General features: G+C 70.4%; 95 protein-coding genes, 2 tRNA genes and 1 pseudogene. 43 read left to right on the top strand and 55 right to left on the bottom strand.

The features are described 5' to 3' along the window. Positions 1–188: 188 nt before the first annotated feature. Positions 189–1,739 (top strand): helix-turn-helix domain-containing protein, encoded by a 1,551-nt coding sequence (locus tag ACW9TB_RS27325; protein WP_472750927.1) that lies wholly within the window; start codon positions 189–191, stop codon positions 1,737–1,739. 86 nt (positions 1,740–1,825) lie between these two features. Here the strand turns inward: ACW9TB_RS27325 and ACW9TB_RS27320 are convergent, their stop codons facing one another. Then, on the bottom strand, positions 1,826–2,089 hold the full coding sequence (locus ACW9TB_RS27320; RefSeq protein ID WP_472750926.1) for a hypothetical protein: 264 nt from the start codon (positions 2,087–2,089) through the stop codon (positions 1,826–1,828). Positions 2,090–2,603: 514 nt separating this feature from the next. On the opposite strand from ACW9TB_RS27320, the gene ACW9TB_RS27315 reads away from it, so the two are divergent. Next, positions 2,604–3,566: an FG-GAP repeat domain-containing protein gene (locus tag ACW9TB_RS27315; protein ID WP_472750925.1), complete on the top strand. Its 963-nt coding sequence runs from the start codon at positions 2,604–2,606 to the stop codon at positions 3,564–3,566. Continuing rightward, positions 3,563–5,968 carry an FG-GAP-like repeat-containing protein gene (locus tag ACW9TB_RS27310; RefSeq protein ID WP_472750924.1) on the top strand — a complete coding sequence of 802 codons (2,406 nt, stop codon included), beginning with the start codon at positions 3,563–3,565 and terminating at the stop codon, positions 5,966–5,968. Before ACW9TB_RS27315 ends, ACW9TB_RS27310 begins: the two co-directional genes overlap by 4 nt. A gap of 252 nt (positions 5,969–6,220) precedes the next feature. Here ACW9TB_RS27310 and ACW9TB_RS27305 read toward each other — a convergent pair whose 3' ends face one another. The 3 genes from ACW9TB_RS27305 to ACW9TB_RS27295 all read right to left on the bottom strand — a co-directional run bounded on the left by ACW9TB_RS27305 (position 6,221) and on the right by ACW9TB_RS27295 (position 10,998). Next, positions 6,221–8,896, bottom strand: a complete 2,676-nt coding sequence (locus tag ACW9TB_RS27305) for an ATP-binding protein (protein ID WP_472750923.1) — start codon at positions 8,894–8,896, stop codon at positions 6,221–6,223. A gap of 220 nt (positions 8,897–9,116) precedes the next feature. Further along, on the bottom strand, positions 9,117–10,088 hold the full coding sequence (locus ACW9TB_RS27300; protein ID WP_472750922.1) for a zinc-binding dehydrogenase: 972 nt from the start codon (positions 10,086–10,088) through the stop codon (positions 9,117–9,119). Between the two features lie 106 nt (positions 10,089–10,194). Then, positions 10,195–10,998, bottom strand: a complete 804-nt coding sequence (locus ACW9TB_RS27295; RefSeq protein WP_472750921.1) for an aminotransferase class IV family protein — start codon at positions 10,996–10,998, stop codon at positions 10,195–10,197. A gap of 135 nt (positions 10,999–11,133) precedes the next feature. On the opposite strand from ACW9TB_RS27295, the gene ACW9TB_RS27290 reads away from it, so the two are divergent. Next, the gene (locus ACW9TB_RS27290; RefSeq protein WP_472750920.1) at positions 11,134–11,478 is read left to right on the top strand and encodes a MerR family transcriptional regulator; all 345 of its coding nucleotides are present in this window, start codon (positions 11,134–11,136) and stop codon (positions 11,476–11,478) included. 49 nt (positions 11,479–11,527) lie between these two features. Here the strand turns inward: ACW9TB_RS27290 and ACW9TB_RS27285 are convergent, their stop codons facing one another. Next, positions 11,528–12,688 carry an alpha/beta hydrolase family protein gene (locus ACW9TB_RS27285; RefSeq protein WP_472750919.1) on the bottom strand — a complete coding sequence of 387 codons (1,161 nt, stop codon included), beginning with the start codon at positions 12,686–12,688 and terminating at the stop codon, positions 11,528–11,530. 109 nt (positions 12,689–12,797) lie between these two features. Here ACW9TB_RS27285 and ACW9TB_RS27280 point away from each other — a divergent pair, with 109 nt between their 5' ends. Together ACW9TB_RS27280 and ACW9TB_RS27275 are read left to right on the top strand one after the other, a co-directional pair. After that, positions 12,798–13,937 (top strand): sensor histidine kinase, encoded by a 1,140-nt coding sequence (locus ACW9TB_RS27280; protein WP_472750918.1) that lies wholly within the window; start codon positions 12,798–12,800, stop codon positions 13,935–13,937. Between the two features lie 91 nt (positions 13,938–14,028). Beyond that, the gene (locus ACW9TB_RS27275; protein WP_472750917.1) at positions 14,029–14,676 is read left to right on the top strand and encodes a response regulator; all 648 of its coding nucleotides are present in this window, start codon (positions 14,029–14,031) and stop codon (positions 14,674–14,676) included. A 220-nt stretch (positions 14,677–14,896) separates the two neighbouring features. On the opposite strand, the gene ACW9TB_RS27270 is transcribed toward ACW9TB_RS27275, so the two are convergent. From ACW9TB_RS27270 to ACW9TB_RS27245, 6 genes are all read right to left on the bottom strand, one after another. Then, on the bottom strand, positions 14,897–16,081 hold the full coding sequence (locus tag ACW9TB_RS27270) for an FAD-dependent oxidoreductase (RefSeq protein ID WP_472750916.1): 1,185 nt from the start codon (positions 16,079–16,081) through the stop codon (positions 14,897–14,899). A gap of 155 nt (positions 16,082–16,236) precedes the next feature. Continuing rightward, on the bottom strand, positions 16,237–20,016 hold the full coding sequence (locus tag ACW9TB_RS27265; protein ID WP_472750915.1) for a type I polyketide synthase: 3,780 nt from the start codon (positions 20,014–20,016) through the stop codon (positions 16,237–16,239). A 101-nt stretch (positions 20,017–20,117) separates the two neighbouring features. Continuing rightward, the gene (locus ACW9TB_RS27260) at positions 20,118–21,161 is read right to left on the bottom strand and encodes a ketoacyl-ACP synthase III family protein (protein WP_472750914.1); all 1,044 of its coding nucleotides are present in this window, start codon (positions 21,159–21,161) and stop codon (positions 20,118–20,120) included. A gap of 19 nt (positions 21,162–21,180) precedes the next feature. Beyond that, positions 21,181–21,432: an acyl carrier protein gene (locus ACW9TB_RS27255; RefSeq protein WP_472750913.1), complete on the bottom strand. Its 252-nt coding sequence runs from the start codon at positions 21,430–21,432 to the stop codon at positions 21,181–21,183. Beyond that, entirely contained in the window at positions 21,429–22,454 is a 1,026-nt protein-coding gene (locus ACW9TB_RS27250; protein WP_472750912.1) for a ketoacyl-ACP synthase III family protein, read from the bottom strand. Before ACW9TB_RS27250 ends, ACW9TB_RS27255 begins: the two co-directional genes overlap by 4 nt. A gap of 403 nt (positions 22,455–22,857) precedes the next feature. After that, positions 22,858–24,144, bottom strand: coding sequence for a cellulose binding domain-containing protein (locus ACW9TB_RS27245; RefSeq protein WP_472750911.1), 1,287 nt, complete (start codon positions 24,142–24,144; stop codon positions 22,858–22,860). Between the two features lie 588 nt (positions 24,145–24,732). Between ACW9TB_RS27245 and ACW9TB_RS27240 the strand changes: the two genes are divergently transcribed. Together ACW9TB_RS27240 and ACW9TB_RS27235 are read left to right on the top strand one after the other, a co-directional pair. Beyond that, complete coding sequence (locus ACW9TB_RS27240; RefSeq protein ID WP_472750910.1) at positions 24,733–24,951, top strand: hypothetical protein; 219 nt, start codon at positions 24,733–24,735, stop codon at positions 24,949–24,951. 490 nt (positions 24,952–25,441) lie between these two features. Continuing rightward, a complete protein-coding gene (locus ACW9TB_RS27235; RefSeq protein WP_472750909.1) occupies positions 25,442–26,245 on the top strand; it encodes a hypothetical protein in 804 nt (267 codons plus the stop codon). A gap of 64 nt (positions 26,246–26,309) precedes the next feature. On the opposite strand, the gene ACW9TB_RS27230 is transcribed toward ACW9TB_RS27235, so the two are convergent. From ACW9TB_RS27230 to ACW9TB_RS27185, 10 genes are all read right to left on the bottom strand, one after another. Then, on the bottom strand, positions 26,310–27,023 hold the full coding sequence (locus tag ACW9TB_RS27230; RefSeq protein WP_472750908.1) for a response regulator: 714 nt from the start codon (positions 27,021–27,023) through the stop codon (positions 26,310–26,312). Beyond that, positions 27,020–28,240 carry a sensor histidine kinase gene (locus ACW9TB_RS27225; RefSeq protein WP_472750907.1) on the bottom strand — a complete coding sequence of 407 codons (1,221 nt, stop codon included), beginning with the start codon at positions 28,238–28,240 and terminating at the stop codon, positions 27,020–27,022. Before ACW9TB_RS27225 ends, ACW9TB_RS27230 begins: the two co-directional genes overlap by 4 nt. Before the next feature lie 144 nt (positions 28,241–28,384). Next, entirely contained in the window at positions 28,385–28,957 is a 573-nt protein-coding gene (locus tag ACW9TB_RS27220) for a DUF6461 domain-containing protein (protein ID WP_472750906.1), read from the bottom strand. Between the two features lie 212 nt (positions 28,958–29,169). Next, complete coding sequence (locus tag ACW9TB_RS27215) at positions 29,170–30,366, bottom strand: tetratricopeptide repeat protein (protein ID WP_472750905.1); 1,197 nt, start codon at positions 30,364–30,366, stop codon at positions 29,170–29,172. Continuing rightward, positions 30,360–31,745, bottom strand: coding sequence for an AAA family ATPase (locus ACW9TB_RS27210; RefSeq protein ID WP_472750904.1), 1,386 nt, complete (start codon positions 31,743–31,745; stop codon positions 30,360–30,362). Before ACW9TB_RS27210 ends, ACW9TB_RS27215 begins: the two co-directional genes overlap by 7 nt. A gap of 296 nt (positions 31,746–32,041) precedes the next feature. Further along, a complete protein-coding gene (locus ACW9TB_RS27205) occupies positions 32,042–33,817 on the bottom strand; it encodes an MOSC domain-containing protein (protein ID WP_472750903.1) in 1,776 nt (591 codons plus the stop codon). Between the two features lie 177 nt (positions 33,818–33,994). Further along, positions 33,995–34,369: a DUF5360 family protein gene (locus ACW9TB_RS27200; RefSeq protein ID WP_472750902.1), complete on the bottom strand. Its 375-nt coding sequence runs from the start codon at positions 34,367–34,369 to the stop codon at positions 33,995–33,997. Between the two features lie 33 nt (positions 34,370–34,402). Next, positions 34,403–35,005, bottom strand: coding sequence for a response regulator (locus ACW9TB_RS27195; RefSeq protein ID WP_472750901.1), 603 nt, complete (start codon positions 35,003–35,005; stop codon positions 34,403–34,405). 18 nt (positions 35,006–35,023) lie between these two features. Beyond that, a complete protein-coding gene (locus ACW9TB_RS27190; RefSeq protein WP_472750900.1) occupies positions 35,024–36,142 on the bottom strand; it encodes a sensor histidine kinase in 1,119 nt (372 codons plus the stop codon). A 26-nt stretch (positions 36,143–36,168) separates the two neighbouring features. Next, positions 36,169–36,348: a hypothetical protein gene (locus tag ACW9TB_RS27185; RefSeq protein ID WP_472750899.1), complete on the bottom strand. Its 180-nt coding sequence runs from the start codon at positions 36,346–36,348 to the stop codon at positions 36,169–36,171. Positions 36,349–36,510: 162 nt separating this feature from the next. Here ACW9TB_RS27185 and ACW9TB_RS27180 point away from each other — a divergent pair, with 162 nt between their 5' ends. The 3 genes from ACW9TB_RS27180 to ACW9TB_RS27170 all read left to right on the top strand — a co-directional run bounded on the left by ACW9TB_RS27180 (position 36,511) and on the right by ACW9TB_RS27170 (position 39,007). Further along, positions 36,511–37,401: an ABC transporter ATP-binding protein gene (locus tag ACW9TB_RS27180; protein ID WP_472750898.1), complete on the top strand. Its 891-nt coding sequence runs from the start codon at positions 36,511–36,513 to the stop codon at positions 37,399–37,401. A 34-nt stretch (positions 37,402–37,435) separates the two neighbouring features. Beyond that, the gene (locus ACW9TB_RS27175; protein WP_472750897.1) at positions 37,436–38,155 is read left to right on the top strand and encodes an ABC transporter permease; all 720 of its coding nucleotides are present in this window, start codon (positions 37,436–37,438) and stop codon (positions 38,153–38,155) included. A 120-nt stretch (positions 38,156–38,275) separates the two neighbouring features. Beyond that, positions 38,276–39,007, top strand: a complete 732-nt coding sequence (locus ACW9TB_RS27170; protein WP_472750896.1) for a lysostaphin resistance A-like protein — start codon at positions 38,276–38,278, stop codon at positions 39,005–39,007. Between the two features lie 301 nt (positions 39,008–39,308). On the opposite strand, the gene ACW9TB_RS27165 is transcribed toward ACW9TB_RS27170, so the two are convergent. The 3 genes from ACW9TB_RS27165 to ACW9TB_RS27155 all read right to left on the bottom strand — a co-directional run bounded on the left by ACW9TB_RS27165 (position 39,309) and on the right by ACW9TB_RS27155 (position 44,189). Further along, positions 39,309–39,947 carry a DUF6461 domain-containing protein gene (locus tag ACW9TB_RS27165; protein WP_472750895.1) on the bottom strand — a complete coding sequence of 213 codons (639 nt, stop codon included), beginning with the start codon at positions 39,945–39,947 and terminating at the stop codon, positions 39,309–39,311. A gap of 608 nt (positions 39,948–40,555) precedes the next feature. After that, positions 40,556–41,392: an oxidoreductase gene (locus ACW9TB_RS27160; protein WP_472750894.1), complete on the bottom strand. Its 837-nt coding sequence runs from the start codon at positions 41,390–41,392 to the stop codon at positions 40,556–40,558. 1,027 nt (positions 41,393–42,419) lie between these two features. Beyond that, entirely contained in the window at positions 42,420–44,189 is a 1,770-nt protein-coding gene (locus tag ACW9TB_RS27155) for a CocE/NonD family hydrolase (RefSeq protein ID WP_472750893.1), read from the bottom strand. Positions 44,190–44,231: 42 nt separating this feature from the next. On the opposite strand from ACW9TB_RS27155, the gene ACW9TB_RS27150 reads away from it, so the two are divergent. After that, positions 44,232–44,894: a TetR/AcrR family transcriptional regulator gene (locus ACW9TB_RS27150; RefSeq protein ID WP_472750892.1), complete on the top strand. Its 663-nt coding sequence runs from the start codon at positions 44,232–44,234 to the stop codon at positions 44,892–44,894. A gap of 1,154 nt (positions 44,895–46,048) precedes the next feature. Here ACW9TB_RS27150 and ACW9TB_RS27145 read toward each other — a convergent pair. Further along, positions 46,049–46,621: a TetR/AcrR family transcriptional regulator gene (locus ACW9TB_RS27145; protein ID WP_472750930.1), complete on the bottom strand. Its 573-nt coding sequence runs from the start codon at positions 46,619–46,621 to the stop codon at positions 46,049–46,051. 72 nt (positions 46,622–46,693) lie between these two features. Between ACW9TB_RS27145 and ACW9TB_RS27140 the strand changes: the two genes are divergently transcribed. Both ACW9TB_RS27140 and ACW9TB_RS27135 read left to right on the top strand, forming a co-directional pair. Beyond that, on the top strand, positions 46,694–47,266 hold the full coding sequence (locus ACW9TB_RS27140) for a dihydrofolate reductase family protein (RefSeq protein ID WP_472750891.1): 573 nt from the start codon (positions 46,694–46,696) through the stop codon (positions 47,264–47,266). Positions 47,267–47,293: 27 nt separating this feature from the next. Next, on the top strand, positions 47,294–47,962 hold the full coding sequence (locus ACW9TB_RS27135) for an alpha-ketoglutarate-dependent dioxygenase AlkB family protein (RefSeq protein ID WP_472750890.1): 669 nt from the start codon (positions 47,294–47,296) through the stop codon (positions 47,960–47,962). An 84-nt stretch (positions 47,963–48,046) separates the two neighbouring features. Here the strand turns inward: ACW9TB_RS27135 and ACW9TB_RS27130 are convergent, their stop codons facing one another. Continuing rightward, the gene (locus tag ACW9TB_RS27130) at positions 48,047–48,847 is read right to left on the bottom strand and encodes a hypothetical protein (protein WP_472750889.1); all 801 of its coding nucleotides are present in this window, start codon (positions 48,845–48,847) and stop codon (positions 48,047–48,049) included. Between the two features lie 177 nt (positions 48,848–49,024). Beyond that, positions 49,025–49,915 carry an SDR family oxidoreductase gene (locus ACW9TB_RS27125; protein ID WP_472750888.1) on the bottom strand — a complete coding sequence of 297 codons (891 nt, stop codon included), beginning with the start codon at positions 49,913–49,915 and terminating at the stop codon, positions 49,025–49,027. A 104-nt stretch (positions 49,916–50,019) separates the two neighbouring features. Here ACW9TB_RS27125 and ACW9TB_RS27120 point away from each other — a divergent pair, with 104 nt between their 5' ends. The 4 genes from ACW9TB_RS27120 to ACW9TB_RS27105 all read left to right on the top strand — a co-directional run bounded on the left by ACW9TB_RS27120 (position 50,020) and on the right by ACW9TB_RS27105 (position 54,160). Next, on the top strand, positions 50,020–50,892 hold the full coding sequence (locus ACW9TB_RS27120; protein WP_472750887.1) for a helix-turn-helix domain-containing protein: 873 nt from the start codon (positions 50,020–50,022) through the stop codon (positions 50,890–50,892). A gap of 429 nt (positions 50,893–51,321) precedes the next feature. Further along, complete coding sequence (locus tag ACW9TB_RS27115) at positions 51,322–52,476, top strand: site-specific integrase (RefSeq protein WP_472750886.1); 1,155 nt, start codon at positions 51,322–51,324, stop codon at positions 52,474–52,476. Between the two features lie 40 nt (positions 52,477–52,516). Continuing rightward, on the top strand, positions 52,517–52,909 hold the full coding sequence (locus ACW9TB_RS27110) for a ribonuclease E inhibitor RraB (RefSeq protein ID WP_472750885.1): 393 nt from the start codon (positions 52,517–52,519) through the stop codon (positions 52,907–52,909). Between the two features lie 318 nt (positions 52,910–53,227). Continuing rightward, complete coding sequence (locus ACW9TB_RS27105) at positions 53,228–54,160, top strand: ADP-ribosylglycohydrolase family protein (protein ID WP_472750929.1); 933 nt, start codon at positions 53,228–53,230, stop codon at positions 54,158–54,160. Positions 54,161–54,485: 325 nt separating this feature from the next. Here the strand turns inward: ACW9TB_RS27105 and ACW9TB_RS27100 are convergent, their stop codons facing one another. Both ACW9TB_RS27100 and ACW9TB_RS27095 read right to left on the bottom strand, forming a co-directional pair. After that, on the bottom strand, positions 54,486–55,004 hold the full coding sequence (locus tag ACW9TB_RS27100; protein WP_472750884.1) for a hypothetical protein: 519 nt from the start codon (positions 55,002–55,004) through the stop codon (positions 54,486–54,488). A 101-nt stretch (positions 55,005–55,105) separates the two neighbouring features. Then, positions 55,106–55,558, bottom strand: a complete 453-nt coding sequence (locus tag ACW9TB_RS27095; RefSeq protein WP_472750883.1) for a hypothetical protein — start codon at positions 55,556–55,558, stop codon at positions 55,106–55,108. A 56-nt stretch (positions 55,559–55,614) separates the two neighbouring features. Here ACW9TB_RS27095 and ACW9TB_RS27090 point away from each other — a divergent pair, with 56 nt between their 5' ends. Continuing rightward, complete coding sequence (locus tag ACW9TB_RS27090; protein ID WP_472750882.1) at positions 55,615–55,755, top strand: hypothetical protein; 141 nt, start codon at positions 55,615–55,617, stop codon at positions 55,753–55,755. Between the two features lie 145 nt (positions 55,756–55,900). Further along, entirely contained in the window at positions 55,901–57,106 is a 1,206-nt protein-coding gene (locus tag ACW9TB_RS27085) for a barstar family protein (RefSeq protein WP_472750881.1), read from the top strand. Positions 57,107–57,518: 412 nt separating this feature from the next. On the opposite strand, the gene ACW9TB_RS27080 is transcribed toward ACW9TB_RS27085, so the two are convergent. Beyond that, the gene (locus ACW9TB_RS27080) at positions 57,519–57,746 is read right to left on the bottom strand and encodes a hypothetical protein (RefSeq protein ID WP_472750880.1); all 228 of its coding nucleotides are present in this window, start codon (positions 57,744–57,746) and stop codon (positions 57,519–57,521) included. Positions 57,747–58,329: 583 nt separating this feature from the next. On the opposite strand from ACW9TB_RS27080, the gene ACW9TB_RS27075 reads away from it, so the two are divergent. Further along, positions 58,330–59,616: a hypothetical protein gene (locus tag ACW9TB_RS27075; RefSeq protein ID WP_472750879.1), complete on the top strand. Its 1,287-nt coding sequence runs from the start codon at positions 58,330–58,332 to the stop codon at positions 59,614–59,616. Between the two features lie 115 nt (positions 59,617–59,731). Here ACW9TB_RS27075 and ACW9TB_RS27070 read toward each other — a convergent pair. The 7 genes from ACW9TB_RS27070 to galU form a co-directional block, all read right to left on the bottom strand. Next, positions 59,732–59,808: transfer RNA gene (locus ACW9TB_RS27070), tRNA-Ala, on the bottom strand. Positions 59,809–59,865: 57 nt separating this feature from the next. Then, positions 59,866–60,600 (bottom strand): divisome protein SepX/GlpR, encoded by a 735-nt coding sequence (gene sepX / locus ACW9TB_RS27065; RefSeq protein ID WP_472750878.1) that lies wholly within the window; start codon positions 60,598–60,600, stop codon positions 59,866–59,868. A gap of 136 nt (positions 60,601–60,736) precedes the next feature. Then, positions 60,737–61,390, bottom strand: coding sequence for a GNAT family N-acetyltransferase (locus ACW9TB_RS27060; protein WP_472750877.1), 654 nt, complete (start codon positions 61,388–61,390; stop codon positions 60,737–60,739). Between the two features lie 47 nt (positions 61,391–61,437). Next, complete coding sequence (locus ACW9TB_RS27055) at positions 61,438–61,911, bottom strand: MogA/MoaB family molybdenum cofactor biosynthesis protein (protein WP_472750876.1); 474 nt, start codon at positions 61,909–61,911, stop codon at positions 61,438–61,440. A 91-nt stretch (positions 61,912–62,002) separates the two neighbouring features. Then, positions 62,003–62,485, bottom strand: coding sequence for a cyclic pyranopterin monophosphate synthase MoaC (gene moaC / locus ACW9TB_RS27050; RefSeq protein WP_472750875.1), 483 nt, complete (start codon positions 62,483–62,485; stop codon positions 62,003–62,005). Beyond that, positions 62,482–63,669 (bottom strand): molybdotransferase-like divisome protein Glp, encoded by a 1,188-nt coding sequence (gene glp, locus ACW9TB_RS27045; protein WP_472750928.1) that lies wholly within the window; start codon positions 63,667–63,669, stop codon positions 62,482–62,484. The genes moaC and glp overlap by 4 nt, the downstream gene beginning before the upstream one ends. 5 nt (positions 63,670–63,674) lie before the next feature. Continuing rightward, positions 63,675–64,574 carry a UTP--glucose-1-phosphate uridylyltransferase GalU gene (galU, locus tag ACW9TB_RS27040; protein WP_472750874.1) on the bottom strand — a complete coding sequence of 300 codons (900 nt, stop codon included), beginning with the start codon at positions 64,572–64,574 and terminating at the stop codon, positions 63,675–63,677. Positions 64,575–64,599: 25 nt separating this feature from the next. Here galU and ACW9TB_RS27035 point away from each other — a divergent pair, with 25 nt between their 5' ends. The 5 genes from ACW9TB_RS27035 to ACW9TB_RS27015 all read left to right on the top strand — a co-directional run bounded on the left by ACW9TB_RS27035 (position 64,600) and on the right by ACW9TB_RS27015 (position 69,715). Beyond that, complete coding sequence (locus ACW9TB_RS27035) at positions 64,600–65,181, top strand: 5-formyltetrahydrofolate cyclo-ligase (protein WP_472750873.1); 582 nt, start codon at positions 64,600–64,602, stop codon at positions 65,179–65,181. Positions 65,182–65,382: 201 nt separating this feature from the next. After that, complete coding sequence (locus ACW9TB_RS27030) at positions 65,383–66,888, top strand: potassium/proton antiporter (RefSeq protein ID WP_472750872.1); 1,506 nt, start codon at positions 65,383–65,385, stop codon at positions 66,886–66,888. A gap of 427 nt (positions 66,889–67,315) precedes the next feature. Further along, a complete protein-coding gene (locus ACW9TB_RS27025) occupies positions 67,316–67,681 on the top strand; it encodes an FmdB family zinc ribbon protein (RefSeq protein WP_472750871.1) in 366 nt (121 codons plus the stop codon). A 316-nt stretch (positions 67,682–67,997) separates the two neighbouring features. After that, positions 67,998–68,807 (top strand): S-methyl-5'-thioadenosine phosphorylase, encoded by an 810-nt coding sequence (locus ACW9TB_RS27020; protein ID WP_472750870.1) that lies wholly within the window; start codon positions 67,998–68,000, stop codon positions 68,805–68,807. Between the two features lie 302 nt (positions 68,808–69,109). Further along, positions 69,110–69,715: a CpaB family protein gene (locus tag ACW9TB_RS27015; RefSeq protein ID WP_472750869.1), complete on the top strand. Its 606-nt coding sequence runs from the start codon at positions 69,110–69,112 to the stop codon at positions 69,713–69,715. A gap of 9 nt (positions 69,716–69,724) precedes the next feature. Here ACW9TB_RS27015 and ACW9TB_RS27010 read toward each other — a convergent pair whose 3' ends face one another. After that, a complete protein-coding gene (locus ACW9TB_RS27010) occupies positions 69,725–70,759 on the bottom strand; it encodes a D-alanyl-D-alanine carboxypeptidase family protein (RefSeq protein WP_472750868.1) in 1,035 nt (344 codons plus the stop codon). A gap of 1,250 nt (positions 70,760–72,009) precedes the next feature. After that, positions 72,010–72,960, bottom strand: coding sequence for a phosphotransferase family protein (locus ACW9TB_RS27005; RefSeq protein ID WP_472750867.1), 951 nt, complete (start codon positions 72,958–72,960; stop codon positions 72,010–72,012). Positions 72,961–73,164: 204 nt separating this feature from the next. Here ACW9TB_RS27005 and ACW9TB_RS27000 point away from each other — a divergent pair, with 204 nt between their 5' ends. Continuing rightward, positions 73,165–74,229 (top strand): alanine--tRNA ligase-related protein, encoded by a 1,065-nt coding sequence (locus ACW9TB_RS27000; protein WP_472750866.1) that lies wholly within the window; start codon positions 73,165–73,167, stop codon positions 74,227–74,229. 8 nt (positions 74,230–74,237) lie between these two features. Next, a tRNA-Arg gene (locus ACW9TB_RS26995) sits at positions 74,238–74,310 on the top strand. A 256-nt stretch (positions 74,311–74,566) separates the two neighbouring features. Here the strand turns inward: ACW9TB_RS26995 and ACW9TB_RS26990 are convergent. The 4 genes and pseudogenes from ACW9TB_RS26990 to ACW9TB_RS26975 form a co-directional block, all read right to left on the bottom strand. Beyond that, on the bottom strand, positions 74,567–75,031 hold the full coding sequence (locus ACW9TB_RS26990) for a VOC family protein (RefSeq protein ID WP_472750865.1): 465 nt from the start codon (positions 75,029–75,031) through the stop codon (positions 74,567–74,569). Positions 75,032–75,288: 257 nt separating this feature from the next. Beyond that, positions 75,289–75,792 (bottom strand): SRPBCC family protein, encoded by a 504-nt coding sequence (locus ACW9TB_RS26985; protein WP_472750864.1) that lies wholly within the window; start codon positions 75,790–75,792, stop codon positions 75,289–75,291. A 245-nt stretch (positions 75,793–76,037) separates the two neighbouring features. After that, a pseudogene (locus ACW9TB_RS26980) lies at positions 76,038–76,343 on the bottom strand (ArsR/SmtB family transcription factor); the annotation flags it as partial. Between the two features lie 279 nt (positions 76,344–76,622). Continuing rightward, positions 76,623–77,693, bottom strand: coding sequence for a helix-turn-helix domain-containing protein (locus ACW9TB_RS26975; protein ID WP_472750863.1), 1,071 nt, complete (start codon positions 77,691–77,693; stop codon positions 76,623–76,625). A 1,104-nt stretch (positions 77,694–78,797) separates the two neighbouring features. On the opposite strand from ACW9TB_RS26975, the gene ACW9TB_RS26970 reads away from it, so the two are divergent. Beyond that, positions 78,798–79,568, top strand: coding sequence for a lytic transglycosylase domain-containing protein (locus tag ACW9TB_RS26970; protein WP_472750862.1), 771 nt, complete (start codon positions 78,798–78,800; stop codon positions 79,566–79,568). Between the two features lie 92 nt (positions 79,569–79,660). On the opposite strand, the gene ACW9TB_RS26965 is transcribed toward ACW9TB_RS26970, so the two are convergent. The 6 genes from ACW9TB_RS26965 to ACW9TB_RS26940 all read right to left on the bottom strand — a co-directional run bounded on the left by ACW9TB_RS26965 (position 79,661) and on the right by ACW9TB_RS26940 (position 85,975). After that, the gene (locus ACW9TB_RS26965) at positions 79,661–80,278 is read right to left on the bottom strand and encodes a class I SAM-dependent methyltransferase (protein WP_472750861.1); all 618 of its coding nucleotides are present in this window, start codon (positions 80,276–80,278) and stop codon (positions 79,661–79,663) included. 359 nt (positions 80,279–80,637) lie between these two features. After that, a complete protein-coding gene (locus ACW9TB_RS26960; protein ID WP_472750860.1) occupies positions 80,638–81,231 on the bottom strand; it encodes a GNAT family N-acetyltransferase in 594 nt (197 codons plus the stop codon). After that, positions 81,228–82,700 carry an APC family permease gene (locus ACW9TB_RS26955; protein ID WP_472750859.1) on the bottom strand — a complete coding sequence of 491 codons (1,473 nt, stop codon included), beginning with the start codon at positions 82,698–82,700 and terminating at the stop codon, positions 81,228–81,230. The genes ACW9TB_RS26960 and ACW9TB_RS26955 overlap by 4 nt, the downstream gene beginning before the upstream one ends. Positions 82,701–82,726: 26 nt before the next feature. Beyond that, the gene (locus tag ACW9TB_RS26950) at positions 82,727–83,362 is read right to left on the bottom strand and encodes a GOLPH3/VPS74 family protein (RefSeq protein WP_472750858.1); all 636 of its coding nucleotides are present in this window, start codon (positions 83,360–83,362) and stop codon (positions 82,727–82,729) included. A gap of 504 nt (positions 83,363–83,866) precedes the next feature. Continuing rightward, the gene (locus ACW9TB_RS26945; protein WP_472750857.1) at positions 83,867–84,640 is read right to left on the bottom strand and encodes a MerR family transcriptional regulator; all 774 of its coding nucleotides are present in this window, start codon (positions 84,638–84,640) and stop codon (positions 83,867–83,869) included. 135 nt (positions 84,641–84,775) lie between these two features. Continuing rightward, complete coding sequence (locus ACW9TB_RS26940) at positions 84,776–85,975, bottom strand: esterase-like activity of phytase family protein (RefSeq protein WP_472750856.1); 1,200 nt, start codon at positions 85,973–85,975, stop codon at positions 84,776–84,778. Between the two features lie 639 nt (positions 85,976–86,614). On the opposite strand from ACW9TB_RS26940, the gene ACW9TB_RS26935 reads away from it, so the two are divergent. The 7 genes from ACW9TB_RS26935 to ACW9TB_RS26905 all read left to right on the top strand — a co-directional run bounded on the left by ACW9TB_RS26935 (position 86,615) and on the right by ACW9TB_RS26905 (position 93,916). Beyond that, positions 86,615–86,866, top strand: a complete 252-nt coding sequence (locus ACW9TB_RS26935) for a hypothetical protein (protein ID WP_472750855.1) — start codon at positions 86,615–86,617, stop codon at positions 86,864–86,866. Positions 86,867–87,049: 183 nt separating this feature from the next. Continuing rightward, positions 87,050–88,057 (top strand): glycosyltransferase family 4 protein, encoded by a 1,008-nt coding sequence (locus ACW9TB_RS26930; protein WP_472750854.1) that lies wholly within the window; start codon positions 87,050–87,052, stop codon positions 88,055–88,057. Between the two features lie 190 nt (positions 88,058–88,247). Next, positions 88,248–89,387, top strand: coding sequence for a glycosyltransferase (locus tag ACW9TB_RS26925; RefSeq protein WP_472750853.1), 1,140 nt, complete (start codon positions 88,248–88,250; stop codon positions 89,385–89,387). Further along, a complete protein-coding gene (locus ACW9TB_RS26920; protein WP_472750852.1) occupies positions 89,384–90,439 on the top strand; it encodes a glycosyltransferase in 1,056 nt (351 codons plus the stop codon). Before ACW9TB_RS26925 ends, ACW9TB_RS26920 begins: the two co-directional genes overlap by 4 nt. 514 nt (positions 90,440–90,953) lie before the next feature. After that, positions 90,954–92,453 (top strand): glycoside hydrolase family 130 protein, encoded by a 1,500-nt coding sequence (locus ACW9TB_RS26915; RefSeq protein ID WP_472750851.1) that lies wholly within the window; start codon positions 90,954–90,956, stop codon positions 92,451–92,453. 76 nt (positions 92,454–92,529) lie between these two features. Continuing rightward, positions 92,530–93,087: an ArsR/SmtB family transcription factor gene (locus tag ACW9TB_RS26910; protein ID WP_472750850.1), complete on the top strand. Its 558-nt coding sequence runs from the start codon at positions 92,530–92,532 to the stop codon at positions 93,085–93,087. Beyond that, the gene (locus ACW9TB_RS26905) at positions 93,080–93,916 is read left to right on the top strand and encodes an SRPBCC domain-containing protein (RefSeq protein ID WP_472750849.1); all 837 of its coding nucleotides are present in this window, start codon (positions 93,080–93,082) and stop codon (positions 93,914–93,916) included. Before ACW9TB_RS26910 ends, ACW9TB_RS26905 begins: the two co-directional genes overlap by 8 nt. A gap of 114 nt (positions 93,917–94,030) precedes the next feature. On the opposite strand, the gene ACW9TB_RS26900 is transcribed toward ACW9TB_RS26905, so the two are convergent. Both ACW9TB_RS26900 and ACW9TB_RS26895 read right to left on the bottom strand, forming a co-directional pair. Continuing rightward, positions 94,031–94,378 carry a hypothetical protein gene (locus ACW9TB_RS26900; RefSeq protein WP_472750848.1) on the bottom strand — a complete coding sequence of 116 codons (348 nt, stop codon included), beginning with the start codon at positions 94,376–94,378 and terminating at the stop codon, positions 94,031–94,033. A 292-nt stretch (positions 94,379–94,670) separates the two neighbouring features. Continuing rightward, positions 94,671–95,777: a M12 family metallopeptidase gene (locus ACW9TB_RS26895; RefSeq protein WP_472750847.1), complete on the bottom strand. Its 1,107-nt coding sequence runs from the start codon at positions 95,775–95,777 to the stop codon at positions 94,671–94,673. 157 nt (positions 95,778–95,934) lie between these two features. On the opposite strand from ACW9TB_RS26895, the gene ACW9TB_RS26890 reads away from it, so the two are divergent. Next, positions 95,935–98,100: a LuxR C-terminal-related transcriptional regulator gene (locus ACW9TB_RS26890; protein ID WP_472750846.1), complete on the top strand. Its 2,166-nt coding sequence runs from the start codon at positions 95,935–95,937 to the stop codon at positions 98,098–98,100. 113 nt (positions 98,101–98,213) lie between these two features. On the opposite strand, the gene ACW9TB_RS26885 is transcribed toward ACW9TB_RS26890, so the two are convergent. Then, positions 98,214–100,841, bottom strand: a complete 2,628-nt coding sequence (locus ACW9TB_RS26885; RefSeq protein WP_472750845.1) for a CHAT domain-containing protein — start codon at positions 100,839–100,841, stop codon at positions 98,214–98,216. A 186-nt stretch (positions 100,842–101,027) separates the two neighbouring features. Here ACW9TB_RS26885 and ACW9TB_RS26880 point away from each other — a divergent pair, with 186 nt between their 5' ends. The 4 genes from ACW9TB_RS26880 (at position 101,028) to ACW9TB_RS26865 (ending at position 104,231) form a co-directional block, all read left to right on the top strand. Then, positions 101,028–102,488, top strand: a complete 1,461-nt coding sequence (locus ACW9TB_RS26880; protein ID WP_472750844.1) for a S8/S53 family peptidase — start codon at positions 101,028–101,030, stop codon at positions 102,486–102,488. 66 nt (positions 102,489–102,554) lie between these two features. Beyond that, complete coding sequence (locus ACW9TB_RS26875; RefSeq protein ID WP_472750843.1) at positions 102,555–103,133, top strand: RNA polymerase sigma factor; 579 nt, start codon at positions 102,555–102,557, stop codon at positions 103,131–103,133. Next, positions 103,130–103,564 (top strand): hypothetical protein, encoded by a 435-nt coding sequence (locus tag ACW9TB_RS26870; RefSeq protein WP_472750842.1) that lies wholly within the window; start codon positions 103,130–103,132, stop codon positions 103,562–103,564. Before ACW9TB_RS26875 ends, ACW9TB_RS26870 begins: the two co-directional genes overlap by 4 nt. Before the next feature lie 76 nt (positions 103,565–103,640). Further along, complete coding sequence (locus ACW9TB_RS26865; RefSeq protein ID WP_472750841.1) at positions 103,641–104,231, top strand: hemerythrin domain-containing protein; 591 nt, start codon at positions 103,641–103,643, stop codon at positions 104,229–104,231. 135 nt (positions 104,232–104,366) lie between these two features. On the opposite strand, the gene ACW9TB_RS26860 is transcribed toward ACW9TB_RS26865, so the two are convergent. Next, on the bottom strand, positions 104,367–105,443 hold the full coding sequence (locus ACW9TB_RS26860) for an iron-containing redox enzyme family protein (RefSeq protein WP_472750840.1): 1,077 nt from the start codon (positions 105,441–105,443) through the stop codon (positions 104,367–104,369). A gap of 653 nt (positions 105,444–106,096) precedes the next feature. Here ACW9TB_RS26860 and ACW9TB_RS26855 point away from each other — a divergent pair. Continuing rightward, positions 106,097–109,633 (top strand): AfsR/SARP family transcriptional regulator, encoded by a 3,537-nt coding sequence (locus ACW9TB_RS26855; RefSeq protein WP_472750839.1) that lies wholly within the window; start codon positions 106,097–106,099, stop codon positions 109,631–109,633. A 310-nt stretch (positions 109,634–109,943) separates the two neighbouring features. Here the strand turns inward: ACW9TB_RS26855 and ACW9TB_RS26850 are convergent, their stop codons facing one another. Next, on the bottom strand, positions 109,944–111,641 hold the full coding sequence (locus tag ACW9TB_RS26850) for an FAD-dependent oxidoreductase (protein WP_472750838.1): 1,698 nt from the start codon (positions 111,639–111,641) through the stop codon (positions 109,944–109,946). Positions 111,642–111,927: 286 nt separating this feature from the next. Here ACW9TB_RS26850 and ACW9TB_RS26845 point away from each other — a divergent pair, with 286 nt between their 5' ends. Then, positions 111,928–112,818: a GAF domain-containing protein gene (locus ACW9TB_RS26845; RefSeq protein WP_472750837.1), complete on the top strand. Its 891-nt coding sequence runs from the start codon at positions 111,928–111,930 to the stop codon at positions 112,816–112,818. Between the two features lie 56 nt (positions 112,819–112,874). Here ACW9TB_RS26845 and ACW9TB_RS26840 read toward each other — a convergent pair. Next, on the bottom strand, positions 112,875–113,708 hold an 834-nt coding region (locus ACW9TB_RS26840), incomplete at its 5' end, for an MFS transporter (protein ID WP_472750836.1).

Genomic DNA, 113,708 nt, shown 5'->3' with positions numbered 1-113,708 from the left:
CGAGCCCACCTTCCCGGCAACCCCCGTGAACACCGCCGGGTCCACTCTCCCGACACCCCCCACGGGCACCGTTACCGAGCCCACCTTCCCGATAACCTCCACGGACACCGCCACCAAGCCCACCTTCCCGGCACCCCCACGGACACCGCCACCGGACCCATCGTCCCGATCGTGCTCAAGGGGGAGATATGACGGACGCCGCCCCGACCCTGCGTGAGCTGCTCGGGCACCCCCTGCTGGCCGCCGCCGCGCCGCTGTCCGGAGACGGGGACCTGGACCGTCCCGTCACCGGGATCGCGCTCATCGACCCGGCCGAGGCCGGTCTCGCCGGGACCGGTGAGATCGCCGTGTGCCCGGTCCTCCCCCCGGGATATCTCAGCGACTGGCGGCTGGACGTGACGATCCGCCGCCTGCACGACCAGGGGGCCGCGGCCCTCGCCCTCCCCGTCACGGTGCCCGGCGAGACACTCCTGGCCAGCAGCGACCGTCTCGCGCGGCACCTGCGCCTGCCGGTCCTGGGCATCGGCGCGGCGCCGCTGCGGTGGGCGGGGGCGGCGACGGCGCTGGTGCACGCTCCCGCCGTGGACGCGGCCGACCGGCTGCGCCGCGCGCACCGCGCGCTGACCCGCGGACTGCTGAGCCCGCAGGACGTGGCCCGGGTGCTCACCGGGATCCTGGACCGGCCGGTGGGGGTCTTCGGCCCGGACGGGGCACCGGTCACGCCGTCCTTCGGCCTGCCCGCCGATTTCACCTCCCACGCCGCGGTGCCGCAGATCCTCGTCGAGGGGGGCAGGACGACCGTCGCCGTACCCGTGCCCGGCACGATGAGCGGGACGGTCGACCTGTGGATGGCGGTCGCGCTCGGGTACGCGCCGACCACCTGGGCCCGCAGTGCCCGCGACGTGCTGCAGGCCGGGACACTCGCCGTCCAGCACTGGCAGGCGACCCGCCGCGTCGTGCTGGAACGCGACGCCCGGCTGCGCGCCGGTCTGTTCGGCGACCTCCTGGAAGGGAGGCTGGAGGACGGCGGCACCCCGGGGCGGCGCGCGGCCGAAGCCGGTTGGCGCCTGGACGGCTGGCATGTGGCCTTCCACCTCGCCGCCCTCGGGCAGGTCGACCTGCTACGGCACACGGACGCGGTGGCCGCCGCGATCACGGCGGAACACCTCGACGCCACCCTGGTGGAACGCGGTGACGGCTGGTCGGCGTGGACGACCAGCCGGGCCGAACCGGGCCAGGACGCCAGCCGTGACCTCCTCGCCGCCCTCCAGCGGATCCGGCACCGGCTCGCCACCCGCTTCGACTGCGCGATCGGTGTCGGCCGGGGCTACCTCGACGCGGGCGGGCTGACCCGGAGTCTCGCCGAGGCGTGGGACGCCGCCAGGCTCGCCCGCGGGCGACCGCAGACGGGCCGCCTGGTGCACATCGACCGGCTCGGCCTGGCCCAGCTCCTGGTCGCCTGGGCGAGCACCGAGACCTTCGCCCCCACCGCGACCCGGCTGCTCAGGCCGCTGGAGGCGCAGCCGGGCGAGCTCGTCGCCACGCTCTCCGCCTATCTCGACGCCGGTGGGTCGGCCGCCGACACCGCGGCGGTCCTCGGCGTGCACCGCAACACCGTCGCGGCGCGGCTGCACCGGATCGAGGAGCTGCTCACCGTCGACTTGCACAACCCCGACGACCGGCTCGCCCTGCACCTGGCGTGCAGGGTCACCCTGGACCGGCAGACCGACTACTCGTAGAGCACGGTCGTGACGCCGTCCCGGGTCACCTCGACGGCACGGCTGTGAACGCGGGCCCGGCACCGGGGCCGTACGCGCGGGGCCGGTCAGCGCCGGTTCAGGTAGTGGTGGGTGACCAGCGCGGCGGCGCACCCCAGGGTGACCAGCCCGAACCCGATCCCGAAGAGCACGTTGACGTCGGCGGAGGAGATCACCAGGTTGCAGACCGCGCTGATCGTCAGCAGGATCCACAGCAGCGGACGCACCGCACCGTCCCAGGCCTCGACGAGCCGTGTCGACGATGACGTCTCGAATGCCTCGGGAACGCGGCGAGGGTCGGTCACGAGGTGCTCCTTCGTCAGGTTCGTCATACTTCGACGTTACGAGCCACCGCCGCCACCGGCCATCCTGCCCACGGGACAGGCGGGGGTACGGCAGGCGGTACTCCTTCCCGGCGCGGCACCCCCACGGCGAGCGGCGCGCCCGGCCCGTGCCACGAGCCGTCGAGCGAGGCGAGGCGCGCGGTGCCGGTAGTCCCTGCGTGCGGGATGTAGTGGATCTAGGTAGTTATCACCGACGCGGTGCGGCGGGTGTTCTGCCGAGTATGGAGGGCCGGTCCGTCGGCGTCCGGGTCATGGATCCACCACGGAAGAGGAGTGGTGATGATCTGGCCTGGATGCGGGGGACCGGTGGCCCGCGGGGAAGCCGCGGGAGCAGGTCGGGCGTTCACCGCGGGCCGTCAGTTGCGTGCCGAGGCTGACGCGGTCGCTTCCGGTACTGGCCGCGATGCCGGCAGCTGATGTTTCGCTACTCCATCTCGTAAAGGATCAGAGAGAAGCCTCATCGATGAGTTCATTGAGTATGCGGCATTGTCGCGTGCCGGCCGTGGCCGCCGTGGTCGCCGTCGTCGTCGGCGCCATGCCGCTGCCCGCGGTCGCCGCGCAGCGCGGTGACCTGGTCACCGGATCCGCGGCTGTCACGGCGCGGGCGGATGGCCCGTGTACCGAACGCAACGGGTGGTCTTACGCGGGCACCATCGCCCCGGCGATCCCGGGGGTCGTCCCGAGCGTGAGTTCTGGCTACCCGTACAAGTTCGCCGACATGGATGGCGACGGTGACGACGAGTTGCTGTTGGTGGATGAGATCGGGGGTGTCCGGGAATGGCGCAATGACGGCGCGACCGGACCGGACGGTTTCGGCTGGACGTACCGTGGCCGCACTGCCGGAGGCACCGGCTACACGTCCGAAGTGAAGTTCGCCGACCTCGACGGCGACCGCAGGGACGATTACGTCGTCGTCAAGTCCAACGGTTCGCTCGACGTCTGGTTCAACAGAGGCGGTGACGTCGCCAACCCCGATGGGGTCATGTCGGGTTGGCAGTTCGCCGGTGAGATATTTCATCGCGATGATCCGTCGCGCAAGCTGGTCTCGTTCGCGGACCTCGACGGCGACGGTGACGACGACTACCTGACGCAGAGCCTTGTCACGGGGGAGCCCGTGCGGGGCTGGCGCAACGACGGCACCGACTACCCGGGCAAGGGCGGCTGGACCGGCTGGGGCGTCGTTCACCAGACTCTGCTCACCGGGGACTGGAACTACTACGGCGACACGAACTGCGACGGCCGGGCGGATCTGGTGACCCGGTACCTGGACGGTTCGCTGCGGATTCTCACCAACGGTGGCCGTCAGGGGGACACGTTCCTGTGGACCTGGGAAGCCAAGGCGGTTCCCTCGAACGAGGTCTTCGTCGAGTTCGCCGAACTCAACGGTGACGGCCGGATCGACTATCTGCTCCTGGACGCGGGCAGGGTTTGGGGCTTCCTCAACAACGGCGGTGATCCGGTATGAGGCGCCGCATCCGCTCACTGGCCATGATCGGCGCGGTCGTCGCCGCGCTCCTGGTCGTACCGGCCGGGCCGGCCGCGGCCGTGGACCGGCCGTGGAGCTCGACCGGCCTGATCACCTGGAACATGCAGGGCTCCACCGAGTCCGCGTCGAACACCAGCAAGTGGCCCAACTTCGTCAGGCCGTACGCCCTGCAGGCCCCGATCATGATGTTGCAGGAAGCCGGGCCCGGGCCGGCAGAGGGCGCCAGCCGCCACCCGGACATCATCCGGACCACGGTCGGCGAAAACCGCCAGATCACCACGCACGTGATCCGGAACTCCCTCTGGAGCGTCGGCGACACCACGCGGAGCGCGACCCGTGAGATCTACTTTCTGCCCACCGAGAACGGTGAGGGCGGCCGGGTGAACCTGGCGATGGTTCTCAGCGACACACCGGACGAGGTGAACGTCGTGCAGAACCCGGTTCAGGCGGGCCGCACCGCGCTCGGTGTCCGGTACGGCTCGATGTGGTATTTCACGGTGCATGGGTTGTCCCGTAGTAATGGCGGGGACTCCGCGGTGCTGCTGGAAGCCATCGACAACCAGGTCGAACGGTGGGCGCAGGACCGTCACGTCGACTATCAGTGGGTCGTCGGCGGTGACTTCAACGTCGACCCCGAGGAGCTGGCGGGCCGGAATCACTTCCCGATCGCCCGGACCGTCAACACGGCCCGTGGCGTCGCGACCCACAGGCTGGGTGGCCGGCTGGACTACTTCGTCACCGACATCCACCAGCAAGGTCCGAGCGAGGCCTACATCCACCTCCGCGACAACCGGGTCCCGTCGTCGGATCACCTCCCGGTCGCAGTCGGCCGGATGGAGGCGGCGGCCGAGCCGCCGCCGTCGAGCATCCGGCTGATGCCGGTCGGCGACTCGATCACCTCGGGCCTGGGCAGCGGCAACGACTCCGGTTTCCGCGACGAGCTGCAGGACGAGATCGGGAAGATCACCGCGGGGCAGCTGTACGGCTCCGAGGACAGCCTGTTGCTGTACGAACCGCTGTACAAGCGTGACCTGGTCGGCTCGCGCAAGGACGGCCGCGGCATCCCGGACGTCGACCACGAGGGCTGGCCCGGCTACACCATCGACCAGATCAGCGCCGAGGCGGCCCGCGCCGTACCGGCGATGAAGCCGAACGTCGTCACCTTGCTGGCCGGCACCAACGACGTGTTCTGGTCGGTGGAGACCAACGACGCGGTCGGCCGGCTCAGCCGGTTGATCGACCGGATCTTCGCGTGGTCACCCGGCGTCGTGATCATCGTCGGCAGCCTGCCGCCGACGACCGACCCGGCACGCCAGGCGCGGACCGACGCCTTCAACACCGCGGCCTTGACGATGCTGAAGAACCGGATCGGCAACGGTGACCACATCGTGCGCGTCGACCTCGGTTTGGTGGAGATCTCCGACCTGGCCGACGTCGTGCACCCCAACGACACCGGCTATGACAAGATCGCCGCGGCGTTCGCCTCCGGTCTCGACCTCGCACTGTTCAACGGCTGGGTACGCGAACCGATCCCGCTGGACCAGGTCACGCCGTGCGACAACCGCGGCGGCGGCTACCAGAGCCTGGGGCAGATCCACATCGGGCTGCCCGGGGATCCGGGTGTCGAGGCGCAGATCAAGTTCGCCGACATCGACGGCGACGGCCGCGACGACTACGTCTGGGTGAATTCGATGACCGGGGCGGCCACGGCCTGGCTCAACCGCGGCCTCCACACCTGGATCTACCGGGGCGAGATCATGGTCGGCACAGGACAGGGGCCGCGGAAAGTGTTCTTCGCAGACATGGACGGCGACAACAAGGACGACTACATCGTGGTCCGGCCCGACCGCGCGATCGACGTCTACTACAACCGCGGCGGCGACACGACCGTCGGCGGCGTCTGGAAGAACGGCTGGCAGGCGCACCCGAACCACAGCGTCGGAACCGACACACCGGTCGACCAGATCCGGTTCGCCGACATCGACGGCGACGGAAAGGCCGACTACGTGCGGCTGCTCGACCTCGCCACCACGATCGACGTGTTCTACAACCGGGGCGGCGACGCACCCGGCCGGCTCGGCTGGGACTGGGGCGGCAACATCGTCACGAACCTGCCGAAACGGGAGAACGGACAGATCATGTTCGCCGACCTGAACTGTGACCGCAAGGCCGACTACATCGCCTTCGACGCCAGCGTCAACGGCTTCCCCAAGGCCTGGCTGAACACCGGCCGGCCCGACTGGACCGATCGCGGCTCGATCGCCTGGGGCACCGGCGGCACGGTCCTGATGCCGGACCTCGACGGCGACAACCGGGCCGACTGGGCCCAGATCACCACGAACGGAGCCGTCAACGGCTGGCTCAACAAGGGCGGCGACTGACCGCGAGGCTGGGGCGCGCGGTACACCGGCGGGAGAACTCATGCCACTCGCCGAGGGTGCCGAGCTCGTCTCCGATGTGGCCGACGCCGGTGTCGGCCATGCCGTTCAGGAGCCGTACCGGCCGCGCTGGTCGCTGCCGGCACGGCTCCTGAACGCTCCGCGCGGCGCGAACTCCGGTGGACGTCACGCCGCGGGGCGCCGATCCGGACGCGCCACCGGCGCATCGGCCTTGTCGCCGGGCGGTGACGCCTGTCAGGCGCCCACGCCCGGCTGGTCCCTGAGCTGCCTGCGGGAGCTGATGCCGAGCTTGCGGAAGATGTTGCGCAGATGGGCATCGATGGTGCGGGGGCTGAGGAAGAGCCGGGCGGCGACCTCGTTGGTCGTCGCTCCCGTGGCGACCAGCCGGGCGATGGACATCTCTTGCATGGTGAGCTGGTCGTGGGGGTGCCCGGACCGGCTGCGGGTCTTCTCGCCGGTGGCGCGGAGCTCGTCGGCGGCTCGCCGGGCGAACGCCTCGAGCCCGGCGTCGGACAGCAGTTCGTGGGCGGTGCGCAGCTGGTGGCGGGCGTCCCGCCTGCGGCCTTCGCGTCGCAGCCACTCCCCGTACAGAAGGTGGGCCCTGGCTCGATAGGGGAGCATCGGGCTCTCCGCGAGGTGCTCGATCGCTTCCCGGTAGTGGTCCTCGACTCCCGTCACCAGCCCCCGCGCGTACGCCGCGATGCCGAGGCCGGAGGCGGTTCCGCTGGCTTCGGTGCGTTCGGTCAGCGGTTCCAGGGCCGCCTCGGCGGCGTCGGGCTCTCCGCAACGCACGGCCGCCTCCACCAGCTCGGGCAGGGAGATCCCGGCGAGGAAGAGGTCGCCGTGCGCGGTGGCCCGCCGGGCCGCGGTCAGCGCGGCCGGATAGTCGGCCAGGCCGTTGTTCAGTACGGCCGCCGCCCAGTGGATGTTGGCGATCAGTTGCCCCGAGCCGCGCGCCGTCGCCACCTTCATGGCGGTCTCGAACAGCTCGAACGCCTCCTGACGGCGGCCGCGTATCGCCGCGAGTTGCAGCCGGTGGTACATCAGCGGGGGGCCGCCGACCGCGTCGGCGATCGCCTCCTCCTCGGCGATCGCCGTCATCGCCCGCCCGACGTCGCCGATCACCGCGGCGCCGGACGCGACCTGGGCGAGGCCGAGGCGCAGCACGAGCGGCGAGCCCGACTCCCGGCCGGTCTTCACCAGCCATTCGACGACCACCGCGTGGATGTGCGGGTCCCACAGCTCGGCCGCGAGCATCACGGCGAGCGCGGGCCGCCGATGCCACATCGGGCGGTCCTCACCGTGCAGGACGCTTCGCAGCAGGGGGACGGCGGCCCGGTGCCCGTCTGTGGCCAGCAGCGCCAGTGCGTCCAGGACGTCGGGGGGCCGCGACGCCGGCGTCGAGGCGCGCGCCTCGGCGAGGACCATGTCCATCACCCCGGTGGCCCGGCCGACGACCAGGCTCATCTCGAGCGCGTCCAGGAGACAGTCGCGTGACCGGTCCGGGTCCAGTTCGGAGAGCCGCCGCGCGGCACGCAGCATGAACATCGGGCCGTCGCCGTCGTTGTGCCCCACGAAGGCGAGCTGACCCCGCAGCCGATCGACCCTGGCGTGCTGGAACTCGTCCAGTGCCGCGTTCTCGATGGTCGAGAGAAGTCCCGCCGCCACGTCGGTGGCGCCCGCGTCGAGTTTGGCCTGGACCGCCGCGAGCGTCCGTTCGACGCGCCTGGCGGAGTCCAGCGACAACGCCGCCGCGCGTTCGAGGAAGGCCGCCGCGGCGGCCACTCCTCCGCGCGACCGGGCCCGGGACGCCGATCGTTCCAGCTCGGCGGCGACGTCGTCGTCGGGGCCGGTACTGGCCTGCGCGCGGTGCCAGGCCCGCCGGTCGGGGTCCGCGACCGGGTCGGTGACCTCGGCCAGCACTCCGTGAACCGTACGGCGCTGCCCCGGCTCCGCGGCCCGGTAGACCGCTGACCGGGCCAGCGGGTGGCAGAAGCGGACACGGGTGGAGAACTCGACCAGCCCGGTGGCGATCACGGCCGCGCTGGCGGCCGTCACGTCGATGCCGAGTCGCCGTGCGGCGGGCCACAACAGACCGGGGGCGCCGGTCGGGTCGGCGCTCGCGACGGTCAGCAGCAGTCGTGCCTCGGCGGGCAGAGCGGCCAGCCTGGCCCGGTAGCCGCGCTCGATCCGGGTCGGCACCGAAGAGGTGTCCGGCGGGGCGAAGCCACCGTCCCTGGGCAGTTCGATCAGTGCCAGCGGGTTCCCCCGCGCCTCGGCGACGATCCGGTCACGCACCCGCTCGTCGAGCGTCACGTGACTCCGCGCTCCCAGCAACGCCCGTGCGTCGGCGTCGCTCAACCCCTCGACGACCAGGCCCGGCAGTTCGTCGAGTTCCGTCGCCGCACCCGACAGCCGGACGGCGAACACCATGGCGACGGGTTCGGAGGCGACGCGCCGCGCGAGGAAGGCCAGCACCTTCGACGAGGCCGCGTCCAGCCACTGGGCGTCATCGACCACGCACAACAGCGGGCGTTCACCGGCCGCGGATGCCAGCAGTTCCAAGGTCGCCAGACCAACGCGGAACACGTCCGGCGCGCCCGTGACCAGCCCGAACGCGATCTGAAGGGCCTCTCGATGCCGGGAGGGCAGGTCGGCGAGATGCTCCAGCATCGGTACGCACAGCTGGTGCAGGGCGGCGAACGGCAGCTCCATCTCGAACTCCGCCCCGGACGCGTGGACGACCCGGAACCCGGACGCCGCCCGCCGTGCGTGGTCCAGCAGCGAGCTCTTGCCGATGCCCGCCTCACCGCGCAGGACCAGCACCCCGCCCTGGCCCCCACGCGCCGCGCCTGTCAGGTCGTCGATGCGCCGGATCTCGTCCTGCCGGCCGACGAGTGGACCGGACAAGAGCGGCAAAGTCCGCATACGCGTACGTTAGGGGAGCTTCCCACGTTCCGGCGAACGCGATCATTCAGAATGCGGACCACAGCGTACGGCGTGCCGACGCCGTCGTAGGCGAGGTGCGTGACCGTGCCGTCGAAGTTGTGGCGGTGCTCCATCCAGACCCCGGGGTTGTCCGCGGTGAACGCGTTCTCGAACCTCCGGGAATACCGCCCCGGGAGCACCGTCAGACCAGGAGCAGAGTCTTGCCCAGGGCAGAGCGTGACTCGATCGCGGCGTGCGCGTCCGCGGCGCGCTCCAGCGGGAACGTCTGCCCGATGACCGGCCGGATCCGGCCCGCCACCGCCTCCGACATCACCCGCTCGGCCCACCCCCGCATCCTCGGCCCGAAGCCGAAGAGCTGCTCGATCCCGATCACCTCGACCCCGCGCCGCAGCGCCGCCGCGGAATCGACCACCGTGACCTCACCGCTGGAGGCACCGTGGACGGAGAAACGGCCCCCCTCCGCCGTCACCTCGAACGCGGCCCGGCCGATCTCCCCGCCGACCCCGTCGAACACCACGTCGGGACCCGCCCCACCGGTCGCCTCGCGCACCCGCCCCGCCCAGTCCGGATCGGAGTAGTCGACCACGGCCTCCGCACCCAGTTCACGAACCAGGTCCAGCTTCCGTACGCCGCGCGCGGCCCCGACGACCCTGGCACCGGCCGTCCGGGCCACCTGCACCAGCAGGCTGCCGACACCACCCCCCGCCGCCTCGACCAGCACCCACTCCCCGGGACGGATCCGGGCCCCCTCGACCAGGCCCAGCGCGGTGCTGCCGTCGGTGTGCAGGGCGACGGCGTCGGGCAGCCCGAGCCCCTCCGGCACCGGGATCAGGTCCTCCACGGCGGTCACCGCGCGCTCGGCGAAGCCCCCGCTTTCCCCGAGGTCGGCGATGACGCGCCGCCCGGACCAGCCCGGATCCACCCCCTCCCCGACCGCCCCCACCCGGCCGGCCACCGTACCGCCCGGCACGTACGGCAACTCCGGCCTGTCGTGCCACCTGTCGACGCCGCGCCGGATCTGCGTCTCGACGAACGTGACGCCCGCGACGGACACCTCGACCAGCACCTGTCCCGGCCCGGCGACCGGGTCCGGCGCCTCCCCCGGGACCAGCACCTCAGGACCTCCGAAACGCGTCACCTGAACCACCCGCATGTCAATCGCTCCCCGCACTCGACCTGTCCGGCGCGGACAAGTCTTCAACCTCGACCGAAGTCGAGGTCAAGGGACCACGAGGCCCGCCGGACCTGGACCGGCGCGCTCACGGCGCGGTGAGCGGTTCGGCCTGGTAGGCCCGGTGCAGCAGCGACACGAAGGACGGCGCTTCCGGCAGGGACACGGAGCCGATCCGGTGCACCGCCACCCCCGGTGTCCGCGAGTTCATGACCACGGCCCCGGCCAGCGACGGCAGGTCGGCGAGCGTGACCTCCCGGACGCGCTGGGGCACGCCGAGGCGATCCAGCTGCCTGCGGACGACGCCCATCGTGATGCCGACCAGCATCTCGGCCTCGGGCCACACCACCGTGGTGCCGTCCCAGAAGGCCAGGTTCCAGATCGACCCCTCGCTGAGCCGGGCCCGGCGGTCGACGAAGGCGGCGTCGTCGAAGCCCTGACTGGCGGCCTGACGGAGGAAGTACGTCTTGGCCGCCTCTCCGACGTGCTTCACGGCGGGGAGGAACCGTTCGTGCTCGACCGCCGCGAGCGCGAGCGGCCCCTTCGGGCCGGACGCGGCGGGCCGGGTTCGTACCAGCAGTTCGGGTTCCACGTCGGCCCCCGCGACGGTGAACTCGCCCGCCGGGGAGTACACCGTGGCCCTCAGCGAGAGGTCGGCCGGACCGGCCCGCAGCGCCGCCCGCAGGCAGGCCCGCACCCGATCGTCGGGCAGTGCCCGGCCGAACAGCTCCGTGGAGGCGGACCGCAGTCGCTCCAGGTGGAGGTCGAGACCCCGTACCCGGCCGCCGCGCACCTGCATGGCGGTGAAGTGGGCGTAGCCCGCGAAGGCGAGGGGCACCAGATCCTCGGCATCCGCCACCCGGTCGTTACGGTGCACAACAAAAGCGGACATGCGTCACTCCAGCAGGACGACATCGAACGGGACCGTTGACGATCGCGCGGACACCCCGGGACGGAATGCCCGCTCACAAGGCGACGTTAGGGGTTCACATCGATGGAAAGGTCAACCTCGGGTGGGGAAGGTCACATGCTGATCGGCGAGTTGTCCCGGCGTACCGGGGTGCCCCCGAGGTTGCTGCGCTACTACGAGGAGCAGGGACTCCTCGACGTCGGGCGTGGTCCGAACGGCTACCGCCACTACGGCGAGGATTCCGTGGTCTCCGTACGGCAGGTGCGCGCCCTGCTGAAGGCGGGCCTGTCCACCGAGGTGATCCGTTCCGTGCTGCCGTGCGCGCGGGGCGAGCGCCCGGACTTCGACTGGTGCGCGGACCTGTGGGACATCCTGAACGGGGAACTGACGGCCATGGACGACCGCATCGACGACCTCCAACGTAGCCGAGGCGCTCTCGCCGGTTACCTGACGAAGCCCTGAGCCGCGCCTCCGGGACGCGTTCGACGCGGGGACGGCCGGAGCGGGACGTCTACCAGAACCTCACCTCGGGGTAGCCGGTGGACGGCCCGTCCAGCAACGGCTGACGCCTCCCCTTCAGGTGCAGGTCGAGGAAGGCGGTGACGTACGCGCGGGTGATCTTTATGGAGCGCTCGCCGCCGACCGGGTACTCCGGCAGCCCGAGCTGCGGCTGGAGCACCGCGTAGTCGATGAAGCTCGTGTGTTCGGCGCCCGTCACGGTCAGCCAGCGCTTCCCGTCACCGGTCACGTGCGGCCAGAACAGGTCCCAGGAGCCCTTCTTCTCGCTGTTCGGCTCCTGCCTCGGGTTGCCGATCATCATGAACGGCTTCTCGACGGGCTTCGCCGGCGTCGGCGGGTTGTAGGAGCCGTCCAGGTTGACCGCGGCCCTGATCCTCCGGCTCACGGGCAGGAGGTGCGCGGCACTCTGACCGCCGACCGAATGCCCGACCATCGCGACCCTGGTCTCGTCGATCAGCCGGTTCCAGTGCTCGCTCCTCTCAAGCCGGTCCAGCACGAACGTCGTGTCGGCGGCCCTGACCCGGGCGACCTTCTCCCCCAGTTCCGGGGTCTGGCCGCCCTTTCCGGCCTCGAACGTGACGGTCCTGCCGTCGGGGAACGTGGTGGCCACGGACTCGTAGGTGTGCTCGATGCCCGCCACCAGGTATCCCCTGCTCGCGAACTCCTCGGCCAGCGAGGTCATCGTCGCGCGGGGCAACGTCATGCCGGGCGACAGGACCACCAGCGGCCACCCTCCCCTCCGCCCCAGCGCGGGCGCGTCGACGCGGGCGTGCGTCCTCGTCCTGGCGAGCGTGTCCGGCGGCACGTCCTTCAGCTGCGGCACGTTCTTGATGATCAGCTCCGACTCCTGCGGCGTGACGTACCGGGCCGGTCGGCCCACGGCCTTCCGCGCCGGATACCAGACCGAGACCATCAGCTCGCGTACCTTCCTGTCGGCCACCCACGGGTCGGGGCGGCTGGAGTCGACCAGGTGCAGGACCGACCGTCCGACGGCGTGGCCACCCGTCGGCGCGGGCAGGGCGGGCGCGGGCGCGGTGGGCAGGGCGGGCACGGTGGCGGACGCGGCGGCGTCCGCCGTACCGGTGCCGGTGAACGCGGAGGGCGCGGTGAGTACGGTGAGCGCGAGCAGGCTCGCGACGGCTGTCTTCTTCATGTCCCCGACCATGCGGCACGGCACGGCCGTACCGTCCCCGGCGAAAGTCATCCGGCACCCGCGACTTTCGTAGGGGTACGTCGTCCGGGCCGCCCTATAGCCTCGGAGCATGACGTACGGCGACGCCGGGACCGTCGAGCGGATCACGCCGTGGGTGCTCGGCGCGGTGGTGTTCCTTCTCTCCATGGCCTCGGCGTCCGGTTCGGTGGGCGTCGAGTCGACGCTGCCCGGTCCCGTGCTCGCGGCCGTCGCCACGGCGTCGGCGGTGGCCGCGGCCCGCGCCAGGCGCTCGATGGGGCCGCTCGCCGCGGTGGGCGCCGTCGCCTACGCGTGGCTGGTGATGTGGCCCGCCGCCGTCGTGGCCTCCTACTACGCGGGCACCCACCTGCGCCGCCGCGACCTGTGGCTCTACGCCGGAGGCGCGGTCGCGGTCTTCGCGCTCAGCGCTCTCGTCTCTCACCGAAGCGGCGGGTACCGCGCGCTGGTCGCGGGCACCCCGGCCAACGCGATCCTCATGAGCGGCGCGATGCTCGGGCTGCCGCTGGTGGCGGGGCTGTGGGTCCGCGCCCGGCGGCAGGTGCTCACCGCGGCGCGCGAGCGGGCGGAACAGCTGCGGCGCGAGCAGGTGCTGCGCGCGGAGCGGGCACGCGGCCGGGAACGGGCACGCATCGCACGGGAGATGCACGACGTGGTCGCGCACCGGGTGTCACTGATGGTCCTGCACGCGGGCGCCCTGGAGGTCAGCGCCCCCGACGAGCGTACGGCGGAAACCGCGGCGCTGATCGGCGACACGGGCAGGGAGGCGCTGAGCGACCTGCGCGAGGTGCTCGGCGTGCTGCGCTCACAGGATCCCGTACGCGGCCCGCAACCCACGCTGGCCGACCTCGACCGGCTCCTCGACCAGACCCGCGCGCTGGGCATCGTGGTCGACCGTCACGACGGGGGGACCGCGCGCCCGCTCAGCCCCGTGGTGGAACGCACCGCCTACCGCGTGGTCCAGGAGGCGCTGACCAACGTGCACAAGCACGCCGCCGACGCCAGGACCGACGTGTTCGTCCACTACCGGCCCGCCGAGCTGGAGGTCGTCGTGCGCAACGAACCCTCCACCGGCGCGTCCGGCGACCTGCCCGGCTCCGGTTGGGGGCTGGTCGGCCTGCGCGAACGCGTCGAGCTGGTCGGCGGCAGGCTGGAGGCCGGTCCGCGGGACGAGGACGGCTTCCAGGTCGTGGCCAGGATCCCGGCCACATGATCCGCGTCCTCATCGCCGACGACGAGGCGCTGGTCAGATCCGGTCCGCGGGACGAGGACGGCTTCCAGGTCGTGGCCAGGATCCCGGCCACATGATCCGCGTCCTGATCGTCGACGACGAGGCGCTGGTCAGGTCCGGGCTGCGGATGATCCTGGAGGCGGCGGGCGACATGGTGGTCGTCGGCGAGGCCCGCGACGGCGACGAGGCGATCTCCGCCACCGCCAGGCTCAGACCTCAGGTCGTGCTGATGGACGTACGCATGCCCGGTACCGACGGCCTGGCCGCCGGGGCACGCATCCTGGCCGCGCCGGAAGCTCCCAAACTGATCATGCTGACCACCTTCGACCTGGACGAGTACGTCCACGAGGCGCTACGGCTGGGCGCGGTCGGGTTCCTGCTCAAGGACACCCCGCCCAGGGAACTGGCCGCCGCCGTACGCACGGTCGCGACGGGCCAGGCCACGCTGTCTCCCACCGTCATCAAGCGGCTGATCACCTCGTTCGCCGACAAGGCCCCCTCCCGTGCCGAGTCCGCGCGTAACCGGCTCGCGTCGCTGACCGCCAGGGAGGAGGACGTGATCAGGGCACTGGCCCGTGGCCTGTCGAACGCGGAGATCGGGCGGGAGCTCAAGCTGGCGGAAGCCACGGTGAAGGCACACGTCAGCCGGTTGCTCGCCAAGCTGGGCGTAGCCAACAGGGTGCAGGCGGCGATCCTGGTACACGACGCGGACCTCGGCTGACGCCCCCGGCTAAAGCCCTAGATCGACGCCCCCAGCTGACGCCCCCGACTGACAACCTCGATCGACGACCTCGGCTGACGATCTCGATTGAGGCCCCCGGCTGGCAATCTCGTCTGAGGCCCCCGATCGACGATCTTGGTTGACGACCCCGGCTGACGACCTTGGTTGATCGGGAACCTCCGCGCCCACCACCCTGTCACGGGCGAACCGGTAGGCGTTATCAGTGCCGGTGAGGGTGGTCGATCGCCAGGTCCGCGAGCCGTGGGTCGACCTCGGGAAACGAGCCGTCGCCGAACAGGATCCGCGCCGCCAGGGCACGACCGGCACGACCGCGCAGCGCGGTCACCGCCGCCTCCGCCGCGACGGGGGACCGGATACCGGCGAACGCGCGGCGCAGCAGCAACCGGCCCCGGAACCGGGTTCGCAGCGCGTCCCCGTCGTACCGGCTCAGCACGCGTCGGTCGCCGGTGCGCAGGTACCCGGCGGTGACCGCCGCGGCCAGTTCGGACATGCGCAGGCAGGGGTCCAGCCCACCGGCCGTCAGCGGCGACACCGCGCCCGCCGCGTCCCCGACGAGCAGCCCCGCAGGGCACGCCAGTCGTCGCAGCACACCGCCGACCGGGATCGGACCGCCCCGGCGCTCGACCGGCCCGGTCGGCGGTGAGCCACCGGGCGCGTCCGCGGCGAAGGCGTCCAGCAGGTGGCGGATACCGGTACGCATCGCGTCCGGGTATCCCGCGACGCCGACATGCGCGTACCGGCCGTCGTCGATGACCCATCCCAGGTACCCCGGAGCGATCCGGGGGTCCAGCACGCAGTGGAACGCCGGGGTGGTCGTGCCCGAAGCAACCGGGTAAACGATCTCGGCACCGACGAGGAAGCGCCGGTTGACGTCAAGGCCGAGATCACGGGCCACCCGGGAGCGGGCGCCGTCCGCGCCGACGACGAACCGGGCCGTCACCGGTTCCGCACCCGCGAACCGCACAGAAGCACCCGCGAACCGTACGGAAGCGCCCGCGAACCGCGGAGAACCCATCGACGCGTCGACGTACCGTACGCCCAGGAGGACCCGTGCCCCGGCCGACTCCGCCGTGCGGCGCGCGTGCTCGTAGACGGCCGCCATGTCGGCCACGCGGTACTCGTCCCGGTCACTGGTGAGCCGGATCGGTGACCGCCGCGACGGCGGATACAGCAGCACGTCCCGGACCCCCGGCCCGAGCAGGTGCTCCGGCACGTCGAAGTCGTCGAGGGTACGGCGTACGAAGATCCCCGTCGTGCGGATACCCGCCGACAGCGACCTGCGGCGGTCGACCACCAGCACGTCCAGTCCCCGCCGCGCGAGCAGGCGGGCCGTGTGAAGCCCGGCCAGGCCCGCGCCCACGACCAGTACGTCCACTGTCTGCATACCTCGCGACGGTAAGGGCGATACCTCATCCGCACGATGGTCTGCACGCTACCTACCCCATACCTCCACACCGCCGCCACACCCGGGCCCACAGCGAGGAACCCCCGGCCGGGCGGCCCGAAGAGATCATCCCTCGGACCGCCCGGGTGGTGGTTTCAGCCTCCGATCGCGGGGACGTCCTCGGGAACGGTCTTCGGCGCCGCGTCCGGTCGCGGAGCCGCGAGGAGCTGGCCCAGGTGGTTCGCGATCGCGGAGATGGTGGGTTGCTGCCACAGCAGGGTCGCGGGGAGGCGGCGGCCGAAGCGCTTCTCCAGGCGTCGCCGGACCATGACGGTCATCACCGAGTCCAGTCCCTGCTCGACGAGGGGACGCCGGGGCGCCAGGTCCTCGGGGGCGAGCCTCATCACGGCCGCGATCTCCGCGCGGATCTCGGGCAGGACGCGCTCGCGCAGGTCCTCGGGCGTCAGACCGGCGAACGACTCCGCGGGCCCCCGGAGATCCTCGTCGGCCGAGGCAGGCGCGTCGATCACCGGATAGCGGAGTCCCGTGAGGTGTCCCACCACCCGGCCGTCCACGTCGGCCAGGAGCACCCGGACGGTGTCGTCGGCGGCCGGGTCCACGGCCGCGTCGATGATCACCGTCGAGGGCGGCGTGCCGGTCAGCACCACCTCGTCGATGTGCACGACCATGCGCAGTACCGGATCGCCGGGGAACACGCAGGGCGCCACGGACATCGCCGCGTCCAGCGCCGGTGCCCAGCCGCCCGCGTCCTCGGCGCGGACCGTGGCCCGCAGCACGCCGTCCCCGCTCAGCAGCGTCTCGATCGTCCAGTCGAAGCCCGTCGAGGGTACGCCGACGGCGGCCAGCCGCTGGTGCACGAACCCGGAGTCGATCGGGGCGAGAGCTTCGGCGTCGGGCAGCACGTCGGGTTTCACCTGGCCGGGAGCGGCCACGTCCGCGGTGACGTGCACCAGCCAGGCGGGTTCCGGCTCGTCGGGTCCGGCCGGGGTGCGGGCCGCGAGCCGTACCGCGGGAGGCTCGTGCACGACCTGGACCTGCCTGCGTTCCGCGGTCATCAGCGGGTGCGTCATCTCCACGTCGGTGAGCGTGACGTCCTCGTCCTCGACCGCGTGCAGGAACGTGTTGACCAGCACCGCGGCGGGCACGATCTCGACGCCGTTGAGGGTGTGGCTGCCAGGGTAGGGCCGGTTGGCGTCCTCCACGCTGGTCCGCCACACCCTGGTTCTGCTGCCCGCGAGGCCGGTCCCGGCGCCGAGCAGGGTGTGGGAGTGAACGTCGTGCCCCGGGTTGCCTTCCTCGGCGTACGACTCGCGCCAGTGACGGCGATGCTGCCAGGCGTACGGCGGCAGGTCGGCCAGGCCGCCGGAGGGCTGCAACCTGCTCCAGTCCACGTCGACGCCGTGGCAGTGCGCCGTGCCCAGCGCGATGAGGAGGGTCGACGCCTCCGGCTGGTTCCGGCGCAGTGAAATGCCGACGAACACGTCCTCGAACCCGTTCTCCGAGAGCGTCTCGGTCACCGAGTGCGCTACCACGGGGTGGGGGGAGATCTCCAGGAACACCCGGTAGCCGTCCTGCGCCGCGGCCGTGGTCGCCGCGACGAGCCGTACGGGGTCGCGGAGGTTCGCCGCCCAGTACGCGCCGTCCAGGACGGGCGTCGCCCGGGGGTCCGCCAGCGCGGTCGTGTACATGGGGATGCGCGGCGCCCCGAGCGAGAGGTCGGCGGTGGCGGCGGCCAGTTCGACGGCGAGCGGATCCATGTGCGGGCTGTGGAAGGCGACGTCCGACGCCACCCGCCGCACCACGATGCCCTCGACCGGCCACTCGTTCACCACTGTCTCGACCGCGGCGACGTCGCCGGACAGCACGGTGGAGCCGGGGGCCGACGAGATCGCGGCCACCAGGTCGGTACGTCCGGCCAGCCGCTCCGCCGCCTCCTCGAAGGACAGGTCGACCATCACCATGGCCCCCTTGCCCTCGGCCTGGCGCAGCAGCCGGGAGCGGCGGCAGATCAGGCGGGCGCCGTCGGCGACGCTCATCGCGCCGGCCGTCACCGCCGCCGCGAGCTCGCCGACGGAGTGGCCGATGACGGCCGTCGGAGTGACCCCGTACGCGTTCCAGAGCCTGGCGAGGCCCAGCTGCATCACGAAGATCATGGTTTGCACGCGGTCGATGCCGTCGAGGTCGCCGTCGGCCAGGACCTGCCGGGGAGAGAAGCCGATCTCCTCGGCGAAGATCGGTTCCACCTCGTCGACCAGGGACGCGAACTCCGGTACGGCGAGCAGCTCCCGCCCCATCCCGCGCCACTGGCAGCCCTGTCCGGAGAAGACCCAGATCGGCCCGGGACCGAGTTCGGGCAGCACGTCACCGGTGAGGACGGCCTCGCCCGGCACGTCCTCCGCGAGCCTGCGCAGACCGGCCACCAGCTCGTCCCGGTCCGCCCCGGCCACGACGGCGCGGCGGGCCAGATGGGTGCGCCGGAGCGCCAGCGTGTGCCCCGCCGACGCCAGGTCGCCCCCCTCCCCGAGGTGGTCGGCGAGCTTGCCCGCGTACTGCCGCAGGGCCTGCTCCGACGCGGCCGACAGCGGGAGCAGCCGCTCGCCCGCCGCCTCGTCGCCGGGCACCTCCGGGGCCGGAGGGGCCTGCTCCAGCACGATGTGCGCGACCGTGCCGCCGTACCCGAAGCTGGAGACGCCCGCCCGGCTGGGGTGGTCGCGCTCCGGCCAGGCCGACGGTTCGGTCACCACGCGAAGGCCCGAGGTCTCCCACGCGATGGCCGGGTTCAGGTTGTTCAGCACGCTCGGGGGGATCTCGCCGCGGTGGAGGGCGAGCACCGCCTTGATGACGCCGGTGATACCGGCGGCGCCTTCGAGGTGACCGATGTTGGACTTGACCGAGCCGATGAGGCACGGGTCGCCGGAGGGCCGCCCCGTGCCGTACACGGAGGAGAGCGCCCCCGCCTCGAGCGGGTCGCCGAGCCGGGTGCCGGTGCCGTGCGCCTCGATGTAGTCGACGGTGGACGGCTCGACGCCCGCCTGCTTGCAGGCACGGGCCATCACGTGTGCCTGGGCCTCCCCGCACGGCGCCATGATGCCGTTGGTGTGCCCGTCCTGGTTCACGGCGCTGCCGATGACGAGCGCGAGGATCCGGTCGCCGTCGCGCCGCGCGTCGGACAGCCGCTTGAGTACGACCACGCCGCAGCCCTCGCCGCGCCCGTAGCCGTCGGCCGACGCGTCGAACGACTTGGACCGCCCGTCGGGGGCCAGGGCCCCGGCCGTGCCGAGCGTGAGGGTCTGGCCCGGGGTGACCAGCAGGTTCACGCCACCGGCGAGGGCGACGTCGTTCTCGCCGAGCCGCAGGCTCTGCGCGGCCAGGTGCAGCGCGACCAGCGACGCCGAGCAGGCGGTGTCGATCGCCATGCTGGGTCCGCGCAGGTCCAGGGAGTAGGAGATGCGGTTGGCGACGGCGCAGGTCGCGGCGCCGATCCCGGTCCACGCCTCGATCTGGGGCAGGTCCTCCAGGAGGCGGCCTCCGTAGTCCGCGGTGCAGACCCCCATGAACACCCCGGCGTCGGTACCGGCCAGCTCGTGCGGCGGCAGGCCGGCGTGCTCCAGGGCCTCCCACGCGGTCTCCATCAGGATCCGCTGCTGCGGGTCCATCAGCTCGGCCTCGCGGGGCGACAGGCCGAAGAACTCCGCGTCGAAGCCCTCGATGTCGCTCAGGAAGCTGCCGTGACGTACGGCGTCACGCAGCGCGGCGGCGTACTCGGGGCTCCGGTTCTCGTACCGGCGCCAGCGTTCGGCGGGCAGCGGCCGGGTCGTGTTCCGGCCCGCGGACAGCAGGTCCCAGAACTCGTCCGGTGAGCCGGCGTCGCCGGGAAGGCGGCATCCGATCCCGATCACCGCCACTGGTTCCACCCGGACTCCGCGCGGACTGTCGGCCATCTACGTTCGTTTCCCTTCGGTTCAAGCCCACTCTTCGGTTCAAGCCACTCTTCGGGTGAGGCCCGCTCTTCGGGTCAGACCCACTGGGGGTTGTCGATGATCTTGATCACGGCGCCGGAGACGGTCACTCCCGGCCCGGTGCCGAGCATCAGCATGTGGTCGCCGGGGCCCAGCTGCCCGGTCGTGAGCAGGTGGTCGAGGGAAAGGACCTGGTCGCTGGCCCCGCAGTGGCCGATGGTTCGGCCGTAGTCCCAGGTCGAGCGGGACATGGGCAGGTCGAGCATGGCCATGCACCGCTGTTCGACGATCTCTTCCGAGTAGTTCATGAACGCCACCCGGGTGAGCGCGTCGGCCTCGATCCCGCTCTCGGCCAGCGTGCGCTCGACGACCTCCATCAACGCCCGCTGGATCTTGAACAGCGCCGCGGTGGCCTCGCCCTTGGACATGACCTGCTGCCGGAACTGCTCGTTCCTGGCCGCGAAGCTCATCCGGCGCCCGACCGTGACGCCCGGGGGGAAGAGGGGTTCGCTGCCCCGGTGCAGTTCCTCGGCCTCGACCACCGTCGTCGTGCAGACCGACATCAGGCGCGCGAAACCCGTCCCCCTGGTGAGCACGAGCGCGCCCGCGGCGTCCCCGCCGATGTAGCCGGGGCCCATCCGCCACCGGTCCATCAGCGGGGTGCCGTAGTTGTCGGCGGCGACCAGCAGGGCGGCCTGCCTGCCGGGAGCGGCGTCCAGGTGACCGGCCGCGAGCTCCAGGGCGATGAACATCCCGTTGCAGCCCTGCCGGATCTCGGTGGCCAGGACGTCCCCGCCGACGAGGTGACGCTGCAGGTAGGAGTGCGGGGGCCAGCCGTCCGGCCCCTGGTGCCACGTCGAGGCGTACAGGAGAAGGTCCAGGTCGCCCGGCGCCCGGCCGCTGCGCTTGAGCGCGCTCCGCGCCGCGTGCAGGGCCATCTCCGGAGCCGGTACGTCACCGGCCACCACCGCCCCGGCCAGATTGTGCAGCTCGGCCTCCTCGGCCGGGTACCAGCCCTTGGCGACGGCCTTCTCGACGCTGACGACGGTCCGGGGCAGGAAGGCTCCCACCCCGCTGATGTACGTGTCCGCCAACCGCATGACTGTGTCCTCGCCCCGGCTAAACGGATTCGAGTTCTCTGACCATCGCCACGATGGTCACGACGTCCCGGAAGTTCTCGGGGTCGAGCCTCGCGGCGGGGATCGGGACGCCGACGTCCTTGCGCAGGAAGTTCAGCAGCCGCGCCGTCCGCAGGGAGTCCAGGAGACCCGACACGAGGAGCGGGGTCGTCTCGTCGACCTTGATGTCGTCGCCGTCCAGGACGAGGTTCTCCTGGATGAAGTCGACCAGCCTTCGCTCAAGCTCGGTCATGCGCGTGCCCCTTCCGTGACGGGAGAGCTCGTGACGGGAGAGGTGGAGAGGATCCTGAACACCGCCGCGGCGACGGACGTCCCGGAACCGAACCCGACCATGAGCAGGTGGTCTCCGGCCACGAGCCCGCCGGTCGCGATCAGATGCTCGAAGGCGATGAACTGGTCCACCGCGCCGCAGTGACCCACGCGCCGCCCGTAGTCCCAGGTCGTCTGGTCCTCGTCGATGCCCAGCCAGGACATCTGCCCCTCCAGGTCCTCGCGGCGGCCGTGCGGCAGCGCCACCCGCGTGATGTCGGAGAGCTCGATCCCGGCCTCGTCCAGGGTCTGTTCGACCTGCTGCATCATCGTCTTCTGGATCGTCAGGTGGATCCCGGTCCCCTGCGCCTTGAGCAGCCGCTGGCGGAACTCCTCGTGCCGGTCTCCGAAGCTCAGCCCCCTGCCGACGGTGGCGTCCGGGGGGAACAGCGGGTAGGCGCCGTCGTTGACCGCGTCGGCCTCCGGGATCACCGTCGCGTTCACCGACAGGAGCTCGGCCATGCCGTACCCCTTGCCGAGGACGAGCGCGGCCGCGGCGTCGCCGATCAGCGCCCCTGGGGTCATCCGCCAGCGGTCCACCAGCGGGGTGCCGTGGTTGTCCGAGGAGACGACCATCGCCGTCTCCCGGTTCGGGTCGGCCTGCAGGTAGCTCGCCGCCAGATCGAGCGAGCTGATCATCCCTACGCAGCCGCTCCGGATCTCGAACGCCGGCACGTTCCCGCCGAGAAGGTGCATCTGCAGGTAGTGCTGGGGCTGCCAGCCGTTCGGGCCCTGGTGCCAGACCGACGGGTAGAGCAGAAGGTCGAGATCGCGCGGGGAGGACTCGCCCCAGCGGTCGTACGCGTCCAGGACCGCGAGCCGCGCCATCTCGGGCGCGGACATGTCACCGGCCACCGCCGCGCCGATCTGCTGGAACCTCTCGGCCTCCTCGGCCGGGTACCAGCCCTCACGAACCGCCTGCTCGACACTCACGCTGTCAGGCACATAAACGCCAAGGCTCCTGACGAACATGTTGGATGTACGCACACGTCCCCTAACTCATCAACTCATCGACGATCCCGGACAACGGCCTTCGGGCAGCGGAAGGCGGCTTATCCGATTTATTTCGGGCCCCGGGATATCAAGCGGCTCCGGCCGGTCAATGAAAACAACGGAAAATAGGCCGACGAGCCGTCAGGGGCAACAATAGGGGCGGCTCGTCGGGGAAAGCAATATGAAAGCCGGCTATCTGGTCGGCGACATTCCGTGATCGGGTTTCGACGGAACGTACTGGACTCCGGAAATGCGTCTTTCCGCTACACGCGGCGGTTTTCCCGAATGTAACGGTCCAGAATCCGGAGAACGGCGCCGGGCCTTCGCCTGTTCGGCTCGGGCCCGGCGCGTCGTCTCAGGCGGGCACTCTCGTGCAGACGATGTTGTTGAGTTTGAACTGGGCCGGAATGACGTTCGTCCCGGTGGCGGTCGCCGCGAAGCCGAAGCTCTGGCTGGAGCCGGGGCCGATGTAGGAGTTGTGGCCGGCGTCACGGGCCGTCACCTGGGTGCCGACCTGGGTCACCGCGGCGTTCCAGGCGGTCGTGATGTTCTGGTTGCCCGACCAGGCCCACGTCAGGGTCCAGTCGTCGATGGGGGTCGTGCCGGTGTTCTTGACGGACACGCTGCCGTTGAAGGCGCCGTTCCAGACTCCGTTGGAGTAGGTGACCTCGCAGGAGGTGCCCATCTTGAGCCCGCTGCGCAGGAAGGTCGTGAAGTTGGGCCAGGTGGGGTTCAACGTGCCGGTGCCGACGGTCTCGCCGCAGCCGGTGGTGGTGCGGACGGTCTGCAGGCCGTACTGGGCGGGGTCCATGATCTGGGGCATCATGTGGTCCGCGGCGGGCACCGAGACGAACGTGGCTTTGCCGCACTGGGCCTTGATCCTGTTGTAGAGCAGGACGCTCTGCCCGTGCGGGACCAGGAAGTCTGCCTGGCCGTGCAGGAACATCAGCGGCGGGTCGTTGGCGTCGGCGTAGGTCATCGGATTGGCCTGGGCCACCGTGGCCGGGCAGGTCTGGATCGGGCAGCCGACCAGGAGGGACTCCGGGGAGGCCGGGGAGTTGTGGTCGAGCCCGCCGGTCGGCAGGTTCTGCGCGTTCATCTGCAGGAAGTCGGTCGGGCTGTAGAAGGCGATTCCCACCTGCACGGCGCTGGAGACGCCGGTCGTGCCGACGGTGCCCTCCATCGCCGCCACGCCACCGGACAGGGTGGCCATCTCCGTCAGCCAGCCCCCCGAGGAGTCGCCCATGATCGCGAAGCGATTGGGGTCGAGGTTGTAGGTGGCGGCGTTCGCGCGCAGCCAGCGGATGGCCGCCTTCATGTCGTGCACCTGGGCCGGGAAGATCGCCTGACCGCTGGACCGGACGCTGACGCCGGCCACGGCGAAGCCCAGCGGGTTGAAGATGCTCGCGATCGCGTCCGCGCCTGCCTTGCCGTCGTCGCTCGTCCACGCCGAGCCGGTGTGCCAGATCAGCAGCGGCCGGGGCGTCATGCCGGTGGACGGCAGGTGGAGGTCCAGCAGGTGTCCCCTGCTCCCAGCCGGTTGTGCGGGTGCGTAAGCGATGTCAGTGATCACCTGCATGGCGTGAGCCGGCGGCGCGTAGGCCGCCGACACGCCGAGGACGGCCAGCATGGTCATCGCCATGCCGGCAATCGCGGCCGTGCGGATTCGAGCTTGCATGGTACGACTCCGGTCGGGTCGGATGATCGCCGCTTCCCCGGTGACCGTCCGTGTCTTCTCCCGTGCCGGGGCAGCCGCGACCGGCACGCTGACCGTAGCGCCTGCGAGAACAACGTCCTGGTCGAGTGTCGCGGCTTACATCGATATGGGCGGGGCGACGATATGACACGTAAGTGACGATGGTCAAAGTTTTCTGCGTGTCGTTTCCATCGAACAGGAAAAGCGGCATAAATCGTACTTTACAGATCATGCAGGACGAAGGCAGCACAGAGCATCCATGGCATGCACAGGCAGTCGGATACGCGCCTGCGAGGCCTTTCGCGACCGCCACGTCTGGAATTGGACGGAAGCCGGAACCCGCCGAGAACAGACGACCCGGGAAGCAATACCGGCTTTACCGGCGGTAAACACCGGTGAAACATGTGTCATCGGGCGACAACGCCGCCGGACGTTTCAGCTCCTCCCCGCGGCCGATCCGAACGTGACAATTTTCCTGACGCGTGATGAGTGGTAATGTCCAGCTTCATGATCTCCCCAGTCACAGGAGGACGAATGCGAAAGGTACGCGCTGTTCTCGTCTCGGCCGTCATGGTTCTCGGAGTGTCGCTGACGATCGGCGCCGCCCCGGCACACGCCGAGAGGCTGGCCGGTGTCTTCAAGGAACACTCGGAGTGCGAGCGGATCGGAACTCAGGGCGTCACCCAGGACTGGTGGGACGACTACTCATGCGAGTGGGAGAACCGCTACCGCTACTACTTCCTCTACGCGTGAGCCTCTACGCGTGACCCTGTGAGACGCACGCGCCCCTCCGGCCCCCGAGGAGCCGAACCGGGGGCGCGTGCTCATGACCGCTTCGGCCTGCGGCCCCCAGCGTGTGTACCGTCCCGCTCGGGCCCGACCCCGGGTTCGGCCCCGGGCGTATGACGAACCGCGCGGCTTCCGCCGTGGTGCCGTACGAGCGGAAGTCACCCGCGACGCGACGGCTACGGCCGTGAGAACCCCGGCCAGGGACTGCCGTGACGCTCTTCGGCGACGGGCCGCCGCTCCCTCCAGGGCGCGAGGTTATCGCCTCAGCGGATCACCCGGCATCTGCCCACGGTCGGACACGTACGTCCGTCTGGGGTCGCACCACCTGCTCGTACCCGCCCGCCAAGATGCGACCCGAGCCAGACGCGCGCCCCCCGCGTCGCCCCGCACCATCTTGGTGTGCCCCGACATACCGGTCCGGGCGCACCGACACGGACAGGGCGGGCGGCGATCCATGAAGATTGATCCTGGCGGGCGCATCACGCGATGGCGGCGGGCCGGCGCGGACCGGCGGGCCGCCAACGCCGCCGCCAACCTGGACCGCCAACCCCCGTTTCCCGGCCGGTGGGTGAGCGTCATCTCGCTGATCGGCGGTCCTACCCTGATCATGGCCGGGACTCTCCTGCGCTCCCCGTTCTACTACTTCGTCCCTTACCAGCTCACCGCCTACACCCGGCATCCAGCCCTCGTCACCGCCGCCTACGCCTGCTTCGCCAGCGGGTTCGTGCTGCTGTGGCCGGCGATCATGACGCTGGCACAGCGGATCGCCACCACCAACCCGCTGTGGGGACTGTGGGGCGGTTGCCTGGTGATCGTCGGCCTGTTCACCCGGACCTTCCAGTTCGGCACCGACCACCTGGCCTTCCACCTGACCGACGCCCTCGGCCTGCGGACCATGCTCACCGGCATCGACGGCTACTACCTGGCATGGCGGGACACGGTCTGGCACCCGTTCAGGTCCCTGTCCGGGCCCGCCTTCTTCGGCTGGGTCGTGCTGGCCGTCGGCGCCTACCGGTCCGGCGCCCTGGGCCTGGGCCGCTCGATCGCGCTCGGCCTGATGTCGGCGCTCGCGCTCGGGACGCTCAAAGGCACCGAACCGCAGTCCTTCGTCGCCGTGGGCGGCCTCTGCGTCGCCCTCATCCCCCTGGGCGTCTCGCTGCTGCGCGGCGGCCCCCCGCCGACCAGACGCGCCATGATCTGGGTCGCCGTCCTCATCGGCGTGCACGTCCTCATGACGGGCTTCGGCCCGAGAGGATGACGATCCGGACCGGTGCCGACCGTCCCGGGAGCGGCCGACGGACGTCCGGAGAGGGGCGGACCGGTCACCGATGGCCGTCCGAACCAACGATGAGCCCGCCCTCATAGGCGGCGATGACGAGCTGAGCCCGGTCCCGGGCCCGCAGTTTGGCCAGGAGGCGGCCGATGTGGGTCTTGACCGTACCGACGGTGAGGTGCAGGTGCTCGGCGATCTCGGCGTTGGACATCCCCCTGCCGATGAGGGTGAGCACCTCGCGTTCGCGCGGGGTGACGTCATCGAGGCCCCGTACGACCCGGGTGGAATGAGGGCCCCGCAGGAACTCGGTGATGAGCCGGCGGGTGACGGTGGGTGCGAGCAGCGCCTCGCCGGAGGCGACGACCCGGATGGCGGCGAGCAGCTCGGCCGCCGTGGCGCTCTTGAGCAGGAAGCCGCTCGCCCCCGCCCGCAGCGACGCGTACACGTACTCGTCCAGGTCGAACGTGGTGAGGATCAGTACGCGCACGTCGGCGCAGGCGGGGTCGGCGTGGATGCGCCGGGTCGCCTCGATGCCGTCCATGTCCGGCATCCGCACGTCCATCAGGACGACGTCGGGCCGGTGCCGGCGGGCCAGGAGCACGGCCTCGGCACCGGTGCCCGCCTCACCCACCGCGGTCAGCCCCGGTGTGGCGTCGATGAGGACCTTGAGGCTGTCGCGGATCAGGGCCTGGTCCTCGGCGAGCAGGACCCGGACGGGCGGGGACGAGTCGTGCGGTCCGGCACCCGTGTCGTCGACGCTCATGCCGCGGTGCCGTCCGGGTCGTAGGGCAGTCGAGCCGACACGCGAAAGCCTCCTTCTGGCCGGGGCCCCGCGTCGAACGCGCCCCCGTACATCTTGGTCCGTTCCCGCATGCCGACCAGGCCGTGTCCGCCGTGTCCGTCGTGTTCGCCGCCGCTCGCGCGCGGCGGCCGGCCGTGGCGGGGGCCGTCGTCGACGACCTCGATCACCGCCTCCCGCCTGTCGGCGTCCACGGTGACCGCGCAGCGGGTCGGCCCCACGTGGGTGACGACGTTGGTCAGGGCCTGCTGCACGATCCGGTACACCGACATCGCGACCGCGGCGGGCAGCGCGGCCTCCTCGCGGACGGTCAGCTCCACCTCGACCCCGGCCGAACGGGCGTGGGCGGCCAGCTCGGGCAGGTCGGCCATGCCGGGCGTGGGCACGGGGTCCCGCCGGGGATCGCCGTCGGAACGCAGCAGGTCGAGCACCCGGTGGATCTCGGTGAGCGTACTGCGGCTGGTCTGCTCGATGACGGCCAGCGCGGCGCGTACCTCCTGCGGGCGGGCGTCGGCGACGTGGTTGGCGACGGTGGCCTTGACGGCGATCAGGCTCATACTGTGGCCGATGACGTCGTGCAGTTCGCGGGCGATGCGCCTGCGCTCGTCGGTCACCGCGGCGTCGGCGAGGTGGCGGACGAGGCGGGCGGTCGTGTCCCGCTTCCAGCGCACGGCCGTCCCGAGGGCCCACGTGACGGTCAGGAGCACCCCGATCGTACCGATCTCGATCGGCCAGGCCGCCGGTAGCTCGCTGGGCGCCGCCGCGAGCGCGAGACCGGGGAACACCTGCGCGTAGAAGATCAGGATCGCGGTCACCGCGGCGGACAGGCAGGCCGCCAGGCCCGCCACCGACCAGGCGATCGAGACGGTGGTGGCCACCGGGTACAGCACGAGCACGGTCGGCACGAAGGTCAGCCAGATCGCGCCCGCCGCGACGGCACCGGCCACGGTCACCCCCGTGCCCGCGGCGCACGCGACGGCGAGCATGGCCCGCGGCCGGTGCCGCCGGACGGCGATCGGAAGGCTCAGGACCGCCGCCACCAGCCAGGCCGACCACGCGGGCCACGGTGACGACGGCCCCGGCGGATCGACGATGGCGTACCTGACGAGCAGCGCCACGGCGACCGCCACCGCCGCGTCGGTGACGCCCCTTCCACCGCGCCGCCATCCAGCCCGTTCCATGATGGGACGCTATCGCCTCACCAGATCACGCGGCATCCGCCCACGGTCGGACATCCACGCCTCCGTCCGAGGTCACATACGAGGTCACACCACCGGCTCGCATGGGCCACACCAAGGACCTTGAAATCACCAATCCGACCAGAATTACGAGGTGGTCGGTTCTGGGACGACGCCCCACATCAACGTGGTGCCCTTCAGCAGCCGCTCCGTCGCCCTGATCCCGGTCAGGTGCTCGACGAGCAGGAAGGCGGGCCCTCGGTAGAGCCGGGGACCCGACGGGTAGAGCCTGTCGATCTCCGTCATCGCGTCCACGAGTTCGTCCGGGATCTCCGTCGGATCTCCGTCGTCGCCGCCCCAGGCCAATCGGATCTCGCCGTCCTCACACCAGTGGAAGTAGTCCATGTCCTTGATGCCGAGAGCGGCTTGGGAGACGAGGCGGGTGCCCCTGGAGAGTTCGGTGATCACGTCCTCGCGGGTGCCGAGCCAGTCGGAGTCGAAAACGAACGTCCAGTCGCCGATGGGGGTGACGCCGAGCGGCTTCTCGGAGCGTGAGTAGTAATCCGGATCGTCGGGGAAGGGGCCCGGCGTGAAGTCCTCCCATCGGCCGCCGAGGCGGGCGACCACCTGTTCGGGCGTGGCACGGACGTAGATGAAGCTGTAGCACTCCTCGGCGTACTCGCCGCGGAGCCAGGAGATGTCGAGAGGCCGCATGGTCATGTCGTCATGCTGTCAACCGCCACCGACAGGAACAGCACCCGGTCGTCACGGGACGATGGAGCCGGGCGCGACGCGGCGTGAACTCAGGATCACCTCACTGGACTGGGGAGCGGCCCGGGCGTTCACCTCACGACGAGATCCCGCCCGATCGAACGGGATCTCGTCAGCCGTTCCCGAGTCGGCTCGGGAACGGCCCCCGCCGCCCGAGCGCCCTAGACCTCCCGGCGGGGGCGGAAGATCTTCCGTACGCCCGCCGCGATCCAGATCGTGGCCAGCGCGGCGTAGGTCGTGAGGAGAACCGGGGGGAAGACGGAGGTGACCAGCGTGCCGAGGGCCGCCACCGTGAGGAGGATCGCCCAGCCGTACAGGACGCGCCGCCCGGCCGGGGAACCGGTGTGGGCGGCCTCCTGGACGGGGGTGATCAGCGCCATGGTCGCCACCCCGGCCGCCCCGAGCACCTCCTCGCCGAGCCCGACACCCAGGCCGAGCAGGGTCGCGCCCACCGCCAGCAGGCCCAGGCAGAGCATGGACACCCGGGCCGCGGCGCCCTCGAACAGCAGCCGGGTGGCCTTGGCCCTGGCCAGGCGGAGCGTGGTCCAGGACTCGGCGATCCACGCCGCCCAGTGCAGCAGCGCGACGATCACGAACACCAGGATGACCGGCGGCAGCGCGGGCAGCAGGAACAGCGTCCTCCAGCCGACCACGAACCGCCGCCGCAGCCGCGACAGCGTCCGGTGGACCGGATTGCGTTCCTTCAGCGCGAACACCAGGGAGTCCCTGGCCGCTTCGAAGCCCGGGTCCAGGCGGAGCACCTCGCGGAAGGACTCGGCGGCGGTCCTCGGGTCACCGGCGGCCAGCGCGGCGCGGCCGTAGGCCCAGTGCGCCCGCGTGCTCTCCGGGTCGTTGCCCACGGCCTGGGCGGCGACGGCCCTGGCCTGCTCGTGCCGCCCGAGCATGGTCAGCGCGATCGCCAGCAGGGCGGCCAGGTCGGCGTCCTGCGGCTCCAGCCCGAGGCCGCGGCCGGCGCACTCGGCCATCTGGGCCCAGTTACGCCGCGTCATGTGCACGCGCGCCAGCAGTTCCCAGGAGGGGGCGTACTCGGGATGGAGGGCGAGACTGGCGGTGGCCGCGCGGGCGGCCTCCTCGACCAGCCTCGCCCGGTAGTGCACCTGGCCGGACAGGTAGTGCGGCATCCAGTTGTCGGGCGCGAGCCCCACCGCCTCGCGCGACTCCTCCAGCGCCTCGCCCGTACGGCCCTGCTGGACCAGCGCCAGGCCCAGCAGCGCGTGCGCGCCGATGTGCTGGGGCTTCTCGGCGAGGACGCCGCGCAGCTCGCGCTCGGCGTCCGCGGGGCGGCCCATCTGCAGTAACAGCTGTGCCCGCGCCAGCGGGTCGTCCGTCTTCACCATTTGCGCTGGATCCAGGGCATGAGCTCGTCCCAGGCGCCCGACTCGTTGGCGTGCATCACGTAGTTGCGCGCGGTGGCCATCCACTCGCGTACCGCCGTGGGCCTGGTCGCCTTGGCCGCGGCCAGCAGGTCGCGGGTGGACAGCGGGATCGGCCGGCCCGCGCGGATCGACTCCTGCAGCTTGACCTCGACCGCCCGGTCCACCAGACCCTTGAGGTCGGCGCCGACGAACTGGTCGGTGACCTTGGCCACCGCGCCGAAGTCGACCTCCGCCAGCGGCTTGTCACGGCACAGGATGCGCAGGATCGCCGCCCGCGCCTCCGCGTCCGGCGGCGGTACGAAGACGAGCTGGTCGAACCGGCCAGGACGGCGGAACGCCACGTCGATGTACCAGGGCGCGTTCGTGGCGGCGAGCACCAGGACGCCCTCGTTCGCGCTCTGGTCGACACCGTCCAGCTCCGACAGGAACTGGTTGACGAGCTGACGGCTGTGCACCTGCCGCATGTCGGAGCGGCGCGCGGCCAGCGCGTCCACCTCGTCGAAGAACAGCACGCAGGGCCGGTGGCGGCGGGCCAGGTCGAACGTGGCGCGCAGGTTCCGCTCGCTGGAGCCGATGTACATGTCGAGGATGTCGGCCAGCCCGACGCTCACGAACGCCGCGCCGAGCTCACCGGCGGCGGCCCTGGCCAGGTGCGTCTTCCCGACTCCCGGCGGCCCGTACAGCAGGACGCCGCCCCCGGCGCGCTTGCCGAAGGCGGCGAACAGCTCGGGCTGCTGGACGGGCAGCAGCAGCTTGACCCGGAGCGCCTCCTTGACCTCGTCCATCCCGGCGACGTCGGCGAAACTGGAGGCCGACCGCTCGACCTCAGCGCTGGACCGCTCGTGGGTCGCCGAGGAAGGCCCCAGGTACGCGGTCCCGGCGGGCTGGGGCGGCGCGGGTGACACAGGTGGCGCGGATGGCGCGGTGGCGGCGGGCAGCGGGATCACCAGGCGGGCCGCCAGGTCGGCGTCCGCGACGGACGGGTCACGCGAGACCGCCTCGTGGTAGCGGTAGGCCGCCTTGTGCACGCTCCCCTCACCCAGCAGGGCACGGGCCGCCAGTATCCCCACGCGCGGCGGGTATCCGCCCAGGGCGAGCAGCGGCTCCAGCGCGGACAGCGCCTCCCCGTACGAGCTCTGCCGGACGAACGCCTCGGCCAGCCCGGCCGTGATGTCCGGGTCCTTGGGCGCGAGCACGAGCGCGGCGCGGAACTCGGCCTCCGCGTCGGCCAGGTACCCCTTGCTCAGCAGCTGCTCGGCCAGGTGCCGGCGCAGGGGCAGGTTGTCCGGGGAAAGGCGAGCGGCCTCGCCCAGCGCCTTCAAACCGGGGTCGTCGACCACGTTGCCCAGTCCCTTCTGTTGCGATATCGGTGGTTCAGAGCTAGTCAAACTACCGAAATCGAACTCAGGTGGTGGTCTGTATGTCAGCCTTTGTCGCGCTTGCCACCGCTCAATACCTGGTCGGCGCGGGCCACCGATTCTCCGTCCCCGGGCAGCGGTGGACTCCTCCCACGTCACAGCCCTGAAAGGGAGACGCGGACATCACCTGATCACCGACGCCACCGGCGTCCTCACCGGTGGGCCAGGACGTCAGGATCGAAACCGGCGTACGTGGCCGAAAACGGCGGGCGAGGGCGTCAGAGGTCGAGGATGAGGTCCTCGCGGGGTTGCGAGCAGCAGATCAGCGCGTTGCCGTCGGCGGGGGCCTCCACCGGCTCCGGCGAGTAGCCGATCGTGCCGGACAGCAGGCCGCTCTCGCAGGTGTGGCAGACCCCGGTACGGCACGACCAGCGGGTCGGCACATCGCACGCCTCCGCGAGGTCGAGCAGGCTCGCGTAGGCGGGGTTCCAGGGGACGGTGAGGCCGCTGCGCGCGAACGTGACGGCGGGCCCGGTTCCCGGCGCGCCGGGGGGCGGGTGCGGGGGGCGGGCGGCTGCCGGGGTCACCCCCGGCGTCAGCGCCGCCTGCGCGCCGAAGACCTCCGTGTGGACGCTCGCGGGGGCGAGTCCGGAGGCGACGAGGGCGGGCGGCAGGTCGCGCATGAAGGCGGGAGGACCACAAAGGTAGGCGTCGGCGGCGTGCGGGACGCCGAGGCGGCCGAGGAGTTCGACCGACAGCCGTCCCACCGTGTCGTAGTCGGCTCCCTCGCGGTCGCCGGGCGCGGGGTGGCTGTAGCAGACGTGCTCGTGCGCGTTGGGAAGCAGGGTGCGAAGGTCGCGGCTCTCCGCGGCGAACGGGTGTTCCGTGCCGTCGCGCGTGCCGTACAGCCACCACACCTCACGGGTCGAGCGGGCGGCGGCGAGGGCGTGCAGCATGGCGAGGACGGGGGTCGCGCCGATGCCCGCCGAGAGCAGCAGGACCGGGGCGTCGCCCTCTCGCAGGGTGAACGTGCCGCGCGGCGCCGCCACGTCGAGAAGGTCGCCGACACGCGAGTGGGTACGGAGGTAGGTGCTGGCGGCGCCCCCGGGCTCCTGCTTGACGCTGATCCGGTAGCGACCGGCGTCGGGAGGGCCGGACAGCGAGTAGCTGCGGATGACCGGTGGGCCGCCGTTCTCGGAGCGCAGCCGTACGGTGAGGAACTGGCCCGGCAGGGCGGCGGGCAGCGGCTCTCCGCCGGGGGCCTCCAGGGTCAGCGAGAACACGCTGCGGCTCTCGGCGTCGATCCGGGTGATCCGCAGCGGCCGGAACCCCGGCCAGGCGGGCGGCGGCCCGGCCGCGGCGGGTGCCAGCCCCGGGTTTCCCGCCGGTTCCTTCTCCGTACCCTTGTCGTCGGGCCGGTCGAGCAGGGCGCGCAGGGACGCCCGCCAGCCCTCGCTCAGCGCGGGGATGCGCAGCGCCCGCTCCAGCCGGTCGCGGGGGTGCCCCGGCAGGTAGAGCAGGGCGTCGATCTCCGCCACGGACATCGCCTCCGGACCGGAGGCGACCTTGACGATCTCGTCGCCCGCCTCCACCCGCCCTTCGGTGATCACCCGGAGGTAGAACCCGGGACGCCGGTGGGACACCAGCAGGGCCGCCATCCGCGGCTCGTTCATCCGCAGGCCCACCCGGTAGCAGGTGACCCGGGGCTGGGTGACCTCGAACACCGCCTCCCCGACGCGGTAGCGGTCGCCGACACACACCTCGTCGTCGGGCAGCCCGTCGACCGTGAAGTTCTCCCCGAACTGCCCGTAGACGAAGTCGTCGCGGCCGAACTCCTCCTGCCAGTGCCGGTAGGAGTCGATCTGGTAGACCAGCACCGCGCGATGCTCGCCGCCGTGCCCCTGAAGGTCTCCCTGGCCGTCCCCGTCGATGTTCAGACGGCGTACCGTGCGCGGCCCGGCCACGGAGCGCTTCCACACCCCGGTGTGCACCGTCGTTCCGTGCCACGGAACGTCCTCGGGCAGGCCGACATTGATCGACAAGAGCGTCGCCACGTGTCCTCCCCCTCACCACGAGGCACTCGGCTCCCTTGCAGGATACCTCGTTCTCGCAGGTCAGCCGGTATCTCACAGCGCGATGACGCCACGGCGGCGACCGCTGTACGGCACGGCATCACGGTGAGGGCCGCCCCCGAGGTGACCACCACACGCCCGACCCGCCGGGCGATCCAGTCACTCCGATGATGCTCCAAGCCACTGATGCTTCAAGCCACGAGGCCGAGCCCGATCAGGAAACGACGAAATCGACGGGATCTCGTCAACCGTTCCTGAGCCGGCCCAAGAACGGCCTCCGGTGAGATGTTCACCTGAAGATCGCTTCCCGGAATCGGCCTGATCGTTTCCCGTGAGAAAACGCCGACGCTCCTCCCGAGGCCCCTCGCGGCGGGATCGGTCGCCGCCCGCGGCATCCGGATGTCGTGGCGCCAATCCCCTCGTGCGAGCCGTGAGACGGATGATCCCCGGGACGGGAAAGAGCATGAGGTAGAGGTTCGGTATCCACCAGGCCGGGGAGAAGTCTCCGCGCAGGGTCCAGAACGCGATCGCCATCGGCCCGGAGGCGTCATTCTCCGCCGTCGGCGCTCACAGCCAGTCGTGCTCGCGCGCGTACCGTGCCGCTTCGTGCCGGGTCCGGGTCTGGGTCTTCTGCATCGCGTTCGAAAGGTAGTTGCGTACCGTGCCCTCCGCCAGGTGGAGCCGGGTGGCGATGTCGGCGACCGAGTAGCCTTCGCGGGTCGCTCGCAGCACGTCGATCTCGCGGTCGGTGAGCGGGCAGTCGTCGATGACGGCGAGGGCGGAGACGTCCGGGTCGATCCATCGCTTGCCCTCGTGCAGGGTCGCGATGACCGAGACGATGTGCGCCGGTTCCGCGGACTTGCTGACGAAGCCCTGCACCCCGAGTTTCAGCGCCTTGCGCAGCACCCCGGGCCTGGCATGGCGGGTCAGCATGAGGATCACCTGCTCCGGCCGCGCACGGCGGATCTCCGCGACGGCGGCGAGCCCATCCATACCGGGCATCTCCAGATCGATGACGAGCACGTCGGGCCGGTGCCGCAGCGTGGCCTGGACGGCCTCCTCACCTTCTTGCGCTTCGGCGAGCACGGTGATCTCACCCTCCAGGGGAAGCAGCGCCGCCAGCGCCTTGCGCAGGAGCGCCTCGTCGTCGGCGAGTACCACGGTGGTCATCGATCGTCCTTCCCCTCTTCAGAGAGCAGTGTCCGAACGGCCGTGCGGGAATGCCGCGGCCGTCAGGAAACGCCCGTCCTTCTGCTCCACCGTCAGCTCGCCTCCGTTGCTCATCACCCGTTCCCTGAGCGTGGCGAGCCCCCGCAGTTCGGGAGGCGGAGTCTCCCGTACGCCGTCGTTGACGATGGCGATGCCCGACTCCGACAGGGTGATGCGCACCTGCTCGGCCTGCGCGTGCCGCAGGATGTTGGTCGTCGTCTCGCGCAGAACCTGGCCGAGCAGCTCGCCCGTGTGCGCGTCGACCTCGGCCTCACGGTCGACGCGTACGCGGATGCCCGCGGCCTCGAAGAGGTTCTTCGCGTTCTCCAGCTCCGCGGACAGGTTGAGCCGCCGCTGAGCGTAGGCGAGCTCCTTGGTCTGGGTGATGGTGTCACTGACCAGGGCGTGCACCTCGCGCAGCTCCTGCTCCACCCGTTCGGCGTCGCTGTGCACCAGCTTCTGGGCCAACGCGATCTTCAGCTTCACCACGTGCAGCGTGTGGCCCTGGATGTCGTGCAGATCACTGGCGAAACGCATGCGTTCCCGGATGACGGCCACCTCGGCTTCGCGTTCCCGCGCCTCCTCCAGCTCCGCGACGAGGCCGTAGAACCTCTGGTTGGGGAACATCAGGCCGGTCATCACCGCGGTGACGCCCGCGGGAACGATGACGTATCCGATCAGAACACCGGAGACGTCCTCCTGTGTGACCAGCAGTCTCGCCGCGCCCACCGCGGCGACGTAGACGATCAGCGCCAGGGCCGCCCAGCCTCGGTGGCGCGGCAGCTGGGGGACGGTGAGGGAGCCCACGATCAAAATGCCGTAGAACGCCGTGTCACTGCCCATCACCAGCGCGCCGAGGGCCCATACGGCCGCGGTGACGACCAGGCAGGGGAACGCGACGCGGGAGATGTCGCGCGCCGCCCACTGTACGAAGGTCACCAGGGCCGCGACCACGCCCACCCCCAGGACAGCGGCCTGCCACCAGTTCGCGGCGTCCATCGCCACCAGCAGCGCCCCCACGACGGCGAGCAGCGGCAGGAACATGACGAGGTTGAGCCTGCGCAGCCGTCCCCGCGTCCTCTCGGTGCGCTCGGACATCGTGGGTGCCCCTGCCCGAGCCGGCCTCACCGGGCCGCGAAACCGTCGGGCCGGGCGAAACCGGGCAGAGCGCTCGCCACGACGAGGATCGCGGCCGTCCACATCGGCCACGACTCCACGCCGTCGGACCTGAGACCGGCGAGGAAGAACGCCGCGCAGACCACAAGGAAGACGATCGGCGGAACGCGCGGGGCTTCGGTGTCCACGGGTGGCTCTCCAGGATCGAACAGCGGGGTCTGCCCAGTATTCTTCCGGTTCCGTGGTGAAACCAGTGACGCTGCGTCATATATTCACCCAAGGAATGTCATGGCGAGGTCATGACGTGGTCGCACTGCCCGGCAGGCGCGGCGGCTGCTGGGATCGACAACATGACCTCGACACCAGTGATCGACGTTGAACGCCTGAACCTCACCTACGGCGACTTCCACGCCGTGAAGGACCTGTCCTTCCAGGTACGGCCCGGAGAGCTCTACGCGCTGCTCGGCACGAACGGGGCGGGGAAGACCTCGACCCTGGAGACCGTCGAAGGCCACCGCGCCGCCACCTCGGGCACCGTGCGGGTCTTCGGGAAGAGCCCGCGCGACCGGCACGCCGTGCGGCCCAGGATGGGCATCATGCTGCAGGAGAGCGGATTCTCGCCGGACCTGACGGTGCGGGAATCGGTCCGGCTGATCGGGAAACTCACGCGGCGCACCGACCAGGTCGACCGCGTGCTCGGCGTCGTCGACCTCACCCGCAAGGCCGGCACCAAGGTGTCCCAGCTCTCCGGCGGCGAGAAACGACGCCTGGACTTCGCCACCGCCGTGTACGGAACACCTGAGCTGATCTTCCTGGACGAGCCCACCACCGGTCTGGACATCCAGTCCCGGGACGATCTGTGGGACGCCGTGGACAAGCTGCGCGAAGACGGCTCCACCGTCGTGCTCACCACGCACTACCTGGAAGAGGCACAGCAGCGCGCCGACCGCATCGGCCTCATGCACAAGGGCGCCCTCCACCGGGAGGGAACCGTCTCCGAGCTGACGCGGACGCTACCGGCCGCCATCCGCTTCTCCCTCGCGCCCCCCGCGCCCGCGCTACCGCTGCAGGCCACCAGCGAGGGTGACGGGAGGTTCCTCATCGAGACCTTCGGCCTGCAGAAAGACCTGCACACCCTGCTCCGCTGGGCGCAGGACCACGCGGTGGAGCTGCGAGAGCTCCAGGCCGGACCGACCCGGCTCGACGACGTCTTCCGCGCCCTCGACAGCGACCAGCCCTAACCCCGGACCCCTCCCAGCGAAAAGGACCTTCGCCATGCTCTCGATCGCTCTCAGTGAGCTGATCCAGATCTTCCGGAACCGGCTGATCCTGGTCACCAGTCTCCTCATGCCCGCGGCGGTCAGCGCGGTCTTCATCTACCAGCACGAGGGCTTCGCGGCCCTGGGCAGCCTCGGATACATCGCGGCGGTGGTCATGTTCACCGTCGGGGCGTTCGGGCTCTACACCACCGCGGTCACCACCCTGGCCTCACGTCGGCAGAACCTCTTCCTCAAGCGGCTGCGCTCCACCGCGGCGGGCGACGCCGCCATCCTCTCCGGGCTGCTCCTCCCGATCACCGTCATCTCGCTGGTCCAGGTGGCCGTGATCATGACCGCGCTGGCCGTGGTCACCGGCGAACCGGACAACGTCCTCCTCCTGGTGGCGGCCACCCTCTCGATGGTGATCATGATGCTCGGCCTGGGACTGGCCACCGCGGGAGTGACGAACTCCCCCGAACACGCCCAGGTGACCACACTGCCCGTCAGCCTCGGCACCATCGCCGTGACCAGTTGGGTGGGGATCACCGGCACCGAGGAGCTCACCCTGCTCAAACGGCTGCTTCCGGGCGGCTCGGCCACCGAACTGGTCCTCAACGCCTGGAACGGCGGCGCCCCTCTCGCGGACTCCCTGATCCTCCTGGCGCCCACCCTGGGCTGGGTCGTCGTCGCCGTCGCACTGGCCTCCCGGATCTTCCGCTGGGAGCCGCGCCGATGACGGCGATCGGCACGGATCACCCTCGGGCGCGGACGACACCACACCGGCCGGTACGCGCCGGACGCCACACGCCGGACCCGGCGACCCCCATCGAAACCAGAAAGCAAGGAGTTCACCACCATGTCGACTGACCATGCAGACCACCCGCGGCAGCCGGACCCGGCCGGTACCACTTCCCCGGCGCGGCCGGGCTGGCCCGAGATCGCGGTCGGCCTGCTCGCGGCGGCCGCCGCCGTGGCCGTGACTCCGTTCTTCGGCCCGCTGGGGCTGGGGTTGGACGGGGTGGTGTACGGGCTGACCCTGGCCGCCTGGTCGGGCATCGTCTGCCTCATCGGCTTCGCCGCGGCCATGCTGATCCGCATCCGCTCCTGGGGCGTCTTCGGCGTGCGCCGTACCACCTGGCGCTGGATGGGCATCGGCGTGGTCGCGGGCGTGGTCGCGTTCGTGCTCAAGGGCGTGGTGAACTACGCCGTCATCAACCTGATCGGGTTCGACGCCGATCCCCAAGGCTCGTACTACGACGCGGCCGGCGGCGGCGTGCTGCCCCTGATCCTGACCTTCGCCTTCCTGTCCGTCCTCACCCCCATCGGCGAGGAGTTCCTCTTCCGCGGTGTCGTCGCCAACGCCCTGCTGCGCTACGGGCCCGTCGTCGGCGTCCTGTCCAGCTCGGTGGTCTTCGCCCTCTTCCACGGCATCAACCTCGCCATGACCACGGCGCTCGTGGTGGGCGTCATCGCCGCCGAGGTGATGCGCCGCAGCGGTTCGATCTGGCCCGCGGTGGCCGTCCACGCCATCCACAACATGGGCCTGCCGCTGTTCGTACTGATCACCGGAGCCACCGGGCCCGGCTGACCGTGTGGCGGCACCGCTCCAGGTGCACCGGCCACGAGCGCCCGGCCGAAGATGCCCGGGGGTCGATCTCCGGCGCACCCGATCCGGGACCACAAGGCCTGCGAGGCAGGCAGAGGAGCCTATCCACCGGCGCCCTCCGCCAGGGGCCACCGCTTTCGCCCAACCAAGCGATCGAACGGGATCCTGTCAACCGTTCCTGAGACAACTCAGGAACGGCCCCTGGTGGGGCGTTCACGAGTGCGGTCGAGCAGCGGCGATGACGCCCTGACGAAGATCGCTTCCCAGCCGGGCATTCAGGGGTTCAGCGTGCCGCGTCGGGCATACGGACCGTTGTGTACGGGTGTGGTCGCTCCAGCCACTCGCCGGTCAGCCTTGCTCCTGTGGTGTGGTCGATGACCGCGAGCATGGCGGCTTTCCAGTCGTAGTCCTCGTCGCGCTCCTCGAAGTCGACGAAGAAGTCTGTCATCTCCCGCAGTTCAGGCCATCGACCGATGCCGGCATGGTCTTCCGGCCTCCCGGGACCGAACGCGTCGATCGTCAGGATGAGCTCGCCTCCGGCCGCGAAACTCAGCCGGTTATGGCTGTTGACGTTCCACCAGGCGCTGTAGGCCCGTGCCCCCTGGCTGAGCCGCTGGAGTACGGCGGGGCTTGATCCGAGGTAGTCGACCTCCAAGAGCATGGCGGCGGAGCCGCACCAATCGACGAGCACGGGATAGTCCTCGTCGTAGGGGAGCATGACGGCGCTGGGTGGTACTGCCTCATGAAGCCGGTGTGACGTGTCCCCGCCGAGCCGGGCGGCGATCTGGTCCAGGGTGAATGCTTTCCCGCTGTCTGGGACCACCACCGTCCAGCACATGGCCACGTCCAGCCAGTGCCGGCTGGAGCGGAGTCGCCGGTAGTGCTCGTGCAGGTCGGTGACCGGCGGCTGTCCGGTGTTCACACATGACTCCTTCGCTCGGCGAGAACAGATCTTCGAGGTCCTCATGGAGACGGCACGGGACTGATGCGTCGCCTGCGTCGCCGCTATGACCAGGGGGCGTTCACGAGTGGTGCCGTCCTGGGTTGGAACATATGCCCTAAAGATCGTTTCCCTGGTGAGGCGAAACGTCACCTCGCCTCACCGACTCTTGAAAGAACAGGCTCGCCCATGGGCGCGTCGCCCAGACCATCCTGGTCGCGTTGCTCGTCACCGTCGCCAACGACCACTTCCTCGGCCAGTGACGCCACACCCGCCAGCCCCCAGACGAGCCACATCCGCCGACATCTTCGAGATCCCAGCAGAGCGCCTCAACCGCTCACCGCTCACGGGCCGGAGCAGGCCACCACCCGTCCCATAACCCGCACTTCAGAGCCATGCCCAGCGACCTGACACCACCCGGACCTTCCCGGCCCCCTGCTCCCCGGTTCCCCGGTTCCCAAACCAGGGCGAACCCGATTCGGAAACCTTTGAAACGACAAGATCCCGCCTGATCATGATGATCAGACGGGATCCCGTCAGCCTCAGTCCGGCCGTTTCAAGAACGGCCCCGTTGCGGTGCCGTCTGGGATTCAGGTGCGCGGAACGCCGGACGTGCGCGAGATCATGGCGTCGAAAGCGCGGTCGGGCAGCAGCCGACGAAGCGCGATGGCCGCCTTCGTGCTGGAACCGACGGCGTAGCGCGTCTTGGGCTTCCTGGTGGTCGCTGCCTTCACGATGATGTCAGCCACGACCGAAGGCGGGACGTACCGCTGCCCCTGCCCTCCTTCGGCAGCCAGTCCCTCGGCCATGGCCTTGGCCTGTCGTGCGTACGGACCATGACCCGAGTTCTTCTCGATCTGAGCGACAGCGATCGAGCCCCACTCCGTCTTCGTGCCACCGGGTTCGACGACGACGACACCGATGCCGAACTGTGCGAGCTCGAACCGCAGGCAGTCGCTCATCACTTCAAGCGCGTGCTTGCTGCCGTTGTAGTAAGCCGTCAGCGGACTGTAGATCTTCCCGCCGACCGAGCTGATGTTGATGATCCGGCCGGAGCGCTGATCACGCATGTGCGGGACCACAAGCTGCGTGAGACGCATCGGCCCGAAGACATTGACCTCGAACTGGTGGCGTCCGTCATCGAGCGGGATCTCCTCCACGGAGCCGAGCGACCCGTAGCCGGCGCTGTTCACCAGCACATCGATACGCCCGGCCTCGTCAATGACGCGCTTGACCCCCGAGGTGACCGAGTCGTCGTTGGTCACGTCCATTTCGAACGTCCGGATTCCGCCGTCGGTGAGCGCGGCAAGCCGTTCCGTGCGCCGGGCGACGCCGTAGACGGTGAATCCCTTCGCTCTCATCTTGCGAGCCGTCTCAGCGCCGATGCCCGACGAGGCACCGGTGATCAGCGCGACCTGAGCAGTCATTGTTTCTACCTCCAGAGCAGGTGAACGCCACATTCGCCCTTTGGTCGGATTCACGGATGTCCACGGGGTGACAGGAATTCCAGGAACGGCTTGGACGGGGCGCAGCCCGCCCGCTCCGGTCGCTCAAGCGCGTATCCGGCTTTCGGCCGACCTGAGTTCGGGTGCCAGCCATGTGTCCGCGTGTCGCGCGCCGCAATCCGTACGGTGCGCCGTTCGCCCACATGGCTTCACATGAGGCGGATTCCGATCGCAGCCCGCCCGGAGTCAGGACTCCGTGCGGGCAGGCGGCCGAGCGGGGCGGCTTCGTCAAGCCGGGGACTGCGGAACCCGCATGAGCACCCTCACTTTTAACGCACCTCGTGATGCGCTAAAGCGACACTACCACGGTCTGACCGCTTAGCGCATCTCGGCGTGCGCTACGTTTGCGCCGCAGGTCAGCGCGTGTGTCACGAGGCAGGGCAAAGGCCCGCGGCCCCGGGGAAGGCCGACGGCCGGGGCGACCGCCTGTGCGAGGAGACTCGCGGTGGACCGCTTTCGGCCTTCGGCGAAGAGCGTGACAAGAAGCGCAGCAGCGTCGAACGGCGATGAGCAGGCTCACGCGGTACCAGGTGGGGCCCACCCATTGCGGCAAGCGCCGCCGCCGCAGCCCTCACCGTCCAGCTCCGCACACGATCGACCGGACATGCCTGTGTCGACGAGCCGTAGGCGTCCGTCCCAGGGCTGGCCGCGATGCCGACGCGGGCCCTGCTGAACCCGTGCGGGTTCAGCAGGGCCCGCGTCATGTTCTGGGCGCGCGTACCGCCCGGTCGGCGGACGGCGCGGAGGCAGCGCGCGGCAGTGCCCCGACCGGTCGTGGGCATATGTAGAAGTGATCCCGGCCTGCGCGGGGTTGTTGACCGCCGGGGGCCGGGGCGCCATCTGCTGACGGTACGTCAGGGTTCGCGATGAGAACCCGCGGCGCCTGTCCGCGGGCGGGCGAGAGCCGAGTGGATCAGGTGACTCGGCCGCTCTGACGGGTCAGCCGGTTCTATCCCCGGCCCGGGCTGCTGACCAGTGGCAAGTTGACCGCCGAGAGCGCGGTGGGAGAGTGGTGGACCGTATAGGTGCCTGGAAGGGTCCGCTGCTGGGGGTCGGTGGGGTAGCAGGGGTCCACTCCCAGCGCCGTGAGGCAGTCGGCCTTCGGTGTCTGGGTGGTGAGTGTCAGCCGCAGCGCGTGGCCGGGTGCCAGCCGGGTGACCCGGGGGGAGAGGCCGATCGTCAGGGGGTACACCCGTCCCGGCCTCACGTACCGGTCTGCGGTGAACGTGCCGTAGGGGCGGATGACGACGCCCTTCGTGTCGCGCCACGACCGGTCCGTGTCGAGCTCGCGCAGACTCGCGACGAGTGAACCGGACGTGATCTTCGTGGCGGTCCCGTCGGGGGCGATGTCGTCCAGCCGGGCGATGAGTGTCAGGTTCGTGCCGGTGGAACTGGCCGACAGGCGCGCGCTGATCGGACCGGCCAGGTCCGCACCCTCGCGGAAGGGCTTCGTGGTGTAGGTGAGTCGGCCGTCGGCGGCGGAGGGTTCGGTGTAGGTGATCCGGTCCCCGCCCGCGGAGCGCGGCCGGGCGGGGCCGAGAGTGCCGTCGCGGCCCAGGTAGTAGGGGGTGTAAGTGCGGACCTGCTGGAATGCGGTGGTGTGGACCCAGTTGCCGGTGCCCTGCTGGTAGCGGTGCAACGGGGTTTTGGTGGAGCCGAGGTCGGTGTGCCGGCCCTTGAGCCAGGTGTCGAACCAGTCCAGCGCCACGGTGCGGTCCAGACCTTCGCCGTGTCCCCCGGGGCCGACGAAGGCCTGGTAGCGGGGAGTTGTCCGCTGTCCGGGTGTGGGGCTCGTGTGCACGGGCCGGTGGAAGTAGGCGTTCTGGAGGTAGGTGTACATCTCCTGGGAGCCTTGCGCGAAAATATCGAGGTCGCCGCTCCACAGCAGCGTCGGTATGTCCGCCCGTACGATGCCGACGGCCAGGTCCCCGGGGGTACGGTACTTCGCCCACTCCCCGGCGTACGCCTTGTCGCCTCCCTGCTGCACGTTCGCGGCGAGTTCCGCCCCGTACGCGCCCGCCCGCAGGCCCATCCGTGTACCGAGATAGGCGAAGTAGTTACGGGTCTGGGTGGGCATCCCGCCGGAGATCATCGCCTCCCGGTAGGTCTCCGCTCCGGTGCACGCCGGAAGCATGGCCTTCACGGCGGAGCCGCGCGGGAGGAGCGAGGCGGTGAGGAGCTGATTGGTGCCCAGGTAGGAGCAGCCCGTCAGGCCGACCGTGCCGTTGGATCCGGCCAGGCGGTCAGCCGCCCATGAGACCAGCTCGACACCGTCACGGCGCTCGCGGGGGCCGAACATGTCGAACTCCCCGCCGGAGCGGCCCGTGCCGCGCACGCAGACCGATGCGTAGATGTATCCGCGCTCCACGAAGTAGGCGGGATCGCCCAGGGCACCCTGTCCCAGGCCGCGCAGGTTCCCCTCCGTGGTGTCGCAGACGTACGGATTCTGAGAGAGCAATACGGGGAACCTCCCCTTGGCGCGCTGTCCGGTGACAGGGTCCGTCGGATAGATGACGTCGCCCGTCAGTGCCGTGCCGTCGCTCATCGGCACGTTCACGTCGGAGACTGTCGTGCTGCCGTAGGCCGTCGCGGCCCGCCCGGGTTCGGCCTCCGCTGTCGCGGAGGGGACGAGGAGCGCAGCGACGGCGGCCAGGGCCGGGAGACCGGTCGACAGCCCTCGTCGCAGGGGTGATCGAGTGGAACGAGAAGTGGTTGGCATGCCGACACCGTAACGCATCTCGACGTGCGTTATACTGGGGGTATGCAGAGAGCTAGATCACCCGAGAACAAGGCGCGCCGCGCGGAGGATCTGTTACAGATGGCGGAAGCGGTCGCCCTGAGACTCGGCGGTGTCCGGCATGTGACGCTGGCGGCCGTCACGGAGCAGGCAGGCCTCCACCGCACCGGAGTGAGGCGTTACTACGCCAGCAAAGAGCAACTGCTCCTCGAACTGGCGGAACGCGGATGGGGCCAGTGGCGCGACGCCGTGAAAAAGGAGATCGCCGGCCGCACCGGCCTGACGCACACCGAAGTGGCGGTCGTGATCAGCAGGACCCTGACGTCGCTGCCGGTGTTCTGCGACCTGCTGACGCACACCGTGCTGCACCTGGAAGGTGACGTCGGTGTCGACCATGCCCGCCAGTACAAGATCAACGCGACCGCGGCACGTAACGACATCGCCGCCGCGGTGAAGCAGGCGAGCACCCTCACGACAGAACAGATCGTCAGCCTGCTGTCCGTGGCGGGATTCTTGGCGGCAGGCTTCTGGCAGGTCGCCAACCCCACTCCCACACTTGCGAAGTTGTACGAAGAGGAGCCGAGTTGGGGTCATGCCACCGCTGACATCGCACCTCGTCTCGACGCCATGCTCACGACGTTCGCCGCCGGACTCGCGGCGACGGGGCCGCCCGCGGACGCCGGCTGACCCGACCGGCAGGGCCGAGGCCCGTAGGCCGGTGTTCGTCACCCACGGAAAGCCCGACCCCGGCAAGATCCTCGCGCCACGCGGTACTCGACGCGCAAACGGCCGTAGGCGGCATGCCCGGTACGGGCTGGGACCTGCACGAATACCGGCACTCCGGCCTCACCCACCTCGGCGAGGCCGGGGCCAGCCTGCCCATGCTCATGGTGAAGTCGAGACACAAGAAGCCCGAGAACGTCCGCAAGTATTTCCAACCGCTCGCCGGAGGCGATCGCCGAGGTCACCAGCCCGTTGGCGCCAGGCGATGCTCGACGCTGACCGCTGGAGATGTCAGCGGAAACACCGGAAGAATGTATGGACGTCTGCGGTGAACAGGCCGGATTGTTCCGTTGCGGCGAAGTGGCCGCCGCGGGCCAGTTCGGACCAGTGGACGATGTTGTGATCGCGTTCCGCGAGTCGCTGGACCGGCCGGGCGATGTCAGCGGCGAAGCCCGCGACGCCGGTGGGGACGGCGGGGCAGGTAGTGCGTACCGGCTTTGAGGGGTGGGCCGCCTCCCGGTAGTGGGGTCTTCACAAGTAGGGCTGACCTGGGACGCGAGAGGAATTGCGAAGATCGTTTCCCGCTGAGAGCGCCTGATGGAACGAGCTCGGCTGTGCTCTGGTCTCTCGCTGTGGACGGCTGCGTGGTCTCGCTGTATCGACGGTCTCGCCGTATCGACGTGCTCAGGGCGAGGACGCGGTCGCCCCTCTCGCAGGTCTCCATTGAAGCCGGGCTCTTTCGGTGACCACCTCGCTCAGACGAACATCCAGCAGTAGAGCAGTTGGTCGTGCTCCTTGTCGCAACACCCGGCCCGGAGTCGGCATCGCCATGCCCAGCGACGCGAACTCCGACCTCCATCAGCACCCGGACCTTCCCGGGCACCTGCTTCGCGGCTCCCAAACCAGGACGAACCCGATGCAGAAACCCCCGAAACGACAAGATCCCGCCTGATCGCGATGATCAGACGGGATCCCGTCAACCTCAGCCCAGCCGTTTCAAGAACGGCCCCTGGTGGGGTGTTCACGAGAACGGATGGCCTGGCGGAACAGAACCGTTCAAAGATCGCTTCCCGCGCGAGGGGTGGTCGTTTCCCAGAACTGTCCGGCGGCCTTACGCGTCAGGCATTCAGCGATCTTCGCACGGCGGTTTCCACTAGTTCGTGGATCTCCTGCTCGGTGAAGATGTCGGGCAGTGTCAGCCGCTCCACGATGAGCCAGTTCAGAGTGAGGTATAGGAGAACCACCGAGGTCGAGTCGCCGGGCAGCCCCGAGGCGGCGTGGTGGCCGATGTTGGCGTCGATGTCCTCGCGGATGCGCTTGGTCAGCACGGCGCGCAGCTCAGGACGCCGAGCGGACTCCAGCCGGAGCTCGAGCAGGGCCAGGTAGCCGGAGTTGAAGGCGGAGACCCGATCAACCAGTTCGTGCATGAGCTCGGCGTAGCGGGTTTCGTCCTGCACGCCCTCCCTGCCGCGGGCGATCGTGGCCTCGTCGGGCAGCAACCTCTCGTAAATGCGTCCGCCGACCTGGGTGAACAGGTCGTCGCGGTTGGCGAAGTAGTTGGACGCCGTGCCCGGGGGCACGGCCGCCTCCGCATCGACGGCCCGGAAGGTCAGCCCCCGCGCTCCCTCTCTGGCCAGCACCTCGATGGCCGCGTCGATCAGCGCCTGCCGCCGCTCCGGATTTCTCCGCACCAAATACCACTCCACTCGTAGTACTATATTCAAAGCACTCCAGACATAGTACTACGCCGGGAGTTGAGCAGTATGCGGAAGCTTGTCTACTACATCGGCGTCTCACTTGACGGCTACATCGCGGGCCCTGACACCGAGTTCGACTTCTACCCCGTGTCGGACCAGATGGCCGCTTGGATCAACAGCCGCTATCCCGAGACGCTCCCCACCCATATCCGCGAGCTTGCCGGCCTCAAGGGCGTGCCCAACAAGGTCTTCGACACGCTGGTGATGGGCCGCGGCACCTACGAGCCGGCCCTGGACGTCCCCACCACCAGCCCGTACTCCCACCTGCGCCAGTACGTCGTCTCCAGCACGCTGACGATCGACGACCCGACGGTGCGGGTCGAGACGGGCGACCCGATCGAGCTCATCCGGCGGCTGAAGGCCGAGGACACCGGCATGGACATCTACCTCTGCGGCGGCGGCAAGCTCGCCGCCTCCCTGCTCACGGAGATCGACGAGATCATCCTCAAGAGCTACCCCGTGGTGGCGGGCACGGGCATCCCCATGTTCTCCGGACAGTTCCGCCCCACCCTCTTCACCCCCACCCGGCGCGAGTCCTTCGACAACGGCGCTCAGGTCACCTGGCTCACCAGGGCTTAGAACCGCATTTCCCCCGAAGGAGTGGACATGACCACGCTGTTCACCGACGACTTTCTCGACCGGCCCAGCCGTGAGCTGTCGCCCGGCGCGTACCTGGTCCCGCGATGGCTGACTCTTGAGCAACAGCGCTGGATCGTCGGCCAGTTCCACCGGTGGGTCGCCGGCCCGGTCCCCATACGCGCGGCGAAGGTGCGCGGTCACGAGATGTCCGTGCGTACGGTCTGTCTCGGCTGGCACTGGCAGCCCTACGAATACACCCGCCACGCCACCGACGTGAACGGCAACCAGGTGCTCGGCTTCCCGGACTGGATGGTGCGCCTCGGCCGGAAGGCCCTGATCGCCGCGACCGGCGACCCGCACGCCGGCGACGACTACACCCCCGACACCGCGCTCGTGAACTACTACGACGAGAACGCCCGCATGGGCATGCACCAAGACAAGGACGAGCTCTCCCCCGCCCCTGTCGTGTCCCTGTCGATCGGCGATACGTGCCGGTTCCGATTCGGCAACGTCGAAACCCGCGGGATGCCGTACGAGGATGTCCACCTCGTGTCTGGTGATCTGTTCGTCTTCGGCGGGCCTTCGCGACTCGCCTTCCACGGCATCACGAAGGTGTATCCGGCGACCGCTCCCCCGGAGTGCGGGCTCACGACGGGCCGGATCAACATCACCATGCGCGTCACCGGTATGAGCTGATGACCAATACCGAACCGGTGCCCGGCATCGCCGGGACCGGGACCACACCATCGGCGCCCACAACCACCGCGGCTGCTCGCCGGCTCATGCCCCCAACGCGGTCTGGGCGGCCGGTTGGTGGCGCGGGGCGGCGAGGTCGTGGGCGGAGCGGGCCAGCCAGATCATCATCAGGACGCTCAAGACCACACCGAGAGCCTCGACAGCGCTTTCCTCCCGGAACGGCAATGACGCCGGCACCAGAAAGATCGGCGACAGCAGGGCGGCGACACCGTGTGCGACGGTCGCCGTCCCCCAGCGGTCGTCGTGCCCTTGAGCCCGCAGGACCAGCACCGTCCAGGCCAGGCCGGCCAGGCCACAGATCGACTCCGCCGTATCAGGGACGGACCAGCCGACGAGGTCGAGCACGCCGATGACGGTGAAACCGCCGTACCCCAGCACCCCAGCACCCCGCACGTACGGCCGGTCGCCGCCCAGCACCCGCATGAACAGCGGCACGACCACCCACATCACCGCAGAGTCGATCACCGTCGTATCCGCCCAGATCCACGACGCGGTGACGTAGAGCAGCCACGTCGTAGCCGTTGCAGCGTAGAGCGCCACGCGCAACCGCAGGGTGTCCCGGTCCTGCTGGGGCTGCGGCCCCGCCGACGGCCCGCGCAGGATCTGCCAGATCCCCCACGCCCAGGACACCCCGGCCAGGACCAGGAGGAGCAGGTTCAGCCCCGTCGCCGCGACGCCCTCGGGCACGGTCGCGAACAACGTCAACCACCACAACGGGCCGAGGTCGCCGGAGATCAGGGCGACGACAGCGGCGACCGTCAGCGCGGCACCGTACAGACCGGTGACGAGCAGGGCGGGCAGGTCTGAACGGTGACGACGTAACACGGGACGCTTCCTGGGGCTTGGGGGACTCACTCTACAATCGATCATGAAGAGTGGCCCAAACGCCGCTGATGGCGCTCATGGTCCGCCTGGCCGACCAGCACATCCTGCTCAGCCGAAAGTACGGGCGTTGTGCGTCGGTCTCGGTCCTGGGCATCCATCTGGTCGCACGGCCCGCACCTACATGTCGCGTTTCTCAGCGTCCAGGTCGGCCGGACCGCCTGTGGTCACGCCCTCCAGCGGGACGTCCGTCGCCTCCGCCGACTCGCGCTGGGTGCGGACATCGGCCAGCCGGGTGTTCAGTGCGTTTTCGATGGCCTGGTAGGCATCGCTGCCCAGGACCAGGCGGCGGGGTGCCGGGTGCTGGTCGACGCTGGCGATCATCGCGGCGGCCATCAGGGCCGGGTCGCCTATGCCGTGGATCGTACGTTCGGTGAGGATGCGGCGGATTCCCGCGACGGGCGTGCCGTCGTAGGCCTCGATGCGCTCGGCCAGCACCGAACCGCCGTAGCGGAAGTTGGTGCGGGCGCTGCCCGGTTCGACGATGGTGACGCCGATGCCGAACGGGGCCACCTCGCCCGCCAGCGCATCCGCGAAACCTTCGATGCCCCACTTCGTGGCATGGTAAAGGGACCCGCCCGGCCACGCGGCCTGGCCGCCCACCGAGGACAGTTGCAGGATCCGGCCGCCGCCCTGCCGTCGCAGGTGCGGCAGCGCGGCCCGGATCAGCCGGATCGAACCGGTCAAGTTGGTCGCGATCTGGTGCGTCGTCTGCTCGTCGGTCAGCTCTTCGGCCGCGCCCATCAGGCCGTACCCGGCATTGCTGACCACAACGTCGATCCGGGCCAGGGCGGCCCAGGCCTCGTCGACCACCGCGGTGATCTCGGCCGGGTCGGTGACGTCGAGGTGGGCCGCGCGGAAGCCGTCCGGCCAGCGGGCCGACAGGTCCTCGACGCTGCCCGCAGCGCGGAAGGTGCCGACGACGCGATCGCCGCGGGACAGGAGTTGCTCGCTGAGATGCCGACCGAAACCGCTGTTCGCGCCGGTGATGAGCCAGGTTCGTGAAGTCATGCCGGTAGCGTGCTCCCAATCCCGACAAATCAGCCATTCCCCTGGTGAGAGGGGTGCTACCAGGGCTACCCAGAAGGGACTCCCACCCGCCTATGGTCGAGAGTGTGAACCTGATCGGCGAATACCTGCGGGCCCGGCGCGAGCTGATCCGGCCCGAGAATGTCGGGCTGCCCGACAATGGTCATCGGCGCGTACCGGGGCTGCGACGGGACGAACTGGCCATGCTCGCCGGGATCAGCACCGAGTACTACACGCGGCTCGAGCAGGGCCGCGACCGGCGCCCCTCGCCCCAGGTGCTCGATGCGATCGCCCGCGCGCTCAGCCTCGACGAGGACGCCACCGCGCACCTGCACGCGCTCGGCACCCCGCAGGAGCCTCGGCGGCGACGGCCGGCGCGGGTCCGGCCAGGCGTGCAACCTCTGCTTGATGCCTGGCACAACACCCCCGCCTACGTCCAGGGGCCGTTCCAGGACATCCTGGCGGCCAACCGTCTCGCCGTGGCTCTGTCACCGGCCTTCACCCCGGGCAGCAACATTCTTCGCTCGGTGCTGCTCGACCCCACCGCGCAGGAGTCTCTGCCCGGCTGGCGGAACCGGGTCGGCAGCCTGGTCGCCGCCCTGCGGGTGATGGCCGGTCCGGACGTCAACGACCCGCGCTTGACCGACCTGGTCGGCGAACTGTCGGTGAAGAGCGACCTGTTCCGACGGCTCTGGTCGCGCCACGACGCCAAGCCGCTTCCGGGCGGTGGTGTGCATCGCCTGCGCAACCCGATCGTCGGCGACGTCGAACTGCACTACGAGAAGTTCGCCGTCACCGACGCCGACCGGCAGCTGCTCGTCGTCTACCGCGCCGAGCCGGGCTCGCCGAGCGCCGACGCCCTCACCCTGCTGGGGTCGCTGCCGGAGGAACTCACTCCTCACCGTCCCCGCACGGCGGATCGAAGCACGCCTCGAAGCCGCGCGCGTCCCGCTCGCTGACCGTCAGATGCTCCGGCCTGGGCGAGCTTCACCTCCTGCCTGGTCGGGTGGCTGCCGGAGCCGGGCGGCCCGCGGGCGGGCACGGTCCTCTCCGGGACGCTCGTGTCCCCGGGCGGGGGCTCGCCGTCGTCCTGACCCACCTGATCGGCAAGCGGGTGGCCAAGCCGGAGCAGGCCTGCGACGTGCTCACCGCTTGGGCGGCTTGTCCCCCTTCTCGGGGAACGCCATGATCAGCAGATCACCTTGGCCGGTTTGACGAGCGGGCGGTGGACTGATCGCCCTCCCACAGCAGGCGCAGGGTCCGCACACCACCGCCCGGCTGGCGATCTGGTGTCACCGCCAGGGCGTGCCACATGATCCGGACGAACCGCGCTGGGTTTCGTGGAGACTCGACTACTTGGTTTCTGCCGCGGTGACCGCGGCTTGTTGGTGACGGTAGTAGATCGCTTCGTACTGACCGAACGACGTAGCCGTGGGGACGGCGGACTGCACTGGGACGAGGCGCGGCAACGCTGGATCGCGTCGGTGACGGTCGACTACACCCCAGCGGGCAAGCGAATCGTGAAGAAGGACAGCGGGAAGACCAAGACTGCGGCCATGAAACAGCTTAAAGAGATCATCCGCGACTACGAGGACGGGCTCCTGGTCTCTTCGACCGGCTACACCGTGGCCGACGCCGTACGGAACTGGCTGGAGTTCGGGCTCAGTGGCCGAGAGGCCTCGACGGTGGACAAGTGCTCGATCCTCGCGAACAAGCACATCATCCCTGGCCTGGGCGCGCGGAAGCTCGTCGACCTCACAGCGGATGACATTGACCGCTGGCTGGCCGACAAGGCGAAGGAGCTGAGCACACGGACCCTCCGCGAGCTGCGCTCGATCCTCGTCCGGTCCATCTCTCGCGCACAGGCCCGCGACAAGGTGAAGCGGAACGTCGCGCTGCTCTGCGAGATCCCCAGGGGAAAGGAAGGACGTCCGTCCGAGTCACTCACCCTCGACCAAGCGGAAGCTGTGCTCAAAGCGTCCGAGGGGACGGCGCTGCACGCCTACATCGTCCTCTCGCTGCTGCTCGGGGCCCGTACGGAAGAACTGCGAGCGCTCGCCTGGTCACATGTCGACCTCGACGGCACTCCGCCCTCCATCATGGTCTGGCACTCGGTCCGAGAGGGCGGCGACACCAAGACCCGCAAGTCCCGGCGCACGCTGGCCATGCCGAAGCGCTGCGTGGACGCCCTCAAGCTCCACCGTGAGCGTCAGGACGTGGCCAAGCGGGCGGCCGGTAACGGCTGGCAGGACAACGGCCTCGTCTTCGCCTCCAAGGTCGGCACCGAACTCGACTCCCACAACGTCCGCCGCTCGTCTCGGGCCGTGCTCAAGAAGGCCGGCCTGAATGAGAAGGAGTGGACACCCCGGGAGATGCGGCACAGCTTCGTCTCGCTGCTGTCGGACTCCGGCGTCCCGCTGGAGAACATCTCCCGCCTGGTCGGTCACCGCAACACCTCAGTCACCGAGACCGTCTACCGCAAGCAGCTCCGCCCGATGCTCCTGGAAGGTGCCGAAGCAATGGACCAGCTTTTCGCGGACTGACTATGATCACCGATCCGAACAAGATTACGAAGGATGTCGCATGTGGCCGTTCCGGAGAAAGAAGCATGAGCACGTCGATCTGGAAGAGCGGTCACCAGAGCTCGGGGTCAAGTACAAGGACCTGATGGTCATGCATCAGCTCATCAAGGCAGGGGCTGATCTTGAGCAGCCTCGTCACGTGATCTTCCACCTGTATGCCCCGACCCTCGATGCCGCCCAGAGCATCGCCAAGGAAGCCAACGCCGCCGGCCACGGTCTGCGTCCCGAGGTCGGGAAGCCCTCCCCGCAGTATCCGGACAGCTGGCCGGTGACCTGTGAGGCGAACGCGGTGATCTCACCCGACTTCGTGCGGGAGACGGGCAACCTGTTCGACGACCTGGCCGCTCGCCACCACGGTGAGTACGACGGCTGGGAGGCCGCAGCCACCCCATGAGGGATAGTCACTCAGTTGGTCACTCAGGAACACAGAAGGCCACTCCCGATCTCTCGGAAGTGGCCTCTGACCTGGTGGAGATGAGGGGATTCGAACCCCTGACCCCTTCGATGCGAGCCCTGGCGAGGCGTGCCGGGCCTGCCCGCCGGATGCCATCCTGTACCGTCAGGTGCCGCGCCGATGCCATCCGATGATCTCGGCCATGCCCCCGTGTCAGCGGGTCCGCTGATTTTCATCAGCCCTTCACGGGCCGGTTCTATCTGTCGGTCACGAAGCTTCCACTCCACGACGGCTCGGTAGCCTGCCGTTGTGGATCATATGGAGCGCGTCGCCGGGGCAGTCGTCGGTTCGGCGGTGGGCGACGCGCTGGGCGCCCCTTTCGAGTTCGGTCCGGCAGGCGCGTTCTCCGCCCGCTTCCCGACACCCGGTGCCGGAGGGGAGATGTGCGGGGGCGGCGGCTGGGACGCCGGAGAGGCCACCGACGACACCCAGATGGCCGTTCACGTGGCCGAGTCCCTGCTGGAGTGCGGCGGCTTGGACCTGCCCGACATCTTCACCCGCTTCCAACGCTGGGCGGCCGACGACCCCAAGGACATCGGACTGCAGACCGAGGACGTTCTCACCCGCGGCCTGCCCTGGGACCAGGCTGCCACTGCTCACTACCGCAGCAGCCACCGCGCCGCCGGAAACGGCTCACTGATGCGGGCCACCCTCTCCGCGGTCTACTTCGCCCCTGACGGACGACAGGCCACCATGGACGCCGCCCACCGCATCGCCGCTCTCACCCACGGCGACCCCGCGGCCTGGGAAGGCACAGCGATCTTTCACGACCTGGTGCGCCTCGCCCTGAGCGGCATAGACCCCCTGGAGAAGGTTCCGCAGGTCCTCTCCGCCGTCCATCCCGGCCACCGCGAGCGATACGCCGTCATACTGGCCCCGGACTGGCATCCCGAGCAAGCCACCGAGTTCAACGGCGCCGTCTGGCCCTGCCTCGGCTCCGCCATTTGGGCCCTGCGCACCACCCGAAGCTACGAGGACGCGATCCGCGCCGCGCTCGACCTGGGCGGCGACACCGACACCGTCGCCGCGGTCACCGGCGGCCTGGCCGGAGCCGTCTACGGGCTGACTGCGATCCCGACCCGCTGGACAGAGCCTCTCCACGTCCCGCTCCCCGGAAGCGGCGGCCGGACCCTGCGCCTGCCACATCTGCTCGGTCTCGCTCACGCGCTGACAGAACAGCATCGTAAGTGATGACCTCGAACGACAGAGGGCCCCTCAGAAGACCAAAGGGCCGCCTCTAATCATCAGAGATGGCCCTTGACCTTGGTGGGGCGTTCACGAGTAGGTCTGACCTGGGGCGCGAGAGAGGTTATGAAAATCGCTTCCCGCGTCCAAGAAGATCGCTTCCCGCTAAGAAACGCCTAATGGAGTGAGCTCGGCTGTGCTTTGATCTCTCGCTGTAGACGATTCCGTGATCTCGCCGTATCGATGTGCTCAGGGCGAGTACCTGGTCGTCCCTGTCACAAAGGCGGAGGTCTCCGTTCTGGAGGCCAGACTCCTTCGGTGACCACCTCGGTCAGACGAACATCCAGCAGTAGAGCAGTTGGTCGTGTTCCTTCGCGCGGCGGGCCAGCCCGACAAGATCCTTGACCAGGGACAGCAGGTATTCCCTGTCGTCCGAGGAGTAGTGAGAGAACTCCTCGATCTTCGTCCAGCGTTCCGCCACCGCGGGCAGAGATGAGTCGTCCGCGCCGGCGAGGATGTCGCGCGCGTTCACCGGCAACTCGTCGATGGCCGCCCCACCCAGATAGGGAGAGTCCTCAGGCAGGGCATCCCACTCCTCGTCGGTCTGCGGAGCCGGATCGGGATACGAGGGATACAGGGGCACCACATCGACCAGGCCGAGAAAGAAGTCGACATCGCCGACGAACGCCACCAGCTGGCCCAGGATCACCTGAGGGTCGACCCATTTGGTCACCACGACGTCGAACCCGGCGACTCCGTACTCAGGATCGTCAATCACCCGGGAACGCTCCGGCTGAACCATCGCCGCCGCACGATCCGCAGCCCGGTAGTACTCACAGAAGACGCTCACGCCAGCGATCCTGACCCGGCGCGCACAATCAGGGCAACCACTCGGGCATGCCTGCCCGGTGACCACTGCCGGATATGACCGACGCCTTAGAGCTGACAGGCTCATGGCAGGACGCTTATGTACGCCATGTTGTTCATCGGCAGCCCCGTGGCCGCAACCTGCTCGCGCAGGTCGCTGCTCATGTGCGCCCCTTTGAACTGCTCCACCGTAACGAGGGCGGAAGGCCATCTGGCCGACTCTGCCCAGATTTCAGGCGGCTCCCTGCGCGATACGGACCAGCCACTCTGGTTCAGCCGTTGCTCGGCCGCGGCGAGTATGTCGTCTTTCACATCGCCGTCGAAGTAGATCACAAGGTCGTTCACTTCGACGTACGCGTTCTCCCACTCGTGGACCATGATGGCCTCTTCGGCGACAACCCGGCCGACGGTTCGTAACTCCGAGAGCACGTCCGGGTCTACGCGCCGCACATCGGGCCCGAAGAAGAAGTACAGCGTGGCCCATCCCAGGCCGACCGTTAAGAGGACAGCACCTAGCGGACCCACGAGGCTCTTCAAACGGTTGTTTGTACGCGACAACGCCATGTTTCCTGCACCTCCCCACCCAAACGATCATGTTGTCGGACAACGTGCCCAGCAATCAAGGACAAGCGGCGTTCGCCTTCATCGAGGCGGATACCGGCATGGGCCTGGACAGCGAGTTGCCGGATGTGGAGGACGCCCCCGTCGTCATCCTCGACAACCCCGCCGCCTGACCGGTTGTCGACCAGCCTCCTCGCCACGGTGGCAGCTCATCCATTCCGAAGACGTCCGCTGACTTTTCGCTGACTCCTCCGTGGCGGCGAAGCGCCGGTACCGCCCAGCTGTGCCCATCGGTTCTGCGACATAGGGTCTGTTGCGATGACGACTTCTGCTCCATCGGGCGCGCGGTGGCTGTTGCTGGACGAGTACACCAGTGAGGTGGACGTCACGCTGGGCGTGTGCCACGACATCGACGGGCTCTTCGTGGATCCTGAGCCCGTCCCCCCACCCGAGACCTTCAGTCTGCTTGGCTGCGATCCGGCGGGTCCGCTGCTGAAGGCGCTGCGGCATACAGGGACCGAGCGGGCGTGGCTGCCCAGCATCGCCCTCGTTCCCGTCCACCGGCCGCAGCAACGGCCCGCCAAGTGCCGACAGCATGAGCATGGGTGCACGTGCGATGAAGAGCTCATCGACGTCACCGTGGTCGACCAACGCCCGTCGGCGGCGCGAGCAGGCCTGGTGGACCTCGACTTACGCGGATACATCCGGCTGCTTCCGGAATGGGGATTGCCAGAGGAGAAGCCCGACGTGACGGGGTTCCGCCTGGCTGCCCTCAATAACGAGAAGCTCGGCGAGTGCCTGGATGTCGCCGGAGTCTTCCGCAAGCGCCCCACTACGCCCGTCCGGCCGGTGACGCTGATCGGCTTCCGTCCCGAAGCACCACTGTCAGGGGTTGTCGAGGGACGCAGGATCACAGCGTCCGTCGTGGCCGTCCAACGCGACGGACGCATCGCCGGAGGGGCCGGGGTGCTGTCGGCCACCGTCGTCTCGGTCTGCCCGTCGAGGTCGGGCGACGGCCTGCTGGACATCGCCCTCAACGGCGGGATGGAGGAACCACTGCCGAGTGGCACCCGCGAAATCTTCCAGATGTGGTACGACGGCGGCCCGGTTGAGCCAAATCTGTGGGCATGCTACGACCGGCTGCTGCGGCACGAATGGCCCGGCTTGGCAGCAAGTCACCGTCTTCAGGGCCTGCCTGACAAACCGGCTGGAACGACCTATCACCTCGACGGCCGTTTCGTCACCGACATCGACGCCTTCTACTGCGCCATCGGCGAGGCGATCAACGGTCCCGGCGGCTACTTCGGCTGGAACCTCGACGCCCTCCACGACTGCCTCAGCGGCGGATGGGGTGCCGCCAGCCCGTTCCGGCTGGTCTGGCACCACTCCGACGTGGCCCGCCGGCATCTCGGTCCTGGCTATGACCGGTCCAGCCGCAACCTGCGGTATTGGAGACCGAACGTCGAACTGGACGACCTCCTGGAGATCTTCTCCGAGCACGATATCGAGGTCGAGCTCTGCTGACTCAACCGCCAGCCGCCTTTTGTCATTCGAGCCGACATGGCCTCACCACCAGCGCCCACCATGCGCGATTGCGTCACGGTTTGGGATCATGAAGGAGTAAGGATCACCTAGTCGAAAGGCGCAAAACGACCCCGTACTACATCCAGGTCACCCTGGGAAAAACCGAGACGGTGCGGGCCACCGCATCGAAGACGGAGGCGGCCTCCGCCGCTTCATGCGCGGTGAGGAGGTGGTCCGTACGATGCCCGCTGTCACGCCTGCGCGGGTGACCACGGTGACGGAAATCCTGGCGGCGTAGGCCAGTTCAAGAAACACGCCGTCAGGATCGATGACGGCGTGCTCAATGACGGCGAGTGGACATGGCCGTAGAGATGTAAGGCATGGCGCAATGACCTATCTGCATCGAACGCACTCAGGAGGACTGTCCTGAGGGTGACGGCTTGCTTTCTTCATCAGGGTTGGATCTGAGGATCTCCACGCACCAGTCCCGCAAGGTGTTCAGCAGGAGGAACACCCGGTCAGAGGGAAGAAGAGACCAGATGAGCAGTGCAGGTCCGAGGATCACCACGACCACAAGGAGGACCAGCAATGCAGCGACACGGGTGAACCCGCGCGGCAAGGGAACCGGCAGCACCGGCATTTGGACACACCTCTTCTTAAGAGGAATGCCTCTTAAGAAGATATGGAACAAAAAGCGTCTCACGTGCATCGCCAAGCGGCAATTCAACCCTGGGCCCTGAAATTTCAGCTCACTTGTGCTCTCTCATTGCGAGCATCATCTCTGCAGCTCACCAGCATCATCGAGATGATCTTGGCTAGTTCATTGTGTCCTCGACGTGAGACCTCGATCTGGAACTCGTGAAGCCCAACACAAGCAAGAGCGTGCTCGCCACCTGCGACTTTAGCTCTCATACCGTCAGCTCGAAGGTGGAGAGAATGTGCTCCGTACCGATCAGCGCGGGTAGCTGCCGGAGGCGGGCTCAGCTGGCGGTGTCCAGCCGAGCGCGATGAGCGCGTCTCTGGTCCTGTCCGGGATCGCAACCGTGAGCAGGTCGCCGACCTGACCTCGTACGTGACGAGGTCCACGGTCAGCTGGGGCGGTTCGTTGACTTCCGCGGTGAGAAACCATCGTCACGAACCTGATCCTCGCCCCCGTCGTCCAGGACAAAGGTCGCCGCTACTTCAAGTACTACCAAGGTCGCGTCGGCATCGACGCCACCGCCATGCCTACCTGGGCCAAACCACCTCGTGCCAACAGAGGTCTGGCCTCGACCGAGATCACCGCAGGCTGGCACCACAGCGCCGGCAACGACCGGCCCACCTTCTGCTACAGCGCCACCCTCTCCACCGCCACCCGAACCCGCAGCACCCTGGGCACCTACCCGCAACTCGTGCTCGGCCTGGTCATCGACACCCCACACAAACGCGTCGGCCAAAACGCGATCACCACTTTGCATGGCTTCGCCCCACTCGGCCTGCCCGTCGGCGCCCTCGCCGTCGACCGCGCCTACACCGACCAGACCACCGAGCACTTCGCTCGCCCAGCCCGCGCCCTCGGATATCACTTGGTACTCGACTACAAACAAGACCAGCGCGGTCTGCAGGGCAGCGCGCACGGCGCCCTGCTCATCGACGGGAACCTCGCCTGCCCGCTGATGCCCACGCCGCTGATCCACGCCACCAAAAACCTGGACGACAAGACCGTCCGCACCCCACCCGAGCAACTGAACGAGCTGATCGCAGCGCGCGAGCCCTACTGGCTCAAGCTCAAACAGAGCGCCGACGCCCAAGGACGAATACGACTGCAATGTCCGGCCGCGGGTCCTTCCCCCTCGGTGACCTGCCCGCGCCTCAACCGCACCCGCCCTACCCCGCCCGCCTCTCCCGCGGCGGTGGATCTGACCAACGCCCGCCAACGCGCCGCCCACATGGCCGCCAAACCCACGATCCAACTGCCCGACAACGAGAGAAAACGGCCCCTTCCCCTGGCTGAGCTGCCACGCATCTGCCAGAAGTCGACCATCACGCTGCGCCCCGACGACCTCGGCACCAAAGACAAACTCCGCCAGGACCGGCGCTACCTCACCTCCACCTGGCAGGACGCCTACAAGAGCATCCGAGCCAACACCGAAGGCGTCAACGGCAGGATCAAGGGCCACCACATCGATATCGGCGACCCGATGAACCGGCTCGCGCACGGCCGCGTGGCCCAAACGCTGCTGACCGCGCTCATGGTCTGCCTGGCCAACCAGCACATCCTGCTCAGCTGGCGGCAAACCCACGACCGCACCGAGCAGCCCGCACCTCAGTACACGCCAACGCCTGACGAGCACGACCCCGCCCCGCCCCGCCCAAGGCAGACAGCAGACCACCACCACGCGAGTGATCCGCCCCGCCACCAACCGCACAACATCACGACGACCGCTGGGTTTCGCACGCCCACCGGCCGGTCCCACACGCGCTCACAGCGGTCCACCACCACCAGCGCCCTCCGCCAGGGCCCCGCGTGAGCCGAAATCAGCCCACCCAGCGGCCACAGAGCCTTGGAAACGATGAAATCCCGCCCGATCAGTCGATCGGACGGGATCTCGTCAACCGTTCCTGAGCTAACCCAAGAACGGCCCCTGGTGGAGATGAGGGGATTCGAACCCCTGACCCCTTCGATGCGAACGAAGTGCGCTACCGGACTGCGCTACATCCCCAAGACGTGGACTAGATTAGCAAACTTCCGGGGGCGCTCGCGCCATTCGGGGCGCGGGTCAGTCGCCGACCGCGCGGCGGGGGGTCTCCGCGTACTGGTCGAAGATCTCGTCGCGGTGCGCGGCCAGGTCGATGATCTCTGCCACGGGGCGCTGGGCCTCCAGGAGGGCGGCGCGGCGGCGGGCGCGCTTGGCACGTTCCGCGCGAGCCTGGGCGACGGCTCTACGCCGCTCGGCGTCGATCTGGACCGTGACCCTGAGAATGGACATGTAGCCGCCCAGGAGCACCACTGAGGGCGCCACGCCCCACCAGGGGATGACCTGAACGGCGGCCGTCACCACGGAGGCGAGCAGGAGCAGCACGCACCAGAGCGTCAGGCGCCTGCGCTTGGCCACCTGGGTGGCCCGGCGACGGAGTTCCGCGCGGCGGCGCTCGGACGCGGCCCTGCCGGTCGCGGGCTTCCCTGCCGGGGGCCGGGCGGGTGGGGCGTCGGTCCCGGCTCCGGACGTGGTCCGGGCGCCGGGCGAGGCCTCCTCGGCACCGAACGGGACGTCATCTCCCGGCGAAGACGAGGACAAAGGAGACGACGGGGACGGGTCGGCGGAGGAGACCGGCAGGGGCTCGGCGAGGGTCTCGGCGGAGTCCTCGTCGATCGCCCGCTCGTCGTAGGCGTACGACTCCGCGTCCTTGTGGGGCTCGGCGAAGGTGTTGCGATCGCGGTGCAGCCACATGGGCACGAGCACGCACAGCCACATGACGACAATGGCCAGATAGAGAACGACACCGCTGCTCACGGCCACCTCCGGGCAGCATGAAGAGCAGCATAAGGACACGGGTGGTCTCCCGGCGTCCTCAATCTGCTCATGTCACGCACCGTAAGACCGCGTGTCACTATTTGACGAGCATTCGATGCGGTGTGTCGCGAGATCTTCAAACCTCTTCATGCGGAGTGCCGCCGTGAGCGGCCGCCTCACGGGCCCGCCGCCACCGCACAAGCAACCCCCTCGGTGCGTCTTCGACCGTGAGCGCGTAACAGATGTGGTCGCGCCAGGCACCGTCGATGTGCAGATGCCTGCGTCTGATGCCCTCTTCCCGGAAACCAAGCTTTTCAACCACTCTGCGGCTTGCGTGATTCTCCGGGCGGATATTGGCTTCGACGCGGTGCAGCCCGGTGGTGAAGAAGCAGTGGTCGACGGCCATGGCGACCGCGGTGGGGGTGATCCCGCGACCGGCCAGCGCGCCGTCCACCCAGTAGCCGATCTGGGCCGACCTTGCGGAGCCCCAGACGATGGCGCCCACGGTGAGCTGACCGGCGAAGGCACCGCCGTAGGTGACGACCCACGGCAGCGCGAGACCCTGTCTGGCCTCCCTGCGGAGGGTTCCGGCCATGGAGATGTAGGGACCGAGGCCGGTCTTGAAGAGAGGCGTCTCGGGGTTGCTCGGCTCCCAGGGGCGGAGCCAGTTCGCGTTGCGCAGCCGCGACTCCCGCCAGACGCGTACGTCTCGCAGCCGCAGCGGCCGAAGTCCTACCGGGCCTTCCGTCAGGGTCACCGGCCAGCCACGAAGTCGATCCACGCCCTCCATCATCCCCCCAACAGGGCCCGCCGTGCCATGGAAGCCGGGCAGGCGGATCAGCGGGGGTGATCTCCTCCCCGGATCTGGTCCACGGCGTGCCTGAGGACGGGAGACAGCACGCCCATACCGTCGCGTACGCCTCCCGAGGAGCCCGGCAGATTGACGATCAACGTGCCGCCGGCCTGCCCGGCGAGCCCGCGGGACAGGATCGAGGTGGGCACCCTGTCGCGGTTGACGTGGCGGATGGCCTCGGCGATGCCGGGGACCTCCCTGTCGATCACCCGCCGGGTCATCTCCGGGGTGAGGTCCGCCGGGGTCAGGCCGGTGCCGCCGGTGGTGACGATCACGTCGTACCCCTCGGCGACCCCGGACCGCAGCGCCGCCTCGACCGGATCGCCGTCGGGGACCACCCTCGGGCCGTCCACGTCGCACCCGGCCGCCGCGAGCAGCTCGGCCAGCAGCTTCCCCGAGGTGTCCTCGTACGTCCCGGCGGCGGCCCGGTTGGACGCGGTGATCACCAGAGCTCTCATGGGATCGTCCTCCTAGGATCTTGGGGTCCGCTGTTCGTCCTGAAGGGCCCGAGGTTAAAGGGCCCCGGTGTTTGTGCCGAAGGGCCCGAGGTCAGGGGCGGGTCCAGATTCCCGTTTTGCCGCCGGTCTTCTCCTCGACGCGGACATCGGTGATCACAGCCGCCGGATCGACCGCCTTGACCATGTCGATCAGGGCGAGCGCGGCGACCGAGACCGCGGTGAGCGCCTCCATCTCGACGCCGGTACGGTCGGCCGTCCTGACCCGTGCCGTGATCTCCACCCCCTCGTCGGCCACGGTCAGCTCGACCTTGACGCCGTGCAGCGCGATGGGGTGGCAGAGCGGGATCAGGTCGGGGGTCCGCTTGGCGCCCATGATCCCGGCGATCCGCGCGGTGCCGATCGCGTCGCCCTTGGGGACCTCTCCCGACCGCAGCAACGCCACGGCCTCGGCGGACAGCAGGACCCTGCCGGTCGCGGTCGCCGTACGGAGGGAGACGTCCTTGGCCGAGACGTCCACCATGCGCGCCGCGCCGGTCTCGTCGAGGTGGGTGAATCCGGTGTCCCGGTCGCTCACAGGGGGATGACCTCCACGTCCGTACCCTCGGGAAGCTCGGTGACGCCCTCGGGCACCACGATCAGGGCGTTCGCCGCGGCCAGGGCGGCGAGCTGGTGGGAACCCTGCCCGCGCACCGGGCCGACCGTACCGCCGGGACCGAGCACGCCGCGCAGGTAGGAGCGCCTGCCCTCGGGCGAGCGGAGCGGACCCGTGGTGACCGCCCGCACGCTCGGCGCGGACTCCTCGGGCAGGCCGCCCATCTTACGCAGCGCGGGCCGGACGAACAGGACGAACGACACGAACGACGAGACCGGGTTGCCGGGCAACGCGAAGATCGGCACCTGGTCCTCGCCGACCACGCCGAAGCCCTGGGGCATGCCCGGTTGCATGGCGACCCGCTCGAAACGGACCGTGCCGAGCGGGCCGAGCGCCTCCTTGACGGGCTCGTACGCGCCCATCGAGACGCCACCGCTGGTGATCACCAGATCGGCCCGCAGGAGCTGCGCGTCGAGCTGGTCGAGGAACGCCGCGGCGTCGTCGCCGACGATCCCCGCCCGATAGCCCTCGCCGCCCGCCTCGCGGACGGCGGCGACCAGGGCGAAGCTGTTGGACTCCCAGATCTGTCCGGCCCCCAGGGGCAGGCCGGGCTCGACCAGCTCGGCCCCCGTGGAGATCACGACCACCCGCGGGCGGGGCCGTACGAGGACCCGGCGGCGGCCGACGCCCGCCAGCACGCCGAGCTGCGCGGGCCCGATCGGGGTGCCCACGGGCAGGACGACGTCGCCCGCCCGCACGTCCTCCCCGGACCTGCGGATGGCGTTCCCCTCCGGCACCGTACGGCCGATCACGACCTGCGCGGTGCCGCCGTCGGTCCACTCGACCGGAACCACCGCGTCGGCCCCGGCGGGCAGCGGGGCCCCGGTCATGATCCGCATGACCATGCCGGGGCCGATCGCCTGCAACCGGCCGTCTCCGGCCGCGATGTCGTCGATCACCGGGAGCGTCACCGGGGCACCCGCGACGTCCTCCGCCCGCACGGCGTAGCCGTCCATGGCGGAGTTGTCGAAGGGCGGCAGCGCTACCGGGGCCGTGACCTCCTCGGCCAGCGTGGTACCCAGGGCCCGTTCCAGCTCAAGCTCCAGCGGGGCGAGCACCCGTACGGTACGCAGGATGTCGGAGAGGTGGTCGTCGACCGATTTCATGGGGCTCATCGCGAGGCCAGGAACTCCTTGAGCCAGGGCATGAACTCCGGTGCCAGGTCAGGGCGCTCGGCGGCGAACTGCACCACCGTGCGCAGGTAGTCGAGTTTGTTGCCGGTGTCGTAGCGGCGGCCCCTGAACAGCAGGCCGTGCACGGGTCCGCCCTCGTCCCTGCCGCGCCCGGCGAGGGTACGGAGGGCGTCGGTCAGCTGGATCTCGTTGCCGCGTCCCGGCGGGGTGTTCTCCAGGACCTCGAAGACGGCCGGGTCGATCACGTACCGGCCGATGATGGCCCAGTTGGACGGGGCCTCGTCCGCGGGGGGCTTCTCCACGAGGTCGGTCACCCTGACCACGTCGTCCTCGTCGGTGGGCTCGATCGCGGCGCAACCGTACAGGGAGACCTGCTCGGGGGGGACCTCCATCAGCGCGATGACGCTGCCGCCGCGCGTGCCGCGGACCTCGATCATGCGCTTGAGGAGCTCGTCTCGGTGGTCGATGAGGTCGTCGCCGAGCAGGCAGGCGAAGGGGTGGTCGCCCACGTGCTGCTTGGCGCACAGGACCGCGTGGCCGAGGCCGCGCGGCTTGCCCTGCCGTACGTAGTGGAGGATGGCCAGGTCGGCGGGCTCCCGCACCTGGGAAAGTCGCTCGTCGTCGCCCTTGGCCGTCAGGATCTCCTCAAGCTCGAGGGCGCGGTCGAAGTGGTCCTCTATGGAGCGCTTGTTCTTCCCCGTGACCATGAGGACGTCGAGCAGCCCGGCGGAGACGGCCTCCTCGACGACATACTGGATCGCGGGCTTGTCGACGATGGGCAACATCTCCTTGGGGGTCGCCTTGGTCGCCGGAAGAAAACGGGTGCCCAGACCCGCTGCGGGAACGACGGCTTTCGTCACAGCTTCGAAGTCGGCCATAACCGAAACCTTAGTGGAGGGACCTGTGGACAAGCTGACGCTGCGTGCCACGATCGAGGCCGCACGCGCCTCGATCCCCGGCGAGAAGCGGCACGCGGCCTCCGTCCAGATCAGGGAGTCCCTGCTGGACCGCCCCTGGGTCCAGATGGCCGGGCTGGTCGCGTGCTACTGGTCGATCGGGACAGAACCGGCGACCCACGGGCTGGTCTTCGCCCTGTGGAAGCACGGCGCGACCGTGATCCTGCCCGTGCTCCGCGACGACGACGATCTCGACTGGGCGGTGTACGACGGCCCCGACACCCTCGCTCCCGGCCGCTTCGGGATCATGGAACCGGTCGACACCCGGCGCGGGGTCGACGCCGTCAGAACCGCCGCCCTGGTGATCGTGCCCGCCCTCGCGGTGGACAGGTTCACCGGGGTACGGCTGGGCCGGGGCGGCGGCTCCTACGACCGGGCGCTGGCGAGGGTCGGCCCGAACGTGCCGACGGTGGCGCTGCTCCACGAGGGCGAGCTGCTCGACGGCGTACCCGCCGAGTCCCACGACGTCGCGGTCCGCTACGCGGCGACCCCCGAGGGGATCTTCAAGACCGCGACCGCAGGGGCGTGACCGATCGACCTGTGGGATTCCCCGCTGGGCGCGGGGCCTAAAGCGTCAAGATCGTGACGGGAAGCGGGACCGAGGGCACCGGAATCCCCGCCGGGCGCGGAGCTGAAGGCGTCGGGATCGTGACAGGGAGTGCGCGCCACTCGTGCGTGGCGGCCCTTTCGAATGCGACACAATGGTCCCCGGAGTCAGAGAGGGGACCAGATGGGAGTGGACGTCTGGCTGCTTCTCGGTGCCGGAATCGTCATCGCGGCCATCGTCGCGGTACGTGTCGCCCATCGGAGCGGGCTGCCCAGTCTTCTGATCTTCCTGGGCTTCGGGTTGCTCATCGGCGAGTCCGGGTTCGGGCTGCAGTTCGAGGACCCGCAGCTCGCGCAGCAGATAGGCCTGATCGCGCTGGCGATCATCCTGGCCGAGGGTGGTCTGACCACCACCTGGAGCCACGTCAAGGGAGCCATTCCCACCGCCCTGGTGCTCGCCACCGTCGGCGTGGGGGTGAGCATCGTGGCCGTCGCGGTCCCGGTCCACCTGATCCTCGGCATGGACTGGCGGACCGCGTTACTGCTCGGCGCGATCCTCGCCTCCACCGACGCCGCCGCAGTCTTCTCCGTACTGCGCCGCCTGCCCCTGCCGTCGCGCCTCGCGGGCATCCTGGAGGCCGAGTCGGGTCTCAACGACGCGCCCACGGTGATCGCCGTCATGCTGCTGAGCGCCGCGACCTCGCCCAGCCTGGGGGTGGCGCTGTTCGAGGTGCTCTTCGAACTGGTGGTGGGCGCGGCCGTCGGCCTGGCGGTCGCCCCGCTCGGCGCGTACGCGCTGCGCCGCATCGCGCTGCCCGTCTCCGGCCTGTATCCCATCGCGGTGCTCGCGCTCGCGTTCGTCGCCTACGCGGGAGCCATGCTGCTGCACGGCAGCGGCTTCCTCGCGATCTACCTCGCGGCGCTGGTGATGGGCAACTCGCGGATGCCGCACCGCGCGGCCTCGCGGGGTTTCGCCGAGGGCGTGGCCTGGCTGGCCCAGATCGGCCTGTTCGTCATGCTCGGAATGCTGGCCAGCCCTTCGGAGATGCCGTCCGCGATCGTGCCAGGACTGGTGGCCGGACTGATCCTGGTCGCGGTGGCCCGCCCTCTGTCGATCATCGTTTCCGCGTTCCTGACCCGGCTGACGCGCATCGACCGGCTGGGCTGGCGGGAGCAGGCCTTCCTGTCGTGGGCCGGGCTGCGCGGCGCGGTGCCCATCGTGCTCGCGACCATTCCCTGGGCGGCCAACTCCGTCGAGGACGGCACCGCCAAGCTCGTGTTCAACGAGGTCTTCGTGATCGTCATCGTCTACACCCTGTTGCAGGGGCCGACGCTGCCGTTCGTGGCGAAACTCCTCAAGCTGACCACGCCCGCCGAGGCCCGCGACCTGGAGGTCGAGTCGGCGCCGCTGGAGGAGCTCAACGCCGATCTGCTCCAGATCAAGGTGCCTCCGACGTCCAGGCTGCACGGTGTGGAGATCTTCGAACTGCGGCTGCCCACGGACGCCCAGGTGACCTTGATCGTCAGGGACGGCCGGACGTTCGTCCCCACCGACTCCACGAGGATCAGGGTCGACGACCAGTTGCTGGTCGTGACCACGGCCGCCTGCCGTGACACGGTCGAACGCCGGATGCGGGCGATCAGCCGCAAGGGTAAGCTCGCGGGCTGGTACGGCGAGCGGGGCACCTGACCGGGGTGCGGCATCTGATTGGGGTACGGCACCTGACCGAAGTCCGGCGGCACCCGATCCGCCGGGCCGGGCCATGTCCACGGCGAGATCCGGCCACACCTGATCCGAGATCCCTGTCCGGGGTCCCTGAGGGGTCCCTGTCCGGGGTCCCTGATTCGGGGCCGGACCGCTCTCACCGCTCCCCATCGCTCCCACCACTCCCATCGCTCTCGAAACAGGATTCGGGGTCGGCCCCCTCCGAAGTGGGACCCGGCAACGCCCGATCCCCCAGGCCGGGCCGCGTTCACGGCGAGGCCCCGCCCCGTCCGATCGGAATCCGGCCACGGAATGCGAGGACTCCGACTCGCGTTTAAGCTTGTCGGCTGCGTACCATTAGCAGTCGCGCCACTAGAGTGCCAATCGGCGCGGATCATACGAGGAGGAGCGCGTGCCCACCTACCAGTACGCCTGCACTGCCTGTAACAACCAGTTCGAAATCGTCCAGAGGTTCTCCGACGACGCTCTCACCGAGTGCCCGAGCTGCGCGGGCGACCTGCGCAAGGTGTTCTCCGCGGTCGGCATCGTCTTCAAGGGCTCGGGCTTCTACCGGACCGACAGCCGGTCCTCGTCGTCGAGCACGGTGACCTCCGCGAACGGTTCGTCGAGCTCCTCAGGCTCCTCGGACTCCTCCGGTTCGTCCTCGTCGAAGTCATCTGACTCGTCGAGCTCGTCCGACTCGTCCTCGTCCTCGTCGAAGTCGTCAGACTCCACGTCCGCGAAGACCGCGAGCAGCACGGCCGCCGCGGCCTCCTGAGCCGGATCCCCGTCCCCCTCGAACCCACCCCCCTGATCGGCCGTTTCGAACCCACCACCCCCTGGTCGGGCGTTCACGGACGGCCGCCCAACCGGCTGCCCCGGGCCGGGATTCCCCTGCCCGCTAAAACAAGGGTGACGACGGCCGAGCGGGGTTGACGGGCCCCGGCCCCTCCGTCCGCCACCGGCGTCGCGGGACAGATCACCGTCCCGCCGGTTCTACTGGAAGCGACCAGGCGGCTACCCCGGGACGCGGTTATCCACAGGCTGTTACCGGGGCTCCTCAGGGACCGGTCCATGGCGCTAATCTCAGCTTCATGGTCACTCGCGCGGACATCGGGGTCATCGGCGGTTCGGGGTTTTACTCCCTGCTCGACGACGCCACAGAGGTCGAGATCACCACACCGTACGGCCCGCCCAGCGACGTCGTCACCGTCGGCCGGATCGGGTCGCGCTCGGTCGCCTTCGTGCCCCGCCACGGCCGCGACCACCGCTTCCCACCGCACCGCATCCCCTACCGGGCGAACCTGTGGGCACTGCGTTCCCTCGGCGTCCGCCAGGTCCTCGCCCCCAGCGCGGTCGGCTCCCTGCGCGCCGAGATCGGTCCCGGCGCCCTGGTCGTCCCCGACCAGATCGTCGACCGCACCTCGGGGCGCGTGCAGACCTACTACGACGCGGGCGGCGTCGTCCACGTCGCCTTCGCCGACCCCTACTGTCCCTCGGGCCGTACGGCGGCCGTCTCCACCGCGCGTTCCGCCGACTGGGAGGTGACCGACGGCGGCACCCTCGTGGTCATCGAGGGCCCCCGCTTCTCGTCCCGCGCCGAGTCCCGCTGGTTCAGCGGCAACGGCTGGTCGATCGTCGGCATGACCGGCTTCCCCGAGGCCGTCCTCGCCCGTGAGCTGGCCCTCTGCTACACCACGATCTCCCTCGTCACCGACCACGACGCCGGGGTCGAGGCGGGTGAGGGGGTCACTCACGACGAGGTCCTCTCCTTCTTCGCCACCAATGTCGGCCGCATGCGCTCCCTCGTCGGCGACGTCGTCGCCGCCCTCCCCGAAGAGCGCACCTGCCCCTGCCCGGACGCCCTGGACGGCCTCAAGCTCCCCTTCGACCTCCCCGGCTGACCCTGTGGTCGGCGTGGTTCGGCGTGGTCGGCGGCCCCGGCTCACCGCCGGGCACGTCACCCGCCGAACCCCTGAAGCCTGAACCTGAAAAGGGTGAATCCCGCACCCACACACCCCGATTTGTCGAGAATCCCCGATCCGCCCCGCCCCGCCAGTCGGCGGGGCACCTCATCCACCATGGGAACCGCACGGCCACTCGGCCGGGCGCATCTCACCCATCACGGGCACCGCACGGCCACTCCGCCGGGCGTCCCACCCATCACGGGCACCGCGCCGCCCGGCTCCCACCTCTGGAGTCAGCCATGCGCGCTCTGCGCCGCTTTCTCGGCCGTCGTCACCGTCTCATCGCCACCGTCGTCGCCGCCCTGGCGATGGGATGCGCCGTCCTGGCGCTGCGCCCGGACACCGCCTCGGTGACCGTCCTGGTCGCCGCCAGGGATCTTCCCGGAGGCGCGCTGGAGGCGGCCGACCTGATACCGGCTCCGCTGAGACCCGGTACGGTCCCCGACGGCGCTCTGAGGCCCGGCATCCCGTTCGCGGGAAAGATCCTGACCGGTCCCGCACGGCGTGGGGAGCCGCTGACCGACGTCCGCCTGCTCGGCCCCAGCCTGCTCGCCGCCCACGGCGCGGGCACGGTCGCCACCCCCGTACGCGTCGCCGATCCCGAGACCGCGCGCCTGATCTCCCCCGGTGACGTGGTGGACGTGCTCGCCGCCACCTCGACATGGGACGGCATCGCCCCGGCGACCATCGCGGCCGAGGACGTCACGGTCCTGGCCACCCCGGGCGGGGAGTCGGAGCGGGGCGCGCTCGTCGTGCTGGCCACCACGTCGGCCCAGGCGACCGAGCTGGCCTCCGCCCAGGCGGGCGGGCGGCTCTCCATCACGATCGGCTCCCGCGCACGGTGACCCGCGCACCTACAACAAAGAGCCGATCTTGGGGTCATACTCCCAGTGCCAGGGCTCGAAGGGGCTGACATAGGCCCAGTCGGGGTGGATCCAGCCAAACTTCTTGCCGTTGGTCTCCAGCCAGTTGAACTCGGCCGAGCGGAAGCGTTCGACGCCTCCGCACAGGTCGACGGCGAGTCCCAGGCCGTGGTTGCTGCGGCCCGGGACCGCGGCCAGGCCGGGGCGGGTGTAGTAGACCGACTGCTGCTCGGCCAGGCTCCGGTAGCTGTCGGTCACGCACATCGGCCTGCCGAACTGCCGCTTGTACGACTCGTTGAGACTGATGAACGCGAGCGCGGCGTCTCCCCGCAACTGGTTGCCCCGCTGCTGGAGCGGACAGAGGTACGCCTGCGGGATGAGGCCGTTGGGAAACTCGTCCATCGAGGTCGCCCTGGTCGGGTCGCACCCGGCCGCCGGACGCCCCTTCTTGTCGATCTTGACGCCCAGTTTCACCAGGGCCTTGGTCAGGGACTGCACGATCTTCTGCGAGCGCACCCTGAGCGTCTCGATCTCGGCGCCCATCTGCGCTTCCGCGAGAAGGTTGCCCGCCCGGAGCTCCTGCGCCTCGCCCGCCAGGCGCTCCCGCTCCAGTTGCAGGCGGCTGCTGTCCTCAAGGATCAGGTCGCGCTCGGCGACGATCTGGGTGAGGCCCGCCATCGCGCGCAGGGTGTCGGAGCTGGACTCGCCGGACAGGAAACCGGCCACGTCCCCGCCGGCGGGCTGCTGGTAGAGGAACCCGACGAGATCCGACAGCGGCTGCCGTACCTGAGCGAAGGCCCTCTCGGCCACCTGCAGTTCCCGCAGCTTGGTGGAGAGTCCCTTCTCCGACGTACGGATCTGGGTCCGCCGCTGCTCCAGCGCCTTGGTCGCGGCCTCAAGATCCTTCGCAGCCTTCTCCGCCTCACGACGCAGTTCTGTGAGATTCACCGGCTCTGCGGCGACGACGGCCTGAACCTCCGCCGGCGCCCGCTGCGCGGCAGCGGCTCCCGGCAGGAAGGAAGTCATCGTCGCGACGACGGCGATCAGACCCGCTGATCGACGAGGTGGCACGTTCGACCCCTCCGTTTGCGAACTCGTGACCTGGGTCAGGCACGCACGCTACTACAGCTGACCAAGTGCACGGGCCAGACTCTCCACAGCCGTTATGCGCCGAACACCCCTTTTCGTGACCGGACAAGTCAGACTTCTTGCCGCCCGCGCTTCTTACAGACCTCCCAGAGCCACGTCCCCCTCCACTCCGCCGGACACCCGTCCCGGGGCTCAGGTCGCGCGAGTGGCGGCGTCCGCTCCCCCTGGGCCCCGGGTGCCACGGGGGGCGGCAACGCCACCTTCCGTGGCCCTCTGGAGCCTTGCGGGCGGGTCTTTATGGGAACGACCACATCCGTCTCATCGGCACCATCCGTCCCGTTCGCCTCACGGGCATCGTCCGGCAGGCCGGGCCGCCCCGGTTCCTCCGAGTGACGCACTCCCGATTTCGCCGCGACGGGCACCCATCCCCCGTACACCCGCTCGGGTCGCGACGGCGGAGGCACCAGCCTCGGCTCGAACACCCGGCTCCGCACGGGACCGACCACGACCGGCACCACGGCCACCACGTCCCCCGGCGACTCCTCGTCCGGCGACCGCGCGGGGCCCCCGACCCCCAGCCGGGACGCCGAACCGGTCCAGGCTCCCCCGCCTTCCTGGAATCCTCCTTGGAATCCCCGTCGCTCCCCGGCCGCCGCCCGAAGGCCCTCGCCTTCGCGGGCCCCTCCGGCCTCCCCGGTCTCCGTGCTCTCCCCGGCTCCCCCGAGCCCGTCGGCACCCCCCGGCTCCCGGGGCTCCTCACCCGCCCCGGCCCTCCGGACGGCCGCCTCGTAGCCCGTCAGCTCGGCCACCAGCAGCCCCCCGGCCAGGAGCGCGGGCGCCAACATCGCACCGCACAGCACCACCGGCCGCAGTGCCCGATGTCCGCGAATGCGTTTCCGCCGCCTGTCGATCACGAGGCGTGACACTAACCTCGCTCACCACCGCACACCCACCCACTTGCCGCCCTTTTACTCCAGGTCAGCGAAACCGATAACCCCGCTCCGACCGTTCCCGCGTCCCCGTCAACTCGCCTCTGACCGTTCCCGCGTTCTCGCCAATCCGCCTCTGACCGTTCCCGCCGCGCCGAGCGCACGCCGCCTCCCGGCGGCCTCCGCGACCTCCCGGTGTCCGTGGTCGTCGGGAGGTCGCGGAGTTCACACGCGGTCGCGGAGCCAGGGGCGGCGGGTTCACACTCGGTCGCGGAGCCAGTCGAGCGCGACGTCCCCCTGGGCGCGCTGGAAGGCTCGCAAGGTCGGCAGGCCGGGCGGGTCCGGCTGGCGGGACTGGCGGAGAAAGAAACCGGCCAGCGCCGTCAGGACCGTGGTCACCGCCTCGGTATCGGCGTCGCGAGCCACCGGACGGGTGTCGAACACGTCCTGCGGACGCGGGCCGCCCTGCATCCGTACGCTGGGCAGCATCTGGAGCAGGTCAAACCAGGCCGCCCCCAGGGACGCCCACGGCCAGTCAACGATCATGACTTCCCCGGCGGTCAGCAGCACATTGTCGGCTCGGATGTCGCCGTGAAGCAGCGTGTCGCCCTTGGCCGCCTCCGGCCAGCCAGCCTCGACCTCCGCGAGGTCGTCCAGCCGGTCGACCGCCCAGGCGTCGAGGCCGACGAGATCGTCCTCACCCGCTTCGCGCGCGGCCACCAGGCGCCGCCACCCCTGGAACATCTCCTGGAAGCGCTCGGCGGCGGGCGGAACGGCCACGGGTGCGGGGGTCAGCGTGACAGCCAGCCGGTCGAGCGCCTCCAGGACGCGCGCGAGCTCGTCCGGACGCCACGGTTCGGCGGGCGGGACACCGTCCACGTTCTCGAAGAGCAGCACGACCCAGCCCTCGACCTCGAAGGAGGCCAGCAGCCGGGGCGCGGGCACGTTCGAGGGCAGAGCGGCGGCGACCTTCGCCTCGTTCCGGTAGATATCCGCGCTCTCCGGATTGGGCTCGGGCCCCACCGCCTTCACGAAGACACGTCCGCCGTTCTCAAGCGCCAGGCGGGCGGCGGCCCCCGGGGAGAATCCCCCGGTCTGAGTGACGGCCTCGACCACCCGGCTCCCGAGGTGATCCTCGACGACATGGCGGATCTCCTGGGGCAGAGATCGCCAGGGAAGTCGGACACCGGCCGCGAGAGGAATACCCATCCCCGCATGATGACGCACGACCGCACCCAATCGCGAGCCATTTACGACTCCCGTTCCCAGGGGCCAGGAATTCAACGGTGAGTGGCCGCATAAACAATTAACACACCGGTCGGCGCGTTTATCTACACCCTCACCCCCTTTCCTTCTACGACATATTCCATCTACAGTGGATAAATCCTCTCACCTTATTCGCCGAGGAGCTCGATGGATTCGTCAGCGGCATTCGCAAACGATTTCCTGGCCTATCTGGATTCTCAAGGATATTCACGGACCCCCTCCGTTCCCGTGGTGGACGCGGACAGGAGCGTCACCTTCGTCAATGCCTCGGTGACGCCTTTCAAACAGCCGATGGAGGCCGGTGAGGACCTTCCCCGGCTCTGCCAGTTCCAGCACTGCGTGCGTGCGCACGGTCACGCCCCTGGCTCTACACGTTCGGCACGGGCGGCGTGGTGGTGGCTCTACACATTTGAAATGGTCGGCGTGGTGGCCGGTCACGAGCACGCGCGGGCCGCGACCGCCGATATAGTGCGGGCCTTGCTGTCGGCCGCGCCCTGGATTCCCCACGACGGGCTCGTGGCCCTGGTGGACCCGGCAGACGAGGACGTGGCGGCGATCCTGGAGGAGGCGGGGACGCGACTGTGGCGGACCGCCGACCGGCACGACTCCACGCGGTGGCGCTACGGCGACGACTGCACGCTCACCGGGCGCGGCACCACGCTGTACGCGCCCGCCCTCGGCGTGGCGGCCCGCGGCCCCGGCTGCGCCACGGGCTGCGAGTACGGCCGATGGCAGGAGATCGGCAACGTGATCCTGGCGCGCGGGCCGCACCGCGACTACGTCGAGGTCGCCCATCCGCCACCCTCCGAGACCGGTCCACGTGGTGAGACGACATGGAGATTCCCCCGGTCGCGACGGGAGAGAAAAAGTGGGGAGGGCTGGGCTTTCGCGCTCCCCGTACACCTTGCGAGTTTGCGCCCCCCGGACGCCTCGCGAGCCGGGACACCGGCCCGCCGCGCGCCTCCGCCCGTTTTCACGGCCGAGCGGACGCCGAGAACGGGTGATCTCCTTCCGCTCCTCCCGAAGGGCAGGCCGGAGCACGGATCGCGGCATCACCCCACCCGCTCGTGCCCGGTCACCCGCTCGCCGCTCTCTCACGCCAGAGCGGCGAACCGCTGCCTCTTACGCCAGACGGGCGGACCGATGCCTCGCTCCTTCACTCTCACCCCCTCCCAGCGCGCAACCACTCCCCACTTTCGCTATCCTTACTAGGAGCCCCTGCCTCCGTAGCTCAGGGGATAGAGCACCGCTCTCCTAAAGCGGGTGTCGCATGTTCGAATCATGCCGGGGGCACTCTCTTGACCAGCGCTTATGCCTTTGAGCTGGGACATGGTGGATCATGACGGGCGCTGGCTGTGTCGGTAAGTGCTGACAAATCTCAGTCGCACGGGTTATCAAGCACGATGCCGAAGGCTCTGCGGGGCGTGGAGAAGTCGCGTCATGAGCCGCGAAGCCCATCAGCCTTGAAAAAGCGAGCCAGGTTCTGGCGCGCTCGGGTCCCGGCTCGGGCACCGGGCCCGCCCTGTCGGGATAGTTGCGAAGAGCGTCCTCAGGCGCGCCAGGGCATGTGCTGGAGGGTCCAGGTGTTGCCGTCCGGGTCGGCGAAGGCGGCGTAGTAGACGCCTCCCAGGTCCTCGACCGGGCCCACGTCCGCACCACGCTTGAGGAGCGTCTCGCGGGCCTCCTCGATGTCGCTCACCACCAGGTGTAGGCCACGCAGCGTGCCGACCGGCATGTCGAGAGACGCGACGCCCTCGGTCAGGGTGATCGAGCAGGCCGAGCCCGGCGGGGTGAGCTGGACGATCCGGACCCCGTCCGCGGGCCGCACGTCGACATCCACGTGGAAGCCGAGGCGGTCGGCGTAAAAGGCTTTGGCCCGGTCGATGTCCGTGACGGGCACCGGGACGAGTTCGAGGAGAAACGTGCCGGGAGGGACGGGCGGGGCGGTGAGGCTGGTCGGGATATCGGCTATATCGGCCGGGATCTCGGTCTGCGTGGGCTGGGCGTCGGTCATTACAGGCTCACCTTTCACATCGGTCATCACAGCTCACCTTTCAGGTCGGTCACCATGACTCGCCTTGAGGGTCGGTCATTACGACTTGTCTTCGAGGGTCGGCCATCGTGCCTTTGAGGGGCGGTCATCGCGCCTTCGAGAGTCGGTCATCGCGTCTCGCTGTTCGCGGTCGGTGATTACGACTCGCCGTTCAGGGTCGGTCATCACGCCCCGCTGTTCGCGGTCGGTGGTTACGACTTGCCGTTCACGGTTGGTCGTCACAGTTTGCCGTTCGCGGTCGTCTCGTTGAGGATTTCGGCGAGACGGTCGTAGGCTTCGCCCGCGCCGCGTTTCATGGGGGTGCGGAGGATGCTGTCGCGGGCCTCCCGCGAGGGGTAGCGCACCGTGGTGGTCATCGCGGTCCGGCCGTCCCGCTCGTCGAAGACGGTGGTGACGAGGGCCTCACCCTCGTCCCAGCCGTCATGGATCTCGCTCTGGACCAGCCGACCTGGCGCGTCGATCTCGTGGAACACCCCGCCGTGGCCCAGCTCCGCACCCTCCGGCCCGCGCGACACGAAGCGCCAGGCACCGCCCGGACGTAGGTCGATCTCACAGACGACAAGGTGCCAGCCGCGTGCGCCATGCCATCGCCGGAGCAGCTCGGGCCGGGTGAACGCGTCGAAGACGAGGCGGCGGGGCGCGGCGAACGTCCTGGTGAGCACGAGGTCGGTGTCGGACAGGGCCCGCACCGTCAGCCCTTCGGCCTGCTCCCGCCGCGACATCACGGACGCTCCCGGCTTTCCCAGCTTTCCCGTTCAGCGTTCGCTCCGCCGGGCCACGGGCTCTCCTGTACGGCGTTCGCTTCAGCGGGCCGCGAGTTCTCTCGTACGGCGTTCGCTTCAGCGGGACACGGGCTCTCCTGTACAGCGTTTGTTTCAGCAGGCCGCGGGGCCTCCCGTATGGCGTTTGTTTCAGCAGGCCGCGGGGCCTCCCGTATGGCGTTTGTTCCGCTGGGCTCAAGATCGCCGAGAAGGTCGTCCAGCTTCTGGTAGCTCTCCTCCCAGTAGGAGCGGTAGTTCGACAGCCAGTCCATGGCGTCCCTGAGCGGGCCGGGCTCCAGGCGGCGGGGCCTGCGCTGCGCGTCGCGTCCGCGGGAGATCAGTCCGGCGCGTTCCAGCACCCGCAGGTGCTTGGAGATGCCCGGCTGGCTCATCGCGAACGGCGCGGCCAGCTCGGTCACCGTGGCCTCGCCCTCCATCAGCCGGGCCAGGATCGCTCGCCGGGTCGGGTCGGCCAGCGCGGCGAACGTCGCGTCGAGAACGTCGGCAGCCACTTGATTACCTTTCGGTTCTATAACTAGGTGGTTTTCTATCGTGCTGGATTCGGCCCTGTCAAGGAGTCCGGAGATGGTGCCCATGCCGGTGGGGTCCTGCCCGTGTGGCCAGCCGGACTGGCTCCCACCGGTCGTGTCATTGATTTCCCCGCCTGGCGCGCCGGTGTCGCCCCGAACACCGTCACAAGTACGTCGAGGATGTCGCGGTCTCAGTGCGCCCAGCACTCTCCCGGCCGCCGCACGAGTGCAACGCCCTGTCGTTTCAGGGGCGCGACGAGCCTAGGGCAGGAACCACGGAGCCTGATCATGAAAGCCGGTCCGGCCTTGGAGCGGGACCGGCCAGTGCGCGACGGCCGTGTCCGCGGAATCTCGCAGGCTGCGCCGATAGGCCGCGGGGGGTATGCCGTAGGCGGCGCGGAACGCCCTGTTGAAGTGCGATTCGCTGCCGAAGCCCCACCGGGCGGCGATGGCGCGGACCGGTAGGGCGTCCAGTACGGGATCGGCCAGGTCGCGTCGGCAGCGTTCGAGCTGGCGCTGCCGGATCCAGCGCGCGACGCTGAGGTCCTGCTCCTCGAACAGCCTGTGCAGGTGCCGGATGGAGATGTGGTGGGCGGAGGCGATCATCGAAGGGGACAGGGTCGCGTCTCCCAGGTTCCGTTCGATGAACGCCTGGATGCGCATGACCATGAGCCCTCGTGGACCGTCCGGCGACGTCGCCGGGCGCGCGTCGAGGTCCTGGGTCAGCAGGGTCGCGAGGAGGTCGAGGATAACCCTGGAGATCCGGTCGGCCTCCTGGGGCGGGAACGGATCACGTTGCCGGATCAGCTGGAGCAGGAACCTGGACAGCAGCGCGCCGACTCCCTTCCGCGCCGGTAGCCGTACTCCCAGGAGTCGTTCGACCTCGGCGGTGGGAACCGGCAGGGCCTCACGGGGGAACTGCAGGATCAGGGCGTCGGCCGGATTCGCCGGACGTCCGTCCCCGGGTGCCTCACGGCCGTCGGCCGGTGTCCAGGCGTGGAAGGGCCTGGAGGTGTCGTACAGCAGCAGCTCCGCCGATCCGAGGTCGGCTTCCTGGCCTCGCCGCCGCGTTTCCGGCCGGGGCCGGAGGGTCAGCGAGAGCTGGTACAGGCCGGGGCCGGACGGGTGGATCCGGTGCCGTCCGCGACGTGCCTCGAATGACGTGCAACGCACCCGTGACAGTCGGGTGATACCGAGGTCGACGATATTCGTCTCGGCCCGGAAGTCGTCGGCTTCGGGGCCGGGGTGATCCGGCGAGACCACCGACTTCTCGCCCGTCTCACACTGGAAATCGAGTCGCCCCCCAACAGGCAATTCACAAAGCCGTATCATGTAAGAAAGCCCCCACCTTCCCGCACTAACGTTTCACGTGACAGCACATTCACGGTTGAGAGAATCAGCGGGGCGCCGAGCATTCCCCGCGGCCGTACGGTGTGTGACCATCGGATCGTTCGGTTGCTCTCCCCGGCGCGGTAACCGCACCGATGTGTCAGGAGCGGGTGTCCATCGCCCTCTCGCATCTCCCCTCGTCAAACCCGCGTCTCCAGCGGATGAGGAAAGGGTGCTTCGAGCCTGTATATCTGCGGTATATCGCCTTACCGAAACCTCGAAGCACCGGTGGCAGGCACCTTCTCCCGGCTCCCCGCGCGGCTTCTCCACCACCGCCGGGACGGCTGTTTCGGGCGGCGGGGAGTACGAGGGGAAGAACGGCCCGTAGAGCGGCCCCGGGGGGCCGGTTATCGGCCTGACCAGGCGATACACATGAGGGGTACGGTCGGCGCATCGTCGTTTCCGGTGAACGGCCTGACCAGGCGATACATATGAGGGGTACGGTCGGCGCATCGTCGTTTCCGGCGAACATGAAACCGGACAGGCGCCCACCATTGGCCGCGCCGGTCGGGTTTCGGTATCGGTATGACAAATCCCGTTATGTGGGAAAGCGGGCCGGGAGGCCGTCGCTCGGGTACGTTGGGGCCGATGAACGATCAGCACGCGGAGGTTTCACGGCCGGAGCGTGGCTACCGGCCGGACGGGCGGACGACACCCACGCGCCCGGACGCTTCGGAGGGCAGGGCGCCGGGCGTGCGCGCGGGCCGGTCGCGCGGGAGGCCGATGGTCGCCTCGCTCGTCGGCCTGGTCGTCGCGGTCTCCGGCTGCGCCCCATCACAAGGTGCCACCTCACAAAGCGCCGCCTCACAGGACTTCGCCTCACAGGGCTCCATCTCGCAAAGCGAAGCCTCACAAAGCGGCGCCTCACAAAGCGAAGCCTCGCAAAGTGACACCTCACAAAACGGCGCTTCACAAGGCTCGGTCGCGGAGAGCTCCGCCCCGCGAAGCGCCCCCTCTCGAAGTGCCGCCGCGCCGGCCGCCGATGGCCAGGAGACGACACCGTCACCAGCACAGGAGTCCGCGCACCAGTCGGCGCCCGCGGGTCAGGTGCCCGCGCCGCCCGACCCGGAAGCGGCGATCCCCACCGATCCGTCGCGGCTGGCCCGTTCCCTGACCACGACCACCGCGGAGCTCCGGCGTGCCATCGACGCCTGGAGGCGTGAGGGCGACCCCGGCAAGGGGAGTCCCCCCGAGCCGGTGGTGCTGCTGGCCCTGCACCAGCAGCGCATCTACCGCTACCTGGTGCTCAACCCGAAGGTCGCCTCCCGCACCTACGCCAGGTTGCCGAAGGCCCTGGCCGGGCAGGCGAAGGACAACGTGACGGCCGGTCGGGACCTGCGCTCCCTCGTCCGGCCCATCAGCGGGGCGGTGAAGTTCCGTGTCCAGCCGCCCAAGCCCGCCGACTTCCTGCTCGGCCACTTCCGGCACGCCGAGCGGCGGTTTGGGGTGGACTGGGAGGTGCTGGCTGCGGTGATGTTCGTCGAGACCAAGTTCGGCCGCGTACGGTCACCGAGCCACACGGGCGCCAAGGGCCCCATGCAGTTCATGCCGAGGACGTGGGCCGCCTACGGGATGGGTGGCGACATCCAGGACACCCGCGACTCCCTGCTCGCCGCGGCCAACTATCTGCGCGCGTCGGGAGCCCCGCGCGACTACCGGCGCGCGCTGTACGCCTACAACCACTCCCAGGCGTACGTCAACGCGGTGTTGCTGCACGCGCGCCAGATCAAGCGGGACATCGGAAACTACTACGCCTACTACAACTGGCAGGTGTTCGTGGTCACCACCCGTGGAGACCGCCGCCTCACCGGCCCCTGACCCCTGCCTCCACGCCCGGCACCACTCCTCGGGCGGGCGACACCTCTCCCGGTGAGCGGAAATGTCCCCGGGAGAGCGAGGGTGACGGCCTGTCAGCGGGGGCGGCGGGCGAGGTACACCAGGGCGGGGGGCAGGTTGCGCCACACCGTCCGGCTGAGCAGGACCTCCTCGAACGTCGTACGGAGGTCGCGGCGGTGCTCCCGCGCGGGGGGCGCCCACCGCGTCCAGCGGTAGGCGAACTGGGTGAACACCCCGTTGGGGGAGAGCGAGTCGGCCACCAGCGGCAGCAGTCGTACGCCCTCGACCGGCCGGAACGCGACCCAGGGCAGCCCGCTGACCACGACGTCGGCGGACAGGCCGCGCTCGGCCATCAACCGGGGCAGATCGGCCGCGTGGGCGTGCACGACCTCGACCCCGGGGAAGCGGCGGCCGAGGAGCCCGGCGAGGCGCGGGTTGAGCTCGACGGCCAGGTGACGTCCCCTGCCTCCCAGGCGGTCCTGGATGGCCTGGGTGAACGCCCCGGTGCCCGGCCCCAGCTCCACGACCGTCGGTTCTCCGCGTTCGGGAATCGGCACGACCATCTGCGCGGCGAGCCATCGCGAGCTCGGGGCGACCGTAGCGGTCGTCAGCGGGGATCTCAGGAACTCGCGGAGCAGGGAGGTGTCACCGGAAACGTCGGCGACATCGGTGACAGGGCTGGTCGGTCTCACCGTACGTGCTCCAGGGTCGTGGCTTCCCGTTCTCGCCCGCCCATGGTTCCAACGGTTCGTTCACCGCCGTCACGTAGCCGGGATGAACAGTGAGGGGACATCTCCCGAAGCCCCCTCGACCGGCGGGCCTGAACCTCCCGAACCGCGGAGGTCGGGAGGTCGGGGAAACACCGTGGCCGCGATCTAGAGCGACTCCCCCGAGCGACACATCCGCTCCTGGGCGGATGGAAGATCAGCCCAGGAGCGGAGGTCAGGACGGCCTGAGCGCCCGGCTGACCTCGATCCAGCGGTCGAGGGTCCTCGGCGGCGGCGCCGGAGCCGCCGCCGTCCCCGGCCCGCGACGGGCCGGGGGCTCCAGGTCAGGGGTTCGGCGGGCGCCACATCGGGTACATCGGCGGGCCGCCGGGCATGAACATCGGGTCGCCGAGGTCCTGGTAGCCGTGGCGCAGGTAGAGCGCACGGCTGCGGGTGCTGCTGGCCTCCAGGTACGCGGCCATCCCCGCCTCGTCGAGCTCGCGGTGGTGCTCCTCAAGCAGCCGGGTCCCCGACTTCCGTCCCTGGTGTCCGGGGAGCACGGCGAGGAACGCCAGGTAGTGGTGCGGGTCGTGGGGGTGGCGCTTGTCCATCTCCTCCCCCATCTGCTCGATGCGCTCCGCGTGGGGACCGGCGAACGCCTCCACCCGGGCGACCCGGTCGGGAATCTCGGGCAGCGGCTCGACGCCCTTGTGGAACCACACGGCCACCGCGGACATGTCGGCCGTGGCGTGGACCTCGCCGTGGACGAGGGCGCTCTCGGTGGTCATGGAGAAGAAGGGGGGCATCACCCGGCGGCGGTCGTCGTCCGGCGGGATCATCCAGGCCGAGATCTCCTGCTCGTGGAAGGAGGTGGCGATGATCGCGCCGATGGTCTCGGCGGCCCCGGGAGCGTTCTGAACGCGAACGATCTCGGTCATTCGGTCCCTCCCACGGCCGCCTGGGCGCCCAGCCCGATGTTGGCGTACACCTTCGGCTTGCTGGCCCGCAGGGCGAGTCCCCACAGGACGCCGAGTCCCACGGCGACGAAGTAGACGGCGGGCATGATCCAGCGGAGCGGGGAGTCGGGGGCCACGCCGAGCACGGTGTCGAAGTTGGCCATGACGAGCACGATGACCACGACCAGCAGCACCGAGGAGATGGCCGGGGCGATCTTGGTGCGCCAGGCGTTCTCCTGGTTGGGGTTCTTGGCGAAGAAGACCAGTACGGAGACCGAGGTGGCCGCCAGCATCATGAGCAGTCCCAGGCCGCCGAACGACCCGACGGTGAAGAACAACTGGACGACCGGGTCCAGGCCGAAGACCGCGTAGATGACGATCGTGGCCAGCCCGATGACGCTCTGCGCCACCGAGCCGTTGACCGGGGCGCCGGTCCGGGGGGAGGTGCGGCCGAAGGTCTCGGGCAGGACCCGCTCCCTGCCGAGGGCGAAGACGTAGCGGGAGATCGTGTTGTGGAAGGCGATCAGCGCGGCGAACAGGCTCGTCACGAACAGGAGGGAGCCGATGGTGGCGATGGTCGACCCCAGGTGCTGCCCGGCCAGGTTGAACAGCAGGGCCGAACTCTGCTCGCGCGAGGCATCGACGATCTTGTCCGAGCCGATCGGCACGGTCATCGCCCAGGACGACACGGCGTAGAGGCCGGAGATGACGGCGAGCGCGACATAGGTCGCGATCGGCACCGTGCGCCTCGGGTCCTTGGTCTCCTCGGAGAACACCACCGACGACTCGAAGCCCGCGAAGGACGCGATGCAGATCGCGACCACCGCTCCGATCCCGGGGACGAAGAGGTTCGACGGGTCGAAGACGTCGAGGCTGTAGCCCGAGGCCGACGGGTTGACCAGGTCCGCGATGTCGAACACGACGACGACGGCTATCTCCGTCAGCAGCAGGACCGACAGGACCTTCCCGTTCACGTCGACCCGCATCAGGCCGAGCACCCCGGTCAGCACCCAGGCGACAAGACCGATGACCCACCAGGGCGGGGAGCTGCCGAACCAGTCGGCGATCAGCGGCTGGGCGGCCGCGCCGATCATGCCGTAGAGACCCACCTGGAGCGCGTTGTAGGCCAGCAACGCCACCCACGCGGTCGCCACCCCCACCGGCCTGCCGAGCCCTTTCGCGGTGTACGCGTAGAACGCCCCGGCGTTGACGACGTGGCGGGCCATCGTCACGTACCCGACGGCGAACAGGCCGAGGATGGCTCCGAGCAGGATGAAGGCGAGCGGCACGCCGGTCACGCCGGTCGCGGCGTAGGCGGCGGTCACCGAGCCGCCGATGACGGTCAGTGGCGCCGCCGCCGAGATGACGAAGAACACCACCGACGGCACGCCGAGGCGGTCCTGGGCGAGCGCGGCGGAGACGGCGCTGACCCTTCGCTCTGTCACGGACATTGAGGGATCCTTGGGATGAGGGGGGTTCACCGGCGGCTGATGACGGAGTCACCCACGGCAGCCTCGGTCTGGGCGATCAGTTCCTGGAGCGGCGCCGGGAGGGCGGCGATCGCGTCGGAGAGATACCTCGGGTTCTGCTCCCACAGGACGAGCTGGTTGCCACCGGTCGCGACGAGCAGCCCCAGCAGGACGCGGTCCTGGACGTTGAGGGGCTCCCGGCGTTGGATCGCCAGGTTGACGCGTCCGGCGGGCCACCCCGCGATGTTCACGTCGACCGGCAGCCGCCTCCGCGACGGGCGCCTGCCGGGCGGGCGCAGCAGCCCGTCGTCGGTCATCCGGGCCGCCACGTCGGTGAGTGCCGTACGGGCGAGAAAGTGCAGCCAGGTCCGGAAGCGGTGTGAGGGCTCGGCGACGATATGGTCCAGGGCGGTCCTGGTGAGCGCGTCTCCTGGCGGCTCCGCGTCGAGGGCGACGAGCCGTATCTGTCCCGCCGCCAATCCCACGGTTATCCGCCCGGCGAGCATCAGTTCTCCCAGGATGGCGGCGGCCAGCCCCAGACCGGTCAGGCGGGCATGAAGCCTCATCCGGCCGGTCGCATTGTCATGCATGACAAAGAACAGGTCATTGGCCAATCGGGTTCCTGAAAGATCAACTCCAACCACGAACGGCGATCGTATAGGTAAATCATTAAATTTGTCATTACGCGAACAAAGTTCTAGGACAGGGCATAGATCGACTGACCGAAAATCGGAGAAACGGGCGGATAGTCAACAACCTGGAGCTATGCCGAGAGGCGTCTCGAAGACTCCGGCGAATCCAAGAATTTATATATTTTTGGCCATCGGCGGGCGGGCACCGGGGAACGGGGGCCCGGGGACCTCCTGAGCCGGAACGACCCCGGTCAGACGGCTTCCGAAGGCACGGCCCCGGCGAACCCCAGCGGATCTTAGGGGGACTTTAATGCGGGGATTTTCGGTAGTTTGGGACTGGCGTTAATGCCGTACGGGCTTCCACCCCTCCCGTCGCGGTGGTAGCGGGAAAGGCCGTCACCTCAAAGCCGCGCCCGCCCGGCGGAGTATGGTCCGCGGCCTCTCCGGATCGCTCTCCCGCAGTCGAACAGGGAGATCTTGTGGCGCGGTCCTATGCGCACGCACTCGAATACCAGTTCATTCCGGGTCCGCCACTTTGATCATCAGATGCGTCACCAGCCGGTCCTGTGGCGTGGTGGCGGGATTGGAGACGTAGACCTCACACAGCGGACCGCGAGGTGTGCGCCCGCGTTCGCCCACCCAGGCGAGTAGCGCGTGCGTGGTGAGCGGGATCTGGTCGTACGCCCCGACGTGGGTCGCCGACGCGTACAGGCCGCCGGGCAGGATATCCCGGGACGTCCCCGGGACGTCCTCGGACGTCTCCAGCGCGACGGCCACGACCACCTCCTCCGCGAGGTCGAGGGGGAAGAGGCCGACCAGCATCCCGTCCGGGGCGCCCGCCGCCGCGAGCAGCCGGGCCACGCACGCCGAGGTGACGGGACCGATCCGCTCCCGAGGCGCGGTGTCCCTGACGACGGCCACCTCGCGGGAGGGCTCGCGGACGACGGTCACCTCCGGGCGGGGCAGGCCCTCGGAGAGGATGCGTTCGAGCGCGGCGAAATTGCGCTCGCGGCGCGCCAGGTCGGCCTCCATGCGGTCGCGTACGCCGCCGAGCACGCCCGCCTCGCCGGACAGCACCCGCCCGATCTCGGGAAGGGGTACGTCGAGGGAGCGCAGCAGGCCGATCAGCATCGCGGCGCGTGCCTGGTCTGGGCGGTAGTAGCGGTAGCCGGTGTCCGGATCGACGTGGGCCGGGGGCAGCAGGCCCAGCTCGTCGTAGTGGCGCAGTTGCTTGACGCTGAGCCGGCACAGCCGGGCGAACCGCCCGATCGGCAGGTGTTCCTCGTTCACGTCATCAGCATGGGGGCTCTCGTCCCGCGACAGCGAGCGTGGCCGGGACCCGTGTCGCGGGTCCCGGCCACGCCGGAGTTCTCACTCGATGGGGCCGCCGTCACCTCGCGGACGGCGGTCTCGCCATGGTGCCCGTCAGCAGCCCCGGGCGGCGAAGGCCAGGAACTGGGTGGCCTCGTCTCTGTCGAAGCCGTCGTCGGAGCCGATCACCAGCGTGCACTCGCCGTTGCGCAGGCGCGGTCCCCAGGCGAGGCTCTCCAGGTTCTGCACCGGGGGCCGTACCGTGCTGAGGTCGGAGACGAGACGCTTGGAAACGGGGCGGTACGGGCGTCCGGCGGTCAGGCTGTCGCGGGACAGCACGTTCGTGGCACCGCGCAGGTCGATCTCGTACAGCTTGGCCCGGTAGTTGACCCCCTCGATCCAGGAGCGCTCAAGGGCGAGGTAGCGGTTGTCGTCGATCGCCAGGATCTCCGAGACCCCGCTGTCGGACTTGCCGTTCGCCGGGATCGGCGCCGCCGGGAGCTTGTCGATCGGGTAGGCGTACTGCCCGCGCGGGCGGCCGTCGCGGTCCCACACGGTGATGCGGGTCGTGGCGCCCCGGCTGACGGTCGGCGTCGGGCCGTCCTCGTACCTCGGGCCCTTCGTGATGGCCGCGATGATCCGCTGCGTGGAGGTCAGCCCCTCGAATCCGAGGTTGCGCCGGGGGCCGCTGTCGGTGGCGGTCAGCTTCAGGTTGCGGGGAACGGGCAGCTCTCCCAGGTGGCGGCCGTCGGCGCCGGTCCAGCGGACGGACAGGTCGGACACCGGGATGCCGGGGTTCTCCGCGTCCGGCCGGTCGCCCTCGCTGGCCCACAGCAGCCTGCGGCTCCACGGGTCGTAGCGGATCGACTCGGGATCGGCGGACCCGGGCCGGCCGTAGGCCGGGTAGGGGCCCCCGCCGGGGCGCCGCAGGGTGGTGACCCCGGTGAGGTCCACCCCGGTGAACGCCCCGGTGACCGGGTTGATGTCGAGGCGGCCCGTGTAGAAGCGGGCCGGGTTGTAGCGCCCCCGGTCGTCGGAGACGAAGTACCAGGTGCCGGTGCGCGGGTCACGGTCGAGACCGGAGAGGCCGCCGACGGTGGTGCCCCGGAACCGCATCTTGTGCGGCAGGCGCCGCTCACCGAGGAAGCGGGTGATCCGGAGCCCCTGCGGCGGGGCCGCGACCTCCGCCGGGGACCGCACGGCCGCCGTCGAGGGGTGCGCGACCGCCGCCGACGCCTGCGCACCGGCGGTCCCGAGGCTGACCGCCGTCGCGAGTGCGGCCGCGAGTGCCGTAATTCTTCGCGAATTGGTCATATGACTCTCCTCTTCCCAGAAATGATCCCGAAAGAACTGGCTGGAATATGAGACCGCGGATTGCCGAAAATTTCCATGAGAATCAACAATTCAATGCTCATTGGCCGCTCAATGACAGGGCAGAACAAACCATTTGTCATGCGTTTTCCGCCGCTAGGCCGACGATCGGGGCAAGGCCCTTCAAAGCATGCGGGCGCGGACGTCGGGGACGGCACCGTACGGGCAGCTCGCACCCAGGACGCGTACACGCACGGGTGTCCGGTGGCGCCCCTCGCGACCGCCGTGTCCGGAGCGGGACCGGCCGGGTGATACGCGTTCGTACGGTGGCGTGCGCGCCATTTCTCCGGTTCTCCGATTCTCCAGCGAAAGAATCGCGCCGTCTCCGGTGGGTGAATCGCACCGGATTGGATGGCGATCGGCCTGTCAAAACCATCGTGATGAGCGAAAGCCGACTACGGGGTTTGTCGCTCGATTTTGTCTCTCGGTCGCGGTGACGCGTACCCGAACGCGATGTCCCGCCGGTCTTCTTGTCCTGGTTGGGGAGTGTGCGGGGGGTGGCCTCCGGCGCGAGGAGTACGCTCAATGGGACGCCGACAACTCCGCCGGGTCTACTCCATCTGGACGTCTGGACGGCGAAATATGGCGGATACCGAACCCACGTGCGAGCTGCACCTGCGGATCTCCGGGCAGCCCCACGACCTGATGCTGCGCCTGCACGGGCCCGAGCCCACCGAGGACGAGCTGGCGGACTGGATGCGGGACGGGTCGGTGATCAGGTTCCGGGTCACCGAAACGGCCGGGCGGACACCTCACACCATGCTGGTGAATTTCAGCAGCGTGGTTTTTGCCTGGCTCTGTCCTTACAAGTCCGGCAGAGGGGTGAACCTGTGAGGTTGGGAAAGAATCGGAAACGGGTACGCGCCGGAGCCGAAGGGGACCGGTGAAGGCGCCCTCGGCGGAGGTGGCACCGGCCGAGGCGACTCCGGCGGAGGCGGCCTCGACAGCGGTGGCTCCGACGGCAGTGGCCCCGGTGAAGGTGGCTTCTGTTGAGACGGCCCCGACGAAGGCGGCCCCGTGAAGGTGGCTCTGCTGGGACCGGTCGCCTGGCGTACGCCGCCGCGCCACTACGGGCCGTGGGAGCAGGTCACCAGCCTGCTCGCCGAGGGACTGGTCGCCAGAGGCGTCGACGTGACGCTCTTCGCCACCCTCGACTCGATCACCTCGGGGACGCTCGACGGGGTCTGCCCCACCGGTTACGCCGAGGATCCGTCCCTCGACGGGCGGGTGTGGGAGGCGATGCACGTCGCGTACGCGCTGGGGCGTTCCGCCGGGTTCGACCTCGTGCACAGCCACCTCGACTGGCTGCCCCTGGCCTTCGCGGACCACTGCCGGGCCCCGCTGCTCACCACGGTCCACGGGTTCTCCGGGGCCGGGATCCTGCCCGCCTACGCCCGCGCCCGGTCGGCCTACGTCTCCATCTCCGACGCCGACCGCTCCCCCGAGCTGGACTACGTCGCCACGGTCCATCACGGCATCGACCTCGGCCTCCTGCCCTTCGACCCCCGTGGCGGCCCGGGGCTGGTCGTCTTCGGCCGGGTCCACCCCGACAAGGGCACCCACACGGCGATCGAGATCGCGCGGCGGGCCGGGCTGCCGCTGACCGTCTGCGGGATCGTCCAGGATCGGCGCTACTTCGAGGAGCGGGTCGCCCCGCACGTCGACGGCGAGCGGGTCAGGTTCCTCGGCTCGGTCGGGCCGGAACGGCGCGCGGAGATCCTCGGCGGGAACGCGGCCCTGCTGCACCCCATCGCGTTCGACGAGCCCTTCGGCCTGTCGGTGGTCGAGTCGATGGCCTGCGGCACCCCCGTCGTCGCCTACCGGCGCGGGTCGATGTCCGAGGTCGTGGATCCGGGCGTGACGGGCTTCCTGGTGGACACCGTCGAGGAGGCGGTCTCCGCGGTTTCCCGCGTCGGTGAGATCGACCGGGCGGGTTGCCGCGCCCAGGCCGAACGCAGATTCGGCGTGGACAGAATGGTGACCAACTATTTACGCATCTACCGCGACATAGTGGACCGAGCGTAATCCCCTGATACTGTCGGAGTGACGTAGCCCCCGCGATCCGTTGCGGGGTCGCGGCAGCCGGGCCCCGACGAGGACGGCCCCCGGCGCCAGGCTTCAGCTCCATCCGTCACCACGCTGACCGATGGACGTCTTCACCGCGTGAGGTCCGCATCCGTGATCCGGGGCGGCCGATGACCGGAAGGCTTGGCAGTTGGCCTGTACATATGGATTTCTCAGCACCCATCCGCCCACCCAGTGCGGGCTGGCGACCTTCAACTCCGCCCTGGCCGCCCACCTGACCGGGAGCGGCAGGCGCGGCGGGATCGTCCGCGTCACCACGGACGCCGACGACGCGCGCCCCGCGCCCGAGGTCGTGCACACCTGGGCGCCCGGCGGGCGGGAGAGCTGGAAGGCGGCGGCCTCCGCCCTGGAGCGGTTCGACGTCGCGGTGGTCCAGCACGAGTACGGCATCTACCCCGGCACGGACGGCCAGGACATCCTGCCGCTGCTGCGGCATCTCACGGTGCCCAGCGTCGTGGTCCTGCACACCGTGCTGACCCGGCCGACCCCCCGGCAGCGACGGCTGCTCGAACAGATCGTGGACGCCGCCGGAGCGGTGGTCACCATGACCGGTACCGCCCGCGACCGGCTGCTCGCCGGGTACCACGTCAACCCGGGCAAGGTGTCCGTCATCCCGCACGGCGCCGCCGACCACATGCGCGTCCCGGCCCAGCGCCGCCTGCGCCCGCACCTGCTCACCTGGGGGCTGATCGGCCCCGGCAAGGGCATCGAGTGGGCGTTGCGGGCGCTCGCCCTGCTGGGGGACCTGTCTCCCTCGCCCACGTACACGATCGCGGGCAAGACCCACCCCAAGGTGCTCGAGCACCACGGGGAGGCCTACCGCACCCGGCTGCAGCGGATGGGAACGCGGCTCGGCGTGTCCGCCTCCGTACGGTACGACCCGGTCTACCGCGACCAGGCCTCGCTGATCCGGCTGATCCGCTCGGCCGACGTGGTCGTGCTGCCGTACGACTCGCACGAGCAGGTCACCTCCGGCGTCCTGATCGAGGCGGTGGCGGCCGGGGTCCCGGTGGTCGCCACGTCCTTCCCGCACGCCGTGGAGCTGCTCACCGGCGGGCCCGGCCTGCTCGTACCGCACGAGGACCCCGCCGCGCTCGCCTCGGCCGTACGCCGGATCCTCACCGAGCCCGGCCTGGCCGAGGACCTCAGGAACCGTACCCACGCCCTGGTCCCGACCCTGCTGTGGCCCGCCGTCGCGGCGCGCTACGAGGATCTCGCCCGGGGCCTCCTCGCCGGACGCCCGGCAGCCGTGGCGGCGGCCCTGCCGTGACCCCCGCAACCCCCACACCCCCCGTGGTCGCCCCCGCGATCTCCGGTTTCAGGCACCTGGCGCGGCTGAGCGACGACACCGGCCTGTTCGAGCACGCCAGGCACGCCGTCGTCCGCCGCCAGCACGGCTACTGCACCGACGACGTCGCCCGCGGGCTCGTCGTGACCAGCCGCGAACCGGCGCCCACCCCCCGGGTACGGCGGCTCGCGGAGTGCTACCTGGCCTTCCTCACGCACGCGCAGGACGGCTCCGGCGCGTTCCACAACCGCCTCTCCCATGATCGGCGCTGGACCGACGAGCCCGGCCTCGGCGACTGGTGGGGACGGGCGCTGTGGGGCCTGGGCACCGCGGCGGCCCGTGACCCCGCCCCGTGGATCCGCGACGAGGCCCTGATGTCCTTCACCGCCGGTGCCGCCAGGCGGTCCCCGCACCCGCGCGCCATGGCGTTCGCCGGGCTCGGCGCGGCGGAGGTCCTGCGCGTCCTGCCGGGCGACGCCCCGGCCGCAGCCCTGCTCGCGGACGCCGCCCGCGCGGTCGGCGTCCCCTCGGCCGATCCCGGCTGGCCGTGGCCGCAGCCCGAGCTGACGTACGCCAACGCCGCCCTCGCCGAGGTGCTCATCGCGGCGGGCCATCTCGGCGGCGACGGCTCGATGCTCGCCGACGGCCTGCGGATGCTGACCTGGCTCCGCGACATCCAGACCAGGGACGGGCGGCTCTCGGTCGTCCCCGTCGCCGGGTGGCGGCGGCACGCGCCGTGGGACCGCTACGACCAGCAGCCGATCGAGGTCGCCGCGCTCGCCGACGCCTGCGCCACGGCGGGCGCCGTCACCGGCGACCCCTCCTGGCAGGAGGGCGTGTGGCAGGCGACGGCGTGGTTCCAGGGCGCCAACGACCGGGGGACGGCGATGTGGGACGTCGCGACCGGCGGGGGCTACGACGGCCTGACCTTGAACGGCCCCAACCTGAACCAGGGCGCGGAGTCGACCATCGCGCTCATCTCCACCCTGCAGCACGCCGAGCGCCTGGTGAGCGAGCGGAGTGAGGTCCTCTGAAGGCATCGCGCCCTGGTCACGAGGCCGGCGGGGATGATGTCATGGATGTCATGACGGGATACGGCGCGACATATAGCGCGACGTACAGCGCGCCATATGGCGCGGCCCCCACCCGGCGTCGCGGACCACCCGACCCTCCGGGGGGACACCGTGTCCCGGCGATGACCCCCGGCGAGCGCGACGCCCCGGCCGCCACTCCCGCGAAGCACCGCGTCCCGGCCGCTCCTCCAGGAAGGCGCTGTTTCCCGGCCGCGATCCACGGCGGGCACAGCGTCCCGGCCACTACCCCCACAGGGCACCACGTCCTGGCCGCCCCTCCCGGAAGGCGCCTTCTCCTGACCGCGATCACCGGCGGGCGCCGCGTCCCGGCCACTACCCCCACAGGGCACCACGTCCTGGCCGCCCCTCCCGGAAGGCGCCTTCCCCTGACCGCGATCACCGGCGGGCGCCGTATCCCGGCCGCCTCTCCCGCGCGGCGCCGCGTACCGGCCGCGAGATCGGGGGGTGGGGGGGCATGACCGTACGGGACCTGGCCACCAGGCTCGACCAGACCCTCGCTCCCGACCCACGACGGGTGATCATCAAGCTGTTCGTCCCCGGCGAGGACGCCGCCCTGACGCGCAGCCGGGCCTCCGCCCTGATCGACCGCATCACGCTCCTCGGCCACGACGAGACCGCCGCGCTGCTGGAGGAGACGCTGCGGGGGTTCGGTGACCGGCACCGCGACCTCGCGGCGACCTTCCTGCACCATTACGACCTGGTCCGCTACCGGGTCCCCGACCACCTCGACCTGCGACCGGCGGCCCGGCTCCTGGTCGGCGCCTACTTCAGCCACGAGTACGCGGTGGAGGGCGCCGCGCTGTGCAACCCCTCGATGGTCGCCCACCCCGACCAGTCAGGGCTGGGCCCGGGACGGCTGCGCGTGGTGATCAGCACCCGGCAGATCGGCGAGGGCCACCTGTCGTCCATCGGCTTCGCCACGGCGGTGCTCGGCCCCGGCGACGAGCTCGTCGTCGCCGACCGCTCGGGACCGCTGACCACCGGCCCCCGGCACAGCGTCCCCCACCGGCGCGACCTGCTCGCCGCCGCGCTCGCCGACGAGGACCGGGACAACGAGGTCTCCTCCACCGTGCTGGGCTCGCTGCCGGAACTCTTCGACGACGACGACTTCGAGCGGGCGGTCGCCCGGCTCCCCACCGACCTGCTCACCCGCACCACCACGCACGGCACCGTGGAGGAGCTGCGGCGGGCGACCGCCTCCGACTACGCCGTGACCTTCCCCGCCGACGTCCCCATCGAGCGGCGGGTGCTCTGGCCCGCCGGGGCGGCCGAGAGCAACGGGATGGAGGATGCCCGTTTCGTGCGGTTTGTCGGCGAGGACGGCACGCCTTCGTACCGCGCCACCTACACCGCCTACGACGGGCGGCACATCCGCTCGCGCATGCTCACCAGCGACGACCTGCGGACCTTCGAGGTCACCCCGCTGCGCGGGCCCGCCGCCGCGAACAAGGGGATGGCGCTGTTCCCGCGCCCGGTGGGCGGGCGCCTGCTGGCGCTGTGCCGCTCCGACGGCGAGACCATCGGGCTGACCTCCCTCGGCGAGGACAGCAGGTGGCAGCGGCCGGTACGGCTCCACTCCCCCCGCAGCGGCTGGGAGCTGATCCAGGTCGGCAACTGCGGATCCCCCCTGGAGACCGAGTCGGGCTGGCTCGTCCTGACCCACGGCGTCGGCCCGATGCGCCGCTACGCCATCGGCGCGCTGCTGCTCGACCTGGACGAGCCGCACCGCGTCGTCGCCGAGCTGCCGGGCACGCTCCTCACCCCCGGCGACACCGAGCGCGAGGGGTACGTGCCCAACGTCGTGTACTCCTGCGGCGGCCTGCTGCACGCGGACGCCCTCTGGCTGCCGTACGGGGCGAGCGACGCCCGGATCGGGTTCGCCCGCGTGACCCTCGCGACCCTTCTGGGGGCGATGCGACCGCTCCCGGGGGACGGGCGGCCCCGTACGAGCTGACCGCCCGGTCTTCGCACCGGTCTCTCGGCACCGAGCATTGACAAAAAATAATTTTACGTACAAGGTTGATTTCACGATGAGAGACGTCCTGTACCTCGAACAGATCGGGCAGGCCGAGGCACTGCTCAAGCCGCAGCGCATCGAGGTGCTGCGGCAGCTCGCCGAGCCGCGCTCGTGCACCGAGGTGGCGGCCCTGCTCGACCAGACCCCGCAGAGGGTCTACTACCACGTCAAACGCCTGGTCGAAGCGGGTCTGGTGACCCAGGTGACCGAGCGCAGGGTGCGCGGCATCCACGAGGGCGTCTACCAGGCGAGCGCCCGCTCCTACTGGCTCTCGCCCCGCCTCGTCGGCCGGATCGGCCTGCGCGCGACCCAGGACGAGCTGGGCCTGGGCTACCTGCTGGACCTCATGGAGGAGGTCCAGGCCGACATCGGCGCGCTCGACAGGACCGCGCCGGAGCTGCCCTCCATCGGCGTGTCCGGCGAGATCCGCATGCTCCCCGAGCGGCGCCAGGAGTTCCTGAACGACCTCCAGACGGCGCTGCAAGACCTTTTCACCCGTTACGGCGGCGCCGAAGGGGACGCCTTCAAGCTCGCCGTCGCCTTCTACCCCAAGGGAGAACCCCGTGAGTGAGCCGATGACGCTGCGCGCACGCGTGGCCGCACCGCTCAAGGCAGTCCACCACGCCCTGACCGACCCGGGCGAGCTGCGAACCTGGCTGGCCGAGCACGCCGAGGTCGACCTGCCGCACCGGTACGCGTTCTGGGGACGGCACACCCCCGAGGGCGAGGCGCCCCACCAGCGCCCGCTGCACGTCGACGACCGCACGCTGCGCCTGTCGTGGCTGCTCGACGGCGAGGAGACGACCGTCGAGATCGACCTGGAGGAGGAGGACGCGGAGTCGACCATCGTGTCGCTGACGCAGTCCCACTTCGACATGGAGTCCGCGATGACCGACGGCGGCGTCCTGGGGACGCTGCAGACGTTCTGGTGCCTGTCGATCGCGAACCTGGTCGACCACCTGGAGGGCCGCGAACTCACGCCGAAGGCCGACTTCACCTCCCCGGTCCTGCGGGAGCACGTCGTCGTCGGCGGTTCTCCGGAGGCGGTCTTCGACTCGCTCGTCGACCCCGGGAAGTTCGGCCGGTGGTTCGGCTACAAGGTCGACATCGAGCCGTACGTCGGCGGGCGGTTCGCGATGGGCGGCTTCGAGGCGAACGAGACGCCCGCGAAGATCGTCGAGCTGGAGCCCGGCCGCAGGCTCTCCCTGGAGTGGCCGGGCCGAGGTCTCTCCACCTGGGAGCTGGAGGGCTCGGGCGGCGCGACGCGGCTCACCTTCATGGAGAGCGGCTTCAGCGCGGAGAACCCCCCGTACACCGGGTGGATGGGCTGGCTCAGCGGCCTCGCCGAGCTGCGCCGCTTCCACGAGCTGAGCGACTGGCGCCCGATCTGGCTGACATGAGCGTGCCCGCCTCGCCGGAGAAGACAACGGTGAGCGGCTGACCGCGCGGGGCGGGATCCGGCGGAATGCCGATCGCGCCCTGCGGTCACCCTTGGTCACACGACCTCGTGAATGTCACGGGGTCCGGTGAATGTCACGCGATTCCGTGGAGCTCGTCATCGCCTTCTTCATCTTCGCCCTCATGACGAGGGTCCCCACCACGAAGACGAAGACGAGCGCAGAGGAGGCGATCTGCCATTCGGCCGGCCAGCGCAGCGCCCACGGCAACGCCAACGCGACGGAGGCCAACCAGGAGAACAGCATCATCCCCGCGTACGGCCTCATCGGCAGCGCTCGGTCCCCCTCGGAGTACATGGGAGGAAACCGGCCTGTCACCAGCACGTAAACGCTCTGTGCGATCATCACGCATCCGAGCACCAGAAGAACCCAACCGACAATCGGCAAAATCACGTCTTTGATCATCAGGATCGCCCCCAATCCCCGTCACCGATGGACGGAACCCATTTTTCCGGCCGTCGGCCACCTGCCCGGTGACAGGTGGGGAAAACCGTTCGTTCGAACGACGACGCGCGACTCCGGCCCGCCTTTTCCCGCTCCGGAAAGACGAGCTGCGGAAACGCCGGACATCTACCCGAGATCCAGCTGACGCAGAACTCGTTCTCCTCGGACTCCTCGGGGTCGAGCATCGTCACCGGTACGTCACCGGCGCCGACGATCCCGCACCACGCGTACGACAGTTCCCGGCGCCCGGCGCTCACCAGCACATGACGGCCGCCTGGCCGGGGCCCCAGCAGGAGTGGACCCTCGCGCGCAGGACGTAGCGGCGGTCCTTGAGCAGGTGGACGCGGAGGGACGCGTTGCGCGGGTGTCCTCCGTCGTCGTCGCCCGCCAGGTAGCGCAGGTCGCCGCCGACCTCCTCGAACAGCACCAGCACCGTGTCGCACTCGCCGAAGACGCCGACCGTGTAGTCGCGGGTCGCGCGGGGGACGATCACGAAGTCGCGCTGCTCCCCCGCGCCGGTGCCGAGCGGGGCGGAGCGGAACGGCGGCAGCTCGGGCGGCTCGCCGCCCGGGGGCGGGTACCAGCGGCGGGCGAACGCGGCGTCGAGCTCGGAGACGGTGCCCGGCGGCGCGACCCCCGCCCGGTAGCACGGGGGCTCCAGGATGAGCCCCGGGCCGAGCCGGTACCCCATGACGGACAGCGGATCCCACACGGGACCGTTCGCCTCGCTCTCGTCGAGCCTGCGGATGACGTTGTGGAACGTCCGCGACCTCGGCCAGAGGTTCGGCGCTCCCGCGAGGTCCTCGTAGACGGCCTCCTCGTCCCAGAGGATGCCCGAGTACGGGCTCTGGTGCTCGTGGACCATGCCGATGACGTGGCCGATCTGGTGCAGCACGGTGCCCCGGCCGTGCGAGCCGGTGAGATCCCAGCCGAAGTTCACCGTGCGGGAGGCGGTCCCGACGCGGAGCGCGTCGCGTCCCACGGCCGACCACGACCCGGCGTCCCGCCGGAACCCGATCCGTACCTCCGCCTCGGTACGGTCGGCGACCTCGGCGAACTCCAGCCCGATGCCGAGGCCCTTCCACTCCTGGAACCCCCGGCGCACGGCGTCGCGCTGCTCGCCGTCGCCCCGCCTGTCGTCACCCCATCTACTGTCACCCCGTGCACCGCCGCGCCGCTCGTCGTCGTGTTTCCCGCCCAGGAAGCAGTAGTGCAGGACCGTGCCGTTCAGCCATGCCCGCCGTCCCGAGAGCAGGGCCGCGCGCCGCCTCCCCTCAAGCCCGTCCGGCGGCGCGTGCGTGGGGTACGGCGGGAGCGAGCAGTGCCGGACGCGCTCGCCGTCACCCGCCCTCATCGGCATTCCCGCAGCGTGGAGGCCCCTGCCTTCGGGCATGGTGAGGTGATCAAGGAAACCGTGTCCACATGCCACGAGACTGGAGATGGAATCCCGGGCGCGCATGAGTAGGGGGTACTCAATTCCACGTGTATCACGGACGGGCGGCCCGGCTCATACCGCTGTGAGAAACCCACGGTCCCCCTGGCCGTTCACGGCCAGGACTGAGGAACTCGATCTCGTACGGCGAAACCTGGCGGCCGGTCGCCGGGGCGTCGTCGTGACCGGCGCGGCGGGGAGCGGCAGGAGCCGCCTGGCCGCCGAGGCCGTACCCGAGGCTGTGAACGAGCCGCTCCACGCGCGGATCACCGGAACGCCGGACAGCCGGAACACCCCGCTCGCCGCCTTCGCCCCCCTCCTGTCCCGTCCCCCGCACCTCGCGGAGCTCTCCCCCTCCTCGGTGCCGTACCTCATGAGAACCTCCCCGCGCCCCGCGGGGCTTCTCTGCCCGCCGAACCCCGCCGAGGCGCTGGAGGGGGTACGCGTGCTCGTCGTGGACGACGCCCACCTCCTCGACGACTCCTCGGCCGCGCTCGTCCTCCGCCTGGCGCTCAGGGGACGCACCCGCCTGCTCGTCACGGTCAGGGAGGGCGAGCCCGTGCCGGAGGACGTCTCCAGGCTCTGGGAGGAGAACCTCCTGCCCCGCATGGCCCTGGCCCCCCTGACGGAGAGCGAGTGCGGCGAACTGCTGTCCCGGGCGGTGGGCGGCTACGTGGACACCCTCACCGTCCGGCGCCTGCACCGGGCGAGCCGTGGCGACCTGCGGCTCCTGCGCGAGCTGGTCGTCGCCGTCCACGCGGGAGGGGACCTGAGCCACGTGTCGGGCACGTGGACCTGGCGGGGAACCCCTCCGATGACGGCGCGCGTCAGGGAGCTGGTGGAGGACACGATCCGCGACATCCACGGGGAGGACCGGGAGGCGCTGGAGCTCATCGCGTCCGGCAGGCCCCTGAGGCTCATCACCTCCGGCGAACCGTCGTCCGGCAGGTCAATGGGACTCACCGCACCCGACCCGTCCTCCGGCAAACCGCTGGGACTCACCGCTTCGGGCGAACCCTCTTCCGGCGAACCGCTGGGCGTGGGTGCGCCCGATGCCAGGGTGGCCTTCACCGTCCTCGAACGTCTGCGGGCGAAGGGGCTGGTCACCGTGGACGACCGGCTGTCGATCCGGCTCGTCCACCCGCTGCACGGCCCGGTGCTCCGGGCCGCCGCGAAGCGCCCGGGGGCGGGCGGGCCGCCCGGTGCGCGACGGCTCCGCCGGGCCTCGGCCACGGCGCTGGAGGCCGAGTGCGAGGAGCTGGCCGCACGCGCGTACTCGGGAAGGCTCTCGGGGATACCGAGGGGCGTCGGCGAGCGGATGGCGGAGGACGACACCGGCTGGGACGAGCCCGCGATGCCGGAGTTCTGCGCGCGGCGGGCCCGTGTCGCCCGGCTTCGCGGGGAGACCCGCGAGGCCATCGCCTGGAGCCGCGAGGGACTGCGCCGCTCCCCCCACCACCGTGCCTGCCTGGCCGAACTCGCCCACTCCTCCGCCTACATCGGCGACCTGACGACGGCGCGGCAGGCGCTGTCGCGCGGCCCGGCCCCCGGCGGAGACTCGCGGACGCGCCCGTGGCCCGCCGTCCAGGACCACCCACCGGCACCCCCGGACGACACGCGGTCGCGGGCGCTCGCCGCCGAGCGGGCACGGACCTGGACGCTCGCCGCCGAGGGAGACCTCGACGGCGCCCTGCGGTCCGCGCTGCGCGCCGCCGGGGACGACCCGCTCGACGACGACCTGTTCGCCCTGCACGACGTGGTGCGGCTCGGTACCCCCGAGCTGGTCGTCGGCCGGCTCGGGGAACTGGCCGACCGTGCGGAGGGGGGCCTCGCCCCCCTGCTGGCGTGGCACGCCCGCGCGCTGGCCGGGCGCGACGGGGAGTCCCTGGACGAGGTGGCACGGGGTCTCACCGACCTCGGCCTGCTGCTGCACGCGGCGGAGGCGTTCGCGCACGCGGCCCTCGTCCACGACGACCGGCGTGCCTCGCAGACCTCCAGGAACCGGGCCTCCGCGCTGGCGGGCGCCTGCCAGGGGGCGCGCAGCTCCGCCCTGGTCAACCTCGCGCTGCCGAAGCTGACCGCACGCCAGCGGCAGATCGTCAGCCTCGCGGCGGCGGGCCTGACCAACCGGCAGATCGCCGAGCAGCTCACGGTGTCGATCCGTACGGTGGCCAACCACCTGTGTGACGCCTACGCGCGGCTCGGCAGCAGCGACCGCGCCGGTCTGGGGAGGCTCTTCACCGTCGGCTGACGCGACCCACCGCTGACCAAACGGGAAGGCTCCTCACCCTTGGCCGACGCGGCTCACCGCCGACCGAAACCGACGCGGCCCGCCGCCCCGGTCGAAGAAGCGCGGACCGGGGGTCAGGCGCCGCCGATGGCGGAGAAGGACCAGCCGGTCGCCCGGTTGAGCGCGTCGCCGGGCATCGCCAGCCGCGCGTCGCGCAGGGCCTCGGCCATGCTCAGGCCGCGCCGCAACCCCTCGTGCAGGGCCAGCATCAGCGGCACCACGGCCTCGTCGTCGACGGGCACCGAACTCGCCACGATCCCGGCCGTACCCAGCGGCAGCAGCGCCGTGGCGAGGCCGAGCAGCTCGTTCGCGCCGACCGGCTGCAGCCTGCCGGAGTCGCAGCTGGACAGGACGATCCGGTACGGGGCGCTGTGCAGCCGTTCGAAGTCGTGCACCGTGAGCGGGCCGTCGTCCATCCGCAGGGAGGAGAACATCGGGCTGTCGGAGCGGAAGGTGCCGTGCGCGGCGATGTGGGCGAGCCTGCTGCCGTCGAGCGCCGCGAGCACGGCCGGGGCGACCGCGGTCCCGGCCTCCAGCACGGTCGCCTCCCCGTACCGCGCGGCCAGGAGCGGGACCTCGGCACCGCCCGTCGCCAGCCCCGGCCCCCGGACCAGCACGACCCGCTCCGTGGACGGCGACGGCTCGATCCGCCGGGCGCGGAGCCAGGCGCTCGCGGACGGCGACACGCTCAGCACCCGCTCGCCCAGCGCGGGCAGCAGCGCCCAGGGGACGCCGTGCAGCCTGCCCGGTGGTACGACGACCACGGGGCCGTCCCCGAGGTGGCGCACCGCGGGGCCGAGCAGCGACTCCTGGAGGCGGCGCCCGCCCGCTTCGAGGACGGGCAGCCTGCCCTCCGAGCCCCCGTACGCGATCCGCCTGAGGCCCGCGCGGGCGTGGTCGGCGTCGATCGCCGCGTCGGCGAGCCGTCCCGCGGCGAACCTGCGCACCCGGCCCCGGCCGCAGAGCAGGACGTGCAGCTCGCCGTCGACGGCGACGATCTCGATCAGCCACCCGTCGCCGAGCCCGTCGAGCAGGGGGCCCGCGTCGAAGCGGTGCCCGTCGAAGCCGCCCACGCTGCGGGTGCGGAGCGTCCGGGCGCGGATCTCCTTCTCCAGCCGCCGCTGCTCGCGCTCCAGCGCGGGGACCGGCACGCCTCCCGGCCGCGCCGTGTCGACCCGGCTGCTGATCTCGCGGAAGGCCGTCACGTCGCGCAGCAGCTCGGGGTCGTCCGGGGGCCGGGTGGGCGGGACCGCGAGCACGGTGGCGCGCCAGCGTTCGCTCCAGCCGAGGAACCGGCGGGGGCTCCCCCCGGCGAGGGTCGCCCGCTGCGCGAGCACGGCCAGCTCCGCCCCCTGCGCGGTGGCCCGCGCCCGCAGTTCGGAGGCGCCCAGGGTCATCCTGTGCTCGTCCAGCAGGTCGAGTCCCCGGCGGCAGGCGTCCAGCACTCCGCGCGTACGTCCCGCCGCGGCGGCCCTGAGCGCCTGCGCCACCCAGCCGTCCACGCGGGCGAAGGCGGGCCCGCGCGCCCTGGTCCTGGCCGCGGCGGCCAGGTGTCGTTCCGCGTCGGCCTCCCAGCCGAGGGCGAGGGCGGTGCGTCCGGCCAGCAGCGAGGCCTGGACCGCCTCGGGGGAACGCAGCTCCGCCAGCCGTACCGCGACCTCGGCGGCGTCGCGCACCGAACGGCCGGAGACCTTGCCCGCCGCGAACCTGGCCTGGACCAGCACCAGCCGGGCGTGGGCCTGCCACCAGTCGCGGCGCTGGCTGGAGAACAGCCGGATGGCCGCGCTCGCGCGGGCGATCGCCGCGTGCGGCTCCCCCGCCGCGATCGCGGCCCGCGCGGCGATCAGGAGGAGTTCGGCGCTGCGGGTCGTCTGCCCTCCCATGTTGTTCAGCTGTTCCGTGGCGGCGTCGGCCTCCTCCAGCGCCTCGCGCGCCAGGCCCGCCGCCAGGAGCACCCCGCAGCGCCGGATGTGCAGGACGAACATGGGCGTGCCGAGGGCCTCGTACCGGCTCGCGGCCTCGTCGAAGAGACGGAGCGCCGCGGGGAGGTCGCCGGACCGGAACGCCGCCAGCCCTCGGCTCTCCACGGCGTCGGCCTTGTCGTGCTCCTGGTCGGTGGTGTCCCACAGCTGCTCGGCGGCGACGAAGTCGGCCTCGGCCCGCTCGACGGACCCCATGGCCAGGTGGACGGTCGCCCTGAGCGTGAGTGCCCGCGCGGTCCAGATCGTGTCCTGTGCCCGGCGCAGGGTGGGAATGGCCCGCCGCAGGTCGTCGAGCGCCTCGCGGTGCCCCCCGAGAACCCACCAGACGTAGCCCCGGCGGAACAGCACACGGGCCCCGGTGATCCCGCTGCCCCTCTCGACGGCCGCCTCCAGCGCCGCCAGCCCCTGTCTCGTACGGCCCGCGTGGATGAGGGCGGCCCCCAGGGTCGCCAGCACGTCCGCCTCCCGGTTCGGGGAACCCGACCTGGCGGCCAGGGCCCGGGCCTGCCGGAGATGGCCGATCGCCACCACGAGGTCGCCGAAGTCGCGCTGCCAGATGCCGATCACCTGGTGGGCGACGGAGGCGTCGTGCGGGGAGGGGGCGCCCGACAGCACGGCCCGCGCTCCGGCCAGCGCGTCCGCGGGGCGGGCGAACACCAGGGGCAGCAGAGCGAGAGGGTCTCCCGCGGGCGGCGGGATCCGCGAGCTTCCCCCGGTCACGGATCGATGTTAGACGTGGTGTGTTCAGGGCGTCCATGCCGCGTAACCCACCGTGGACATCCCTCGCCCGGTGCCGGGCTCCCGGTGTCCGTGCCGGGAACCCGCCCGGGGGGTGTATCAGCGGGGCGGCCGGTGGCTCTTACCTCATGGCGACGTCGTGAGATCTCGGAGACAAGGATGGCGAACATGGCGAATATGCCACCAGACAGGTTCCAGGAGCAGTTCGACCAGATCCAGGAGGCCATGGGGGAGGAGGTCGTGCTCGCGGCGGGTTACGAGGGCCCGGAGCGCATGTTCCTCTACGAGAAGGGCTACGTCCTCGCCCGCGCGGAGGAGGCCGACGAGGTCGCCGCGACGGTCCGGCGCGCGTTCGTCCGGGATCGGGGCGGCGACCAGAACGAGATCGTGAGGGTGGAACGGAAGGGAACCTCCCCCGGCGGCGTGCTCAGGATCCGGGTCGGCGAGCCGAACAGGGTGGAGCGCCACAGCGACAAGGACGTGTCGGACGCGCTGAAGGCCGTCGAGGGCCTGGAGCGTGAGAACAAGCGCCGCATGGTGTCCCGGAACCACATCGTGTCCATCGCGGTGAACTGCTGCCCCGGGGACGAGCCGGTGCCGGTGTCCCGGTGCGAGCCGCCCAACCCGGCGGTTGCCGAGTTCTCCGCCAAGGGGGGCGTGCCGGTGTCCGTCCTCGTGGTCGACACCGGGCTGGTGGAGAACTACAAGTCGCACCCGTGGATGCACCGCGTCGAGGGCGACGGCAAGGAGATCGAGCTCGACAGGGAGGGCATCCTCAAGCAGTACGTCGGGCACGGCACCTTCATCGCCGGGCTGGTCAGCGCCGTCGCGCCCGGCACCGACGTCACGGTGCACGGGACGCTCGTCAACGCGGGCGCCATCAGCGAGAAGGACCTGGGTGACAAGCTGCTCGGGGGAATGCTGCCGCTGGACAGGTGGCCCGACATCATCAACCTGTCCGCGGGGACGCCGAGCACGTGCAAGGAGGCGCTCCTGGGGCTCGAACGCTTCCTGGACGCGCTGATGACCCACCCCGAGACGCTGCTCGTGGCCGCCGCGGGGAACAACGGCAACGACGTGAGGTTCTGGCCCGCGGCGTACGCCGACCACCCCGTCTACGCCGGTGCCGTCGTGGCGGTGGGGGCGCTGAGGAGGGACGGCGCGGACCGCGCATGCTTCAGCAACCACGGGCCGTGGGTGACGACGTACGCGCCCGGCGAGCGCCTGGTGAGCGCCTTCACCGCGGTGGACCCGACTCCCGCGGCGTACGACTACCAGCACTCCACCTTCTCCGAGTGCCGGTACGACCACCAGTACGACTGCACCTGCCAGTTCCCCCCGCACCGGGGCGAGCTCACCGAGAAGATGAAGGAGTCGCCGACCGCCATCCGCGACCGTGTCGTGTTCGACGGCCTGGCGGAGTGGAGCGGCACCTCCTTCTCCGCGCCCCTGGTGGTCGGCATGATCGCCAACTACATGACGCGGAACCCGGGGGTCGGCTCCCGGGAGGCCGCCAGGAGGCTTCTGGACGAGACGCCCGTCGGCATACTGTCGAGCATCCCCACCCCGGCCCTCATTCCCGCCACCTGGACACCGCAGAGCGTGCAAAGTGTTCCGGTCACACGCTGAAAACCAGTGCGGGCGGGTCGGCCCCCCGGCGTACGATGACAGTCCCGGAAGCAAGGGGACGTCACCGTGGATCGAGAATCGATCGGCATCCTCTTCCGCGCCGCGGTGGACGGGGACGACGCCGCGGCGTGGAAATCCCTGGTGGAGGGCCTCAGCCCCCTCGTGTGGTCCGTCGTGCGCGCCCACGGGCTGAGGGACGCGGACGCGCAGGAGGTCTACCAGACGACCTGGTTCCGGCTCGCACAGAACCTCACGCGGATCCGCGAGCCGGAGAAGGTCGGCGCGTGGCTGGCCAGCACGGCGCGAAACGAGTGCGTCAAGGTGCTCAGGGCCGCCCGGCGGGTCTCGCCGAGCGACGATCCCGAGACGTTCGACCGCGTCGTCGACGACCGTACGCCCGAGCAGGCGGTGATCGACTCGGAGGACGCCGCGTTGGAGCGGGAGCGGGCGCGGGCGGCCTGGCAGGCGTTCCAGGAGCTCGGTGAGAGCTGCCAGCGGTTGCTGCGCCTGCTCATGGCCTCTCCGCCGTTCAGCTACCAGGAGGTGTCGGCGACGCTCGGCATCGCCGTCGGGAGCATCGGGCCGATCAGACAGCGCTGCCTGCGACGGCTGCGCGTCCTCCTGGGCAGGCGGGGGTTCCAATGAGCGACGAAGAGCTGGAGGCGGAGCTGCGCCGCGCCATCGCGCTGTTCGACCCCGTCCCCTCGCATCTCCTGCAGGTCGCGGTCGAGGCCTACACGCTGCGCACGCTCGACGCCGAGCTGGCCGAGCTGGTCTTCGACTCCCTGAGCGGGCCCTCGCAGGTACGGGGTGAGAGGCAGCCGCGCATGCTGACCTTCCAGGGCGCGGGGCTCACCGTCGACCTGGAGATCACCGTGACCGCCACCGGTGGCCGCGTGGTGGGCCAGCTGATGCCGCCGCGCCGCCTGGAGGTCGAGGTCCTCGGGGGCCGTCCGGTCACGCTGACGGCCGACGACCTGGGCAGGTTCATCTACGACGACGTCCCGGCCGGGCCGTTCAGCCTCCGCTGCCGTCTCGGGGACGCGACGGTCGTCACCGAGTGGATCACCGTCTGACGGCGGCCTCGGGTCGCGGGGCCCGGGTTTCGGTGCCCGGGTGGGGGTAATCGACCTGGTAGACGAAGGGGGACCCATGAACGACCGCCAGACCGTGCCCGAGCTGATGAGCGAGAACGACGTCGTGGACCTGCTGGTGCGCCAGCACGCGATGATCAGGGACCTGTTCGACGAGGTCGAGGAGGCCCCCGCCGGAACACGGCGGGCCGAGGCCTTCGAGCGCCTCGTACGGATGCTGGCCGTGCACGAGACCGCCGAGGAGGAGGTCGTCCATCCCTACGCGCGCCTCAAGATCGAGGACGGGGACGAGGTGGTCGACGAGCGCCTCGCGGAGGAGAGGGAGGCGAAGCAGCTGCTCGCCGACCTGGAGAGACTGGGCACCGGGCACCCCGAGTTCTCCGGGCATCTCCAGGTGTTGCGGGCGGCGGTGCTGGCCCACGCCCGCGCCGAGGAGCGCTACGAGTTCGCCCAGTTGCGCGCCCGGACGAGCGTGGCCGAGCGCCGGGCCATGGCGGCCGGGGTGAAGGCGGCCGAGGCGCTGGCACCGACCCACCCGCACCCGGGTACGGAGTCGGTGGTCATGAACCTGCTGTTCGGGCCGCCTCTGGCCATCGTGGACCGGACCCGCGACGTGATCCGCCAGGCGATGCGCGGGCAGGGCGGCTGAGACACCTGGGGCGTCACGCTTTTCCCGGTGGTGCCCGACCGCGAGACCCGGGGGCGGGATCGGGGTCAGGGTTAAAAGGTGGGACCGGGTCGGGACCGGGTCAGGGTTAAAAGGGGAGATCGGGGGCGGGGTCGGTCACGGCCTCGCCGCCGCGCCCGTCTCCCTCAGTGACGAGGCGCCGCGACGCCAGTGGCTCATGACGTGCTCGGCGAAGAGCCTGTCGAGGGTCAGGGCGCAGGCCGCTCCGTACAGGACGTCTCCGGCCCGCGAGGGATGCCGCGTCGCGTACCCGCCGCACATGTCGTGCGCGGCGATCCGCTCGGGTACGGCGTCGGCGCGCACGTGCTCGTCGTAGAAACGGCTCGCCGCCTCGTCCCCGCCCAGCCTGCGCAGGCCCAGGGAGTAGAGGTGGTTGTGGGCCGAGGAGGTCATCTCGAACGCCGCCAGGTGGCCCAGCAGCGCTCCGAGGTGGCGCCGGTGCATCCCGAACAGCGACATGACGTTGGAGACGGCCAGCGTGATCGCCGGGACCCGGTCGAGGTAGGCGCCGTAGGAGTCGTCCATGCCCAGCCCGCGCATGGTGGTCCTGAACAGCTCAGAGCGCGTCCGCTCGGCACTCCCGCCGTACGCGTCCGCCTGGACGCTGGGACGGCCACCCAGGCGGGGAACCGCCCAGGTGTGCGGGTCGGCTTCCCCGAGGTGGTGGATCGACCGGTGCGCGACGAACTCGCGGAACCGCGCGAGGTCGGCCTGCCGATGGAGGAACCCCGCGAGGTCGGGCCCGTCGACGGCGGCGGCCACCAGCTCGGCCAGGGCCTGGCGCGTCTGCTCGGGCCGCGAGGCCGGTGGGTACGGTACGGCCCGCGCCAGCCCCTCCTCGAACCGCGCCTCCAGGATCTCCCGTACCTCCAGCAGGGAGGGGTTCCACTCCCACCGGTCGTCCACGCCCTCGAAGCCCTGGTAGTGCAGCTCGTAACAGACGAAGAGCGCCAGTTGCACGTCCTCGTCCACGAGGACCGGGCCCGCGAAACGGGCCGGGAACGACAGGAGCGGGAGCGAGAGGAGACCGAAGCGGTGCGGCGGGCGTACCAGCCGTTCGAAGAGCAGGGAGGTGATCGGGCCCCGCACGGCGGGCAGCGCCGGAGCCCCGCCGGGAACCCTCGGGTCCTCGCGCTCCGAGCGCGGCGGGGACGGCGAGGGCGGTGAGGACACCGGGGAGCGTGATGGGGCGGAGGGTTTCAGAGGCCCCCGCGCACGGGACCGAACCGGAGACTCCGGGGGTCCCGGCAGGCGTGACGACACCGAGGAACCCGAGGACTCTCGCGCACGGGCCCGTACTGGAGAACCCGAGGACTCCCGCACACGAGACCGCACCGGAGAACCGGAGGACCCCGGCAGCCCCGGCAGACGCGACGGCACCGGAGGCTCGGCAGGTTCCGAGGGGGCCGGGAGAGCAGGTTCCGGAGCGGCGGGGAGAGCAGGCTCCGAAAGGGCGGGGAGAGCAGGTTTCGAGGGGGCCGGGAGACCGGAAGCCGTCAGGTGTCCGTCCGCGGCCTCGGGTGGATCCTGCACCGTGATGCCGTCGTCGTGGACGTCGGCGATGCGCCGCCCGTAGTGAGCGGACGCGTCGAACCCGCGCGCCATGCGTCCCCCCGTTCGATACTCCCAGACGATCCGATGCCCGCCCCGGGGCCCTCGAAACGCCGCCAAGATCATTGTTTTCCCCCGATGAACTGCGGAAACAGCGAAACACGCGGATACTCCGGTAGTCCCGGAGGTATCCCCGGCGTCCGATCGGAGCCGGGCCGCGTTTCTCAGGCCGGGACCGCACCCGATGTTCCTCGCGAGAGGAGAATGGAGGACTGATGAGAGTCGGGATCCTGGGGCCGCTGCGCGTGGACGGCGGGCCACCACACGCGCACGGCACCGAGATCCATGGCGCGCGGCTGCGGATCCTGCTGGTACGGCTCGCCCTCGACCCCGGTCGCGTGGTCACCGCCGAGCGGCTGATCGACGACCTGTGGCCGGAGGGACCGCCCGACCACCCGTCCAACGCGTTGCAGTCGCTGGTCTCCAGGCTCCGCCGCCGACTGCCCGGCGCGGTCGCGTCCCACCCCGCCGGTTACCTCCTCGACCTGCCGCGCGAGGCGGTCGACGCCTGGGTCTTCGAACGGCTGGTCGCCGAGGGCCGTACCACCTCGGGCGATCCCGCCACGGCGGCGTCCCTGCTGCGCGAGGCGCTGTCCCTCTGGCGCGGACCCGCTCTCGCCGACGCGTCCGTCATGCCCTTCGCCACCGCTCCCGCCACCCGCCTGGAGGAGTTGCGCCTGTCGGCGCTGCTGGCCCGCTTCGACACCGACCTGGCCCTGGGACGCGGCCCGGTGGCGGAGCTGGAGGAGGCCGTCGCGGCACATCCGTTGCGCGAGCCCTTCCACACCCGGCTCGTGCTGGCACTGCTCGCCGAGGGCCGTCGTACGGAGGCGCTGGCGGCGTACGAACGGATCAGGCTGCGCCTCGCCGAGGACCTCGGCATGGATCCCGGCCCCGAACTCCGCGACGCGCACCTGACCGCCCTGCGCGGCGGATCTCCCCGTACGGCACCTGGACCTCACGAGGCCGTCGCGGACACCCCCGGCCTCGCGGACGCGCGGTCCCGCAGGGAGCGCAGGGATCGTGGTGAGCGGCGGGACAATCTGCCCGCGCGGCTGACGAGTTTCGTCGGCAGGCGGGCGGAGCTGGCCCGGCTCGGGGAGTTGCTCGGGAACGCACGGCTGGTCACCCTCACCGGACCCGGCGGAGTGGGTAAGACCAGGCTGGCGATCGAGACCGCCGCGTCCCTCGACGTACCGGACGGGGTATGGCTGGTGGAACTGGCCCCGCTCTCGCATCCGTCCGGGGTGGCGGCGGCCGTACAGGCCGCCCTGAGCGGGAGCGGCCTCCTGGCGGACCACCCCGCCGCACCGTGGACCGGCACGGAAGCCGGAAGCGCCCCCGGCGAAACGAGGCTCATAGACGCTCCCGGCGAAGCGAGTTTCACAGGCGCTCACGGCGAAGCGAGACGCATGGACGCTCCCGATGAGGCGAAGCTCACAGGCGCTCCCAGTGAGGCGAGACTCACGGACGCCCCCGGTGAAGCGAGGTCCACGGGCGCTTCCGGTGAAACCGGTTCCGCGAGTGTCTCCGGGAACCGGGACGGGGTCGCGGGCGAGACCGGCCGGGAAGGGCACCCGGACACCCCAGGCTGGTCGCTCCACGGGGAGAACGGCCCGCTGGAACGGCTGGCCGTGGCGCTTCGCGGCAGGGCCCCGGTGCTGGTGCTGGACAACTGCGAGCACGTGATCGACGAGGCCGCGCGGGTCGCCGACCGGCTGCTCGCCGCCTCCGGCGGGCTGCGGATCCTCGCCACGAGCCGGGAGCCCCTGGACATCATCGGGGAGAGCCTCCACCCGGTACTCCCCCTCGGGCTTCCCGCACCGGACGCGGGCCTGGAGGACGCGCTGGCGTGCCCGGCGGTGACGTTGTTCGGGGACCGCGCGGCAGCGGCGCTGCCGGGCCTGCGCGTCGACGGTGACACGGTGGCCGACGTCGTACGGGTCTGCAGGGAGCTCGACGGCATCCCCCTGGCGATCGAGCTGGCGGCGGCCCGGCTGCGTTCCCTCGGTGTCGGACAGCTCGCCGACATGATCGGCGACCGGCTGGCGTTCCGCGGGAGCCGTACGGCACAGCCGAGACACCGCACGCTGCGGGCGGTGATCGACTGGAGCTGGGACCTGCTGAGCCCCGGCGAGCGTACGCTCCTGCGCCGCATGTCGGTGTTCTCCGGCGGCGCGACCTCGGACGCGGTGCGGCAGGTCTGCGGGTACGGCGTAAATGGTATGGACGGCATGGACACGGTCATGTCACTCGCCGACAGGTCCCTCGTCGCGGTCGTACCGGCGCCCCGGGCGGGCGGGGAGGTCCGATACCGCCTGCTGGAGACACTGCGCCGGTACGCCGCGGAGAAACTGGACGAGGCCGGTGAGACCGTCCGGACGCGGGCCGAGCACGTCCGCTACTTCGTCGAGCTGGCCGAGGCGGAGGAGCCGTCGCTGCGGACCGGCGACCAGTTGCGCGCGCTCGCGGTGCTCGACGTCGAGCAGGGCAACCTGGACTCCGCGCTCGACCACGCGATCTCGTCGGAGGACGGCGACTCGGCCCTTCGGCTGATCATGGCCAGGCTGTGGTACTGGATGATGCGGGGCGGTCGCGGGGAGGCCGGGGCGTGGGCGTCGGCGGTGCTGGCCGCCGTCGGCGACGAGCCGCCCCCCGGGCGGGAGGTGGCGCACGCGCTGTGCGTACTGGCCGATCCCGACGGTACGCCGCCCGCCGCGCTGTCGCGGGCCCTGGGGGCGTTGTGGGAGTCGGACCACCCCGTGGCACTGGGGTCGTGGGCGGTCGTGAACGGCTACACGGCCGGGACGGCCGAGGCCCACCGGCAGGCGCTGGCCGCGGTCGAGAGGTTCGGCGGCCATCCCGACCCGTGGATGAGGGCGACCGCGCGGCTGATGGGCGGGATCGTCGAGTTCGAGTACGGGCGAGCGGGAGCGTCACGGGCCGAGGGGCTGCTGTGGCCCGCGGTGGACGACTACCGCCTGACCGGTGACCGGTGGGGGCTGTCGATGGCCTTCTACTGGCTGTCGCTGGTGGCGGAGAACCGTGGCGACACGGCCGGTGCCCTGTCCCTGCTGGAGGAGGCCGTGGCACCGGCGACGGAGATCGGCGGCCTGGAGGCGGTCCCCGGGCCGATCATGGTGCAGGTACGGCTCTGTCGGCTCCGGCTCCGCGCGGGAGACCTCGCCGGGGCGGAGGCGGAACTGGCCAGCGCGGAGGCGACGGTGAGCCGTACCGAGGATCCGATCGCGATCGCCCGCGTCCGGCACGTCCGGGGGGAGCTGGCCCTCCGGCGGGGGGACCTCGAACGGGCCGGGTCCCTGTTCACCGAGGCGCTGGACCTGCTGCGCGGTCAGGCCACGGCCTCACCGCAGCTGGTGGCGCTGATCAACGTGGAGATCGCCCGGACGCACCGGGCGCGCGGCGAGCCCGACCGCGCCCGCTCCCCGCTGCGCCGCGCGCTGGAGGTGGTCGCTCCGAGCGGCGACGAGACGGTACGCGCGTCGGTTCTGGAGGAGGTCGCCGAGTGGCACGCCTCGACCGGGGACCTGGAAAGCGCGGCCGTACTCCTCGGGGCGGCCCTCACGCTTCGCGGGATCGACCGGACGGCCGACCCCGCCGTCCGCGCGCTGGCCGCCCGCGCGGCCGAGGCGCTCGGCGAGGACCGCCACCGGGCGGCGCGCATCCGTGGCGCCACCCTGCGCACACCCGAGCCGTTCGCCTTGGAGGGACTCGGCCGCGTATCGCACTGAAACCGCGTCGGCCGTGGGCTGCCAGAAGCACGGGGCTGCCGAGAGGCTCGGGCCACCGTGTCGGACACGGGCTGCCCGGAGACACCAAAGGGCTCAGGCACAAACCACCGCGTCGGACACGGACCGCCCGGGGACACCGGGAGGGGTACGGGCCACCGCGTCGGCCACGAACGTCCGGGGACACCGGGAGATTCAGGCACGAGCCACCGCGTCGGCCACGGGCCGCCCGGAGACACCGAGGAACTCGGGCACGGGCCACCGCGAACCGTGGTGGTGACACCGGCGGCCGCGTCGCGGCAGCCACCGGCGCTCAGCCCCGGGCCGTCGCGACGACACCCGCGAGGTAGTCCTCAAGACCGTCCTCGCCACCGTGGTAACCGACGTAGCCGTCGGGGCGGACGAGCACCAGGCCGCGTCCGTAGTGGCGGTGGATCCGGCCCTCGACGTCGCGCAGGTCACCGGGCCCGCCCGGCTCGTCTTCCCGGAGGACGGTGTACGCGCGCACCTCGGGCCCGTACACCGCGTTGATCTCCTTGACGAGCGCGGTGTGGGCCGTACCGACGGCCAGGAGGGTGAAATGGGGCCCGCGAAGGACGTCGAAAAGACGGCCCGCGCCCGGCACCTCGTCCGGAACGTGGCCGACGTCCAGCACGACTTCCAGCACGACGTCCGGCACGGCGCCCGGCACCGCGTGCGGAACACGACCGGTGCTCGGTGCCGCGTCCGAACTCGTTCCGGTGCTCAGCACGGCGTCCGGGGCGCGCTCGCCGCCGCGTTCGCCGACGGACAGTGAGCCGTCCCGGTAGCCGAGCAGGAGTTGCCGCGTCTCCTCGCCCCGGATGTGCGCGTCCCGCTCCCCCGTTCCCGCGCGGCGGTGAAGCCTGGTGCTGATGCCGAGCACGTCCGCCGCCACCGGGAGCCGCTCCTCCTCGTAGGTGTCGAGCAGCCGTTCGGGAGCGCCGCCGAGGACACCGGCGAGCTTCCAGCCGAGGTTGTAGGCGTCCTGCACACCGGTGTTGAGGCCCTGACCACCGGCCGGGGAGTGCACGTGCGCGGCGTCCCCCGCGAGGAAGGCGCGGCCCGCGCGGAACCGTTCCGCCATGCGGATGTTCACCCGGTAGACCGACATCCAGGAGACGCCGGTGAAGCGGACGTCCGTCCGCCCCGACCCCTCGTCGAAGACCCTCTGGAAGGATTCGGGGGACAGCTCGGGCGTCTCGCCGGTGACCGGCGCGGTGAACTGGAAGACGTCGGTGCCCGGGAGCGGGCACAGCGCGACGCGCATCGTACTGGTGGCCATGTCGGCCCAGACGTGCCAGTACTCGCGGTCGAGGTCGGGGGTCCTGACATCACCGATGAGCATGCGCTCGGTCTCGAACGTCTCGCCCTCGAAGCCGATGGCCAGGTGTTTGCGCACGAAGCTGCGCCCGCCGTCCGCGCCGACGAGATAAGCACACCGCACCCGCTCGACACCGCGCCCCCCGCCCCCGGAATCGAGGTCAGCGCCAGGGGCACTCCCGGAGCCCGTACCAAAGCCGAAGCCAGGTTCGGAGCCGAGGCCCGGTCCGGTGAGGGTGACCGTGACCCCGTCCTCGTCCTGCTCGAACCCCGTCACCTCCACGCCGAACTCGACCCGCCGCCCCAGCTCGGCGAGCCGGTCGCGCAGGATCCGCTCGACCCGCCACTGCGGCTGCATGAGGACCATCGAGTACGGCACCTCGGCGTCCGGTTCCCCGACCTCGTGCATGCGGCCCTCCCAGACCACCTGGTCCTCCCGGTAGGCGCGCATGACCGGGTAGATCTCGCCCGTGGCGCGCACCTCCCCGATGACACCGAGGTCGTCGAAGACCTCCTGCGTACGCGGCTGGATGCCCTTTCCGCGCGACCCCGTGGGAGGTTCGGGCGACCTCTCCACGATCCTGACGTCCACCCCGCGCCGGGCCAGGTCGACGGCGAGCGTGAGCCCGGTCGGTCCCGCGCCGACGACGAGCACCTGTGTCCGGTTCATCGTTGCCTCCTCGTTGATCGATCGATCAGGAGGCGAGCATGTCCAAAAGCGCTGCCAGATCGCTGTCAGCGTCCTGCCACCGTCCCGAAGGCGCTGTCACGACCCCGTCAAGGCACCGCCCGCCCCGGAACAGCCCCGCCACGGCATCGGATCCACGTTCGGGGGGAAACGCACCGGTTGGAAGGGGCGTCGATTCGGGATGTTTGGCTTGACCGTTTACGGTCATCCCATGGAGAACCCCGGCGTCCCGTGGTTCTCACCCGTCCCTCTACCGGAAGCGGTCCTGGTGTCTGCCTCTCCATCCGCTCCATCCTCGCCGTCGCCCTCCGACCGGCCCGACCCGTCCGACGTCGCGAACGACGGGCCGTCCCCGGCCGTACCCGCCCCCGGAGCCGAGGCGGAGACCGAGCGGCTGGCCGCGCTGCGGCGGTACGAGATCCTCGACGCCCCCTCGGACGGGACCTTCGACGAGATCGCCAGGCTGGCCGCGACCGTGTTCGACACCCCCATCGCCACGGTCAGCGTCGTCGACGCCGACCGGGTGTGGTTCGCCGCCGCCCAGGGGCTGGACGGGGTGGAACAGGTCGGCGCCGAGCCCGGCCTGTGCGCGTCGGCGGTCCTGGCGGACGGCCCGTACGTCGTGGGGGACGCCACGGCCGATCCGCGTACCCTCGATCACCCGCTGGTCCGCGGGGAGCTGGGATTGCGGTTCTACGCCGCCGCCCCGATCGTCATCGCCGGGGGACACCGGCTGGGCACCGTGAACGTCATCGACCTGCGCCCCCGGGAGGTCACCGCCACGCAGACGACGGTGCTGACCGGGCTCGCCACGCTGGCCGCCCGGCACCTGGAGTCGCGTCTGGAGACCATCCAGGTCGTACGGGACGAGCGTCGGCTGCGCGACGAGGCCGACGAGCGCGGTGTGGTGACCGCCGCGCTCACCGAGCGGCTGCGCCAGGTCGCCTCGGAGGAACGCGAGACGGGCCGCCCCGCGCTGTGCCAGCTCGGCGGCTCCGGGCGGCAGTGCGCCGAGGCCGCCGAGCTGAAGATCGCCGACGGCTGGGGCGACTCGGCGTGGGCCTGCACCACGCACGCGGAGGAGGCCCTCTTCGTGGCTGCGGTGTTCATCGCCAACAAGGATCTCGGCGGCCTGAGAACCTATCTCGACCGCCACTGACCCCGTCCCCGGAGCCCGGCCCTAGCCGGGCTCCGGGGAAAGGCAGGGGAGCCCGGTCAGGCGTTCACCCTGGCGCGGCGGGCCTCGATCGCCTCCAGTCCCACCTGGTCGTCGGGGAGGGCGTCGGGCATCTCGGTGTCGAGCAGCGCCAGCCGCCTGACCCGCAGCGACCCGGCGACGACCAGCGCCATCCCGAGGGCGCAGACCAGGTAGAGCAACCCGATACCCCGGCCGGGTCCCACCCCGATCACCGCGCCCACCGTCGAGGCGAGGGGACCGCCGGACACGAGCAGCGGGTCGAGCAGGGCGGCGCCCAGCGGGGCCACCACCCCCATGCCGATCGGCAGGGTCGACCAGGCGACCAGGGTGTTGAGCGCGAAGACCCGGCCGTGGTAGCGGTGCGGCACCTTGATCTGGACGATCGTCGTGTAGATCGAGTTCATCACGGTGAGGAAGTACGTCAGCGCGAACGCGCCGATCCCGATCGTCACCAGCGACGGGCTGACACCGACGACCACGCTCCCCGCGGCCATGGCCAGCGTCGCGATCAGCACCCCCCGGAAGCGCCGCTTGGCGGGGCCGCCCCACAGCGCCATGGTGAGCCCGCCGAGCAGTACGCCGAGGCCGCTCACCACCGAGATACGGCTCACGTCGGCGAGCGTCGCGAAGGAGAGCACCAGCGGGGACACCAGCAGCATGAGCGGCGACAGGAAGATGTTGAGCACCGCGAAGAAGCCGAGCATCGAGCGCAGGCCCCGCTCGTTCCAGGTGTAGGTGAACCCCTTGGCGATCTCGGTGGTCAGCGGCTCCCTCGGCCGCCACGGCAGCGTGGCGGGGAAGCGGACGAAGAGCACGACGGCGATCGCGAAGACGTAGCTGGCGACGTCGAG

It is taken from the genome of Streptosporangium sp. H13245 (assembly GCF_055690525.1).
The sequence above is the reverse complement of the archived record's forward strand: the minus strand, read 5'-3'. Positions and strand labels throughout refer to the sequence as shown.

Excerpts from the sequence above, each read along its gene's own strand:
- ACW9TB_RS27325 (WP_472750927.1), top strand. The coding sequence starts at position 189 with ATGACGGACGCCGCCCCGACCCTGCGTGAGCTGCTCGGGCACCCCCTG.
- ACW9TB_RS27320 (WP_472750926.1), bottom strand. The coding sequence starts at position 2,089 with ATGACGAACCTGACGAAGGAGCACCTCGTGACCGACCCTCGCCGCGTT.
- ACW9TB_RS27310 (WP_472750924.1), top strand. The coding sequence starts at position 3,563 with ATGAGGCGCCGCATCCGCTCACTGGCCATGATCGGCGCGGTCGTCGCC.
- ACW9TB_RS27300 (WP_472750922.1), bottom strand. The coding sequence starts at position 10,088 with ATGCGGGTGGTTCAGGTGACGCGTTTCGGAGGTCCTGAGGTGCTGGTC.
- ACW9TB_RS27295 (WP_472750921.1), bottom strand. The coding sequence starts at position 10,998 with ATGTCCGCTTTTGTTGTGCACCGTAACGACCGGGTGGCGGATGCCGAG.
- ACW9TB_RS27290 (WP_472750920.1), top strand. The coding sequence starts at position 11,134 with ATGCTGATCGGCGAGTTGTCCCGGCGTACCGGGGTGCCCCCGAGGTTG.
- ACW9TB_RS27285 (WP_472750919.1), bottom strand. The coding sequence starts at position 12,688 with ATGAAGAAGACAGCCGTCGCGAGCCTGCTCGCGCTCACCGTACTCACC.
- ACW9TB_RS27280 (WP_472750918.1), top strand. The coding sequence starts at position 12,798 with ATGACGTACGGCGACGCCGGGACCGTCGAGCGGATCACGCCGTGGGTG.
- ACW9TB_RS27275 (WP_472750917.1), top strand. The coding sequence starts at position 14,029 with ATGATCCGCGTCCTGATCGTCGACGACGAGGCGCTGGTCAGGTCCGGG.
- ACW9TB_RS27270 (WP_472750916.1), bottom strand. The coding sequence starts at position 16,081 with ATGCAGACAGTGGACGTACTGGTCGTGGGCGCGGGCCTGGCCGGGCTT.
- ACW9TB_RS27260 (WP_472750914.1), bottom strand. The coding sequence starts at position 21,161 with ATGCGGTTGGCGGACACGTACATCAGCGGGGTGGGAGCCTTCCTGCCC.
- ACW9TB_RS27255 (WP_472750913.1), bottom strand. The coding sequence starts at position 21,432 with ATGACCGAGCTTGAGCGAAGGCTGGTCGACTTCATCCAGGAGAACCTC.
- ACW9TB_RS27245 (WP_472750911.1), bottom strand. The coding sequence starts at position 24,144 with ATGGCGATGACCATGCTGGCCGTCCTCGGCGTGTCGGCGGCCTACGCG.
- ACW9TB_RS27240 (WP_472750910.1), top strand. The coding sequence starts at position 24,733 with ATGCGAAAGGTACGCGCTGTTCTCGTCTCGGCCGTCATGGTTCTCGGA.
- ACW9TB_RS27235 (WP_472750909.1), top strand. The coding sequence starts at position 25,442 with ATGAAGATTGATCCTGGCGGGCGCATCACGCGATGGCGGCGGGCCGGC.
- ACW9TB_RS27230 (WP_472750908.1), bottom strand. The coding sequence starts at position 27,023 with ATGAGCGTCGACGACACGGGTGCCGGACCGCACGACTCGTCCCCGCCC.
- ACW9TB_RS27225 (WP_472750907.1), bottom strand. The coding sequence starts at position 28,240 with ATGGAACGGGCTGGATGGCGGCGCGGTGGAAGGGGCGTCACCGACGCG.
- ACW9TB_RS27220 (WP_472750906.1), bottom strand. The coding sequence starts at position 28,957 with ATGACCATGCGGCCTCTCGACATCTCCTGGCTCCGCGGCGAGTACGCC.
- ACW9TB_RS27215 (WP_472750905.1), bottom strand. The coding sequence starts at position 30,366 with ATGGTGAAGACGGACGACCCGCTGGCGCGGGCACAGCTGTTACTGCAG.
- ACW9TB_RS27200 (WP_472750902.1), bottom strand. The coding sequence starts at position 34,369 with ATGGCGATCGCGTTCTGGACCCTGCGCGGAGACTTCTCCCCGGCCTGG.
- ACW9TB_RS27195 (WP_472750901.1), bottom strand. The coding sequence starts at position 35,005 with ATGACCACCGTGGTACTCGCCGACGACGAGGCGCTCCTGCGCAAGGCG.
- ACW9TB_RS27190 (WP_472750900.1), bottom strand. The coding sequence starts at position 36,142 with ATGTCCGAGCGCACCGAGAGGACGCGGGGACGGCTGCGCAGGCTCAAC.
- ACW9TB_RS27180 (WP_472750898.1), top strand. The coding sequence starts at position 36,511 with ATGACCTCGACACCAGTGATCGACGTTGAACGCCTGAACCTCACCTAC.
- ACW9TB_RS27175 (WP_472750897.1), top strand. The coding sequence starts at position 37,436 with ATGCTCTCGATCGCTCTCAGTGAGCTGATCCAGATCTTCCGGAACCGG.
- ACW9TB_RS27170 (WP_472750896.1), top strand. The coding sequence starts at position 38,276 with ATGTCGACTGACCATGCAGACCACCCGCGGCAGCCGGACCCGGCCGGT.
- ACW9TB_RS27160 (WP_472750894.1), bottom strand. The coding sequence starts at position 41,392 with ATGACTGCTCAGGTCGCGCTGATCACCGGTGCCTCGTCGGGCATCGGC.
- ACW9TB_RS27155 (WP_472750893.1), bottom strand. The coding sequence starts at position 44,189 with ATGCCAACCACTTCTCGTTCCACTCGATCACCCCTGCGACGAGGGCTG.
- ACW9TB_RS27150 (WP_472750892.1), top strand. The coding sequence starts at position 44,232 with ATGCAGAGAGCTAGATCACCCGAGAACAAGGCGCGCCGCGCGGAGGAT.
- ACW9TB_RS27140 (WP_472750891.1), top strand. The coding sequence starts at position 46,694 with ATGCGGAAGCTTGTCTACTACATCGGCGTCTCACTTGACGGCTACATC.
- ACW9TB_RS27135 (WP_472750890.1), top strand. The coding sequence starts at position 47,294 with ATGACCACGCTGTTCACCGACGACTTTCTCGACCGGCCCAGCCGTGAG.
- ACW9TB_RS27125 (WP_472750888.1), bottom strand. The coding sequence starts at position 49,915 with ATGACTTCACGAACCTGGCTCATCACCGGCGCGAACAGCGGTTTCGGT.
- ACW9TB_RS27110 (WP_472750885.1), top strand. The coding sequence starts at position 52,517 with ATGTGGCCGTTCCGGAGAAAGAAGCATGAGCACGTCGATCTGGAAGAG.
- ACW9TB_RS27105 (WP_472750929.1), top strand. The coding sequence starts at position 53,228 with ATGGAGCGCGTCGCCGGGGCAGTCGTCGGTTCGGCGGTGGGCGACGCG.
- ACW9TB_RS27090 (WP_472750882.1), top strand. The coding sequence starts at position 55,615 with ATGTTGTCGGACAACGTGCCCAGCAATCAAGGACAAGCGGCGTTCGCC.
- ACW9TB_RS27085 (WP_472750881.1), top strand. The coding sequence starts at position 55,901 with ATGACGACTTCTGCTCCATCGGGCGCGCGGTGGCTGTTGCTGGACGAG.
- ACW9TB_RS27080 (WP_472750880.1), bottom strand. The coding sequence starts at position 57,746 with ATGCCGGTGCTGCCGGTTCCCTTGCCGCGCGGGTTCACCCGTGTCGCT.
- ACW9TB_RS27075 (WP_472750879.1), top strand. The coding sequence starts at position 58,330 with ATGCCTACCTGGGCCAAACCACCTCGTGCCAACAGAGGTCTGGCCTCG.
- ACW9TB_RS27060 (WP_472750877.1), bottom strand. The coding sequence starts at position 61,390 with ATGGAGGGCGTGGATCGACTTCGTGGCTGGCCGGTGACCCTGACGGAA.
- ACW9TB_RS27055 (WP_472750876.1), bottom strand. The coding sequence starts at position 61,911 with ATGAGAGCTCTGGTGATCACCGCGTCCAACCGGGCCGCCGCCGGGACG.
- glp (WP_472750928.1), bottom strand. The coding sequence starts at position 63,669 with ATGAAATCGGTCGACGACCACCTCTCCGACATCCTGCGTACCGTACGG.
- galU (WP_472750874.1), bottom strand. The coding sequence starts at position 64,574 with ATGGCCGACTTCGAAGCTGTGACGAAAGCCGTCGTTCCCGCAGCGGGT.
- ACW9TB_RS27030 (WP_472750872.1), top strand. The coding sequence starts at position 65,383 with ATGGGAGTGGACGTCTGGCTGCTTCTCGGTGCCGGAATCGTCATCGCG.
- ACW9TB_RS27020 (WP_472750870.1), top strand. The coding sequence starts at position 67,998 with ATGGTCACTCGCGCGGACATCGGGGTCATCGGCGGTTCGGGGTTTTAC.
- ACW9TB_RS27015 (WP_472750869.1), top strand. The coding sequence starts at position 69,110 with ATGCGCGCTCTGCGCCGCTTTCTCGGCCGTCGTCACCGTCTCATCGCC.
- ACW9TB_RS27010 (WP_472750868.1), bottom strand. The coding sequence starts at position 70,759 with ATGACTTCCTTCCTGCCGGGAGCCGCTGCCGCGCAGCGGGCGCCGGCG.
- ACW9TB_RS27005 (WP_472750867.1), bottom strand. The coding sequence starts at position 72,960 with ATGGGTATTCCTCTCGCGGCCGGTGTCCGACTTCCCTGGCGATCTCTG.
- ACW9TB_RS27000 (WP_472750866.1), top strand. The coding sequence starts at position 73,165 with ATGGATTCGTCAGCGGCATTCGCAAACGATTTCCTGGCCTATCTGGAT.
- ACW9TB_RS26990 (WP_472750865.1), bottom strand. The coding sequence starts at position 75,031 with ATGACCGACGCCCAGCCCACGCAGACCGAGATCCCGGCCGATATAGCC.
- ACW9TB_RS26985 (WP_472750864.1), bottom strand. The coding sequence starts at position 75,792 with ATGTCGCGGCGGGAGCAGGCCGAAGGGCTGACGGTGCGGGCCCTGTCC.
- ACW9TB_RS26975 (WP_472750863.1), bottom strand. The coding sequence starts at position 77,693 with ATGATACGGCTTTGTGAATTGCCTGTTGGGGGGCGACTCGATTTCCAG.
- ACW9TB_RS26960 (WP_472750860.1), bottom strand. The coding sequence starts at position 81,231 with ATGACCGAGATCGTTCGCGTTCAGAACGCTCCCGGGGCCGCCGAGACC.
- ACW9TB_RS26955 (WP_472750859.1), bottom strand. The coding sequence starts at position 82,700 with ATGTCCGTGACAGAGCGAAGGGTCAGCGCCGTCTCCGCCGCGCTCGCC.
- ACW9TB_RS26940 (WP_472750856.1), bottom strand. The coding sequence starts at position 85,975 with ATGACCAATTCGCGAAGAATTACGGCACTCGCGGCCGCACTCGCGACG.
- ACW9TB_RS26935 (WP_472750855.1), top strand. The coding sequence starts at position 86,615 with ATGGCGGATACCGAACCCACGTGCGAGCTGCACCTGCGGATCTCCGGG.
- ACW9TB_RS26915 (WP_472750851.1), top strand. The coding sequence starts at position 90,954 with ATGACCGTACGGGACCTGGCCACCAGGCTCGACCAGACCCTCGCTCCC.
- ACW9TB_RS26910 (WP_472750850.1), top strand. The coding sequence starts at position 92,530 with ATGAGAGACGTCCTGTACCTCGAACAGATCGGGCAGGCCGAGGCACTG.
- ACW9TB_RS26900 (WP_472750848.1), bottom strand. The coding sequence starts at position 94,378 with ATGATCAAAGACGTGATTTTGCCGATTGTCGGTTGGGTTCTTCTGGTG.
- ACW9TB_RS26895 (WP_472750847.1), bottom strand. The coding sequence starts at position 95,777 with ATGCCGATGAGGGCGGGTGACGGCGAGCGCGTCCGGCACTGCTCGCTC.
- ACW9TB_RS26880 (WP_472750844.1), top strand. The coding sequence starts at position 101,028 with ATGGCGAATATGCCACCAGACAGGTTCCAGGAGCAGTTCGACCAGATC.
- ACW9TB_RS26870 (WP_472750842.1), top strand. The coding sequence starts at position 103,130 with ATGAGCGACGAAGAGCTGGAGGCGGAGCTGCGCCGCGCCATCGCGCTG.
- ACW9TB_RS26865 (WP_472750841.1), top strand. The coding sequence starts at position 103,641 with ATGAACGACCGCCAGACCGTGCCCGAGCTGATGAGCGAGAACGACGTC.
- ACW9TB_RS26855 (WP_472750839.1), top strand. The coding sequence starts at position 106,097 with ATGAGAGTCGGGATCCTGGGGCCGCTGCGCGTGGACGGCGGGCCACCA.
- ACW9TB_RS26850 (WP_472750838.1), bottom strand. The coding sequence starts at position 111,641 with ATGAACCGGACACAGGTGCTCGTCGTCGGCGCGGGACCGACCGGGCTC.